At 59.4% G+C, this 111642-nt stretch carries 118 protein-coding genes and 2 tRNA genes (2 of these 120 running past the window's edge); 66 read left to right on the forward strand and 54 right to left on the reverse strand.

Annotation, left to right across the window (positions count from 1 at the left end):
* The 38 genes from CQ009_RS15940 to recX form a co-directional block, all read left to right on the forward strand.
* Positions 1-10: the 3' portion of a phage tail protein gene (locus tag CQ009_RS15940; RefSeq protein ID WP_105707377.1), read on the forward strand. The gene continues 2414 nt to the left of window position 1, outside the view; only the last 10 of its 2424 coding nucleotides appear in the window; its start codon lies off the left edge, out of view; its stop codon occupies positions 8-10.
* Between the two features lie 9 nt (positions 11-19).
* Positions 20-565, forward strand: coding sequence for a DUF4376 domain-containing protein (locus CQ009_RS15945; protein ID WP_064393151.1), 546 nt, complete (start codon positions 20-22; stop codon positions 563-565).
* A gap of 101 nt (positions 566-666) precedes the next feature.
* Positions 667-852 (forward strand): hypothetical protein, encoded by a 186-nt coding sequence (locus CQ009_RS15950; protein WP_095050422.1) that lies wholly within the window; start codon positions 667-669, stop codon positions 850-852.
* Between the two features lie 2 nt (positions 853-854).
* Positions 855-2021: a phage tail protein gene (locus tag CQ009_RS15955; RefSeq protein WP_105707379.1), complete on the forward strand. Its 1167-nt coding sequence runs from the start codon at positions 855-857 to the stop codon at positions 2019-2021.
* Positions 2021-2527 (forward strand): phage major tail tube protein, encoded by a 507-nt coding sequence (locus CQ009_RS15960; protein WP_016985055.1) that lies wholly within the window; start codon positions 2021-2023, stop codon positions 2525-2527. Before CQ009_RS15955 ends, CQ009_RS15960 begins: the two co-directional genes overlap by 1 nt.
* Positions 2528-2685: 158 nt before the next feature.
* Positions 2686-3267: a phage tail assembly protein gene (locus CQ009_RS15965; RefSeq protein WP_105707380.1), complete on the forward strand. Its 582-nt coding sequence runs from the start codon at positions 2686-2688 to the stop codon at positions 3265-3267.
* Positions 3268-3396: 129 nt separating this feature from the next.
* The gene (locus tag CQ009_RS15970) at positions 3397-5862 is read left to right on the forward strand and encodes a phage tail tape measure protein (RefSeq protein ID WP_105707382.1); all 2466 of its coding nucleotides are present in this window, start codon (positions 3397-3399) and stop codon (positions 5860-5862) included.
* Positions 5859-6242 (forward strand): phage tail protein, encoded by a 384-nt coding sequence (locus tag CQ009_RS15975; RefSeq protein WP_064393146.1) that lies wholly within the window; start codon positions 5859-5861, stop codon positions 6240-6242. Before CQ009_RS15970 ends, CQ009_RS15975 begins: the two co-directional genes overlap by 4 nt.
* Positions 6235-6447, forward strand: a complete 213-nt coding sequence (locus CQ009_RS15980) for a tail protein X (protein WP_064393145.1) — start codon at positions 6235-6237, stop codon at positions 6445-6447. The genes CQ009_RS15975 and CQ009_RS15980 overlap by 8 nt, the downstream gene beginning before the upstream one ends.
* 9 nt (positions 6448-6456) lie before the next feature.
* A complete protein-coding gene (locus tag CQ009_RS15985; protein WP_064393144.1) occupies positions 6457-7488 on the forward strand; it encodes a phage tail protein in 1032 nt (343 codons plus the stop codon).
* A gap of 149 nt (positions 7489-7637) precedes the next feature.
* Entirely contained in the window at positions 7638-8222 is a 585-nt protein-coding gene (locus CQ009_RS15995; RefSeq protein ID WP_105707384.1) for a hypothetical protein, read from the forward strand.
* A complete protein-coding gene (locus CQ009_RS16000) occupies positions 8219-8398 on the forward strand; it encodes a DUF2635 domain-containing protein (protein ID WP_034154909.1) in 180 nt (59 codons plus the stop codon). Before CQ009_RS15995 ends, CQ009_RS16000 begins: the two co-directional genes overlap by 4 nt.
* Entirely contained in the window at positions 8398-9894 is a 1497-nt protein-coding gene (locus CQ009_RS16005; RefSeq protein WP_105707387.1) for a phage tail sheath subtilisin-like domain-containing protein, read from the forward strand. The genes CQ009_RS16000 and CQ009_RS16005 overlap by 1 nt, the downstream gene beginning before the upstream one ends.
* Positions 9895-9961: 67 nt before the next feature.
* Entirely contained in the window at positions 9962-10309 is a 348-nt protein-coding gene (locus CQ009_RS16010) for a phage tail tube protein (protein ID WP_007908779.1), read from the forward strand.
* The gene (locus CQ009_RS16015; RefSeq protein ID WP_003222226.1) at positions 10306-10602 is read left to right on the forward strand and encodes a phage tail assembly protein; all 297 of its coding nucleotides are present in this window, start codon (positions 10306-10308) and stop codon (positions 10600-10602) included. The genes CQ009_RS16010 and CQ009_RS16015 overlap by 4 nt, the downstream gene beginning before the upstream one ends.
* Positions 10603-10732: 130 nt before the next feature.
* Positions 10733-12304, forward strand: a complete 1572-nt coding sequence (locus tag CQ009_RS16020) for a hypothetical protein (RefSeq protein ID WP_064393141.1) — start codon at positions 10733-10735, stop codon at positions 12302-12304.
* Positions 12291-13526 (forward strand): DNA circularization protein, encoded by a 1236-nt coding sequence (locus CQ009_RS16025; protein ID WP_064393140.1) that lies wholly within the window; start codon positions 12291-12293, stop codon positions 13524-13526. Before CQ009_RS16020 ends, CQ009_RS16025 begins: the two co-directional genes overlap by 14 nt.
* 3 nt (positions 13527-13529) lie before the next feature.
* On the forward strand, positions 13530-14573 hold the full coding sequence (locus CQ009_RS16030; protein ID WP_064393139.1) for a phage baseplate assembly protein: 1044 nt from the start codon (positions 13530-13532) through the stop codon (positions 14571-14573).
* 141 nt (positions 14574-14714) lie between these two features.
* Positions 14715-15224, forward strand: a complete 510-nt coding sequence (locus CQ009_RS16035; protein WP_105707388.1) for a phage baseplate assembly protein V — start codon at positions 14715-14717, stop codon at positions 15222-15224.
* A complete protein-coding gene (locus CQ009_RS16040; protein WP_064393137.1) occupies positions 15224-15622 on the forward strand; it encodes a phage GP46 family protein in 399 nt (132 codons plus the stop codon). Before CQ009_RS16035 ends, CQ009_RS16040 begins: the two co-directional genes overlap by 1 nt.
* Positions 15612-16652, forward strand: coding sequence for a baseplate J/gp47 family protein (locus CQ009_RS16045; protein WP_064393136.1), 1041 nt, complete (start codon positions 15612-15614; stop codon positions 16650-16652). Before CQ009_RS16040 ends, CQ009_RS16045 begins: the two co-directional genes overlap by 11 nt.
* Entirely contained in the window at positions 16643-17242 is a 600-nt protein-coding gene (locus tag CQ009_RS16050) for a YmfQ family protein (RefSeq protein ID WP_105707390.1), read from the forward strand. The genes CQ009_RS16045 and CQ009_RS16050 overlap by 10 nt, the downstream gene beginning before the upstream one ends.
* 14 nt (positions 17243-17256) lie before the next feature.
* On the forward strand, positions 17257-18138 hold the full coding sequence (locus CQ009_RS16055) for a phage tail protein (RefSeq protein ID WP_105707392.1): 882 nt from the start codon (positions 17257-17259) through the stop codon (positions 18136-18138).
* A 17-nt stretch (positions 18139-18155) separates the two neighbouring features.
* On the forward strand, positions 18156-18575 hold the full coding sequence (locus tag CQ009_RS16060) for a tail fiber assembly protein (protein WP_105707394.1): 420 nt from the start codon (positions 18156-18158) through the stop codon (positions 18573-18575).
* Positions 18576-18646: 71 nt separating this feature from the next.
* Positions 18647-19798, forward strand: a complete 1152-nt coding sequence (locus tag CQ009_RS16065; protein WP_105707396.1) for a phage tail protein — start codon at positions 18647-18649, stop codon at positions 19796-19798.
* Positions 19795-20310, forward strand: coding sequence for a phage tail protein (locus tag CQ009_RS16070; protein ID WP_105707398.1), 516 nt, complete (start codon positions 19795-19797; stop codon positions 20308-20310). The genes CQ009_RS16065 and CQ009_RS16070 overlap by 4 nt, the downstream gene beginning before the upstream one ends.
* 138 nt (positions 20311-20448) lie before the next feature.
* Positions 20449-21486, forward strand: a complete 1038-nt coding sequence (locus tag CQ009_RS16075) for a phage tail protein (protein WP_105707400.1) — start codon at positions 20449-20451, stop codon at positions 21484-21486.
* A gap of 44 nt (positions 21487-21530) precedes the next feature.
* Positions 21531-22115 carry a tail fiber assembly protein gene (locus CQ009_RS16080; RefSeq protein WP_105707402.1) on the forward strand — a complete coding sequence of 195 codons (585 nt, stop codon included), beginning with the start codon at positions 21531-21533 and terminating at the stop codon, positions 22113-22115.
* A gap of 80 nt (positions 22116-22195) precedes the next feature.
* Positions 22196-22405, forward strand: coding sequence for a hypothetical protein (locus CQ009_RS29840; protein ID WP_146117548.1), 210 nt, complete (start codon positions 22196-22198; stop codon positions 22403-22405).
* Positions 22406-22408: 3 nt separating this feature from the next.
* Complete coding sequence (locus CQ009_RS16085; RefSeq protein WP_105707404.1) at positions 22409-23329, forward strand: phage tail protein; 921 nt, start codon at positions 22409-22411, stop codon at positions 23327-23329.
* Positions 23330-23331: 2 nt separating this feature from the next.
* Positions 23332-23772, forward strand: coding sequence for a phage tail assembly chaperone (locus CQ009_RS16090; protein WP_105707406.1), 441 nt, complete (start codon positions 23332-23334; stop codon positions 23770-23772).
* A 32-nt stretch (positions 23773-23804) separates the two neighbouring features.
* The gene (locus CQ009_RS16095) at positions 23805-25007 is read left to right on the forward strand and encodes a carbohydrate-binding protein CenC (RefSeq protein WP_105707408.1); all 1203 of its coding nucleotides are present in this window, start codon (positions 23805-23807) and stop codon (positions 25005-25007) included.
* 10 nt (positions 25008-25017) lie between these two features.
* Entirely contained in the window at positions 25018-25281 is a 264-nt protein-coding gene (locus CQ009_RS29845) for a hypothetical protein (RefSeq protein WP_146117549.1), read from the forward strand.
* Positions 25272-25838, forward strand: coding sequence for a glycoside hydrolase family 19 protein (locus CQ009_RS16100; protein WP_105707411.1), 567 nt, complete (start codon positions 25272-25274; stop codon positions 25836-25838). The genes CQ009_RS29845 and CQ009_RS16100 overlap by 10 nt, the downstream gene beginning before the upstream one ends.
* Positions 25817-26335 carry a lysis system i-spanin subunit Rz gene (locus tag CQ009_RS16105; protein WP_105707413.1) on the forward strand — a complete coding sequence of 173 codons (519 nt, stop codon included), beginning with the start codon at positions 25817-25819 and terminating at the stop codon, positions 26333-26335. Before CQ009_RS16100 ends, CQ009_RS16105 begins: the two co-directional genes overlap by 22 nt.
* Positions 26336-26402: 67 nt before the next feature.
* Positions 26403-26903 carry a CinA family protein gene (locus tag CQ009_RS16110; RefSeq protein ID WP_064393122.1) on the forward strand — a complete coding sequence of 167 codons (501 nt, stop codon included), beginning with the start codon at positions 26403-26405 and terminating at the stop codon, positions 26901-26903.
* Positions 26904-26986: 83 nt separating this feature from the next.
* The gene (gene recA, locus CQ009_RS16115; protein WP_007908746.1) at positions 26987-28042 is read left to right on the forward strand and encodes a recombinase RecA; all 1056 of its coding nucleotides are present in this window, start codon (positions 26987-26989) and stop codon (positions 28040-28042) included.
* An 8-nt stretch (positions 28043-28050) separates the two neighbouring features.
* Positions 28051-28521 carry a recombination regulator RecX gene (gene recX, locus CQ009_RS16120; protein ID WP_008077166.1) on the forward strand — a complete coding sequence of 157 codons (471 nt, stop codon included), beginning with the start codon at positions 28051-28053 and terminating at the stop codon, positions 28519-28521.
* A 56-nt stretch (positions 28522-28577) separates the two neighbouring features.
* Here recX and CQ009_RS16125 read toward each other — a convergent pair whose 3' ends face one another.
* Positions 28578-29696 carry a TIGR00730 family Rossman fold protein gene (locus CQ009_RS16125; RefSeq protein ID WP_064393121.1) on the reverse strand — a complete coding sequence of 373 codons (1119 nt, stop codon included), beginning with the start codon at positions 29694-29696 and terminating at the stop codon, positions 28578-28580.
* Positions 29697-30051: 355 nt separating this feature from the next.
* On the opposite strand from CQ009_RS16125, the gene CQ009_RS16130 reads away from it, so the two are divergent.
* Positions 30052-30246: a hypothetical protein gene (locus CQ009_RS16130; protein ID WP_105707415.1), complete on the forward strand. Its 195-nt coding sequence runs from the start codon at positions 30052-30054 to the stop codon at positions 30244-30246.
* On the opposite strand, the gene CQ009_RS16135 is transcribed toward CQ009_RS16130, so the two are convergent.
* A complete protein-coding gene (locus CQ009_RS16135; protein WP_008077172.1) occupies positions 30247-30672 on the reverse strand; it encodes a PA3611 family quorum-sensing-regulated virulence factor in 426 nt (141 codons plus the stop codon).
* 189 nt (positions 30673-30861) lie between these two features.
* Between CQ009_RS16135 and CQ009_RS16140 the strand changes: the two genes are divergently transcribed.
* The 3 genes from CQ009_RS16140 to CQ009_RS16150 all read left to right on the forward strand — a co-directional run bounded on the left by CQ009_RS16140 (position 30862) and on the right by CQ009_RS16150 (position 32920).
* Positions 30862-31608 (forward strand): tRNA-uridine aminocarboxypropyltransferase, encoded by a 747-nt coding sequence (locus CQ009_RS16140; RefSeq protein ID WP_105707417.1) that lies wholly within the window; start codon positions 30862-30864, stop codon positions 31606-31608.
* Between the two features lie 224 nt (positions 31609-31832).
* Positions 31833-32483, forward strand: coding sequence for a response regulator transcription factor ErdR (gene erdR / locus CQ009_RS16145; protein ID WP_064393119.1), 651 nt, complete (start codon positions 31833-31835; stop codon positions 32481-32483).
* Positions 32484-32557: 74 nt separating this feature from the next.
* Positions 32558-32920, forward strand: coding sequence for a diacylglycerol kinase (locus tag CQ009_RS16150; RefSeq protein WP_003222276.1), 363 nt, complete (start codon positions 32558-32560; stop codon positions 32918-32920).
* Here CQ009_RS16150 and CQ009_RS16155 read toward each other — a convergent pair.
* The gene (locus CQ009_RS16155) at positions 32917-33843 is read right to left on the reverse strand and encodes a LysR family transcriptional regulator (protein WP_008077179.1); all 927 of its coding nucleotides are present in this window, start codon (positions 33841-33843) and stop codon (positions 32917-32919) included. The two genes, CQ009_RS16150 and CQ009_RS16155, sit on opposite strands and share 4 nt — an antisense overlap.
* Positions 33844-33976: 133 nt before the next feature.
* Between CQ009_RS16155 and fpr the strand changes: the two genes are divergently transcribed.
* Complete coding sequence (gene fpr, locus CQ009_RS16160; RefSeq protein WP_007908723.1) at positions 33977-34756, forward strand: ferredoxin-NADP reductase; 780 nt, start codon at positions 33977-33979, stop codon at positions 34754-34756.
* Between the two features lie 212 nt (positions 34757-34968).
* On the opposite strand, the gene tsaA is transcribed toward fpr, so the two are convergent.
* From tsaA to rimO, 6 genes are all read right to left on the reverse strand, one after another.
* Positions 34969-35667: a tRNA (N6-threonylcarbamoyladenosine(37)-N6)-methyltransferase TrmO gene (gene tsaA, locus CQ009_RS16170; protein ID WP_177430966.1), complete on the reverse strand. Its 699-nt coding sequence runs from the start codon at positions 35665-35667 to the stop codon at positions 34969-34971.
* A 184-nt stretch (positions 35668-35851) separates the two neighbouring features.
* Positions 35852-36622 carry an SDR family oxidoreductase gene (locus CQ009_RS16175; RefSeq protein WP_064393115.1) on the reverse strand — a complete coding sequence of 257 codons (771 nt, stop codon included), beginning with the start codon at positions 36620-36622 and terminating at the stop codon, positions 35852-35854.
* A gap of 128 nt (positions 36623-36750) precedes the next feature.
* Positions 36751-37221 (reverse strand): DUF1456 family protein, encoded by a 471-nt coding sequence (locus CQ009_RS16180; protein WP_064393114.1) that lies wholly within the window; start codon positions 37219-37221, stop codon positions 36751-36753.
* A gap of 70 nt (positions 37222-37291) precedes the next feature.
* Entirely contained in the window at positions 37292-38002 is a 711-nt protein-coding gene (locus CQ009_RS16185; RefSeq protein ID WP_105707421.1) for an rRNA pseudouridine synthase, read from the reverse strand.
* A gap of 186 nt (positions 38003-38188) precedes the next feature.
* Positions 38189-38662 (reverse strand): GNAT family N-acetyltransferase, encoded by a 474-nt coding sequence (locus tag CQ009_RS16190; RefSeq protein ID WP_105707423.1) that lies wholly within the window; start codon positions 38660-38662, stop codon positions 38189-38191.
* A 328-nt stretch (positions 38663-38990) separates the two neighbouring features.
* Positions 38991-40328 (reverse strand): 30S ribosomal protein S12 methylthiotransferase RimO, encoded by a 1338-nt coding sequence (gene rimO / locus CQ009_RS16195; RefSeq protein ID WP_034154944.1) that lies wholly within the window; start codon positions 40326-40328, stop codon positions 38991-38993.
* 349 nt (positions 40329-40677) lie between these two features.
* Here rimO and CQ009_RS16200 point away from each other — a divergent pair, with 349 nt between their 5' ends.
* Entirely contained in the window at positions 40678-42519 is a 1842-nt protein-coding gene (locus tag CQ009_RS16200; protein ID WP_371920118.1) for a potassium transporter Kup, read from the forward strand.
* Positions 42520-42681: 162 nt separating this feature from the next.
* Here CQ009_RS16200 and CQ009_RS16205 read toward each other — a convergent pair whose 3' ends face one another.
* On the reverse strand, positions 42682-42993 hold the full coding sequence (locus CQ009_RS16205; RefSeq protein WP_177430967.1) for a DUF3077 domain-containing protein: 312 nt from the start codon (positions 42991-42993) through the stop codon (positions 42682-42684).
* A gap of 404 nt (positions 42994-43397) precedes the next feature.
* Between CQ009_RS16205 and CQ009_RS30085 the strand changes: the two genes are divergently transcribed.
* Positions 43398-43544 (forward strand): hypothetical protein, encoded by a 147-nt coding sequence (locus CQ009_RS30085; RefSeq protein ID WP_177430962.1) that lies wholly within the window; start codon positions 43398-43400, stop codon positions 43542-43544.
* Positions 43545-43742: 198 nt separating this feature from the next.
* On the opposite strand, the gene CQ009_RS16210 is transcribed toward CQ009_RS30085, so the two are convergent.
* From CQ009_RS16210 to CQ009_RS16225, 4 genes are all read right to left on the reverse strand, one after another.
* Positions 43743-45038, reverse strand: a complete 1296-nt coding sequence (locus CQ009_RS16210; protein WP_064393107.1) for a virulence factor family protein — start codon at positions 45036-45038, stop codon at positions 43743-43745.
* Complete coding sequence (mprF, locus tag CQ009_RS16215) at positions 45038-47677, reverse strand: bifunctional lysylphosphatidylglycerol flippase/synthetase MprF (RefSeq protein ID WP_064120803.1); 2640 nt, start codon at positions 47675-47677, stop codon at positions 45038-45040. Before mprF ends, CQ009_RS16210 begins: the two co-directional genes overlap by 1 nt.
* Positions 47678-47956: 279 nt before the next feature.
* Positions 47957-48033: transfer RNA gene (locus CQ009_RS16220), tRNA-Met, on the reverse strand.
* Positions 48034-48256: 223 nt separating this feature from the next.
* Positions 48257-48333, reverse strand: a tRNA-Met gene (locus CQ009_RS16225).
* 280 nt (positions 48334-48613) lie between these two features.
* On the opposite strand from CQ009_RS16225, the gene dinB reads away from it, so the two are divergent.
* Positions 48614-49675, forward strand: a complete 1062-nt coding sequence (gene dinB / locus CQ009_RS16230) for a DNA polymerase IV (protein ID WP_105707427.1) — start codon at positions 48614-48616, stop codon at positions 49673-49675.
* Positions 49676-49771: 96 nt separating this feature from the next.
* On the opposite strand, the gene CQ009_RS16235 is transcribed toward dinB, so the two are convergent.
* The 4 genes from CQ009_RS16235 to CQ009_RS16250 all read right to left on the reverse strand — a co-directional run bounded on the left by CQ009_RS16235 (position 49772) and on the right by CQ009_RS16250 (position 54544).
* The gene (locus CQ009_RS16235; protein WP_105707429.1) at positions 49772-50725 is read right to left on the reverse strand and encodes a hypothetical protein; all 954 of its coding nucleotides are present in this window, start codon (positions 50723-50725) and stop codon (positions 49772-49774) included.
* A 17-nt stretch (positions 50726-50742) separates the two neighbouring features.
* Positions 50743-52458: a proline--tRNA ligase gene (locus tag CQ009_RS16240; protein WP_105707431.1), complete on the reverse strand. Its 1716-nt coding sequence runs from the start codon at positions 52456-52458 to the stop codon at positions 50743-50745.
* A 129-nt stretch (positions 52459-52587) separates the two neighbouring features.
* Positions 52588-54147, reverse strand: a complete 1560-nt coding sequence (locus tag CQ009_RS16245; protein WP_064393102.1) for an AmpG family muropeptide MFS transporter — start codon at positions 54145-54147, stop codon at positions 52588-52590.
* Between the two features lie 43 nt (positions 54148-54190).
* Positions 54191-54544: an MGMT family protein gene (locus CQ009_RS16250; RefSeq protein WP_105707433.1), complete on the reverse strand. Its 354-nt coding sequence runs from the start codon at positions 54542-54544 to the stop codon at positions 54191-54193.
* A 163-nt stretch (positions 54545-54707) separates the two neighbouring features.
* On the opposite strand from CQ009_RS16250, the gene CQ009_RS16255 reads away from it, so the two are divergent.
* On the forward strand, positions 54708-55715 hold the full coding sequence (locus tag CQ009_RS16255; RefSeq protein ID WP_064393100.1) for a DUF481 domain-containing protein: 1008 nt from the start codon (positions 54708-54710) through the stop codon (positions 55713-55715).
* Positions 55716-55878: 163 nt separating this feature from the next.
* Here CQ009_RS16255 and CQ009_RS16260 read toward each other — a convergent pair whose 3' ends face one another.
* Positions 55879-56088 (reverse strand): cold-shock protein, encoded by a 210-nt coding sequence (locus tag CQ009_RS16260; RefSeq protein WP_002554837.1) that lies wholly within the window; start codon positions 56086-56088, stop codon positions 55879-55881.
* A 354-nt stretch (positions 56089-56442) separates the two neighbouring features.
* Here CQ009_RS16260 and dcd point away from each other — a divergent pair, with 354 nt between their 5' ends.
* Positions 56443-57009, forward strand: a complete 567-nt coding sequence (gene dcd, locus CQ009_RS16265) for a dCTP deaminase (protein WP_008083888.1) — start codon at positions 56443-56445, stop codon at positions 57007-57009.
* Between the two features lie 107 nt (positions 57010-57116).
* The gene (locus CQ009_RS16270) at positions 57117-57326 is read left to right on the forward strand and encodes a hypothetical protein (RefSeq protein WP_064393099.1); all 210 of its coding nucleotides are present in this window, start codon (positions 57117-57119) and stop codon (positions 57324-57326) included.
* A 117-nt stretch (positions 57327-57443) separates the two neighbouring features.
* Here the strand turns inward: CQ009_RS16270 and pdeM are convergent, their stop codons facing one another.
* The 11 genes from pdeM to CQ009_RS16330 form a co-directional block, all read right to left on the reverse strand.
* On the reverse strand, positions 57444-58100 hold the full coding sequence (pdeM, locus tag CQ009_RS16275) for a ligase-associated DNA damage response endonuclease PdeM (protein ID WP_064393098.1): 657 nt from the start codon (positions 58098-58100) through the stop codon (positions 57444-57446).
* A complete protein-coding gene (locus CQ009_RS16280; protein ID WP_105707435.1) occupies positions 58097-60586 on the reverse strand; it encodes a ligase-associated DNA damage response DEXH box helicase in 2490 nt (829 codons plus the stop codon). The genes pdeM and CQ009_RS16280 overlap by 4 nt, the downstream gene beginning before the upstream one ends.
* 317 nt (positions 60587-60903) lie before the next feature.
* On the reverse strand, positions 60904-61668 hold the full coding sequence (locus CQ009_RS16285) for an ABC transporter ATP-binding protein (protein ID WP_034154958.1): 765 nt from the start codon (positions 61666-61668) through the stop codon (positions 60904-60906).
* A 13-nt stretch (positions 61669-61681) separates the two neighbouring features.
* Positions 61682-62800, reverse strand: coding sequence for a succinylglutamate desuccinylase/aspartoacylase family protein (locus tag CQ009_RS16290; RefSeq protein WP_105707437.1), 1119 nt, complete (start codon positions 62798-62800; stop codon positions 61682-61684).
* Between the two features lie 13 nt (positions 62801-62813).
* The gene (locus CQ009_RS16295) at positions 62814-63524 is read right to left on the reverse strand and encodes an ABC transporter permease (RefSeq protein ID WP_008083897.1); all 711 of its coding nucleotides are present in this window, start codon (positions 63522-63524) and stop codon (positions 62814-62816) included.
* On the reverse strand, positions 63521-64249 hold the full coding sequence (locus tag CQ009_RS16300; protein WP_105707439.1) for an ABC transporter permease: 729 nt from the start codon (positions 64247-64249) through the stop codon (positions 63521-63523). Before CQ009_RS16300 ends, CQ009_RS16295 begins: the two co-directional genes overlap by 4 nt.
* Positions 64250-64305: 56 nt before the next feature.
* Positions 64306-65088 carry a transporter substrate-binding domain-containing protein gene (locus CQ009_RS16305; protein ID WP_007918608.1) on the reverse strand — a complete coding sequence of 261 codons (783 nt, stop codon included), beginning with the start codon at positions 65086-65088 and terminating at the stop codon, positions 64306-64308.
* A 336-nt stretch (positions 65089-65424) separates the two neighbouring features.
* Entirely contained in the window at positions 65425-67113 is a 1689-nt protein-coding gene (locus tag CQ009_RS16310) for an ATP-dependent DNA ligase (RefSeq protein WP_105707441.1), read from the reverse strand.
* Positions 67110-68144: a ligase-associated DNA damage response exonuclease gene (locus CQ009_RS16315; protein WP_105707442.1), complete on the reverse strand. Its 1035-nt coding sequence runs from the start codon at positions 68142-68144 to the stop codon at positions 67110-67112. Before CQ009_RS16315 ends, CQ009_RS16310 begins: the two co-directional genes overlap by 4 nt.
* Before the next feature lie 621 nt (positions 68145-68765).
* A complete protein-coding gene (locus tag CQ009_RS16325; protein WP_105707446.1) occupies positions 68766-71216 on the reverse strand; it encodes a penicillin acylase family protein in 2451 nt (816 codons plus the stop codon).
* Positions 71217-71407: 191 nt separating this feature from the next.
* Positions 71408-72052 carry a glutathione binding-like protein gene (locus CQ009_RS16330; RefSeq protein WP_105707448.1) on the reverse strand — a complete coding sequence of 215 codons (645 nt, stop codon included), beginning with the start codon at positions 72050-72052 and terminating at the stop codon, positions 71408-71410.
* Positions 72053-72198: 146 nt separating this feature from the next.
* On the opposite strand from CQ009_RS16330, the gene CQ009_RS16335 reads away from it, so the two are divergent.
* The gene (locus CQ009_RS16335; RefSeq protein ID WP_105707450.1) at positions 72199-72756 is read left to right on the forward strand and encodes a cysteine hydrolase family protein; all 558 of its coding nucleotides are present in this window, start codon (positions 72199-72201) and stop codon (positions 72754-72756) included.
* A 201-nt stretch (positions 72757-72957) separates the two neighbouring features.
* Here the strand turns inward: CQ009_RS16335 and CQ009_RS16340 are convergent, their stop codons facing one another.
* The 4 genes from CQ009_RS16340 to CQ009_RS16355 form a co-directional block, all read right to left on the reverse strand.
* Positions 72958-73167 (reverse strand): SEC-C metal-binding domain-containing protein, encoded by a 210-nt coding sequence (locus CQ009_RS16340; protein WP_008083915.1) that lies wholly within the window; start codon positions 73165-73167, stop codon positions 72958-72960.
* Positions 73164-73658 (reverse strand): LEA type 2 family protein, encoded by a 495-nt coding sequence (locus CQ009_RS16345; RefSeq protein ID WP_064393088.1) that lies wholly within the window; start codon positions 73656-73658, stop codon positions 73164-73166. Before CQ009_RS16345 ends, CQ009_RS16340 begins: the two co-directional genes overlap by 4 nt.
* A 113-nt stretch (positions 73659-73771) precedes the next feature.
* Positions 73772-74248, reverse strand: coding sequence for a YchJ family protein (locus tag CQ009_RS16350; protein WP_105707453.1), 477 nt, complete (start codon positions 74246-74248; stop codon positions 73772-73774).
* A gap of 4 nt (positions 74249-74252) precedes the next feature.
* Entirely contained in the window at positions 74253-74750 is a 498-nt protein-coding gene (locus CQ009_RS16355; protein ID WP_064393086.1) for a DUF6231 family protein, read from the reverse strand.
* Between the two features lie 199 nt (positions 74751-74949).
* Here CQ009_RS16355 and CQ009_RS16360 point away from each other — a divergent pair, with 199 nt between their 5' ends.
* The 4 genes from CQ009_RS16360 (at position 74950) to CQ009_RS16375 (ending at position 77653) form a co-directional block, all read left to right on the forward strand.
* Complete coding sequence (locus CQ009_RS16360; RefSeq protein ID WP_064393085.1) at positions 74950-75645, forward strand: OmpA family protein; 696 nt, start codon at positions 74950-74952, stop codon at positions 75643-75645.
* Between the two features lie 89 nt (positions 75646-75734).
* On the forward strand, positions 75735-76457 hold the full coding sequence (locus CQ009_RS16365; RefSeq protein WP_064393084.1) for an OmpA family protein: 723 nt from the start codon (positions 75735-75737) through the stop codon (positions 76455-76457).
* Between the two features lie 163 nt (positions 76458-76620).
* Positions 76621-76902 carry a DUF1145 domain-containing protein gene (locus tag CQ009_RS16370; protein WP_064393083.1) on the forward strand — a complete coding sequence of 94 codons (282 nt, stop codon included), beginning with the start codon at positions 76621-76623 and terminating at the stop codon, positions 76900-76902.
* On the forward strand, positions 76895-77653 hold the full coding sequence (locus CQ009_RS16375; protein ID WP_105707455.1) for a hypothetical protein: 759 nt from the start codon (positions 76895-76897) through the stop codon (positions 77651-77653). The genes CQ009_RS16370 and CQ009_RS16375 overlap by 8 nt, the downstream gene beginning before the upstream one ends.
* A gap of 107 nt (positions 77654-77760) precedes the next feature.
* Here CQ009_RS16375 and CQ009_RS16380 read toward each other — a convergent pair whose 3' ends face one another.
* A complete protein-coding gene (locus tag CQ009_RS16380; protein WP_105707458.1) occupies positions 77761-78219 on the reverse strand; it encodes a CopD family protein in 459 nt (152 codons plus the stop codon).
* 99 nt (positions 78220-78318) lie between these two features.
* Here CQ009_RS16380 and dinG point away from each other — a divergent pair, with 99 nt between their 5' ends.
* The 5 genes from dinG to pdxH all read left to right on the forward strand — a co-directional run bounded on the left by dinG (position 78319) and on the right by pdxH (position 86261).
* Positions 78319-80463: an ATP-dependent DNA helicase DinG gene (gene dinG, locus CQ009_RS16385; RefSeq protein ID WP_064393080.1), complete on the forward strand. Its 2145-nt coding sequence runs from the start codon at positions 78319-78321 to the stop codon at positions 80461-80463.
* Between the two features lie 95 nt (positions 80464-80558).
* Positions 80559-83039, forward strand: coding sequence for a beta-galactosidase (locus tag CQ009_RS16390; protein ID WP_105707461.1), 2481 nt, complete (start codon positions 80559-80561; stop codon positions 83037-83039).
* 190 nt (positions 83040-83229) lie between these two features.
* Positions 83230-84375: a serine hydrolase domain-containing protein gene (locus CQ009_RS16395; RefSeq protein WP_064393078.1), complete on the forward strand. Its 1146-nt coding sequence runs from the start codon at positions 83230-83232 to the stop codon at positions 84373-84375.
* Positions 84376-84488: 113 nt separating this feature from the next.
* Positions 84489-85589 (forward strand): OmpA family protein, encoded by a 1101-nt coding sequence (locus CQ009_RS16400; RefSeq protein WP_105707463.1) that lies wholly within the window; start codon positions 84489-84491, stop codon positions 85587-85589.
* A gap of 24 nt (positions 85590-85613) precedes the next feature.
* Positions 85614-86261 carry a pyridoxamine 5'-phosphate oxidase gene (gene pdxH, locus CQ009_RS16405; RefSeq protein WP_105707465.1) on the forward strand — a complete coding sequence of 216 codons (648 nt, stop codon included), beginning with the start codon at positions 85614-85616 and terminating at the stop codon, positions 86259-86261.
* 5 nt (positions 86262-86266) lie between these two features.
* Here pdxH and CQ009_RS16410 read toward each other — a convergent pair whose 3' ends face one another.
* Entirely contained in the window at positions 86267-86503 is a 237-nt protein-coding gene (locus tag CQ009_RS16410; protein WP_095119201.1) for a hypothetical protein, read from the reverse strand.
* 178 nt (positions 86504-86681) lie between these two features.
* Here CQ009_RS16410 and CQ009_RS16415 point away from each other — a divergent pair, with 178 nt between their 5' ends.
* Entirely contained in the window at positions 86682-87146 is a 465-nt protein-coding gene (locus CQ009_RS16415; protein WP_007918566.1) for a glycine zipper 2TM domain-containing protein, read from the forward strand.
* 61 nt (positions 87147-87207) lie between these two features.
* On the opposite strand, the gene CQ009_RS16420 is transcribed toward CQ009_RS16415, so the two are convergent.
* The 5 genes from CQ009_RS16420 to nhaA all read right to left on the reverse strand — a co-directional run bounded on the left by CQ009_RS16420 (position 87208) and on the right by nhaA (position 91192).
* Positions 87208-87462, reverse strand: a complete 255-nt coding sequence (locus CQ009_RS16420) for a colicin E3-like toxin immunity protein (RefSeq protein ID WP_064393075.1) — start codon at positions 87460-87462, stop codon at positions 87208-87210.
* Between the two features lie 7 nt (positions 87463-87469).
* Positions 87470-88690, reverse strand: coding sequence for an S-type pyocin domain-containing protein (locus CQ009_RS16425; RefSeq protein ID WP_105707468.1), 1221 nt, complete (start codon positions 88688-88690; stop codon positions 87470-87472).
* A gap of 189 nt (positions 88691-88879) precedes the next feature.
* On the reverse strand, positions 88880-89410 hold the full coding sequence (locus tag CQ009_RS16430; RefSeq protein ID WP_256585442.1) for a zeta toxin family protein: 531 nt from the start codon (positions 89408-89410) through the stop codon (positions 88880-88882).
* 205 nt (positions 89411-89615) lie between these two features.
* Positions 89616-89885: a hypothetical protein gene (locus tag CQ009_RS16435; protein ID WP_105707470.1), complete on the reverse strand. Its 270-nt coding sequence runs from the start codon at positions 89883-89885 to the stop codon at positions 89616-89618.
* A gap of 119 nt (positions 89886-90004) precedes the next feature.
* The gene (nhaA, locus tag CQ009_RS16440; protein WP_105707473.1) at positions 90005-91192 is read right to left on the reverse strand and encodes a Na+/H+ antiporter NhaA; all 1188 of its coding nucleotides are present in this window, start codon (positions 91190-91192) and stop codon (positions 90005-90007) included.
* A gap of 250 nt (positions 91193-91442) precedes the next feature.
* Here nhaA and CQ009_RS16445 point away from each other — a divergent pair, with 250 nt between their 5' ends.
* Positions 91443-92537 (forward strand): PLP-dependent cysteine synthase family protein, encoded by a 1095-nt coding sequence (locus CQ009_RS16445; protein WP_105707476.1) that lies wholly within the window; start codon positions 91443-91445, stop codon positions 92535-92537.
* 115 nt (positions 92538-92652) lie between these two features.
* On the opposite strand, the gene CQ009_RS16450 is transcribed toward CQ009_RS16445, so the two are convergent.
* From CQ009_RS16450 to CQ009_RS16460, 3 genes are all read right to left on the reverse strand, one after another.
* Positions 92653-94266, reverse strand: coding sequence for an NAD(P)/FAD-dependent oxidoreductase (locus CQ009_RS16450; protein WP_064393070.1), 1614 nt, complete (start codon positions 94264-94266; stop codon positions 92653-92655).
* A 97-nt stretch (positions 94267-94363) separates the two neighbouring features.
* Positions 94364-95017 carry a COG3650 family protein gene (locus CQ009_RS16455; RefSeq protein ID WP_064393069.1) on the reverse strand — a complete coding sequence of 218 codons (654 nt, stop codon included), beginning with the start codon at positions 95015-95017 and terminating at the stop codon, positions 94364-94366.
* Between the two features lie 113 nt (positions 95018-95130).
* Positions 95131-95730 (reverse strand): short chain dehydrogenase, encoded by a 600-nt coding sequence (locus tag CQ009_RS16460; protein ID WP_064393068.1) that lies wholly within the window; start codon positions 95728-95730, stop codon positions 95131-95133.
* Positions 95731-95834: 104 nt separating this feature from the next.
* Here CQ009_RS16460 and CQ009_RS16465 point away from each other — a divergent pair, with 104 nt between their 5' ends.
* A complete protein-coding gene (locus tag CQ009_RS16465) occupies positions 95835-96749 on the forward strand; it encodes a LysR family transcriptional regulator (protein WP_064393067.1) in 915 nt (304 codons plus the stop codon).
* Positions 96750-96816: 67 nt separating this feature from the next.
* Here the strand turns inward: CQ009_RS16465 and CQ009_RS16470 are convergent, their stop codons facing one another.
* Genes CQ009_RS16470 through CQ009_RS16485 form a run of 4 tightly spaced genes read right to left on the reverse strand, consistent with a single transcriptional unit; the run spans position 96817 to position 99260 of the window.
* Positions 96817-97293: a DoxX family protein gene (locus CQ009_RS16470; protein WP_064393066.1), complete on the reverse strand. Its 477-nt coding sequence runs from the start codon at positions 97291-97293 to the stop codon at positions 96817-96819.
* On the reverse strand, positions 97290-98048 hold the full coding sequence (locus CQ009_RS16475; RefSeq protein ID WP_105707478.1) for a DUF2063 domain-containing protein: 759 nt from the start codon (positions 98046-98048) through the stop codon (positions 97290-97292). Before CQ009_RS16475 ends, CQ009_RS16470 begins: the two co-directional genes overlap by 4 nt.
* Positions 98045-98932 (reverse strand): DUF692 domain-containing protein, encoded by an 888-nt coding sequence (locus CQ009_RS16480; RefSeq protein ID WP_064393064.1) that lies wholly within the window; start codon positions 98930-98932, stop codon positions 98045-98047. The genes CQ009_RS16475 and CQ009_RS16480 overlap by 4 nt, the downstream gene beginning before the upstream one ends.
* 25 nt (positions 98933-98957) lie before the next feature.
* Positions 98958-99260: a DUF2282 domain-containing protein gene (locus tag CQ009_RS16485; RefSeq protein WP_008086321.1), complete on the reverse strand. Its 303-nt coding sequence runs from the start codon at positions 99258-99260 to the stop codon at positions 98958-98960.
* Between the two features lie 295 nt (positions 99261-99555).
* Between CQ009_RS16485 and CQ009_RS16490 the strand changes: the two genes are divergently transcribed.
* Positions 99556-101277, forward strand: coding sequence for a DUF2599 domain-containing protein (locus CQ009_RS16490; protein ID WP_105707481.1), 1722 nt, complete (start codon positions 99556-99558; stop codon positions 101275-101277).
* A gap of 32 nt (positions 101278-101309) precedes the next feature.
* Positions 101310-102548, forward strand: a complete 1239-nt coding sequence (locus CQ009_RS16495; protein ID WP_105707483.1) for a DUF2599 domain-containing protein — start codon at positions 101310-101312, stop codon at positions 102546-102548.
* 156 nt (positions 102549-102704) lie between these two features.
* On the opposite strand, the gene CQ009_RS16500 is transcribed toward CQ009_RS16495, so the two are convergent.
* The 5 genes from CQ009_RS16500 to CQ009_RS16525 form a co-directional block, all read right to left on the reverse strand.
* On the reverse strand, positions 102705-103406 hold the full coding sequence (locus CQ009_RS16500; protein ID WP_008082262.1) for an ABC transporter ATP-binding protein: 702 nt from the start codon (positions 103404-103406) through the stop codon (positions 102705-102707).
* The gene (livG, locus tag CQ009_RS16505; protein WP_016771357.1) at positions 103407-104174 is read right to left on the reverse strand and encodes a high-affinity branched-chain amino acid ABC transporter ATP-binding protein LivG; all 768 of its coding nucleotides are present in this window, start codon (positions 104172-104174) and stop codon (positions 103407-103409) included.
* Entirely contained in the window at positions 104171-105427 is a 1257-nt protein-coding gene (locus CQ009_RS16510; RefSeq protein WP_064393061.1) for a high-affinity branched-chain amino acid ABC transporter permease LivM, read from the reverse strand. The genes livG and CQ009_RS16510 overlap by 4 nt, the downstream gene beginning before the upstream one ends.
* Entirely contained in the window at positions 105424-106347 is a 924-nt protein-coding gene (gene livH, locus CQ009_RS16515; protein ID WP_016986597.1) for a high-affinity branched-chain amino acid ABC transporter permease LivH, read from the reverse strand. Before livH ends, CQ009_RS16510 begins: the two co-directional genes overlap by 4 nt.
* 231 nt (positions 106348-106578) lie before the next feature.
* Positions 106579-107706: a branched-chain amino acid ABC transporter substrate-binding protein gene (locus CQ009_RS16525; protein WP_007918518.1), complete on the reverse strand. Its 1128-nt coding sequence runs from the start codon at positions 107704-107706 to the stop codon at positions 106579-106581.
* A 352-nt stretch (positions 107707-108058) separates the two neighbouring features.
* On the opposite strand from CQ009_RS16525, the gene CQ009_RS16530 reads away from it, so the two are divergent.
* Entirely contained in the window at positions 108059-108379 is a 321-nt protein-coding gene (locus tag CQ009_RS16530; RefSeq protein WP_064393060.1) for a DUF2288 domain-containing protein, read from the forward strand.
* A gap of 277 nt (positions 108380-108656) precedes the next feature.
* Here the strand turns inward: CQ009_RS16530 and CQ009_RS16535 are convergent, their stop codons facing one another.
* Complete coding sequence (locus CQ009_RS16535; RefSeq protein ID WP_064393059.1) at positions 108657-110855, reverse strand: hypothetical protein; 2199 nt, start codon at positions 110853-110855, stop codon at positions 108657-108659.
* A gap of 197 nt (positions 110856-111052) precedes the next feature.
* Between CQ009_RS16535 and CQ009_RS16540 the strand changes: the two genes are divergently transcribed.
* Positions 111053-111642: the 5' portion of an NAD(P)-dependent oxidoreductase gene (locus tag CQ009_RS16540; protein WP_371920117.1), read on the forward strand. Its footprint extends 307 nt past the window's final position; only the first 590 of its 897 coding nucleotides appear in the window; the start codon lies at positions 111053-111055; the stop codon falls past the right edge of the window.

A 111642-nucleotide genomic window follows, 5' to 3' on the forward strand; every position in this document is an offset into this window, starting at 1 on the left:
GGGCAGTTAAGGAGTAATCATGAAATACGCACTATTCGACGAACATTCGAAATTACAGACCTGTCTGATTGAAGGGGTTCATCAGATCCCCGCGTCAGCCGTCAAAATCGACCAGGACCTGTTTGTCAGGTTGACGCAAGAAACCGATGGTATCTGGCGAAAAGTGGGCAACGAGATTATCAAAGAGCCGTTTCCGCAAGTGGCTCCTGACTATGCGCGGTCAGTCGCTGCCGAGCGTTATGAGCGCGAAGATTCTGCCGTGTCTGTGGACGGTCTATCGATTGCGACCTCGCGCGAAAGCGCGGGGCTGATTTACGGCGCCGGACTTTCGGCGATGCTTGATCCTGACTATCGCTGCAATTTCAAAACACTCGATGGCTTCGTAGAAATTGGAGCGCAGCAGATTCTCGCTATTGCCAAAGCCGTCAGGGCGCACGTTCAGGCTTGCTTCGACCGTGAATTTCAGCTGCTTCAAGCTGTCGAGGCAGGCACTTATGTGGATGCAATGCTGAAAGAAGGCTGGCCTGATTCCGTGCCGGTTACACCAATCTCTGCGCTTCAATAAACGTCCGCACCCTAGGGCGTTTTCTTGTCCGCCCAACAATATTCAACACCCGCCAAAGCCCCTCCCTAAGAGGGGCTTTCCCGTTTATGGAGAAACGAAAAATGGCAACCCGCCAAACCTACACCGTGCTCGTCCCATTCCCCACTGGTGGTGGGCACTGGTCGAGCGTCGGTCAAGACCTTGATCTGCTCGACGTCGAGGCCAGTGCGCTGCACTTCGCCGGTCGACTGGAACTGAAAACCCCCTCCACCCAGGCCAAAAAGGCCGCTGCCAAGAAGGCTGACTGAACATGGCTGAGGTTCTGAACTTCGAGCACAACGGCATTACCGTCAATGCCACCGAATCCCCCGAGGCCATGGGTGGCCTGGGTGACAACGTCATCGGTCTGGTCGGCACCGCGCCGAACGCCGATCCGCTGATTCCGCGTAACGCACCGTTCCGCATCAACAGCTTCACCACCCACGCGCTGCTCGATCCGACCGGTTCGGAAGAGGGCACGCTGTACCACGCCGTCTACCAGATCCTCAAAGTGGTCAAGGTGCCGGTCTACGTGGTCATCGTCGAAGCGGGCGCGACCCCGGCCGACACGGTAAATGCAGTGATCGGCGGCGTCGAGCCATTGACTGGCCGCAAGCTCGGTCTGGCCGCGCTGGGCAGTGTCCCGGAAGACCTGACCATCATCGGTGCGCCGGGCTTCACCGGCACCAAAGCGGTGGCCAGCGAGTTCGCCTCGTTCGGCAAGCGCATCAAGGCCCGTGTAGTGCTGGACGGCAAGGACGCCTCGGTCGCCGATCAAGTGCTGTACAGCCAGGAATTGGGCGGCGCCGATCTTGGTTTCGACCGTTGCCTGGTGGTGCACAACATGCCTGCGGTGTACTCGAAAGCGGCGAAGAAAAACGTTTTCCTGTCGCCTTCCAGTCTGGCGATTGCCGCACTGGCCAAGGTCAAGCAGTGGGAGAGCCCGGGCAATCAGGTGACCTACGCCGAAGACGTGTCGCGGGTCGTTGAATACAACATCCTCGACACCTCCACCGAAGGCGATCTGCTCAACCGCTACGGCGTCAGCTACTACGCCCGCACCGTGCTCGGCGGCTTCTCGCTGCTGGGTAACCGCTCGATCACCGGCAAGTTCATCAGCTACGTCGGTCTGGAAGATGCGATCAGCCGCAAGCTGGTCAAGGCCGGCCAGAAAGCCATGGCCAAGAACCTCACCAAATCCTTCATGGATCAAGAGGTCAAGCGCATCAACGACTGGCTGCAAACCCTGGTCGCCGACGAAACCATTCCTGGCGGCAGCGTTTATCTGCACCCGGAACTCAACAGCGTCGAGAAGTACAAGAACGGCACCTGGTACGTGGTCATCGACTACGGCCGCTACGCGCCGAACGAACACATGGTTTATCAACTCAACGCCCGCGATGAAATCATCGAGCAGTTCCTGGAGGACGTTCTCTAATGTTTACCAACCGCGTAAGACAGGCCATCGCGGCCACCCTGCAAGGCCTGCCGCTGTCGGCGACCGTTGAAGAATTCACCCCGCCGAAGATCGAGTTCGACGTCGAAGAAATGCGTGGCGGCCGCTTCATCGTCGAGGAAATGGCCAAGGGCGGCAAAGCGCTCAACGCCAAGCTGACCCTGCAAGGCCTCGGCGCCGAAGTCATGCTCGCACTCGGCGTGAAGCTGGGCGACGACATCCTGCTGAACGTGCGTGAAGCCGGTCAGGATCAGGACGGCAACACCTGGTTCACCTACCACACCGTCGGCGGCAAGCTGAAATCCCTGGAAGAGACTGCGGTGAAGATGGGTGAAAAACCCAAGACCAATCTCGAGCTGTCCTGCCGCACCTACAACCGCCTGGAAAACGGCGTACCGGTGATCGACATCGACGTGCGCACCCAGAAGTTCGTGCTCAACGGCGTCGACATCCTCGGTGATGCGCGGCGTGCGGTGCTGATGCCGTAAATCACGGCACAACACAAAACCCTGTAGGAGTGAGCCTGCTCGCGATGAGGTCAGTACATGCAACATCAATGTGCTTGAAAGACCGCTATCGCGAGCAGGCTCACTCCTACAAGGGAATAGCGATACTCCCTAAAAAAGAATCACCAAGGAATTCATACATGTCGTGGATGCCACCCCAGCATGACCTGTTGTCGCCGATCACCGGTGACGACGGTTCGCAGATCGAGACAATCCAGCTCAAGCCGCTGTTCTACGCCGCGCAAAAAGAAGCGCTGGAACGCGCCGGCGATGACGAAGACGATCAATTCTTCGAACTGGCGCTGCTCGCCACTGGCCTGTCGGTCAAGGAACTCGACCAGCTCAAGCGCCCGGACTACGTGAGCATCGCCCAGTACGTGCACGAGATGTCGACCCAAACGGCGTCGTACTTTCTCGGCCAGGTCGATGACGCGGAAAAAACCGCCGATCCCGATCAGGTGCAACTGCTGCAACCGCTCGCCGTGACCGGCCGCACCGTGACGTGGCTGAGCCTGGAAATGCCTGTGCTGCGCGCCACCAAAGTGATGAAAAAACTGAAAACGGCCAAGGAGCGCGCCGAGTTCATCACCGCCCATTGCACCGGCCTGATGATCCCCGATCTGGCCCAGTTGACTGTCCCTGACTGGACGCAATTGCAGGTGCGCATCGACGATTTTTTAAACCAGCCGGCGGCCTACTTTCGGAACGCGACATCGAAGTAATCCTCGATATCGTCCCGCTCATTTACCCGGTAAGTGAGGCGGAGATTCTGGAATGGGACGCCGAAAAGGCGTTGCGCCGCTACGACATAGCGATCACTCGCCTTGGCGTGAAACAGGAGTAGAGCGGCAATGGCAGACACATCGTTTTCGCTGATGTACGCCGCGCAAACCGCAGGCGCGGGTTCCGGCTTGTCGGCAGGGGGATCGGCCACAGACAGCCTGGTCAAACCACTGTCCGAACTGAAAGAGGCGTTGCTTACGGCCAGTCTGGACATCCGCAGTCTGGTGCGTGAACAGATCAAACTCGGCGCTGTTGTCCTGGGGCTGAACACGGCCCTGGCATCATTCAAGGTGCCAGTGGTAACTGCCGCGCCGGCGGCAGGCGGCGAAAGCAAGTCAAAGCTCAAGGCTGAGATTGAACAACGCTCGCCTCCGGCCTACCTGCAATCGGACATGGCCCTGGAAACCGCCATGGCCCAGCTCAGGCAGGTTCAAGGCCTGAGTGGCGACCTCGGCACGCTGTCGAAAGCCAACCTTAAACTGGCCACTGACAAACGGGTTTCCGGCAGTGGGGCGACGGTCGTGGATCTGGTGCAGGTCGAAGTCGCGGCTGGCAGATCCGGGATTGGTGCGGGTCTCAAGGGCGCCGACAAGGAACAAGTGCTGCTGGACTTTGCCCTGGATGCAGCGGTCAATGCGTCGGCGTTCGGCATCAGCCTGAAGTCGGCCGGTGAAATGCTGTCGGCCTGGCAAGTCTCGATGAGACTGGATCAGACTCAAGGTCAGCTGCTGGCTGATGCGACTCAGCATCTGGGCAACAGCGGACTGAATACGACGGCTGCCGACATCGGCTCGGTCGTGCAGCAATCCGGCGAGTCGGCCGTTGCAGCGGGGATCCTGCCCGAGCAGTTGGCGGCGCTGTCAGCCGCGTTGCTCAATGCTGACGTCGACAAAGCCGGTGCCGGGGCGTCGGTGAAAAGCATCAGCGCAGCGTTGGCCAAAGGCCCCCAAGGCTCGGCGGCCGAGCAGTCGGCGTGGAAGGCGTTGGGGCTTGATCCCGGCAAGTTGACCGAAAACGTACCGGACAACCTTGTCAAAGCGTTGGCGGCATTGAAGCAACAACCGGCAGAGCAGCAAGCAGCGCTGATCAAGACACTTTTCAGTGGCGACGACGGTGTACGCAAACTGCTGGCGAAACCCGAAGACCTGCAAAAAGCGTTTTCGCTGGTCGCTCCGGCCAAACTGGAAGGAACGTCGTCGCTTGTGTCCTCGCAAGCGACCCAGAGCAGCCTCGCATCGCCATTCAAGGGTGAGGGGGGCGTGCTCCAGTGGATGGGCAAACCCGGCGAGGCACAGACGCCGCTTTCATTGCTCAAGCCCAATGATCCACTGACACCGGCTTACAGCGGCGCGATTGAACGCAGCGCCGAGCCTGCGGGCAAAGACCCTCAGCGAAGCTGGAACGCGTTCGATGCCAGTCTCAATCGTCTGATCACGGCGTTGGCGCCGGATGCGACCGGCTCGCTGGATTCGCTGACGAATATGACCAATGGCGTGGCGGATATGGCTGAAGCCCATCCCAAGACCTCGACGGCGTTAGCCCTTGCGGGCGTTGGACTGTCGGCCATCGTGGTGGCGGTGATGGCCAAGGCATTCGGCAATTTCACCGACAAACTGCTCAAGGGCGTCGCTTCAAAATTGCCGTTCGGTCTTGGCGGTTTGATTGCCGATATTGAAGACCCGAAAGCAAAGAAAACGTCGGCCGGAAATGGCGCGGGCCATGACTGCTGTTGCAAACCGCTGGGCGGCGGGACGGGGGGCAGACTCAAGCCTCGCCGGTCAAGCATCAAGCCTCGAGTCCGACGTGAACAAACCGGTCAAGGTGCGAAAAGCCCCCGCACGGTGACCCCTCGGCCACCACGGATCAGTGCTCCACCGGCACCACCCGTTCTGCCCCGCATGTCCGGCTCGTACTGGCCGGGAACCATGACGGCATTTGCAGACTCATCAGCCGTCAGTTCTGCACCGGCCGCTCCACTGTCCGGTTCTTACGCCAGGGCAGGCAGACTGCTTGCCAGACGGGCACCGCCGCTGCGGTTGCTCAGCGCCGGATATGAAATGGTCAACGGCGTCATGAGCGGCGATAAGCGTGCCGTCGTGTCGTCCGGTGCATCGTTAGCCGGGTCGTCTGTTGGTGCCGCTGTCGGTGCTGCACTGGGTACGTTGATTCTGCCGGGTGTGGGCACCATGGTCGGCGGGTGGCTGGGGAGCATGGCGGGCGGGGCCATCGGTGAATCTCTGGGCGACAAGCTAGGGACACAAGTCGATCGTCTCGGCTCTCCTGCACAGGTCAGTAAAGACCTCATCGCGACCTCGGCGACCTCCACGAACCCTGCGGCACTCGCCTCCACAGCCGCCAGCCAGCCTGTCACGTTCAACTCCACCATTCACATCAATGGTCAGGATCAGGGCAGCGCCCAGGCACTGGCCAATCTAGTTGTGCAGACAACAATGAGTCAGTTGGGCCAGATCATGCCGACCAATCCTCTCGCCACACGACGTGACGCAGCCCTGACCGACGGAGTCGCCACATGAAACAACAAATGGCTCTGGGCAGTTTCATCTTCGGCCTGTCGCGCAACTTTGCGTACCACCAATTGTTGCGCAAGTCCGATGGCGGCTGGACCGAAATACAGATCCTTACCAGCAAACCGAAATCCAGTCAGACCGGACAGAAGCCGGAAACCCTGACCATCACCGGCAAGTCGATGTACGCCGTGGCCATGGATCGGCTCGATGAATTGCGTGCCTTGCAGGCGCTGCGTATACCGCTGCCGCTGATCGATGGCATCGGCCGCAACTGGGGGCTGTGGCGGGTCAACAACGTTCAGGAAACCCAGACCTGCATCATCGATGACGGTACAGCGATGGTGGTCGATTGGGTCATCGAATTGGCGGAGTTCAACAATGCGTAAAGTTCGAAGCGTGGCCGGTGATTCGGTGAATCTGCTGCTCTACCGCGAAACCGGGCGCAGCGACGATGCGGCCGAAGAAGCACTGTGGAAACTCAACCCGACCCTGGCCGAACACGGCCCGGTTCTGCCCGCTGGCATCTGGGTCGTGCTGCCTGAACTCGACAGCAAACCCGCCGCAATCAAAGCGCTCACGGCGTGGGATTAAGGAGGTTGTATGGCATTGGGTTTTACCCCGGTCGTTCAGATTTATGGCGCAAACGCGGATTTGCTCAACCAGCGCCTTATCAGTTGGGAGCACATTGATGCCGCCGGTATCGAGTCGGATCAACTGACCCTGACCATTGATCTGGAAGGCCTCGAAGGGCTGCCGAACCTCGGCGGGAAAATCGGCCTGCTGGTGGGTTACCTGGAAATGGCAGAGATGGTCGACAAGGGCCAGTTCAAAGTCACTCGCCTGACACCGACGCTGTTTCCGTTTCGCCTGACTTTGGTGGCCACTGCAGCACCGTTCAGCAAGGATGACGAGACCGGCTTCAAGCAGCGCCGCATCGCCAGTCATGGACCGACGACGCTCGGTCAATTGTTCAGCAAACTGGTGTCGCAGCACGGATTTTCATCACGTGTCGCAGCGGACGTGGCGATGATCAAAATCGCCCATGTCGACCAGTCCAATGAAACCGACATGGGCTTTCTGACGCGGCTGGCAAAGAAGTACAACCTGGTCGCCAAACCTTATGGCGATGCGTATGTGCTGGCGCGGCCCGGGCAGATCAAATCAATCTCGGGCCAGAAACTGCAGGATGTGACGTTGTCGGTCACCCACAATAATCGTCCAGGCGATCACGCCTTCATCAGCGCCACGCTGGAAGAGGCCGCCCGCGAACAGGCCAAGGGCTGCAAGACCTGTTTTGTCGATGCTGTTACAGGCATTTTGCATTGGGTCGAAACGGGACTTGCGCCGTTCAAGACCATCCGCCAGAAGCAACCCAATGAAGCCGACGCCATTGCCGTGGGAGAAGGCGAAGTGCGCAAAATGCTCCGGCAAAAGTTCAAGGTGAAGATCACCTGCCCGGGCGATCCGCGTCTGGCCGCTGAAGGCCTGGTGCTGCTCGATGATACCTGGCCGGATTTCATGCGCGGACGCTGGTCGATCGACAAGGTCACCGCCAGCGGTAATCGCGAGAACAGCTATCGCTGCCTGATCGATGCGTCGTGCCTCGACCCGAAAGCCGAAGCCAAAGACTGATCTCACAGCCCACGAGCCCCCCTGTAGGAGTGAGCCTGCTCGCGATAGCGGTGCCACATTCAAAACCAACGCGCCTGACACACCGCTATCGCGAGCAGGCTCACTCCTACAGGGGCCTGCGGTAACTCCCACTATTTTGGACCACCCCCATGAAGATCACCCCGATCCTCACGCAACTGCGTGGGCAATGCCCTGGCCTTGCCAGTCACATTTCGGTGGGTGTCGATCTGGCGCTGCTACAAGGCAACCCGGATCTGCCGACACCCTCGGCCCACGTGCTGCCACTGGCCGACTTGGCGAGTGAAAGCACCACCCAAAACCTCACCACCCAACCGATCCGCGACCGCTTCGAAATCGTCCTGGTACTTGACGCCACCGACGCTACAAAAGCGCTGGATCTGTTGCACGACCTGCGTGCCGAACTGTGGCGCGCGCTGGTCGGGTTCAAGCCCGACAACGACTACAGCGCCATCGTCTACGACGGCGGCGAACTGGTCTCGATCAACAGCAGCCGCGCTTTCTACCGGCTGCGCTTTTTTGCCGAGTTCCAGCTCGGCCGCAATCTGCCAAGTCAGCCTGCGGAGAGTTGGCACGAACGCGAACTGGACGGCTTGTCGTCCTTTACCGGGGCCACCGTGCGGGTCGATGCGATCGACCCGGCCGACCCCAACCTGAAACGCCCGGGCCCCGATGGGCGCGTGGAAATGACTTTCTCTGCAGAGGTAACCCCATGAGCAATCGCATCACCGTACTGCCGGCCGCCGGCCGCGTCGTACCTGACCCGGAGGCGGGCGATCTGCTGCCGCTCGAAGGCCGTGAAGTGCTGGACAGCGCCTGGTGGCGCCGACGTCTGGCCGACGGCGACATCACTCTCAAAACCGCACCAGCCAAACAAAAGGGAGCCAAATAATGGCGATCGGATTCAGCAACATCCCCGCGGACATTCGTGTACCGCTGTTCTATGCCGAAATGGACAACTCGGCCGCCAATAGCGCGAGTTCGACCATGCGCCGTTTGATTGTCGCTCAGGTCAACGACAACATCGCCCCGACCGAAGTCGGCAAACTGGTGTTGGTCTCCAGCGTTGCGCTGGCCAAAAGCATCGGCGGCCAAGGCTCGATGCTCGCCTCGATGTACGAGACCTTCCGCAAGGCCGACCCGATCGGCGAGATCTGGTGCCTGCCGCTGCACAACGCTGAAGGCGCCGTTGCCAAAGGCGTACTGACCCTGACTGGCGCTGCGACTCAGGCTGGCCTGCTCAACCTGTATGTCGGTGGCGTGCGTGTTCAGGCCACCGTGGTCAACGGTGCTACCGCAGCCCAGGCAGCCACTGCACTGGCGCAGAAAATCAACGCCACGGCCGATCTGCCGGTCAGCGCTGCCGCTGCCGAAGGTGTGGTCACCCTGAACGCCAAATGGACCGGCGACAGCGGCAACGACATCAGCCTGCAATTCAATCGCCTGGGCAAAAGCAACGGCGAAGAAACCCCGGCTGGCCTGACCGCTGCGATCACCGCCATGACCGGCGGCGCCGGTGTGCCGGATCAGGTTGAAGCGATCGCCGCACTGGGTGATGAACCGTTCGAATTCATCGCACTGCCATGGTCCGATCTGTCGACCCTCAACACCTGGCAAGCCGTCATGGATGACAGCACCGGTCGTTGGTCGTGGGCCAAGCAACTGTTCGGTCACGTCTACAGCGCCAAACGCGGCACCGTCGGCACTCTGGTTGCTGCCGGCCAGGCACGCAACGACCAGCACATGACCATTCAGGCGCTGGAGCCGGGCGTACCGCAACCGTTCTGGGTACAAGCTGCCGCACTGGCCGCACGCACCGCGGTGTTCATCTCTGCCGACGCCAGCCGTCCGACCCAAAGCGGCAGCCTGCCGGGTGTTGATCCGGCACCGGCCAGCGAACGCTTCACCCTGACCGAGCGTCAGTCGCTGCTCAACTACGGCATCGCCACCGCGTATTACGAAGGCGGTTACGTGCGCATCCAGCGCTCGATCACCACCTACCAGAAAAACGCTTACGGTCAGGCCGACAACTCCTATCTGGACAGCGAAACCATGCACCAGTCGGCGTTCATCGTGCGTCGTCTGCAAAGCGTGATCACCAGCAAATACGGCCGCCACAAACTGGCCTCCGACGGCACGCGTTTCGGCGCCGGCCAGCCGATCGTCACCCCGGCGACCATTCGCGGCGAGTTGATTGCGCAGTACGCCAAGCTCGAACTGGAAGGCCATGTCGAGAACGCCGAGCTGTTCGCCGAGCACCTGATCGTCGAGCGCGACGTGCAGGACCCGAGCCGCGTGAACGTGCTGTTCCCGCCGGATTACATCAACGGTCTGCGCGTGTTCGCACTGCTCAACCAGTTCCGCCTGCAGTACGACGACGCGGCTTGATTGCTGCGTTTGACGACAAGCATTCAGCCCACCTCGCGTGGGCTTTTTCATTAAAGGGAGTAACACCATGGGTCAACTGATTGCAGGCACCTGCTACGTCAAAGTCGACGGCGCACAACTGACCATCAATGGCGGCTGCGAAGCCCCGCTGATGGCGGTCAAACGCGAAACCGTCGTACCCGGTTTCTACAAGGAAACCGACATCGCGCCGTCGTTCAAAGTGACCGCGCTGCACACCGCCGACTTCCCGCTGAAGAAGCTGATCGAAGGCACCGACATCACCGTCACCTGCGAATTCAGCAACGGCAAAGTCTACGTGCTGGCCGGTGCATATCTGGTTGAAGAACCGGTCTCCAAGGGCGATGACGCCACCATCGAACTGAAATTCGAAGGCATCAAGGGGACCTGGCAATGAGCGGCGCCGTGAAGCTTCAGGTTGCGATCGAAGCTCACGGCGAGCCCCTGACCGAACTCGTCCTGCGCCGCCCGACGGTGCAGGAAGTGCGAGCGATCAAGGCGCTGCCGTACAAGATCGACAAGAGCGAAGAAGTCAGCCTCGACATGGACGTGGCGGCCAAATACATCGCCGTGTGCGCCGGCATTCCGCCGTCGTCGGTCAACCAGCTGGATCTGGCTGACCTCAACGCGCTGAGCTGGGCCGTTGCGAGTTTTTTCATGAGTGCGGCGTCGGAGCCATCACCGACCTGATCGCAGTCGCCTATGACCTGGCCTGGTTCTGGAAGGTTGACCCCGAACAGATGATGGCCAGGCCACTGGATGTGCTCCGCGAATCGCTGGAGCACGCGCAACGGATCAATGCGATGCAGCAGGTGCAGTGATGGCTATTACACAGATAAACGCGATCCAGCAAAACGTTCAGACCACGGTCAACATGCTCGTGGTCATGCAAGGTCTGCAGAAAATGGAGACCGAGATGAAGGGCGTCCGGGGCAAAGTCGCGGCGTTCAAGAAAAGCCTGGAAAGCACTGGGATCAAGCCGCTTGATCTGTCTGGGTTTATCTCGGGCGGTGGCTTGCTCAAGCCGTTTCAGGAGGGCTTGAAAAAGGCGATCAAGGCCGAGGACGAACTGGCGAGCAAAAGCAAAAATCTTAAAACCCCGACGCTGGGCAAGGACGCCCTGATTCCCGCGCCACTGGGGGCACCTGCAACGGCGCAGGTGCCCGCCGTGGTGAAGGGCGAAACGTCCACCAATCTTGCGAAGTTCAACGTTTCGCTTGATGACATTTCGTTGAAGATCGGTCAGGCGTTGTTGCCGGCAGTCAATGGCTTGGTGACGGCGCTGGTGCCGGTCATGACCTCGGTCGGTGAATTTGTCGCCGATCATCCGCAACTGGTCGAAGGGCTGGCGGCAGCAGCGGTAGCGTTCACCGTCGTGACGACGGCGGCTGCGGGTTTCAGTGCTGTGCTCACGCTGCTCGCTTCGCCTATCGGCCTTTTTGCCGCCGGGGTTGCATTGGCGGCAGGTTTGATCGTCGCCAACTGGAAGCCGATCTCAGCGTTTTTTGCCCGGCTGTGGCAACAGATTGCTCCGGTGGTGATCCCGATGGCTGGCTTTTTCCGGACGCTGTTCGGCTTCACTCCGATGGGGATGCTGATCAACAACTGGGGGCCGGTCAGTGGCTTCTTCGCGGCGCTGTGGGACGTACTCAAAGCGCTGGCGGCGCCGGTCATCGACTTCTATGCGACGTTGTTTGCGTATTCACCGCAGGCGCTGATTCTGAAGAACTGGCAGCCGCTGGTTGGTCTGTTTGCATCGATATGGGATTTGCTCAGGGCGGTGTCGGTGCCGGTAGCGGCTTTTTTTCGCGACCTTGTGGATTACATCAAACTGCCGATCCTTGCGCTGTATGCCGTTATCCGCGAGCAATTGGGCTGGTCGCCTCTGGAGATGTTCATTCAGGCCTGGGACCCTTTGACCGCCTGGATTAAAAAGTGGAGCGACACGTTTTACGAAGTGCTGGCGCCGATCAGGGATTTTTTCAACGGAGGCCTGGGGAAACTCGCGGCCGAAGCATCGGCCAAGGTCGACGTGCTCACCCGCTCACAGGAAAAAACCAATGCCGAAGGCAAAGGTGAATGGGCGCCGCAATTCCTTGGCTCCAGCACGGACGTTACGTCCAAAACCCTGTTGTCGGCGGGGACACTGACGCAATCCTCGAGCTCACTGACGCAATCCTCCAGTTCGCTGACGCAGACGTCCAGCGCCCTGATCCAGCAAAGCGCTGCCAACAACCGCACGCAACTCGAAGGCGGCCTGACCGTGCGCTTCGAAAACGCCCCTGCGGGGCTGCGCACCGATCAACCGCAAACCAATCAACCGGGCCTGGCGCTGTCTTCGCGCATCGGCTATCGCTCGTTGTCCGTGGGAGGTTCCAATGAACTGGCGTGACCGTTTATTGCCGGCATCCTTTCGCGGTGTCGGCTTCTGGATCGATTCGGCGAAAACCCCGGTCGGCCGCAAAGGTCAGCTGCACGAATATCCGCAGCGTGACCTGCCGTATTTCGAAGACCTCGGCCAGCAGGCGAGGATTCACGATGTCACCGCTTTCATCGTCGGCGCCGATTGCCTGGAGCAGCGCGACAAGCTGCTCAAGGCGTTGGAAGCGGGCAGTGGCGAGCTGGTGCATCCGTGGCTCGGGCGCCTGCAAGTCAAGGTCGGCGAATGCGACATGACCCACACCCGTCAGGACGGCGGGTTGGTGACCTTTACCCTGAAATTCTATCCCGATAAACCGTTGCAGTTTCCGACCGCGACCGTCAGTACCCAGCAGGCAATACTGCTCAAGGCCGGGACTTTTCAGGCATCGGCACTGGCGCGGTTCGAGCAGGCGATGACGATGATCAAAGCGGCGCGGATCGGCATTGCCAATTTGCGTAACAGTCTCGCCGGCGTCTACGAGATCATCAAAGAGCAGCTCCAGCCGCTGATCAAGTACTACAAAGACATCACCGACTTCGTCAAAGCGGTCAAGGAGTTGCCCAAGGAACTGGCGGCGGAGTTCAACGGCTTGCTCGGCGATATCAAGGAGCTGAAGACGTTTGCGAAGGAAGGCTACCGTGGCGTGATTGCCGACGTGTCGCAACAACTCGAAGCGATCCGCAAAGCTGATGCGCCGAAGCTCACCACTGGCAAGGACACCAATGCGGCGGCGCAAGCCATGGCTGATCTGGTGCAGGACACCCTGATCGTGAAAGCGGCGCAGTGGATCGCTTCGATGCCGGTTGCAAGCAAACCGATGAAGTTGCCGTCGACGCCTTCCGTCAGCAGTCAGGCCCACCAGCCGATCACTCATCAGGACGTGCCGTCCACGGACGATACGCTGGCGGTGCTGAAGAATCTGGTGAGCTCGGTTGATCTGGCGAAGAACAAATACGGCGCTGCACATCACCAGGTAGCCAGCGATTTGCTGGATGCATTGGTCACGCACCTCAAGGCCGTTGCGTCCTCGGGTATCCGGGTTGTCACTAAAACCATTCAGGAAAGCGCGCCGTCGCTGGTGATCGCCTACAAGTACCTGGGCGATGCTACGCGGGCCCTTGAAATCCAGCAGCGCAACCCGACGAATCACCCCGGGTTCTCACCCAACCAAGTGAAAGTCCCCGGGGAGTAAACCATGAGCGAGATGGATAACCGCGTCACGCTGACGGTCAACAACCTGGAGTATGGCGGCTGGAAAAGCGTGGAAATCAGCGCTGATCTCGAGCGCCAGTTCCGGACTTTCAAACTCGACATCACCTGGCAATGGCCAGGGCAAACGGTGGATAAACCGATCAAGCCCGGCGACCCCTGCGAGGTGAAGATCGGCAATGATCTGGTGCTCACCGGTTACGTATTCAAAGCGCCGATTCGTTATGACGGGCGGCAGATCAGCCTGACCATCGAAGGCAGTTCGAAGACCCAGGATCTGGTCGATTGCGCGGCCACCAATCGCCCGGGTCAATGGCAGGAGCAACCGTTGCTGCGTATTGTCGAGGCGCTGGCGATGGAGTATGCGCAATCGGTGGTCAACGAAATCCCCGAGACCGCACGACTGACCAAACACACCATCGTGCCGGGTGAAACGGTGTTTCAGTCGATCGATCGTTTGCTCTCGCTGCTACGGGTGTTTTCCACCGATGACGAGCAAGGCCGTTTGGTGTTGGCCAAGCCCGGCAGCGGTGGCCGGGCGAGCGATGTGCTGGAGCTGGGGAAGAATATTCTCTCGGCCAGCGCGCCGATGGATTACAGCCAGGTGTTCTCCGAATACCGGGTCATCGGCCAGCAAAAAGGCTCGGACAAGAAGAGCGGGGCGGCGGTCAGCGAAGTGGAATCGATTGCTGCCGACCTGACCTTCAAACGTCGGCGCACCACGGTGATCAATGAAGGCACGCAGCTGACCTTTGAATTGGCGCAGCAGCGTGCGCAATGGGAAAGCGCCACCCGCATGGGCCGTGCGCAGAGCACTACCTATCAGGTGCAGGGCTGGCGTCAGGCCAACGGTGATTTGTGGCGACACAACACGCTGGTGCGAGTGAAAGATCCGGTGCTCGGGTTTGATGGCGACATGCTGATTTCCAAAGTCACGTATTCGCTGTCGGCGCAGGGTTCGGTGACCACGCTGCAAGTGGCGCCGCCGCATACCTTCGATGCCAATCCGACACCCCCGAAAAAAACCTGAGCCTGACTCCGAACCCTGTGGGAGCGAGCCTGCTCGCGAAAGCGCTGGCAGCTTCAACATCACATTGCCTGACCCAGCGCATTCGCGAGCAGGCTCGCTCCCACAGTGGATCGCGTGATGCCTACCTTTTGAGGACACCCCATGAGCCTACTGACACGCTTGCTGGCGCGCGGCACCGTCGTGCTCGCCAATTCGGCATCCAAGCTGCAATCGCTGCAAATGCGCCTCACCGCCGGCGAGGTGAACGACGACCTCGAACACTTCGAACCCTACGGTTTCACCAGCCATCCGCTGGCCGGTGCCGAAGGCGTGGTCACGTTTATCGGCGGTGACCGTTCCCATGCTATCGCCCTGGTCATCGCTGACCGCCGCTATCGCCTGCAGTCGCTGGCTGCCGGTGAAGTGGCGATCTACACCGACGAGGGCGACAGGATTCACTTCAAGCGCGGGCGGATCATCGATATCGAAACCACCACGCTGAACATCCGTGCCAGCAGCGCGGTGAACTTCGATACGCCGGTGATCAATCAGACCGGCAAGATCGTTTCCACCGGCGATCAACTCGCCGGTGGCATCAGCCAGATCAACCACGTACACGTCGGCGTGCAGGCCGGCAGCGGCCAGACCGGCGCGCCGGCAGGAGGCAAATGATGTTGATCAGCCCTAATCTCCACGCTGCGCTGACCCGCGCCGTGCTTATCAGCCTGTTCACCTGGCGCCGCGCTGCCGATGACGACGCCCTCGACGACGACGAACGTTTCGGCTGGTGGGGCGACAGCTTTCCGACCGTCGCTGACGACCGTATCGGCTCGCGGCTGTGGCTGTTGCGCCGGGTCAAGCTGACGCGACAGACCCAGATGGATGCCGAATTCTATGCCCGCGAAGCTCTGCAATGGCTAGTCGATGACGGCCACTGCAGCGCCATCGACATCATCAGCGAACGCCTCGACGCCCAGCGCCTGAACCTGCGCACGGTCCTGACCCTGGCCGACGGCGAACGCCTGGACATCAACCCCGATAACAGTTGGCAGGTGATCTATGCCGTTTGAAACCCCTTCGCTGCCGGTGCTGATCAAGCGCACCCAAAGCGACCTGGCCGGCGATTCGCTGCGCCAGTCCGATGCGCAAGTGCTGGCGCGAACGCTCAGCGGCGCCGCGTATGGCTTGTACGGGTACCTCGACTGGATTGCCGAGCAGATTCTGCCGGACAAGGCCGACGAGTCGACCCTGGAGCGCATTGCTGCACTGCGTCTGAACCAGCCGCGCAAACCCGCGCAAGTGGCCACCGGCACGGTGAGTTTTACCGCCACCGCCGGCGCGGTGCTCGACGTCGATACGTTGCTGCAAACCAACGATGGTCGTACCTATAAAGTTACCGCCGCACGCACCACGGTCAATGGCAGCAACAGCACCACCATCGCCGCGCTTGACGCCGGCAGCCTCGGTAATGCCGATGCCGGTCTGGCGCTCTCTCCGGTGCAACCGATTGCCGGGGTTGTCGGCAACAGCTTCGTCGTTGTCGAACCGGGTCTGAGTGGCGGCGTCGCTCTGGAAAGTCTGGAGTCGCTGCGTTCGCGAGTGATCCGTTCCTATCGCGTCATTCCCCATGGCGGTTCGGCCAGCGATTACGAGACCTGGGCGCTGGAAGTGCCGGGCGTGACCCGCGCGTGGTGCCGAGGCGGTTTGCTCGGGCCGGGCACGGTCAGCCTCTACATCATGCGCGACGATGATCCACAACCGGTGCCAAACGCCGAGCAACTGGCTGAAGTGCAGGCGCACATCGAGCCATTACGTCCGGTCACTGCCGAGGTGCATGTGCTGCCGCCGGTGCAGGTGCCGGTGACTTACAAACTCAAGCTGACACCGGACACCAGTGCCGTACGCGCGGCCGTCGAAACCCAGTTGCGCGACTTGCACAACCGCGAAGCCGACCTCGGCCAGGACCTGCTGATCAGCCATATCCGTGAAGCGATCAGCAGCGCCGCGGGTGAAACCGATCACGTGCTCAACGCGCCGACCGCTAACGTCGCCGCCGACGACAGCGAACTGCTGACGTTCGGAGGTTGCGTATGGGGGTGATCAGAACCGCCGCGCAATACCAGGCGCAACTGCGTGCGCTACTGCCCAGTGGCCCAGCCTGGAATCCGGAGCGAGTCCCGGAACTTGAAGAAGTGCTGCAAGGCGTCGCGGTCGAACTGGCGCGCCTCGATGCGCGCGCCGCCGACCTGCTCAACGAGATGGACCCGGCCGGCGTCAGCGAACTGGTGCCGGACTGGGAGCGGGTGATGGAACTGCCTGACCCGTGCCTGGGCGCCACACCGCTGTTCGACGACCGCCGCCTCGCCGTACGCCGACGTTTGCTCGCGGTCGGCAGCCAGGCCGTCGGCTACTACCTCGACATCGCCAAAAGCCAGGGCTATCCCAACGCGACCATCACCGAACTCGAAGCCCCGCGCATGGGCCGCTCGCGTTTCGGCTCGGCGCATTGGGGCACGTGGGAAGCGCAGTTTATGTGGACGCTTAACACCGGCGGGCGCCTGTTGCTCGGTCGACGTTACGGCGCGAGCTATTGGGGTGAGCGTTTCGGCGTCAACCCGGGTTCGGCGCTGGAATGCCTGATCCACCGCAGCGCGCCGGCGCATACCAAGGTGCACATCAATTATGACTAGGGAGGAATGAGGGGATGGATTATCCGAAAAGCATGCCCGGTGTCGGTTTGGTCAACAGTCGTTTTGTCGATGAAAATCCCGTCACCGGAACCCCCGGATCGCTGATTCCTGCTGAGTGGGGCAACGCCCTTACCGAAGAGGTGTTGGCGGTTATCAAAGCGGCGGGGATCGAACCGACCGAAGGCTTGAACACCCAGCTGCTCGAGGCCATCCGTGGCAAAAAGCTGTTTGAAACGCCGCCACAATTCGATGTCAGTCAGAAAGTCGCGACGACCGAGTTTGTACAGCGCGCACTCGGCAGTCTGGCGGGGCAGACCAATTACGTGGGTGATGTTTCGTTGACGGTCGCTGACGTCGGCAAACTCTCGATCTTCACCAGCCCAGGTACGGTGACACTGCCGGAATGGTCAACTGTGCCTGCGGGAGGCTTGGTGTCTCTGGTGGCAGGTTCCGGTGGTTTGAACGTGAAAGTCAGGAGTGGCGAGAGTCTGGGCACCGCCAGCGCTGTTGCACCGGATAACACATTGTCATTTGTCGGTGGCAGCTACGTTACTTTTCGCCGGCTTCTACTCGGCGGAGGATGGGGGCTGGACTCCGGTGACGGTGCGCTCAAGTACTCGCCAGCGTTTACCGCTTCCTTGAACACTGCAGGCGGCTATCAGCGTTTGCCCAGTGGCCTGATCCTGCAATGGGGACTGGCCACGGGCGGCGCACTCAGCGAAACCATTACCTATCCGATCGCCTTTCCCAAAAGCGTGCTCTTTCTCTCGGGCGGCGATCTTTCACCGGGATTCTCCGACCTGCGCTTTTCCCTTTACCGACTCTCGCAAAGCCAGTTTCAGCGCTTCTCCAATGCTGACCCTGGCGGCTGGAACTGGTTCGCCATCGGCTTCTGAAATCAACGGTGAATGAAATGAAATACATTGATTTTGATGCCCAGGGCGAACTGCTTGGGCGCTATGACTCGACGATTCACACGCGGGTGCCTGCCACTGCCGTAGAGATCTCCGATGAGCTGTTCCTGCGCACGATCGAGGAACGCGACGGCATCTGGAAGTGGACCGACGGCAAGGTCACCAAACATGCACTGCCGAACGCATCGCAGCTGGTTGAAAGCGAACAGCGAGCATTGGCGCTGGCGCGGCGTGACGAGTTGTTGGCCGAAGCTGATCAGCAAACCGTCGGTATGGCCGACGCCTACATTGCAGGGTTGCTGGATGCCGATGACATGCAGCGGTTCAAGGCATTTGCTACCTACAAACTGGCGCTGAACAAGATCGACAGGCAGCCAGATTATCCGCAAAGCGTGGACTGGCCAGTGTTGCCGGTTTGATGCCTTTTCTGACTTGAAGCCTACAAAAACAGCTTCTTGAACAATCACCCAGAATAACGGGAGGTCCCGGCGTGGATTATCCAAACAGTGTGCCCAGCGCCGGATTGGTGAATGGGAAGTTCGTTGATGAAAACCCGATGACCGGAACCCCGGGATCGTTGATTCCGGCGGATTGGGGCAATGGGGTTACCCAGGAAATTCTCAACGTGATCAATGCCGGTGGGCTGACCCCGGACGAGAAGAAATACGATCAGTTGTTGCAGGCGATTCAGAGCGTTTCGGCCAAGGGCTGGAACCAGGATCTGGCGTTGCCGATTGGCTCATTGCCAACCGCTACCGTGGCTACGGCAGATGGGCGAATGCCGATCACGCCGTCGGCGGTTGCAACAAGTGGCGGGCGCTTATCGATTCTGCCCGGTGTGTTGGTCAGCCTAGGCCAGGAAGTGTTGGCCGGTCAGTTGGGGCGTCCGCGCACCTTTACGACGATAGCCTGGAGCAGTGCCGATCTGTTGCCCAACTCCGGTTACTTTCTGCGTGCGCAAGTGGTCGCGGGTGTGCTGACCTTCTACACACAGCGCGGCATTATCTATGACGCCACGCCCGAGGGATTGAAGGGCACGATCAATGGTGCGGCGGGCGGTGGTTTTCAGTCGACGCCGCTGGATCTCTGTCTGGCTTGGGTGGTGACAGCCGGCCCCGGCTCGGTACCGATTGTCCGGGCGATGTATAACCGTAGCCGCTTGTCGTGGACGCAAACAATCAGCGGCAATGGCGTGGTGTACCTGCCACTGGACCCGCATGCCCGTGCCGCGCGTCTGGTGGTGGGCAATGCGACGCCGCATCCGACACAAGTCACTGCTGTGAATTTTGCGACACCCGGATGGCTGGGCGCCAACTACTGTTTTCTCAACCCGAAGGTTGCCACGTCGAGCAATTGGGACGGCTGGGCCAGTGCGGGGGAGACGGTGCGGGTTATTACCAACAACGAGGTGAATGACACAACCGTTTCGACATTGACCGCCAGCTTCGACCACAGCATGTTGCGTTCCCTTTGGCAGACCTATCAAGCCGAACACGCCTTTGGTGCCGATAACGGGACGAGTGATGAGTTGCTGTTCAGCATGGGCATCAAAAATATTCTCCCGACCGACTACGCAAACGGTATTGCGATCAACTTTTCAGCGGCGGTGAATATCAATCTTTCCTGGGAGTTGATCCGATGATCATCATTCAAGAATTGCATCAGTTCGAAGACGGCTTGCGTGCTGCACAGCCTTCACTGGCCCATGACTGGGACGGTGAAGCATGGCAGCTCAATGCGGGCAGGGTCGCCGAGCTGGAGCTGCAAGAAGCCGAACGCCTTTGCGCCAGAATCGATGCAGCCGCTGACAGCGTCCGCACGGTGCTGGCCGGCGACCCGCTCAAAGCCATGGAATACGCCCAGGCCGCCGCCGACGCTCAGGCTTATCAGGACGCCGGTTACCCGAAAAAGGAAGTGCCGCTGTCGGTCGCTGCCTGGGTGGTCAAAGGTCGTACGGCCAAACAGGCTGCCGAGCAGATTCTCGCCAAGGCCGATGAACTGACCAATCACCTGTTGACCCTGCGCACCCTGCGTCTGAAAGCCAAGGCGCAGATTCGTGCGCAGGCTGCCAAGGGCAACATGGATCTGGCGCGCAGCGCTGGTGACGAAGCGTTGGTCGCCATTCGCGAATTGGCCAGCGGCCTTTCCAGCTAAGCCGAAAATTCTGCGTTCCGAGTCACCCAAGCCCACTTCGTTGTGGGCTTTTTTTTTCAGAAAACGGACCGTGGACAGGCACGCAGAAAACGCTGTGTCGACGCCGGTCATTTGTCATTTCAAAGGAACGAACATTCTATGGATTATCCAAAAAGCGTCCCCAGCGTCGGCCTCGTCGATGGCCGCTTCGTCGACGAAAACCCGGTGGCGGGTACGCCGGGGTCATTGATTCCTGCGGTGTGGGGAAATGCCGTCACCGAGGAAATACTCAACGTTGTCACCGGAGCGGGACTTGCGCCTGCTGAAGGTGATAACCGACAACTGCTCAAAGCCTTACAGGCGCTGTTGGCGTTGGCCAGCCCGATGGCAACGTTAGTGACCAGTGTGTCGGCCTCCAAAGCGTTGGCGGCAAATGAACTCGGGCTGGTGCTGGTCAACGCGAGCAGTGGTGCGACCACCATCAGCCTGCCGCCGGCGGACCTTACGTTAGGGGTTCGCGACGTCATAGTACGTCGGGTCGACAACTCGACTTCGCGCTTGGCAGTGCGCGCTTCGGGCACCGACAAAATCAGATTTCATACTCATCTTGTCGCAGCCGGGTACCCCTTTTTTGTACTGATGGGATCGGGTGACTGGTGGCATCTGCGCAGTGATGGTGCAGGCAACTGGTGGCCGATCGGGCGGTTCGATGGCACGCCGTTGGGCCGGGCTGTCTTCGAGACTACGGCACTGCTTAACCCCGGAGGATACGGTCCGCTCAACGGGGCGGTATTCAGTCGCAGCGACTGGCCGTGGTTGTGGGATCACGCGCAGCAGTCTGGGGCCCTGACCACTGAAGCCGCGAGGGTAGGGGCCGAGGGTGGCTGGACTAGCGGAGATGGCACGTTGACCTTTCGCGGGCCGGAGGGGCGAGGTGAATTCATCAGAGTGTTCGATGAGGGGCGCGGGGCTGATGCCGGTCGCTCCATTGGTAGTTGGCAGGTCGACATGTTCCGTGCTCATCGACACGAACTCAAAAGCGACATGCTGGGCGTTCCGCTGGTGTCGGCACCGAACGCGGCGCCTGACGCCTTGTTTAATCAGGCCAACATCAGTCTCGGGTTCACCGAAAACACCGGCGGTGTCGAAACCCGGCCGCGCAACATCGCCTATCCCGGCAGAATCAAACTCATCTAACAGCGCTGCTCTGCGGCATTCTCAGCTACAAAAGGAAGTGAACAATGACTTACTACTATGTTGTAAACGAAGCGACCAAAGAAATGACCGGGCCTGTCGAGTTGCCGATAATTCCCGGAATAGGCATTCAGGTTCCCGGCAATGTGATCGAGTTGGCGGAACAATTGCCGCCTGCTGAACCTGGTTATGTCTGGGTATGGCGCAACGGTATCGCTTCTCAATTGATCGACTTGCGCAACACGATTGTCTATTACAAGGACACCGGCATGGCTACCTATTGGTCGGAGTTAGGCCCACTGCCTGACTCTCTGACCTCCAAGGCGCGCCCAGGCGATTACTATGTCTGGAAGAACGATGACTGGGAACTGGATCTGGAGGCGCAGAACGCTGCCGCCGTTGCACAGGCGGATATCGAGCGCGACAAGCGTCTGCAAGAAGTAGTCATTCGTGTAGCCCCTCTGCAATACGCTTATGAGTTGGGTGAGGCATCCAGTGATCAATTGACTGTATTGCAGGCCTGGAAACGCTATGCAGTGAAGTTGGCAAATATTGAACTGCAACCTGACTATCCATTGTCCATTGACTGGCCGGTTGCCCCTGCAAAGCTGATTGTATCCCCCGCCGTCTGACTGAACCTGCCCACTAACTGCGTTTCAGGTGGCCTCGTGCTGCCGGCATTCGGCTGCCTGTAAAACCTGGAAACTCTGCAGTGGACTATCAAGAAACCGTTGCCGGTGTTGGCTTGATCAGCGGCGGCTTCGTCGATGGAAACTCACTTGCCGGAACATCGGGGGCCTCGCGACAAGCGCTGCGTGACAGGCCTGATTCGACACTTTTCCGCAGCACATTTGCGCCCATCAGCGCCGCTTTGGCTAGCCAGCGTGCCTGGCTGAACGTGTATTTTCAATCTAGGAGGTAAACCTTGGACTATCCCAAAAGTGTACCCAGTGTCGGGCTGGTCAACGGCCAGTTTGTCGACGAGGACCCGATCGCTGGTAAACCCGGTTCGCTGATCCCGGCGACGTGGGGCAATAGCGTCACACAAGAAATTCTCAACGTCGTTCAGGCGGCCGGCCTGACGCCGAACGAATCGTCGAATAATCAGTTGCTGGGAGCATTGCGCAGCCCGGCATTGTTCATGACCGCACCGCAGTTTGATGGCGGACGCTCGGCAGCAACGTCCGAATTTGTGCAGCGGGCGCTGGGCAGTTATGCCAGTGCTCGCGGAATATCCACCGCCACGCAATTGACCTTGGCCGATGTTGGCTGCTCGATCGGTCTGGGCGGCAACGCGGCTTACACCGTGACGCTGCCGGATGCCGCTGCAGTGCCGAGCGGCGGCACGATCAGCCTGCATTGCCGTAACAGTGCGCCCGTCACGGTGGCCAGTAAAACCGGTGCGCAGATCAGCCCGCAAGGGGCTTATCTGGCGTCGATCGTTTTGAACAATGGTGAGAGTGCGAACTTTGTCAGAGAGTCAGGTGTGTGGGTGGTGTATGGCACCGCTGCGCTGAAGTACTCAGCCAGTTACGCCGTACAGTTCGGCACATCGGGATATCAAAAGTTTCCCAGCGGTTTGATCCTGCAGTGGGTAACGGGGGGCTCCGATGCGAATGGCAACATGACAGTGTCGTTGCCAATCAGGTTTCCAAATGCTGTCCTCGGCGGTGTTGCCAATGAAGGTAACCCGGCCGGATGGAGTGCCTCCAACGTTACCGTTTGGGCATTTGACGGCGGGAGTTCCACGACAACGACAGTGGTCGCTCGGGTCCGAAGCGTCCTGGCTTCAAGTGTAAAGGCTGATCCGGGCATTTCGGGCCGCATTCTGGTTTGGGGGTACTGACCATGACGATTTACTTTTATGCACAAAGTCTCGGTTTTGATCGAGTCGACAGCGCACTTCCCGAACTGCCTGAAGGGGCGGTTGAAATCACCCAGGCGCAATACGCCGAGCTGTTTGCCGGGCAGGCAAACGGCAAAGTCATCAGCGCCAGTCACTCTGGCCAGCCTGTACTGACCGAACCGCTCAGTTCCCCGGTTGCGCTTGCCAGTGATGAGCGCGCATGGCGCAACCAAGTACTTCAAAACACCCAATGGATGGTGTTTCGCGACGCCGAAGAGCTTGAAGTTGGCGGCGGCACGACCCTGCGCGCCGAAGAGTTCAAGCAGCTACTTGCCTACCGACAGGCGCTGCGCGACTGGCCCAGTCATCCGGACTTCCCGGATGCCCGCTCGCGCCCGGTCGAACCTGACTGGCTTGAAGATTTGCTGCGGACCCATGGCTGAGCGGTTCGCCATTCAATCAAGGATAGATACACATGGATTACCCAAAAAACGTCCCGGGCTCAGGCTTGGTCGACGGCAAGTTTGTCGATGAAGATGCCATCGCGGGAACACCGGGATCGTTGATCCCGGCGAGCTGGGGCAACAGTGTTACCCAAGAGATTCTCAGCGCGATTACCGCAGCGGGTCTGAAACCCGATGAAAACCAAACCGATCAGCTGGCACAGGCTATCCGTCAATTGTCCAGGCCTGATCCGCTACAGCAGTTTCCTGTGCAGGTGTATCGCAGGAATGTCCTGATCAATGGCGGGTTCGATATCTGGCAACGCGGCACGACCAACCAAGGACCAAATATCGGTGGCTATGTAGCCGATCGTTTTCGCTGCGACTGGAATGGCAATGCTGCCGTAACCATCTCTCGTCAGGAGTTTTCCCCAGGCCAGACAGAAGTGGCAGGCGAGCCGGGTTATTTTTTACGTTGGCAGCAAACCACGGCGGGCGTCGGCGCTACCGAGCACAAGATTCTCCAAAACGTTGAATCCGTCAGGACTCTGGCTGGACGAACCGCCACCGTGACCTTTTGGGCACGCTCCGATGCCACGCGCTCATTGAAAGTAACCATCGGTCAGTACTTCGGCAATGGTGGTTCGGAAGCCGTTGTCAAAGTGGTCGATGTTTTTCCATTGAGCACTGCATGGGGCAAGTACAGCGCAACGTTCCAGGTGCCATCGATCGCGGGGAAAATGCTCGGCGCCAATGATTATTTGCGCTTGGCTTTTGATTTGCCGCTCAACGTTTTGCAAACCATCGACCTGACTCAGGTGCAATTGGAAGAGGGACCGGTTTCCACGCCATTCGAATACCGTCTTTCTGGCGAAGAATTGACGTTGTGTCAGCGTTATTTCGAAAAGTCTTTTGCCAACCGCTTACCGATTCGTGCAAACAACGGCACGGGCACCTGCATCGTCTCGTTTACCCAGGCTGCGGCTGGAAATACCGGGCAATACGGGATGGTCGTAGACATGCAGACTCAGAAAAGAGTGCAGCCTACTGTTGTCTTGTATTGCCCTGGAAATGCAAGTAATCAGGTTTGGAATTATTCGCAGGGAGTGCCTTGCACAGGAACCACTGTGCAAAGTGTGACACAGCGTAGTTTCGCGATCGGTACTGTGACGCCGGTAAACAGTCAGCCCGGTAACGGATTGCAGATTGAATGGACAGCGGACGCTGAGATCTAGGAGAAACCCCATGACCTATCAACTGACCACTTGCGGAGTACTGCGCACGGAAGATTCTTCCTTTATCCCGCAGGACTCAACCAATCGCGACTGGCTTGACTATCAAGCCTGGCTGTTATCTGGCGGCCAAGTCCAGCCATTGAATGAAACCCTCGAAAACGCAGCCCCGGCCAGCTCAGTGACAAGTCTGGCAAAAAATGGCTGGGGGCTGTTGTCCGCCAACCATGATTCAATCGGGGCAATATCCAGGGAGGATCAAGCATCATGCAATTAACTGAAAACAGCCTTATCGACATCATGCCCAACGCCCGCTCCCAAGCGGGCGTTTTTGTTTCGCCGCTCAACAGCGCCATGGCGCGCCGTCATATCGACTCGCCGAAACGCATCGCGGCGTTCCTTGCGCAAGTCGGCCATGAATCGGGGCAACTGCGCTATGTGCGCGAACTGGGCAACAACCAATACCTGAGCAAGTACGACACCGGTACGCTGGCCTTGCGTTTGGGCAACACGCCTGAGGCTGATGGCGACGGGCAGAAATACAGAGGGCGCGGGTTGATCCAGATTACCGGCCGCTCGAATTACCGCCAGTGCAGCTTCGGCCTGTTCGGCGATGAGCGTCTGCTGTCACTGCCCGAACTGCTCGAGCAACCGCAGTGGGCGGCCGAGTCTGCCGCATGGTTCTGGGAGCAGAACGGCTTGAATGAACTGGCCGACCGCGACCAGTTCAATACCATCACCCGGCGCATCAACGGCGGGTTGAACGGCTTGCAGGATCGTCTGGAAATCTGGGCGCGGGCGAGGGCGGTGCTATGCCTATCCCCTGGCGAATGATCGGCGTTGTGTTGCTGGGCGCTGGTGCGTTTGCAGCAGCCTGGCAATTTCAGGAGTGGCGCTACGGCCGACAGCTGGCCGAGCAGGCCCGGTTAAACGCCGAAACCCTCAATCAACTGACTCTGACGGCCGCCACGGCGCAACAGGCCGAGCAGGATAAACGCCTGGCGCTGGAGCAACGGCTGGCGGCCAGTGAACAAACCCACTATCGAGCGCTGAGCGATGCCCAACGTGATCAGGATCGCCTGCGCGATCGTCTTGCCACTGCTGATGTGCGCCTGTCAGTCCTTCTCGACGCCAGCAACATTGCCCCAGGCTGCAACGTGCCAGCCACCGCCGGCGCCAGCGGCGTGGATCATGCAACCGTACGCGCCCGACTTGACCCGGCGCATGCTCAACGAATTATCGCCATCACCGACAGCGGCGACCGCGGACTGATTGCATTGCAGGCGTGCCAGGCGTATGTCAGAGCGCTGTCGCCTGCACATTTTGAATGAGTCTGTGTATTGAAAGCGCAATCGGCTCGTGTACGGTGGAGGCATTCCACACGATCCGGAGCATGCCGTGAAAGAAATCACCCAGTTGGCTGCTGAACTTGGCCGACGCCTGCAAGTGCTCAACGCCCACGTCACCACGGCCGAGTCCTGCACCGGCGGCGGGATTGCCGAAGCCATTACGCGGATCCCGGGCAGTTCAGCGTGGTTCGAGGCTGGCTATGTGACCTACTCCAACCGGCAGAAAACCCAGCAGTTGAATGTGCCGGCCGGGTTGTTCGAGACGGTGGGCGCGGTCAGTGTCGAGGTGGTCGAGGCGATGGTGCGGGGCGCCCAGGACAAAAGCCTGGCGCGATTTGCCGTGGCGGTCAGCGGTGTAGCAGGGCCGGACGGTGGCTCGCCGAACAAACCGGTCGGCACTGTTTGGCTGGCCTGGGGTGTTGGCGAGACCGTGACCAGTGAGGTTCAACACTTCCCCGGCAACCGCGATGAAGTCCGCCGACAAACGGTGAAGGCCGCGCTAGAGGGGCTCCTGCGACTAGCGGCACGAGAAATCGAAAATCAGGGGTAGGCGATCCGCGAACGCTGTGGAATAATACTGGCTACTTATACAGGTGTTGGCCGTCAGGCCTTATTGATTACGTGAGGACTTTAATGGACGACAACAAGAAGAAAGCCTTGGCTGCGGCCCTGGGTCAGATCGAACGTCAATTCGGCAAGGGTGCCGTGATGCGTATGGGCGATCAGGACCGTCAGGCGATCCCGGCTATCTCCACTGGCTCTCTGGGTCTGGACATCGCGCTCGGCATTGGCGGCCTGCCAAAAGGCCGTATCGTTGAAATCTACGGTCCGGAATCTTCCGGTAAAACCACACTGACCTTGTCCGTGATCGCCCAGGCGCAAAAAGCCGGCGCGACCTGCGCATTCGTCGACGCCGAACACGCCCTCGACCCTGAGTACGCCGGCAAGCTGGGCGTCAACGTCGACGACCTGCTGGTGTCCCAGCCGGACACTGGCGAACAGGCCCTGGAAATCACCGACATGCTGGTGCGTTCCAACGCGGTTGACGTGATCATCGTCGACTCCGTGGCAGCCCTGGTACCGAAGGCTGAAATCGAAGGCGAAATGGGTGACATGCACGTGGGCCTGCAAGCCCGTCTGATGTCCCAGGCGCTGCGTAAAATCACCGGTAACATCAAGAACGCCAACTGCCTGGTGATCTTCATCAACCAGATCCGTATGAAGATCGGTGTGATGTTCGGTAGCCCGGAAACCACCACCGGTGGTAACGCGCTGAAGTTCTACGCCTCGGTTCGTCTCGACATCCGCCGTACCGGCGCGGTGAAGGAAGGCGACGAAGTGGTCGGCAGCGAAACCCGCGTCAAGGTTGTGAAGAACAAGGTCGCTTCGCCGTTCCGTCAGGCCGAGTTCCAGATTCTTTACGGCAAGGGTATCTACCTCAATGGCGAGATGATCGACCTGGGTGTGCTGCACGGTTTCGTCGAGAAATCCGGCGCCTGGTATGCTTACGAAGGCACCAAGATCGGTCAGGGCAAGGCCAACTCGGCCAAGTTCCTGGCGGACAACCCGGAAATCGCCGCGAAGCTCGAGAAGCAACTGCGTGACAAGCTGCTGACTCCTGCAGTGATCGACTCCAAGGCTTCTGCAGTCAAAGAGACTGAAGATGACCTGGCCGACGCTGACATCTGATTGCAGCGATGACCACCGCCGTACTCGATACCCTCGTCGCTGTGCGGCGAACCGCCATGGACCTGCTCGCACGCCGCGAGCACGGTCGAGTCGAGCTGACGCGCAAATTGCGTCAGCGCGGCGCCGAGGCGGAGATGATCGAAACAGCCCTCGACCGTTTGACGGAGGAGGGGCTGCTTTCCGAAGCCCGTTACCTTGAAAGCTTTGTTTCCTATCGTGCCCGTTCCGGCTATGGCCCTCTACGGATTCGTGAGGAGCTGAGCCAGCGCGGTTTGCAGCGTGCCGATATCGAACTCGCCCTGCGCGAAAGCGGTATCAGTTGGCAGGAGCAACTTCAGGACACCTGGCGCAGGAAGTTCTCCGGACATTTACCGATTGATGCAAAAGAACGGGCCAAGCAAGGCCGGTTTCTGGCGTATCGAGGGTTTTCGATGGAGATGATCAACCGCTTGTTCAGCGGTCGAGGCATGGACGATTAATCCGATTCAATAAAAACGGCCCGCTATGAAAATAGCGGGCCGTTTTTTTTTTGCCCTCAAATAACCTTTGATGGTTCGCGTGAGCGTTGCGCTGTTTGCGGTTTGGAATCAGCCCAGTTTTCCGGCAGGTTGATGTAATCGATCAGTTCCCGCAGACGCCCGTGGGTGCGCGCGTTGAAGGCGAAGGCCAGTCGCGCCAGATGACTGAACTGCGCTTCATCGTGTTCCTCGCCGGCGTAGGCGTGCTGATGAAACTGGTCACTCAGGCACAGATCGGCAAACGCTTCCTGCATGTGCGCCAGCGCCTGATCGCTGAGCTTGTGATGCATGCGGATCACGAATTGGCGCTTGAGCCAGCGGCTGGAGTGGAAGTTACTGTAGAACTGATTGATCTGCTCGACCGCCTCTTCGACGCTGTAAACCAGGCGCATCAATTTCATGTCGGTGGGCAGGATGTAACGGTTGTCCTCCAGTTGCTGACGAATGAAGTCCATCGCGCCTTGCCAGAATGTGCCGCCCGGCGCATCCAGTAACACCACCGGCACCAGCGGACTCTTGCCAGTCTGAATCAGCGTCAACACTTCCAGTGCTTCATCCAGGGTGCCGAACCCTCCGGGGCATAACACCAGCGCATCGGCTTCTTTGACGAAGAACAATTTGCGCGTGAAGAAGAAGTGGAAAGGCAACAGATTGCCGGTGCCGTCGACGGTCGGGTTGGCATGCTGCTCGAAGGGCAGGGTGATATTGAACCCGAGGCTGTGATCGCGACCGGCACCTTCATGGGCGGCTGCCATGATGCCGCCCCCGGCACCGGTGATGACCATCATGTCCGAACGGGTCAACGCCGCGCCGAGTTCTCGGGCCATGGCATACAGTGGATGTTCGACTGGCGTTCGCGCCGAGCCGAATACGGTGACTTTGCGTCGGCCCTTGAATTGCTCCAGCACCCGAAACGCTTGCTCCAGTTCGCGCAGGGCTTGCAGGGTGATCTTGGCGTTCCAGCGGTTGTGATCTTCCTGCGCCATGCGCAGCACGGTCAGGATCATGTCGCGGTAGATGGGAAGGTTGGGGCTGTTGGGGGAAACCCGGCTGAGTTGTTCTTCGACCTGAGTAATGAGGTCGGGACCGTTTTCCTGAAAATGACGACTCAAGAGGTCATTCGGTTGGTAAGGCATTCAACGTCTCCTTCTGCACAGAGCGGGATGGCCCTGACGAGCGGCGTCAGTGCCGCGCTGCAAAAAAACACACACGATCGGCAGTTCCTTTCCTGCCGTTTAAAAATGATCGGGAATACTCTGAATCTAGACCCTTGCGAAGGTTTGCGCTGACTCGATCATTGCGCCGCAACGTTCTGGCTGGCAACCGTTTATTGTTTTTCAGCCGATGCCGTCACCGCTCGTCCGAACGTGCGCCGAGCGGCAATCCCTCTGATTAACTAACTTACAGGCGCCGTACGACAACTTTGCGTCAACGACCGTACGCAAGGTGCACGCTATTCAAGGATTTGCGGGTGGCAAGGAGGCGGGACACATGGCCAGAGTGATTCTGGAGATCGATACGCAGCTGTATCGAATGTTGAAGGCATCAGCCGAGACCCATCAGATCAGTCTCGAAGAGGAGTGCTGCCGGCGCTTGGCCGGCGGCGAGCGCCGTTCGCACTATCTACAGGCCTTGCTGGCCGAACTGCGCGCCGAGGATGAACAGCGGCGCGCCAATTCGCGATGATTACTTCTTCTTCGCCGGACCGGCTTTCGGGCAATCCGATTCCTGGTAGCTGGCGGAGCCGATCGCTTTGTTGGTTTTCACTTCCGTGAAGTCGTAACGCATGATTGCGCCCTTGGCCATCAGCTTGCGAAACGATGGGTTGTTGCACACCGAGGCGCCCAACTGGAAATACACGGCTTTAGGGTCAGCGCGCATCTTGTCGGCGTGGCTCTTTTGCACGCTCAGGTGGTTGATCAACTGCGTGCCTTCAACGGTGAAGCCCTGATCGAGAATGTCTTCACTGATGGCGCGTGGCGTGCCGACGCTGCTCTGGGCGGCGACGTTGCGCAGCTCGCGGTTCAGATTCTGCTCACTCAGGGAGGCAGCCTGAGCGGTGAAGGACGACGCCAGCAGAATGGCAGCGGTGGGAACGATAAGGCGCAGCATGAAACTCTCCTGGTTCAGTGACTGGTGGTTCGACCAGCCACGTGACTGTGCGTTCAGTGGCGGCGAATTATAGGGGAGCCGGTCGGGAGGGTACAGGCTTGTGCCCATCGCTCTGGTAAACTGCCGGCCTTTATTGCCCTGCCGAGTGTCGTTCGTGTCGAGTTTTCCTGCTTTTCGGCGTTATCCACGATGAACCATGCGCCCAACGCCGTCGCCCGTCTGCGTGACCAGCGCGAAGATGAAGGCATCAAGCCGATTCAGGCCCGTGGCTTTCGCTCTGAGCGTTGCCGCGACTGCCGGGTGATCATCAGCCATTGCCTGTGCGCCTGGCGGCCGAGTGTCGACACTCGTTCGGGCGTGTGTCTGATCATGACCGGCAAGGAAGTGTTCAAGCCGAGCAACACCGGTTGGCTGATTGCCGACGTGGTGCGCGATAACCACGCGTTCATCTGGTCGCGTACCGAGCCCGATCCGCAGATGCTCGCGCTGCTCAATGACCCGCAGTGGCAGCCGTATCTGGTGTTTCCCGGCGAATACGTTGAACCGGCGCGAGTGACCAACACCGTCGCGATCGATAGCAGCAAACGTCCGCTGTTCATTTTGCTCGACGCAACGTGGACTGAAGCGCGGAAGATCTTCCGCAAGAGCCCGTATTTCGATCGCTTGCCGATCTTGAGCCTGCTGCCCGACAAACTCTCGCGCTACCGCTTGCGTCGTTCGACCCGCAGCGAACATCTCTGCACCGCCGAAGTGGCTGCGCTATGTCTCGAACTGGCGGGTGACAGCGACGCGGCTTCTGCGCTGGACGCCTATTTCGACGTGTTCAGCCAGCACTACCTCGGTGCCAAGCAACAACTGGACATGAATGAAGCCACCCCCGCGCACGCCGAGCTGTTGCCCTATATACGAAAGGCGCAGCCGGAGTTGGCCCAATAGTGGCCCATACTGTACAAGCCAGCGGCCGTGCTGCTTGACCACCCCGTCTTCGCTGGGCATGCTTGGCGCCGATTAGGGTGCGGCCAAGGTTTGAAACGCCGTGTTTGCTGTTGATTGGCGTTGAACGTGCCCCTGTGGATATCGCTTCAAAAGCGGCATCTTGAGTTGCTTTGGCCAGACCGGAATGCACCGTGTCTGCCATCAAAAACAGGATCATTTGAAAAATGGCCACATACGACATCCTGATTGCCGATGATCACCCCCTGTTTCGTAGCGCCCTGCATCAAGCGGTGACGCTGGGCCTTGGCCCGGATGTACGCCTGGTGGAAGTGGCGAGCATCGCCGAACTGGAAACCCGCCTGACCGAAAAGGCTGACTGGGATCTGGTCCTGCTGGACCTGAACATGCCCGGCGCTTATGGCTTTTCCGGGCTGGTGCTGCTGCGCGGACAATACCCGCAGATTCCGGTGGTGATGGTGTCGGCGCAGGAAGAAGCGTCGGTGATGGTCAAATCCCGAGAGTTCGGTGCCAGTGGCTTTATACCCAAGTCCAGCGACCTCAGCGTGATTCAGCAAGCGGTGCGCAAAGTACTCGATGGCGATGTGTTCTGGCCGCCGCAGGCGTTCGAAGCGGTTGCCGTTTCCGACGAAGCCAAAGCCGCCAGCGACGGGCTCGCCAGCCTGACACCGCAGCAGTTCCGCGTGCTGACCATGGTCTGTGAAGGCCTGCTGAACAAACAGATTGCCTATGAGCTGAGCGTGTCCGAAGCGACCATCAAGGCCCACGTCACGGCGATCTTTCGCAAGTTGAATGTGCGCACTCGCACGCAAGCGGCTTTACTGCTGCAACAACTTGAGTCAATTCCGAGCCAATAAAGGCTGGTGTCTTCACGTTTTTTTGACTTTTATTGATCTAGCTTTCCCACTCCTTTTTGGTTGGTTTCTTCCTTATGTCACCTTTCAAGGGCCAAACCGGCCTGAAACGCATCCTGAATGCCTCCGGTTATTCGCTCGACGGTCTGCGCGCCGCCTTCACCGGTGAAGCGGCGTTCCGCCAACTGGTGCTGCTCAATGTTGTGCTGATTCCGCTGACGTTCTTCCTCAATGTCAGCCGCGTTGAGCAGGCACTATTGATTGCAGTGTGCCTGCTGGCGCTGATCGTCGAGTTGTTGAACTCGGCAGTAGAGGCGGCCATCGACCGCATCTCGCTGGAACTGCATCCACTGTCGAAGAACGCCAAGGACATGGGCAGCGCCGCGCAATTCGTCGCGCTGAGCATGATCGCGCTGGTGTGGGCAGTAATTCTGCTTTAAGCGATGGTCGGCAGGACGATCTCGTCGCTGCGCTGCACCCCGGCGGTGAACGCGCGGCACAGCTCGAGAAACTCGCGCATGGCAGAGGTCTGGTACTTCTGCTTGTGCCAGATGAAGTAGAACTGCCGCGCCAGGTCCAGGTCCGGCGTTTCCACCGGCACCAGACTGCCGCGTCGGAACGCATCGCGCAGTGCCAGTCGCGAGATGCAACCAATCCCCAACCCTGATTCCACCGCGCGTTTGATCGCCTCGGTGTGTTCCAGCTCCAGACGGATATTCAGCGAGCTGCGATGGTGACGCATGGCCTGATCGAAGGTCAGCCGCGTGCCGGAACCCTGTTCACGCAGAATCCACGCCTCGTGAGTCAGCTCTTCCATGGTCGCGCTGCCGCGCTGGGCGAGCGGATGTTGCGGCGCGCAGAACACCACCAGCTCATCCTCGACCCAGCTCTGCACTTCGATGTCCGGGTGGCTGCAATCGCCTTCGATTAGACCCAGATCAATTTCGTAGTGGGCAACTTGTTGCACGATATTGGCAGTGTTTTGCACGTGCAGCTTCACTTGGCTTTCCGGGTGGCGCTGCATGAAGCTGCCGATCAGCAGGGTCGCCAGGTAATTGCCGATGGTCAGCGTCGCGCCTACCGACAGCGAGCCGAAACCGGATTTGCCGTTGAGCAGGTCTTCGATTTCCTTGGCCTGATCGAGCAGGGCCACCGCTTGTGGCAGCAGCTGTTTGCCGAGGGCGTTGAGGCTCAGCCGTTTGCCGGCACGATCGAACAGCTGGCAGCTGGACTGACGCTCCAGTTCGGTGATCGAGGTGCTGGCGGCCGACTGCGAGAGGTTGAGCAGACCCGCAGCACGGGATACGCTTTCCTGCTGGGCGACGGCGACGAAGACTTGCAGTTGACGGAGAGTAAATCGCATATCGATATAACCGATAACCCTTATCTTAATAATCCAGTTAACAGATATTGTCGTCGCTATTAGAATGCGATGCAATTGCGCACCGTCGCCTGCAAAAGCCAGCGCAGACCCAATCTCCAGGAGTCAAACGTACATGAGCAACATGAACCACGAGCGTGTCCTCAGTGTTCATCACTGGAACGACACTCTGTTCAGCTTCAAGTGCACCCGCGATCCGGGCCTGCGCTTCGAGAACGGTCAGTTCGTGATGATCGGCCTGCAACAGCCTAACGGCCGCCCGCTTATGCGCGCTTACTCGATCGCCAGCCCGAACTGGGAAGAGCATCTGGAGTTCTTCAGCATCAAGGTGCAGGACGGCCCGCTGACCTCGCAGTTGCAGCACTTGAAGGAAGGCGACGAGATCATTATCTCGAAGAAGCCTACCGGCACCCTGGTTCTGGATGACCTGAACCCGGGCAAGCATTTGTACCTGCTGAGCACCGGCACTGGCCTGGCGCCGTTCATGAGCGTGATCCAGGACCCGGAAACCTACGAGCGCTTTGAAAAAGTGATCCTGGTCCACGGTGTGCGTTACGTCAACGAAGTCGCCTACCGCGAATTCATCACCGAGCATCTGCCGCAGAACGAGTTCTTCGGCGAAGCGCTGCGTGACAAGCTGATCTACTACCCGACCGTGACCCGCGAGCCTTTCGAGAATCAGGGCCGTCTGACCGATCTGATGCGCAGCGGCAAGCTGTTCAGCGACATCGGCCTGCCACCGATCAACCCGCAGGACGACCGTGCAATGATCTGCGGCAGCCCGAGCATGCTCGACGAGACCAGCGAAGTGCTTGATAGCTTCGGCCTGAAGATCTCGGCGCGGATGCGCGAGCCGGGTGATTACCTGATCGAGCGTGCGTTTGTCGAGAAGTAAGCTGTTCAGGTGACGCAGAGCGTCTACGGATGCATTCCCACGCAGAGCGTGGGAACGATTAGCCCCCATTGCCTGACTTGGCAATGGGGGCTTTTTTATGCCCGCGACATTCACCTGTAGGAGCTGCCGCAGGCTGCGATCTTTTGATCTTGCTTTTGAAGAGCAAAATCAAAAGATCGCAGCCTGCGGCAGCTCCTACATTGGGCGCGGTTTCAGACCATGGCTGGAATGACTTCCAGCACGCGAATCTGCTCAGGCGTCGGATAATGCCAGCGCACGTCCAGATCCCAGAATTGCGCGCCATATTCGCGTTCAGGCGCCGGGGTTTGATAGGCCGGACGCGGATCCTGAGCCAGACACTGTTCAATCAGTTCAACCAAAGGCTCGTCGAGGCGCTGAGCGTGTGTATGCGCTTGTTTCAGGGCTGAGTCGGTCCACTGCACCTCAATCAGCTGTGGCGCGGCGCTGGCGATGCTGTTGGCGGCGTCGGGAATGATGTCGGCGTAGGGCACGTAGGGTTTGATGTCGAGAACCGGCGTGCCGTCGAGCAAGTCGATGCCGGAGATGAACAGGCGATTGGCTTCGACTTTGTCCAGTTTCACCACGGACTGGCCGATGCCATTAGGACGGTGTGTGGCGCGGGTGGCGAATACGCCCATGGACTTGTTGCCGCCCAGGCGTGGCGGGCGGACTTTCAAGCGTGGTTTTTCTTCCAGTGCCTGATGAAACAGGAACAGCAGCCACACATGACTGACCTGCTCCAGACCCTGCACCGCGTCACCCTGATCGAACGGTGCCACCAGTTCCAGCACGCCACGGGCGGCGGGGGCCAGTTGTGGCTGGCGGGGGATGGCGAATTTCTCCTTGAAACAGGAGCGCACGAAGCCGATGGGGGAGACGCTGTAAGTCATGGTTTGCATTCGAAGCGGGGCAGGGGTGGGCATGATAACCCGGCAGACCCTATGGCTGGTGGAGACTGGGCTGACGCCTTCGCGAGCAGGCTCACTCCTACAGGGTCATGGGTGTACACAAAATCTGTGTTCGCTGAAAATCCCTGTAGGAGTGAGCCTGCTCGCGATAGCTTCACCGCCGATATCAGAGGCTAAACCCGCCATCCAGCGGAATAATATTCCCGGTCATATAAGCCCCAGCCGTACTCGCCAGACTGATCGCCAACGCCGCCATCTCTTCCTCGCGCCCCCAACGCTTCATCGGAATCAACGCCGTATCTTCAGCCAACGCCTGCTGATCATTGCCAATATGCTGAGTCATCTTGCTCGGAAAGCGTCCCGGCGCAATCACATTGACGTTGATGTGCTGGCTCACCAGCTCCCGCGCCAGAATCCGCGACAACTGATGCAGAGCAGCCTTACTCGGTCCATAGGCATAGGCCTGCTCACCAAACGAAGAAATCCCCGCCACCGAACCGATATTGATGATCCGCGCCGGATTCGCCGCCGAGCCGGCCTTGCGTAGCAACGGCAGAAATTGCTGAATGCAGGTGAACACCGAGGTCACGTTGAGCTGCATGACCTTTTCCCAGCCCTTCACCGGGTAGCTCTCCAGCGGCGCGCCCCAGGTGGTGCCGGCATTGTTTACCAGAATATCCAGATGGGTGATCTGCTCGCCCAGGCGCGCGGCCAGTTCCTGCACACCTTCTTCGGTCGCCAGATTCGCCGCCACGCCGTGGCACGTGCCCAAGGCGCTGAGTTCTTCCGCAGTTTGATGGCAGGCTTCGGCGTCGCGCGAGCAGACGTAAACGCGCGCGCCAGCCTCGACAAAGGCTTTGGCGATCATTTTGCCGATACCACGGGTGCCGCCGGTCACCAGAGCGGTGCGGCCTTGCAGGGAGAAATACGGGTGCATGGCGAGTCCTGAAGATTGGGGATCAGTACACCCTAGTCGTCAGCCGCGCGAAGCGGAGCCATTATTTCTGGAGGGAATGAACAGTCATGCGTTGCGGTGGCGACCATCGGTCGCCACCGCGGAGGGGATCAGGCCGGACGAACGCGCAGGGTCAGGCCCTTGAGGAAATTGCGCAGCAACTGGTCACCGCACGGGCGATAGTTGGTGTGGCCGACCTTGCGGAACAGCGCGCTCAGCTCAGGCTTGGACACCGGGAACTCGGCAGCCTTGAGGATCGCGTGCATGTCGTCTTCTTTCAGTTCGAAGGCCACACGCAGCTTTTTCAGGATGATGTTGTTGGTCACCGGCACTTCGATCGGCTGCGGCGGACGGCTTTCGTCCTTGCCGCGCTTGAAGATCACCAGGCCGTCGAGGAAGTGCGCGATGACTTCGTCCGGGCAGCGCACGAAACCTTCTTCGTCTTCTTCTTTCTTGTCGAGCCAGGTCACTACGTCAGCGAGCGCGACGTCCATGCCGCCGAGCTTGATGATCTCGACAACTTTCTTGTCGCTGATGTCGAGCATGTAGCGCACGCTGCGCAATACGTCGTTATGAATCATGTGAGTAATCCTGATGCGTTGTGGGCAGCGCGCAGGCGCGCTACCGGAATGTGTGGCGGCAGTGGAAGTCTTAGAACTTCTCTTTGCCGGACAGGTAGCGCCATTGGCCGACCGGGACTTTGCCGATCGAGACGCCGCCGATGCGGATACGGCGGATGCCGACGACCTTGAGGCCGACCGCTTCGCAGAACTGCGCGATGATCCCCGGCTGCGGGTTCTTCATGGCGAAGCGCAGACGGTTTTCGTTCTGCCAGCTGGCCTTGACCGGCGGCAGTCCCTTGCCCTTGTGCGTCAGGCCGTGCTGCAGGCGATTGAGGCCGTGGGCGACCATGTCACCTTCGACTTCGACCACGTATTCCTGCTCGATCTTCGCGGCGTCGGCGGTGAGCTTGCGCAGGATTTTCCAGTCCTGGGTGAACACCAGCAGGCCGCTGGCCTTGGCTTGCAGGTCAGCGCTGGCGGTCAGGCGCAGAAAGTGGCCGCGCAGAGGGCGCTTGCTGAAACGGTGCTCTTCGCTAAGGGTTTCGGCGCTGAGCGATTGCATGGCCGTTTCGACGTCGATGCCGGCAGGGGCATTGAGCAGGATGGTCACCGGCTCCGGTGCGGTGGCCTTGGCGTCCTTGTCGAGCTCGACTTTCTGCTCGCCGACCTTGAATTGCGGCTCGTCAATCACTTCGCCGTCCACGGTGACCCAGCCGCCCTCGATGAACAGCTCGGCCTCCCGGCGGGAGCAACCGACCAGTTCGATGAGGCGTTTGGAGAGGCGAATCGGGTCAGTCATGACAGGGCCGTAACAAAAAAGGGGTGGGCATTGTACCTGTGTGGCGCCGGTTAAGCCCGGTTCCATTTCGGTAATGCTTTTTGTAGGAGTGAGCCTGCTCGCGATAGCCATCTGACATTCGACATTGATGGTGGCTGATCTGGCGCTATCGCGAGCAGGCTCACTCCTACATTGGGTTGGGTTGTGTCAGCCGTTACTGGAGCGCTGCTGGTTCTGGCGCAAGCGCATATGCAGCAACGGATACGGCTGGCCCATGCCATCGACCTCCGAGCGGCCGATCACTTCGAAACCCTGCTTGAAGTAAAAGCCCAAGGCCTGCGGGTTCTGTTCGTTGACGTCGAGTTCATCGGCGTTCAGATGCTGCATCGCGTAGTTGAGCAGTTTCTTGCCCAACCCTTGGCCGCGATGGTCAGGATCGATGAACAGCATCTCGATCTTGCCCGCCGCGACCCCGGCAAACCCGGTGATGCGCTGGTCGGCGTCCTTGGTGCAGATCAACATCACCGCATCCAGATAACGCGTGAGCACCAGATTGCGCAGCAGCTCGATGTAGCTGTCCGGCAGAAAATCATGGGTGGCGCGAACCGAGGCCTCCCAGACCCGGGTCAGTTCCTGATAATCGCTGAGTTTCGGTGTGTGGATGACCGAATGGTGACGCATGCCCGTCTGCCTCTTGTCCGTTTCAAGGGAGTCCGTCCCCCGCTAAACGATAGCCGTAAAAAAGCCCCGCATCTTGTAAAAAGAGTGGGGCTTTTTGTATTTGTTGCGGTGTCTGGCTGGATACTTCTGTCGCCAGCAAGATCTCTCCCCCTCACCCCAACCCTCTCCCCCAGAGGGGGCGAGGGGGAAGGGAGCAGATCTTCATGCTGTTCAAAACCTGAGTTCGACTCGAACGTTCAGGTCGGTGCAGCTCGCAAGAACACCTCAATCAGTCCCCTCTCCCTCTGGGAGAGGGCTAGGGTGAGGGGCTTTTGATCTTCAGATCAGATCAGATCTGTTCGGCCCACAGGTCGTATTCGTCAGCGTCAGTCACCTTGCACCAGACCTTGTCACCCGGCTTCAGATTACTGCCGTTGTCGATAAACACGTTGCCGTCGATTTCCGGGGCGTCGAAGAAGCAGCGGCCAACCGCGCCTTGCTCGTCGACTTCGTCCACCAGCACTTCGATTTCACGGCCAATGCGCATTTGCAGGCGTGCCGAGCTGATCGCTTGCTGGTGCGCCATGAAGCGATCCCAACGATCCTGCTTGACGTCGTCTGGAACAATTTCCAGATCCAGATCATTGGCCGGGGCGCCTTCAACCGGCGAGTACTGGAAGCAGCCAACGCGGTCGAGCTGGGCTTCGGTCAGCCAGTTGAGCAGGTACTGGAAGTCTTCTTCGGTCTCGCCCGGGAAGCCGACGATGAAGGTCGAACGGATGATCAGGTCCGGGCAGATTTCGCGCCAGTTCTTGATCCGCGCCAGGGTCTTGTCTTCGAACGCCGGGCGTTTCATCGACTTCAATACTTTCGGGCTGGCGTGCTGGAACGGGATGTCCAGGTACGGCAGGATCTTGCCGGCGGCCATCAGCGGGATCAGCTCGTCAACGTGTGGGTACGGGTAAACGTAGTGCAGACGCACCCAGACGCCGAGGGTGCTCAGCGCTTCACACAGTTCGGTCATGCGGGTTTTCACCGGCGCGCCGTTCCAGAAACCGGTGCGGTATTTGACATCGACGCCGTAGGCGCTGGTGTCTTGCGAGATCACCAACAGCTCTTTAACGCCGGATTTGACCAGGCGCTGAGCTTCGTCGAGCACATCACCGACCGGACGGCTGACCAGTTTGCCGCGCATCGACGGGATGATGCAGAACGAGCAGCTATGGTTGCAGCCTTCGGAAATTTTCAGGTACGCGTAGTGACGCGGGGTCAGCTTGATGCCTTGCGGCGGCACCAGGTCGATCAGCGGGTTGTGATCCTTACGCGGCGGCACGACTTCGTGCACGGCGTTGACCACTTGCTCGTACTGCTGCGGACCGGTCACGGCCAGCACGCTCGGGTGGACGTTGCGGATGTTGCCTTCTTCCACGCCCATGCAACCGGTGACGATGACCTTGCCGTTTTCCTTGATCGCTTCGCCGATCACTTCCAAAGACTCAGCCTTGGCCGAATCGATGAAACCGCAGGTGTTGACGACTACAACGTCGGCGTCCTGATAGGTGGACACCACGTCATAGCCTTCCATGCGCAGCTGGGTCAGGATGCGCTCGGAGTCGACCAGTGCTTTCGGGCAACCCAGAGATACAAAGCCAACCTTTGGATTGGCCGGCGCAGGAGTGGTGGACATGTCTAACCTCGGTATTTTGTGACATCGCTTTCTGGGTGCGAAAGCCGACGGACGGGCGCTTAGGGCGCGCCTCTGATCAAAAAGTGCGCAATTCTAGCGGCGAGCAACGCACTTGACCAGCTTTATGCAGGGAAATACGACGAGTGCTGCGCTATGCTTCGCGCCGTTGAGCTTTACCAATTTTTTACAGTCAACAAAACGTCTGTAACAACAGGTAAAACAGCGCATGCTGCACCACAAAGCATAGTGCTTCATTCAAAGAAGCCGGTTCTAAAATCAGGAGTGTTGGATGGGTCAGGCAAGTAGTCATGCGGCAGGCGCCGAGGGTTCGGCCTCCAAGCCGCTGAGCATGCTGGTCGCGGCGGTCGGGGTAGTTTACGGCGACATCGGCACGAGCCCGTTGTACACCCTCAAAGAAGTGTTTTCCGGCGGTTACGGCGTACCGGTCAACCACGACGGCGTGCTGGGCATTCTGTCGTTGATCTTCTGGTCGCTGATCTGGGTCGTGTCGATCAAATACATGATGTTCGTGCTGCGCGCCGACAACCAGGGCGAGGGCGGCATCATGGCGCTCACCGCACTGGCCCGTCGCGCGGCCGGGCATCGCAAGAAGCTGCGCTCGTTGCTGGTGGTTTGCGGACTGATCGGCGCGGCGCTGTTTTATGGCGACAGCATGATCACCCCGGCGATTTCCGTACTGTCGGCGATTGAAGGTCTGGGGCTGGCATTTGATGGCATCGACCATTGGGTCGTGCCGCTGTCGCTGGTGGTGCTGGTCGCGCTGTTTCTGATCCAGAAACACGGTACGGCGCGGATCGGCATTCTGTTCGGGCCGATCATGGTCACCTGGTTCCTCGTCCTCGGCGCCCTCGGTGTGTATGGCATCAGCCACGCGCCAGAAGTGCTGCATGCGATGAACCCGATCTGGGCGGTGAATTTCTTCGTCGTCCATCCGGGCATGGGCGTGGCGATCCTCGGCGCTGTGGTGCTGGCGCTGACCGGTGCCGAAGCGCTGTACGCCGACATGGGGCACTTTGGCCGCAAGCCGATTGCCCGTGCGTGGTTCATTCTGGTGTTGCCGGCGCTGGTACTCAATTACTTCGGTCAGGGCGCCTTGCTGCTGGAAAATCCCGAGGCGGCGCGTAACCCGTTCTATCTGCTGGCACCGAGCTGGGCATTGATTCCACTGGTCGGCTTGTCGACGCTGGCCACGGTGATTGCCTCGCAAGCGGTGATTTCCGGCGCGTTCTCCCTGACCCGTCAGGCGATCCAGCTCGGCTACATCCCGCGCATGTACATCCAGCACACCTCCAGCGACGAGCAGGGCCAGATCTATATCGGCGCGGTGAACTGGGCGCTGATGGTGGGCGTGGTGCTGCTGGTGCTGGGCTTTGAATCCTCCGGCGCACTGGCCTCGGCCTACGGCGTGGCGGTGACCGGCACCATGCTGATGACCACCATTCTGGTGTCGGCAGTGATGCTGCTGCTGTGGAAATGGCCACCGATCCTCGCGGTGCCGGTGCTGCTGGGCTTTCTGCTGGTGGACGGTCTGTATTTCGCCGCCAACGTGCCGAAGATCGTCCAGGGCGGTGCATTCCCGGTGATCGCCGGTATTGCGCTGTTCGTGCTGATGACCACCTGGAAGCGCGGCAAACAACTGCTGGTCGAACGCCTCGACGAAGGCGCATTGCCGCTGCCGATCTTTATCAGCAGCATCCGCGTGCAACCGCCGCATCGGGTGCAGGGCACAGCCGTGTTTCTCACTGCACGCTCCGACGCCGTGCCGCATGCGCTGTTGCACAACCTGCTGCATAACCAGGTGTTGCACGAGCAGGTGGTGTTGCTGACGGTGGTCTACGAAGACATCCCGCGCGTACCGCCATCGCGGCGCTTCGAGGTCGAAGCGCACGGCGAGGGTTTCTTCCGGGTGATCCTGCACTTCGGCTTCACCGATGAACCGGACGTGCCGCAGGCGCTGAAGCTGTGTCATCTGGATGATCTGGATTTCAGCCCGATGCGCACGACTTACTTCCTCAGCCGCGAAACGGTGATTGCTTCGAAACTTGAGGGGATGGCGCGTTGGCGTGAAGCGCTGTTTGCGTTCATGTTGAAGAATGCCAATGGGAATTTGCGGTTCTTCAATCTGCCGCTGAACCGGGTGATTGAGTTGGGGACGCAGGTGGAGATGTAAGCCTCACTTCAACTGAAAAGCCCCCGTCAGCCTTGTGGTTGGCGGGGGCTTTTTTGTGGGCGGCAACTTCAGATCAAAAGATCGCAGCCTTCGGCAGCTCCTACAGGTTTCGCATTCCATGTAGGAGCTGCCGAAGGCTGCGATCTTTTGATCTTGAAACCTTTACAAGCCTTCAGGTATCTCTGCTTCAGACTCGGTCTTCGTCCGCGCAGGTCGTGGCATCAAAGCCTGAATCACATCATCAATCAAAGCTTTGCCCATCACCGTCAGGTAATGCGCAGCCCAGGCATGGCGGTCGGTGTCTTTGATGAATGCCGCGTCTTCGGCGAAGGATTTGGCGAGGGACAGCAGGTCGGAGGATTGGGACAAGGCATCGATGATCGGGATGCCGGAGCGGACGTTGAAGAACGCTTGATCCGCGTTGTAGAGGAAAGGGGTGAAGCCGATGGTTTTAAGATCAGATGGATTGTTCATTGTCAGTTCCCTTGATTTCGAGAGCTGCCGCATCCGATACCAAGCGAATGGGTGGCAGCTGTGCGCAGGTTGGTAAACCGGGGAATCAAGGAAACCGGCACGCCCGAAAGCGTCCCACGCACAGCTGCCATAACACAGGGGCTCGGACGGGATTTCGCCTGAGTCGTGTCGGGTGCGCTGTTGCGCCTTATTCCACCGGGTTACCAAGCCCGATCGCTGAATGGGTCAGCGACGTCCGGAGAGTATCCCGTCAAAAAACAGCGCAATAGAGCGGCACAGCGCCCGAACACGAGTTTCGGAGTTTGCCTACAAGGTCTGTGGGCGTCATCTGATATTGCGAGACTGGAAGTAAACGATACTAAACGTCTGACACGAACTGGCGTGTGCAAATGAGCGAGGCATGTATGACGGCATCATCGGAACAAGAAAAGCAGGATGATCTCGAGAACCTTCGAATTGAAGCCGAAGCGATGGAACGATTGATCAACCTCGATCCGGCTCAAGTGATCAGCCATGACGATATGCGGGCAAGATACGCTTGCCAGGACTAACGATTATTTGAGTCCAGGGCAATTCCCCTGTGGGAGCGAGCCTGCTCGCGAAGGCGTAGTGTCAGTCGACGAATCTGTAAACTGACCCACCGCGTTCGCGAGCAGGCTCGCTCCCACAGGGGATTTTCGTGGCCGCTGGAATGTAAAAAGCCCCCGCAACTGCGAAGTTGCGGGGGCTTTTTATGGGCGTGGCTCAGATCACTCTTCGGCGACCGAGTCCTTGCTCTGGCGCTTCTCGATCAAGTCCACCAAACGCTTGGCCAGCGCCGGGTAGTTCTCGTCGAAGTGGTGGCCGCCAGGCAGTTTCACTGCCTCGCCAACGGCAGTCTTGTCGGTGCAGCCACTTTCATCGGTCTCTTCTTCACCGTAGATGCACACCACTTTGGCCGCTGGCAGCTTGGCCATTTCCGGGCCGGTCGCGGCTTCTTTGCCGGCGTTGCCCAGCCAGCCTTCAACTTCGATCTCGAAGCTGCCGGTGCGGGCGAAGGCGAGCAGGATGATGGCGTCGACGCGTTGCTGCTCGGTGTCTGGCAGACGGTTGTAGATCGCTGGCAGAACGTCAGCACCGAACGAGTAACCGGTGAGGATGAAGCGCTTGGTGCCCCATTTCTGCCGGTAGTGCTGCATCAGTTCGGTCAGGTCGAGTGCGCTTTGCTCCGGGCTCTTGTGTTGCCAGTAGTAGCGCAGGGTGTCGATGCCGACCACCGGATAGCCGATCTTGGCCATTTCACCGGCCACGTCGCGGTCGAGATCGCGCCAGCCGCCGTCGCCGGAGAGGAACAGGGTCACGGTGTCTTTGGCCTGGCCGGCCGGCACTTCAACCACCGGGATCGCCAGACCGCCGTTGGCCTTGTCGCCGCCGACGAGGATCTTGCGCAGTTCGTTGTTGAGCACTTGCGGCAGGTTGATGTCGTAGTCGCTGATGCTGGTCTCGGCGTTCGGTTGATCGCGCACGAAACCTGCGCTGGCGTCGTCCGGGTTGTCGTTCCACGCTGCCAGCCAGTGGCCGTGGGCGGCGGATTTCGGCAGCAGGTGCGTGCAGCCACCTTTTTCCAGGGCCAGATCCACGGAAATGGCTTGAGCCTTGTCGTCTTTCTGCTCCGACAACCAGCGCCAGGCGAGTACAGCGCCCGGGCCGATACCGCTGACCAGAGTGGCCGGGCCATTCAGTTCACGCAGGCCGGATTGCAGGGCGCGGCTTTGCAGCAGGCAGTCTTTCGGCAGAATCACTTGAACGATCTGCGCCGAAGCGCTGCGGCTCAGGGTGGTCAGTTGTTTTTCAGAGAGTTTCTGGTCGTCGTTGACCGCAACCAGCACTTGAGCCTTGGGCTTGGTGCCGGGAATGACGCGGGTCATGGCGGCGCCATCGGCCGGGTTGAGCTGTTCGACGGTCGGTTCTGGTGCCGGACGTTTGAGGTACCAGAAACCGCCGCCGGCAATCACGGCCAGCACAATCAGTGCGGCCAGGATGTACTTCAGGGAGCGTTGAATCATCAGCGTTTCACCAATCCAGTCAAGCCGCCCGCGATCAGGGCAGCAGTGTCGGCCAGCGCCACCAGCGGATCGAGTCCGGCGGGCACGGCCATATAACGGGGTTCCCAGTCAGGCTGGAACTTGTCTTTGAAGCGGCGCAAGCCTTGGAAGTTGTACAGCTGCTCACCACGGCGGAAAACCATCGAGCCCAGACGCTGGGTCAGCGGTGCACCACGCCGGGGTTGCAACCCCGACAACGGCACCATGCCCAGGCTGAAGCGCGCGTATCCGTGACTCTTATAGTGTTGAATCAGGCCGACCATCATGAATTCCATGGTCAGCTTGGGGGCGTCCGGGTGCGCGCGCATCAGGTCGAGACTGGCCAGGTCATGGCTATAAGTTTCGAGCAAGTTGGCGAACGCCACCGGGCGGCCTTCGAAGCGAATCACCGCGATGCGGAAATGCTTCAGGTAATCGTCGCTGAAACGGCCGAGGGAGAAGCCTTTCTCACGCACGTTCTTGCCGGTCAGCCACGCATCGGAAATCACTTTCAGCTCATCCATCGGCGCCTGACCCGGCTCATGGATTTCCAGCGACAGACCATCGCGGGTGCCACGGTTCCAGGTGTAACGCAGGTCCTTCATCTCTTTGCCCTTGGCTTCCAGGTCAAAACGAAGCAGATCGACCCGGGCTTCTTCGCCGAGTTTGATCGCGGTCAGGCCGATGTCCATGTAGTACGGCAGGTTCTCCGCGCGCACCTGGTAGAACACCGGGCGGGCGTGGTGAATATCGCAGAGGTCGCGGAATTGCCAGATCATCTCGGCGCGTTGCTGGCCGGGGCCGATTGGGTCGTACAGCGCCACCAGACTGCGACCACGGCGCGCGTACATCAGGAACGCTTCGTCGTTCTGGTGAAACAGCAGCGCCTTGTCACCGGTCAGCGCGAGGCCACCGTCGGGTTGCGACGAGGCCATCAGGATCTTCGCCGCGCGATCGAGTTCGTCAGGCGTCGGCAGGTGAATGACCGGGCGCGCGGTGCGCAGCAGCCAGGTCAGCGCGATCACCAGCAACAGCACGGCGGCGCCGAGCAGCGAGCGCAGGCCACGCGGCGCGTCAGCATCCAGGGTGAACTGCCACCACAGTTGATGGCTGTACGGTACGTCTTGATAGGCGAACAGCAGCAGCCATGTCGATGCACCGAGGACGCACAGGCTGGCCACCAGGTACAACGGCGAGAAGGGCAGTTCGGTCAGGCGACTCGGGCGATAGAACGAGCGACGGAACACACCGAGCAGCGCAGCCGTCAGTGTCATCAGCGTCGCTTCTTCCCAGTCGAAACCTTTGAGCAGCGAGAGCAGGGCGCCAACCAGCAACAGAATGGTGGTCAGCATCCACGCGGCCGACAGGCGGCGGCGCAGGCCTTGAGCGAGCATCAGGCAAAGCACGCCGATCAGGCTGGCGCCGAAGTGCGAGGCGTCGACCAGACGATGCGGGATCAGAAAGCCGATGTGCTCCAGACGTGTGTCGATCTCGGGAGTCGCGCCGGAAAACAGCAGCACCACACCGGACAGGAACACCAGCACCGCCAGAATCGGTGCCGCCAGACCGGACGCTGCACGCATGGTCTGAGTCTGAAACAGGCGCTGGCCTTCGTTGATCAGCAGGAATACGCAGGCAACCAGCAGCGGCAACACCACGTAGATCAGGCGATACAGCAGCAGCGCCGCGGCCAGTGGTGCGGCACCGAGCTTGTCAGCGAAAGCGGCCAGCAGAATCGCTTCGAAGACACCAACGCCACCCGGTACGTGGCTGAGTACGCCGGCAGCCAATGCCAGCAGATACACCAGTAGGAATGCACCAAACGGCGGCGCTTCCGGCAGCAACAGATAAAGGACGGTGGCAGCAGCGGCGACGTCGAGGGCGGTAATGATCAGTTGCAGGAACGTCAGGCGTCGACCCGGCAAGCGCAGCGTGCGACGGCCAACCCTGACCAGCAGGTTGTCGCGCAACGGTTGTTCCGGCAGGCGTCGACGGTAGATGCCGATAGCCAACACTGCGCCGAGCAACAGCACAACAGCGGCGACAGTGCCGAGCAGGCCTTCGGACAGCCCCAGCGCCTGGGAAGCCGCAGGCAGGTCACTCAGCGTCGCGAGCGCTGCCAGCGGCGGCAAGGCGCAGCCCAATGACAGGCTGGCGAACAAGGTCATGTGCGCGACTTCCGACGCCCCCAGACCCAGTCGTGCATATAAACGGTAGCGCACCGAACCGCCGGACAGCAGCGACAGACCGATCGCATTGCCAATCGCAAACGCCGTGAAGCCGCCCAGCGCCAACGTGCGTGGCGGCAAAGTCACGCCGGCATAACGGCTGGCCGACCATTCATAGCCCAGCAGAATGATGAAGCCGACCACGGTCGCGCCGAATGCACCAAGCAGGGCGGGTTTCGGCACGTCGAGAATCGAGTCGTGCAGCGCATCGAGATCAAGTTCGGCGAGCAGATGGCGGCAGGCAATCAGCGCAATGGCAAACAGCAGCAGTGTGACCGCCAGACCGATCGGTTGCCGGTATTTGCTCAACCGATCCAGCAAGCGCAGGCGCTCGGGTTTGATCGGATGTTCCGCTGTGACGGTGTCTTGTGGATCAGACGAGTTGGCGCGCATCAATCACCTCTTGGATTGTGCGCGACAGGATGGAGGTATCCAGCCAAGTTACCAATCCCTGTAGAAAAAAATAATCACAAAATACTACGCCTCTCACCGGGTATCGGCGAGGGCAGTTCCTGGATTGCAGAGGCCTTGCCTGTGACTCAAGCATAGTCGCAAGTCAGGACTTCTGATGATCCCAAGCGGTTCACTGCACAGTGACAGATCATTGTTGCGAAAGGACTTTTTCAACAGATACAAAAAAGGCCACTCTTTCGAGTAGCCTTTTTTGATGTTTGGTTGCGGGAGCCGGATTTGAACCGACGACCTTCGGGTTATGAGCCCGACGAGCTACCAGACTGCTCCATCCCGCGTCTGTGTGGCGGCATTCTACAGACGAACGACGGGGTGTCAACCGCTAATCCCATAAAGGGTCAAATAAGTGTGGAATCGCGTCAAACGGTCGCAGGTGACGCGTTAAGCTGCGGAAATGCAAAGAATTCCTGTTTGGCGCTCGCTTCTCTATAAGAAGACGAAATTCAAAAAAACACACGCGCACAAAAAAGGCCACTCTTTCGAGTAGCCTTTTTTGATGTTTGGTTGCGGGAGCCGGATTTGAACCGACGACCTTCGGGTTATGAGCCCGACGAGCTACCAGACTGCTCCATCCCGCGTCTGTGTGTCGGCATTCTACAGAGGAACGCCGGGGTGTCAACCCGCAATCTGGATAAAATCTGTTGAGGTTCAATCGGTTAGCGATTTTTGTCGGGTGTTTTTTACGTTGCAGGGCAGGTGGGGCAAGGCTTTCAGCTCTATTGGCGATCGTTTGTCGATTGAGAAAATAAATTCAAAGGCCTTTTCCTACGTGCGCAAAAGAACATTCATACCACTGGTGCTATATACAGGTGTCAGTGAGATACTGCCGATCCGGTTCGCCACGTTTCCTTTTCTGACATGACACAGCGAAAAATCATCCACATCGACTGCGATTGTTTTTACGCCGCCATCGAGATGCGCGATGACCCGCGTCTGGCCGGCAAGCCTTTGGCGGTGGGTGGTTCGGCGGATCGGCGAGGGGTGATCGCCACCTGCAACTATGAAGCGCGGGCATACGGCGTGCGCTCGGCGATGGCGTCGGGGCATGCCTTGAAGCTGTGCCCGGACCTGACCATCGTCAAGCCGCGCATGGACGCTTATCGCGAAGCCTCGAAAGAGATTCATACGATTTTTGCCGATTACACTGACTTGATTGAGCCTTTGTCGCTGGATGAGGCGTATCTGGACGTGTCGGACAGCGCGCATTTCGGCGGCAGTGCCACGCGCATTGCGCAGTACATCCGTCGCCGAGTCTCCAATCAATTACACATCACTGTGTCCGCAGGCGTAGCGCCGAACAAGTTTCTGGCGAAGATCGCCAGCGACTGGAAAAAGCCCAACGGCTTGTTCGTGATCACCCCGGATCAGGTCGAAGACTTCGTCAGTGGTTTGCCGGTGAGCAAGTTGCACGGTGTTGGCAAGGTCACGGCGGACAAGCTGGGCAGGCTCGGCATCGTCGACTGCTCGCAGTTGCGCGAGTGGGACAAGTTGGCCCTGGTGCGTGAATTCGGCAGCTTCGGTGAGCGACTGTGGAGTCTGGCTCGTGGGATTGATGATCGCTTGGTGCACAACGACAGTCGGCGTCAGTCAATCAGCGTGGAAAACACCTACGACGTTGATCTGCCGGATCTGCGCAGTTGCCTGGATAAATTGCCGGAACTGCTGGAAACCCTGAAAACACGGATGGCACGGATCGACAGCAGTTATCGGCCGGGCAAGCCGTTCGTCAAAGTGAAGTTTCATGATTTCACCCAGACCACGCTGGAGCAGGCCGGGGCAGGGCGGGATCTGGGCAGTTATCAGTTGATGCTGACGCAGGCGTTCAATCGCGGCGGGAAACCGGTGCGGTTGCTCGGGGTCGGGGTGAGGCTGGAGGACTTGCGCGGCGGGTTTGAGCAGATGGAGTTGTTTGAGCGGTAGTCCGTTAAAAGCAAAAGATCGCAGCCTGCGGCAGCTCCTACAGAGAAATGCGTTCCCATGTAGGAGCTGCCGCAGGCTGCGATCTTTTAATAGGCTTTAATTCGGTCCTGGATCCGCCACCAAGCGCCCGGCATCCTTGGTCAGCGACTTGAGAAACTCAGTCTGTAACTCAGGATCGTTGCGCGTCAGTTCGATCAGGCTTTGTTCCAGTTCGCTGGCTTCTTCTTCCAGACCCAGTTCCGACAGACGCTTGACCCGGTGTACCCACTGGCTCACTTCGTCGTCTTCGAGGTCGTCATAAATCAGCCCGTGCGCTTCCAGCAACTTGCCACGCAGGTGACTGCTGATCATCAGCGTCGAGTCCGAGTGCACGTCATCCTTGCTGTCTTCGACACTGATCTGCAATTTGCCGACATGATTGAGATCATTTTCAGCAAAGGGACTGTCGAGCAGATTCAGGCGCAGTACACCGTTGCGATCGGTGGTCATGTCGAAGGTCTGTTTGCCAGCCTTGACCTGTACCGGGCGCTCACTCCATGGCAGGCTCGAATACTCCGTGCGCTTGTCGCGCTGGACTTCATCGATGCCCGCGAGGTTTTGTTGCGCACGACCGTTGGACTGTACGTTCATGAACGGATTGAGCCCGGCAAAACCGTAGCTCAGCCAGTCCTTGGTCACGCTGTCCGGCAGGTTGCCCAACGCAAAAACGTTGACCACATTCGCACCGACGCCGCCGACCACGGCCACTACGCCCAGCGGGATCTCGTAGGCCTCCCGCCAAGGCTGGTAAGGCGTGTAGCGATCGTAATGACGGGTGACCTCGAACTCGGTGACTTCGAAAGTCTTCTGTTCGTTGATCTTCACGCGCCGCTGCGGCAGCTCAAGCGCCTTAGGCTCACCGACATCAATCTGCAGGCTGTGGTCGAGCAACTTCCGCTCGACCCGCTCTTCGTGCTCGCTGCGTTGTGACATGTGATTGGCACAGCCGCTGACCAGCAGGGCACCGCACAGGGCGGTGCCTCCGAGGCCTAAGGTGTTTCGCTTGAACATGACGTCTCTATCTGGTTTCAGCGGCGGATACGGGCCTGCAGGAAGGACAATACGTCAGCCACCGGCAATGCTTGCGCTTCGCCTTCGGTACGACTCTTGTATTCCAGGTTGCCTTCGGCGAGGCCGCGGTCGCTGACCACGATCCGGTGAGGAATGCCGATCAGTTCCATGTCCGCGAACTTGATGCCCGGGCTGGTTTTCTTGTCGCGATCGTCTAGCAGCACTTCGAAACCGGCCGCCGTCAATTCGGCGTACAGCTTGTCGGTGGCTTCGCGCACCTGCTCGGTTTCATAACGCAGCGGTACCAGAGCGATCTGGAACGGCGCCAGGGTGTCGCTCCAGATGATGCCGTTGGCGTCGTTGTTCTGCTCGATGGCCGCAGCCACCACGCGGGAAACGCCGATGCCGTAGCAACCCATTTCCAGGGTCACTGGCTTGCCGTTCTCGCCCAGTACTTCGCACTTCATTGCTTTGCTGTACTTGTTGCCCAGCTGGAAGATGTGCCCGACTTCGATGCCGCGCTTGATTTCCAGGGTGCCTTTGCCGTCCGGGCTTGGGTCGCCAGCGACCACGTTACGCAGGTCGGCCACGGTCGGAACCGGCAGATCACGCTCCCAGTTCACGCCGAAGTAGTGCTTGTCGTCAATGTTCGCGCCGATGCCGAAATCGCTCATCAGTTCGACCGAGCGGTCGATGAGGATCGGCAGCGGCAGGTTCAGCGGGCCGAGGGAACCTGCGCCGGCGCCAATGGCGTCACGCAGTTCGGCGTCGGTGGCCATGACCAGCGGGTTGGCCACGCCAGGTTGCTGGGCTGCCTTGATTTCGTTGAGCTCGTGGTCGCCACGGATGACCAGCGCGATCAGCTTGCCTTCTTCTTCGGCGCGCACGATCAGGGTCTTGATGGTCTTTTCAATCGGCAGATTGAATTTTTCCACCAGTGCCGCGATGGTTTTGGTGTCTGGCGTGTCGACCAGGCGCAGCTCTTCGGCCGGCGCTGGACGCGAAGTCTCGCGTGGCACGGCTTCGGCTTTTTCAATGTTCGCGGCGTAGTCGGAACCGTTGCTGAAGACGATGTCGTCTTCGCCGGACTCGGCCAGTACGTGGAATTCGTGCGAACCGGCACCACCGATCGAACCGTTGTCGGCTTCAACCGGACGGAATTTCAGGCCCAGACGCGTGAACACGTTGCAGTAGGCTTCATGCATGCGGTCGTAGGTGACTTGCAGCGACGCCTGATCTGCGTGGAAGGAGTAAGCGTCCTTCATGATGAATTCGCGGCCGCGCATCAAACCGAAGCGTGGACGGATTTCGTCACGGAATTTGGTCTGGATCTGGTACAGGTTGATTGGCAGCTGTTTGTAGCTGCTCAACTCGTTGCGCATCAGATCGGTGATCACTTCTTCGTGGGTCGGGCCCGCGCAGAAGTCGCGACCGTGGCGGTCTTTGATGCGCAGCAACTCAGGGCCGTATTCTTCCCAGCGCCCCGATTCCTGCCACAGCTCGGCCGGTTGGGTGCTCGGCATCAACACTTCCAGAGAGCCGGCGGCGTTCATCTCTTCGCGAACGATGGCTTCAACCTTGCGCATGACTCGCAGGCCCATGGGCAGCCAGGTGTAAAGGCCCGAGGCGAGTTTGCGGATCATCCCGGCGCGCAGCATCAGCTGATGGCTGATCACGACCGCATCGGAAGGCGTTTCTTTCTGTGTGGCGAGCAAAAATTGACTGGTGCGCATGGTTGGCCGTTGTCGGTTGCTATGACTGGAAATGACGGAGCAGTGTACCGGCGAGTTTTGCTGACGTACAGGCGTGCGGCCGGTGTAGAGGTTCAACAGCGGAATTCCTCCCGCCGTTGAGGAAACGTCTTACGATTCTTCCGCGACAGGTGTCGGTACCGGCTCGGGCGTTGGCGTCGGGCCTTCACGGCGGCTCTCCTGGAACCAGTGCAATGCGATCAGCACCAGCGTCGGTACGCCGAGCAGCGCGGTTATCAGGAAGAAGCTGTGATAGCCGAACTTCTCGACCAGAACCCCGGAATAACCACCCATCAAACGTGGCAGCAAGAGCATGATCGAGCTGAGCAGGGCGTATTGCGTGGCCGAGAACTTCAGGTTGGTCAGGCTCGACAGGTAGGCAACGAACGCCGAAGTCGCGAGGCCCGAGCTGAAGTTATCGAGGGAAATGGTCACCACCAGCATCTGCAGGTCCGGGCCCATGTCGGCGAGCATCACGAACAGCAGGTTGGTAGCTGCCGAAGCGACACCACCGATAAACAGAATCGGCAGAATGCCGAAACGCACGATCAGCAGGCCGCCCATGCCGGCGCCGACGAGGGTCATGATCAGGCCAAAGATCTTGCTGACACTGGCGATCTGATCCTTGGTGAACCCCTGGTCGATGTAGAACACGTTGGCCATCACGCCCATCACCGTGTCCGACATCCGATAGGTAGCGATCAGGCCGAGCAGCAATAGCGCCTGCCAGCGGTAACGCAGAATGAAGTCGTTGACCGGTGTCAGCACTGGCGCCAGACCACGGCGGCCCATGGTCGACAGGCACAGACCGGTCAGCAGCGTATAGAGAATGGCGCGCAGAAAGGCGCGGTCTTCGAGCAGCAGGTCGAGCGGACTCATGCCGCCGAACAGCACGCTGGCGAAATCGGTGTTGTAGAGCTGGGTGAACATCGCCGGTACGGACACCAGCAGCACGATCAGCACGAACACCGACATCAATTGATGCATGAAGGTGTAGCGCCCGGCCTGCAGCTGAGTGCGCAGCGGCACCGGCGGCTCGCGCATGAACAACGTGGTCAGCAGCGCCGGCACCATCAATGCACCGAACAGCACATAGGTGCCAGTCCAGGCCGAGTGTTTGTAATTGAAACCGGTAGAGCCGAAACCTTCGGCGAAAAACAATGCGCCGGCAGTTGCGAGCAGGGCGGCGACGCGGTAACCGGACATGTAACTGGCGGCGAGGGCGGCCTGACGGTTGTCTTCGGCGATTTCCAGGCGATAGGCGTCGACCGCAATGTCTTGGGTGGCGGAGGCGAAAGCGACGACAACGGCAATGGCGATCAGCCAGGACAGATGTTTCTGCGGATCACAGAACCCCATACCGATCAGGCCGAGGATCACCAGCACCTGAGAAAGCACCAGCCATGAACGGCGGCGGCCAAGTTTGCCGAGCAGCGGCAGGCGCCATTGGTCGAGCAACGGTGACCAGACCCATTTGAACGCATAAGCCAGACCGATCAGGCTGGCGTAGCCGATGGTTTCACGGGCGACGCCCGCTTCACGCAGCCAGACTGAAAGCGTCGAAAACACCAGCATGTACGGCAGGCCGGCAGCGAAACCGAGCAACAACAGCACGAGCGTCGAAGGACTGGCATAGGCGGCGAGCGCGGCGCGCCAGGTTTTACGGGGCATGGGCTGAAGTCTGCCTCAAGATTGCGAAAACAAAGCGCGCACTCTAACCGCTGTGCTCTACCGGACGCCAGCCATGGCGCTGAATATCCACACGATTATTCCGGACGGTGATGCCTTCCATGCGCAATCTGGCCCTTTGTTCGTCGCCCGACGGGCTGCCCACCGGCAGGCTGATCCGCCCACCAGCGCCCAGCACGCGGTGCCAGGGCAACTTGGTATCGTCGGGCAATTGACTCAACGTACGACCGACCCAGCGGGCGGCGCGCCCCAACCCGGCCAGTTCGGCCAACTGACCATAGCTGACGACTTTGCCCTCGGGGACTTGCGCGAGGGTCGAGTAGAGCGCCGTGCGTCGGATTTGCGCTTCGCTCTCATCTTCGTGGATCGGGTCTGTCACGGGCGTGGTTCCTGAACTTCGGCGCAGTTGTCGCTGCGAGGGTAATGCGTGACTGCGCAGTTGAGAAATGAACTCAATAGAAATAGTCCGGTCAGTCCTTGTCAGGGTCTTATTCCTACGGATAATGCCGACTTTTTCGCAAACTTGAGCCTTTGATTCGCTTATGTTGTCCAGATCCCTGCTGTGCCTAGCTGTTTTCAGTGCGTCCACGCCCTTGCTTGCCGACACCGTCTGGTTGAAGAACGGTGACAAGTTGAGCGGCACCATTACCGTGTTCGATGGCGGCAAGCTGTTGATCCAGACCAAATACGCTGGCGCGGTCACGATTGACTGGAAAGAGGTCAAGACCCTGGACAGCGATCAGCACTTGCTGGTCAAGCAGGATGCCTACACCGGCGAAGTGTCCAAATCGCTGAGCGCAGCGGAAGACGGCAAGGTTACCCTGGCCAATGGTGAGGCGCCGAAGACGGTCGAGCTGGCGAGCATTCAGCAGATTCTCAAGCCCAAACCGGTGGTCGAGGATCTGGTCTGGAAGGGTAATGTCGACCTGGCGCTGGACTATCAGCGTGCCGAGAAGGATACCGACGACTATGACGTCGGCTTCAAGACCACTGCGCGGCATGGTCGCTGGCGGCACATCGCGGAAGGTGAATACAACCGCGAAGTGCAGGACGATGTAACCACCACCGACAACTGGCGCGCGGAATACTCGCTGGACCGCTTCCTCACTGATCAGTGGTTCTGGCAGGGGCGTTTGAATTACAAGCGTGATCACATCGAAGAGCTGGCCCGCCAACGCGTGGTGGGTACCGGTCCCGGTTACCAGTTCTGGGACGATGAGCTGGGGGCGTTCTCTCTCGGCTCGCTGCTCAACCGCACTGATTACGAGTATCGCGATGGTAGCAAGGACAACTTCTACTCCGTCGCCATGAAGTGGGACTACAACCGCTACCTGATTGGCAAGAAGGTCGAGTTCTTCACCAACGGTGAAGTCGGCAAGCCGTTGTCTGGCGTGGCTGACTACGCACTGGATGCCGAGATGGGCTTGCGCTACAAGGTCACCGACTGGGCGTCGCTCAATCTCAAGGCGGAGCGTGACATCATCAGCGGCACTAACGATGCCGATCTGAACAAGACCCGTTACACCGCTGGGTTTGGCGTGGCCTGGTAAGGCAAAAGCAGAGATCGCAGCCTTCGGCGGCTCCTAAAGAGGATTGATATACATCCTTTAGGAGCTGCCAAAGACTGCGATCTTTTTTTGCGCGCTGAAAAATAGTCGCCCACAAAAAAGCCCCGCTTTTAAGGGCGGGGCTTTTTTCTAAAGAAGCTACAAGTTAGATAACTTGTACTTCCTCAGCTTGCATGCCTTTCTGACCGCGGGTAGCGATGAAAGAAACCTGTTGGCCTTCTTTCAGGCTTTTGAAGCCGTCGGATTGGATAGCTTTGAAGTGAACGAACAGGTCGTCACCGGATTGTGGAGTGATGAAGCCGAAGCCTTTTTCATCGTTGAACCACTTAACGGTACCGGTTTGGCGATTAGACATGGTGTAACTCCTTGAACAAAGATAACTGCGACTCAGGAAGAACCCTGGCCGAGACTGAGTGCAAAGAGCAGGAAAAATTCTTGTAGATGGTTGGATCGAAATTCAACATATCGTGTAGAGATTCTCAGTGACACAAGCAGCACAGTGGCGCCACCTTAACCCTTTTTCCGAGACGTGCCAATGCTTCTTGCGAAGGTTTCTTCGATTTAGGGATCGGCGGTGTGACGGTTCGTCGCCAGACCGCGTAAATCATGGGGGATCGCCGAGAATTGCAGTGCGCACTTTGAACGAGGCGGCGCGCCCGGTAAGATGCCGGACAGAATTTTTCCACCTCGCTATTCAGGACACCCCGCCATGAGCATCAAATCGGACAAGTGGATTCGCCGCATGGCGCAGGAACAGGGCATGATCGAGCCGTTCGTCGAGCGCCAGGTGCGCGGCAGCGACGACAGCCGAGTGATCTCCTACGGTGTGTCGAGCTACGGCTACGACGTGCGTTGCACCAACCATTTCAAGGTGTTCACCAACATCAACTCGTCGATCGTCGACCCGAAAAACTTCGACCCGGGCAGCTTCGTCGACGTCCACAGCGACGTCTGCATCATTCCGCCGAACTCGTTCGCCCTGGCCAGCACCGTCGAATACTTCCGCATTCCACGCAACGTATTGACCATTTGCCTGGGCAAGAGCACTTACGCGCGTTGCGGCATCATCGTCAACGTCACGCCGCTTGAGCCTGAGTGGGAAGGTCATGTGACCCTGGAATTTTCCAACACCACCAACCTGCCGGCGAAAATCTACGCCAACGAAGGCGTGGCGCAGATGCTCTTCCTTGAATCCGATGAAGAATGTGAAGTTTCCTACAAGGATCGCGGCGGCAAGTACCAGGGCCAGCGTGGCGTGACTCTGCCGCGTACCTGATTAGTCCATCCGGCGGATGTCGGGAATTCTTTGGCGGGCAGACACTCTATGGGGTGTACTGCCCGTTCTTGCTTCTGGCAAAACGGGCCTTCGCCGAGGAGTGCTCCATGAAGATCGATCCGCATATCAGTGCCGAGCTGGCAAGGCTTGAGCCCAATCAGGTTGGCGTATTGGCCTGGTCCCTGTTGGCACAACCATCCTTGAGCATGGCCGGTGGAATTCCCGGACAGCCTGATCCCGACACGCCCAACGAACAGCCGACCGAACCGGGCGAGCCGACCCTGCCGGATGAGCCACCACCGGCGCCGGTGGCCTGATGCTTGTGCTTTTGTAGGAGCGAAGCTTGCTCGCGAAGCGGTCTGTCTGTTTCATCCTGGGTGAATGGGCGGACGCCTTCGTGAGCAAGCTCTGCTCCTGCAGGGTTGAGGGGCGGTTCAACTGACTGGCCAGATTTGGTTATCACCGATGACAAAGATTTTGCAGCAGTCATCCCTCTCGACCGGATAACCGCCGGTAAACGCGCCGAACGCGGGCATCAGACTGATGCGTTCACCCAACCTGAAACACGCCAGCCGCAAACTCTGGCGGCCCTTGCCATGCAGCCGATAAACCGGATGCACATGTCCGGCCAGCACATGCCGTTGAGGATGTGGCTCGGGCTCGTGCTGCAGGGCGAATGGGCCCAACAATAGCGGCTCTGGCACCACTCGAATGTTCAGCGCCGCCGGTGGATCCCCTGCGCGTTTGTCATGATTGCCGCGAATCAGCGTCATCGGCAGACCCGCGTGGCGTGCACGCCATTCCGCCAACGCCCCTAAAGTGCCCGCAGCGTGCGAGCCGGGGCCATGCAGGAAGTCTCCGAGAAATATCAGTTGTCGGCAGGGCAGCGTTGCCAGCAATCGATCAATCACCGCGATATTGCTCGCCGTGGTGCCCTGCGGAACCGGTTGGCCGAGGCTGCGGTAAGCCGCGGCTTTGCCGAAATGCACGTCGGCTATCAGCAGCGCCTGTTGCGCCGGCCAGTACAGGGCTTTTTCCGGCAGCAGCCAAAGCTCTTCCCCGGCCAGTCTTACGGGATAAGGCGTATTCATGGGCGTTTGCCCTTGTCGGCCGATTTTTCCAGATCCCCGACCATCCGTCTGATCCGGTCGGCGAGTTTTTCCGAACTCATACTTTCGCGCATGCGCTCCACCAGCAACGGAAAGCCCAATGGCGTAGGACGTTTGATCTGCTGCAGGTCGAGTTTCATCCGATTGATGCGATCCAGCGTCTGTTCCAGTCGACGAATATCCAGCTCTTCGCGCAGGACTTCTTCCCCGGCCTGGGCGAGCAACAGGTTGTCCGCGTCATATTGTTTAAATACTTCAAAGAACAGTCCGCTCGAAGCCTGCACCTGTCGGGTGCTTTTCGGCGCGCCGGGGTAACCGCCGAACACCAGTCCGGCAATTCGCGCGATTTCGCGAAAACGCCGCAAAGCCAGTTCGCCAGCATTGAGACTTGCCAGAACGTCAGCCAAAAGATGCCCAGGGTCGAGCAGTTCAGCGTTGAGCTGCTTCGACCAATCCACCGGCGTGGCACTGAGCAGCTCCAGACCGTAATCATTCACCGCAATCGAGAACGTCACCGGTTGGCGCTGACTGACGCGCCAGGCGAGCAAACTCGCCAGCCCCAGATGCACCTGCCGCCCGGCGAACGGATAGAGGAAAAGATGCCAGCCCTCGCGGGATTTCAGCACCTCCGCGAGCATATTGTTAACGGTCGGCAGACCCGACCAGCGAGCCTGAGTCTCCAGCAGCGGTCGCAGTGCCTGCATTTCCGCGCCGATGAACTCACCTTCTGCGGCCGCACTGAAGCGTGTCACCACGGCTTGCGCCAGTTCATTGGAGAGCGGCATGCGCCCGCCATTCCAGCGCGGCACCGCCGCTTTTTTCACGCTGCTGCGCTTGACGTAAGCGGTCATGTTTTCCACGCGCACCAACTCCAGCAAACGCCCGGCGAACAGAAACCCATCGCCGGGTTTGAGCCGGGCGATAAAACCTTCTTCGACGCTGCCCAGCTGTTTACCGCCGCCGCCCTTGCTCCAGAACTTCAGGTTGATGCTGGCATCGCTGACGATGGTGCCCACGCTCATGCGGTGGCGCCGTGCCAGACGCGCATCCGGTACACGCCAGACGCCATGTTCATCCGGTTCAACCCGGCGGTAATCCGGATAGGCTGTCAGAGACATTCCGCCGTGGCGTACGAAAGCCAGCGCCCACGTCCAGTCCGCAGGCGTCAGATCACGATAAGCCCAGGCGCTGCGGACTTCTTCGTACAACTCATCCGGCAAAAATCCACCACCCAGCGCCATGCTGACCAGATGCTGGACCAGCACATCCAGCGGTTTGTGCGGTGACAGGCGCGGTTCGATGCGCCGTTGCTCGACTGCATCGCGGGCAGCAACGGCTTCGATCAATTCAAGGCTGTGGGTCGGCACCAGCGTCACCCGAGAGGTACGCCCGGGTGCATGGCCCGAACGCCCGGCGCGCTGCATCAGACGTGCGACACCTTTGGCCGAACCGATTTGCAGCACGCGCTCGACCGGCAGAAAGTCCACGCCCAGATCCAGGCTCGAGGTGCAGACCACGGCTTTCAACAGGCCATCCTTCAAGGCTTTCTCGACCCAGTCGCGGGTGTCGCGAGACAGAGAGCTGTGATGCAGCGCGATCAATCCAGCCCAGTCCGGCCGCGCTTCAAGCAACGCCTGATACCAGATCTCCGACTGCGCCCGGGTGTTGGTGAAGACCAGCGTGCTAACACAGGCGTCGAGTTCGGCAACGACCTGGGGCAGCATCTTCAGACCGATGTGCCCAGCCCACGGAAAGCGCTCAATGGACGGCGGGATAAGGGTGTCGACTTTCAGCGATTTTTCGCTTTGCCCGTGAACACTGATGCCATCGCCCTGTGGGATCAGTACTTCCTCGGCGTGGGATTGATTACCGAGCGTGGCGGAGACGCCCCAGACAATCAGATCCGGTTGCCAGCGCCGCAAACGCGCGAGGGCCAGTTGCAATTGCACACCGCGCTTGTTGCCAAGCAGTTCGTGCCATTCGTCGACGACGATCATCCGCAGCGTCGACAGCGCTACCTGCGCATCAGCGCGGGCCAGCAGCAATGTCAGGCTTTCCGGTGTGGTGATCAACGTGGTCGGCAGGCGTCGACTTTGGCGGGCGCGTTCGCTGCTGCTGGTGTCGCCGGTGCGCAGACCGATGCTCCACGGTATTTGCAAATCCTCGACAGGGGCTTGCAGCGCGCGTGCGGTGTCGGCGGCGAGGGCGCGCATGGGCGTGATCCACAACACGGTCAGTGGTTCGGCCGGTGGTTTGCGCTTGCGAGAGGTTTCAACGATGGCAGCGGGTTTGGCGAAACGGTTGAGCGCAGCGAACCACACCGCATAGGTTTTGCCGGCACCGGTGCTGGCATGGAGCAATCCGGATTCCCCACGTTTGACCGCCGCCCAGACTTGTTTCTGAAAAGTGAACGGCTTCCAGTGGCGGGCGCTGAACCAGATTTTTGCGAGGTCGGGCGAGATGGGCATGCCGGCTACGTGCGCTCAGAAGATGTTCTTCCAGTGACCATGCAGCGCTATGACAAGTTTAATTTCCATCACTTCGCAGCCGCGAGCAACCGCAGCTATGCGAGGTGAAAATCAGACTTCAGAGGCCGTGGTTTTTCCGGGGACAATGGAATTGACGGTAGGCGGGAACGCGCAGTTTTCCGGCACCTTCAGCGGTACCGATGGAAATGCAATCCTGATTGAAAATGGCAGTTTCAAGTTCGATCATCCAGCTTGAACCTGATGCCTGAATAACAGCAGCCGGAAAACCGGCTGCTGCTGCTGTTTCAACCCTGAGGCTACTTCAGGTTGCCACTGAGAAATTGCTTCAAGCGTTCGCTCTTCGGGTTACCCAATACGTCTTCGGGCGCACCTTCTTCTTCCACCAGACCTTGGTGCAAGAACAGCACCTGGCTCGACACCTTGCGCGCGAAGCTCATTTCGTGGGTGACCATGATCATGGTTCGACCCTCTTCAGCCAGGCCTTGAATCACCTTCAACACTTCCCCGACCAACTCCGGATCGAGCGCTGAAGTCGGTTCGTCAAACAACATCACTTCCGGTTCCATCGCCAACGCCCGAGCGATCGCCACGCGCTGTTGCTGACCGCCAGAAAGAAATGCCGGGTACTGATCCGCCACCCGCGCCGGCAAGCCGACCTTGTCCAGATAACGCCGGGCACGATCGTCGGCTTCCTGTTTGCTGCAACCCAGTACCCGGCGCGGGGCCATGGTGATGTTTTCCAGCACGGTCATGTGGCTCCACAGGTTGAAATGCTGAAACACCATGGCCAGTCGCGTGCGCAGGCGTTGCAGTTCATCGGCGTCGGCGACATGCATGCCGTGGCGGTCGGTGACCATACGGATCGCCTGGCCATCGAGGCTCATGGCGCCGTCGTTGGGTTGTTCGAGAAAGTTGATGCAGCGCAAAAAGGTGCTTTTGCCCGAGCCGCTGGCGCCGATCAGGCTGATCACGTCGCCGGTCTTGGCCTTGAGCGAAACGCCTTTGAGCACCTGATGGTCGCCATAGCTTTTGTGCAGGCCTTCAACGGTCAGTTTGTACATGGGACAGACATCCTCAAGGCGAAAGTAGGTAGCCGCTGCGGTAGGCTTCGGCGCCCGCGACGTGGGCGATGACCATGCCGGCCGTGGCCATGCGTCGCAGCGAACGGGCATACAGCAGGCCGGCGGCGACGCAATGAATGGGGGTGACCTTGTCGTGGATCGGGTCGATGATTTCGGCGATTTGCTGGCCGGCTTCCAGGTATTGCCCTGCTGTGACGCTGTACACCAGCAAGCCGCCAACCGGCGTGGTCACCGGTTCGACACCGGCCAGCGGGGTGGCCGGAAACGGCAATGGCGGCTGCGGTTTGGTTTCGCCGACGATTGCATCGAACTGGATCAGATAGTCGATCAGCGCCTGACAGTCGCGGCTGGCCATCGGATGATTGACGTCACCTTGGCCGCGCAACTCGACGGTCACCGAGAAACTGCCGAGGGGAATCTCGAAATGTTCGGCGAAGCGTTCCTTCAATTGCCACCACAACAGGGTGAAACATTCGTCGAACGACTGGCCGCCGGAATCGGTGGCCAGCAAGCTCGCCTGAGCCTCGATATAACGCGCCAATGGCTCGACCTGCGGCCAGGCTTCAGGCGTGGTGTAAAGGTGCACCACCGATTCGAAATCGCAGTGCAAATCCAGCACCATGTCGGCATCGCACGCCAACCGTTGCAGGGTCAGGCGCTGGGATTGCAGTTGCGTAGCGGCGGTCTGGCGGGCGAGGGCGTCACGCAGATGCGTGCGGATAAGTTCAAGGTTGTGCTGCGGATCGTCGTTCAGCCTGCCCTCGATGGCGTTGCCGATTTCCTCGCTGAGGTCGACGAACCAGCGGTTGAAGTTCTGTCCGCTTTCCAGTTCGTAGCGGCCCAGCGGCACATCCATCAGCACTTGTTCGAGGCCGACCGGGTTGGCCACCGGTACAAGCACGATCTGACTGCGCAGGCGGCCGGCAGCTTCCAGCTCCGTCAGGCGCTGCTTGAGATGCCAGGCGACGAGCATGCCCGGCAATTCGTCGGCATGCAGTGAAGACTGGATGTAGATCTTGCCTTTGGCCCGCTCCGGGCCAAAGTGGAAGCTGTGGATCTGTCGTGCGGTCCCCGGCAGCGGGGCCAGCAAGTCATGGATCAGGTGGCGCATTTGCTGTGTTGTCCTAGTGAGTCGGGCCGAGGAAGGCCAGCCATCGGCGTTCGGCAAGGCGGAACAGGCCGACCAGCGCAAAGGTAATGGTCAGGTAGATCAGCGCGGCGATGCCGAACGACTGAAAGGTCAGGAAGGTCGCCGAGTTGGCGTCCCGCGCGACTTTCAGGATGTCGGGGATCGTCGCGGTGAAAGCCACGGTGGTCGAGTGCAGCATCAGGATCACTTCGTTGCTGTAATAAGGCAACGAACGGCGCAGCGCCGACGGCATGATCACGTAGGCATAGAGCTTCCAGCCGGTCAGTCCGTAAGCCTTGGCGGCTTCGACCTCGCCGTGGTTCATGCTGCGGATCGCCCCGGCGAAAATCTCCGTGGTGTAGGCGCAGGTATTGAGGGCGAACGCCAGAATCGTACAGTTCATCGCATCGCGAAAGAAACTGTCGAGCAGCGGCTGCGCCCGCACGGCGGCCAGGCTGTAAATACCGGTGTAGCAAATCAGCAACTGGATATACAACGGCGTGCCACGGAACAGGTAGGTGTAGAACTGCACCGGCCAGCGAATGTAGAAGTGCGGCGATACCCGCGCGATCGACAAAGGAATCGAGACGAGGAAACCGATAACGATTGAGGCCGTGAGCAGCCACATCGTCATCGCCAGCCCGGTGATGTTCTGGCCGTCGGTATAAAGGAAGGCGCGCCAGTATTCCTGCAGAAGTTCGATCATCGCACGGCCTCCCGGGCACCGGCGGCGTAGCGGCGTTCCAGCCAACGCAGGATGAAGTTCGACGCACTGGTGATCAGCAAGTAAATAAACGCAGCAAGGACCAGGAAGTAGAACAGTTGATAGGTGCTTTTACCGGCGTCCTGCGCGGCTTTGACCAAGTCGGCCAAACCGATGATCGACACCAGTGCCGTGGCCTTGAGCATCACCATCCAGTTATTGCCGATGCCCGGCAAGGCGAAACGCATCATTTGCGGGAACACCACGAAACGAAAGCGCTGGCCGCGTTTGAGGCCATACGCGGTGGCAGCTTCAACCTGACCACGCGGCACCGCGAGGATCGCGCCACGGAAGGTCTCGGTGAAATACGCACCATAAATGAAGCCCAGGGTCAGTACCCCGGCGCTGAATGGGTTGATCTCGATGTATTCCCATTCCATGTAGTCAGTCAGGGACGTCAGCCAGGTTTGCAGGCTGTAGAAGATCAGCAGCATCAGCACCAGATCCGGTACGCCGCGAATCAGCGTGGTGTAGAGCTGGGCGGGCAGGCGCACCAGTTTGATTTTTGACAGTTTGGCACTGGCGCCGAGCAGGCCGAGCAACACGGCCACCAGCAGCGACAACGCCGATAATTTGATAGTCATCCAGGTGCCTTCCAGCAACAAAGGACCAAAGCCCTTGAGGCTGAAGGCGGCGAGCCCCAGATTTTGCAGGAGGGTTTCGAACATAAATCAGCAACCTGAGCGGATGGAAAAGGCGCCCATCGATGATGGGCGCCGGGGCATTATTTGCCGCTGTACAGATTCAGATCGCCAAAGTGTTTCTTTTGAATCTCGGCGTATTTGCCGTCATCGTGTAACGCTTTGATACCTTTATCTAAAAGCGCCTTCAGCTCAGTGTTACCTTTCTTAATACCGACAGCGGTCTTGGCTGGCAGCAATTCGCTGTCCACTGGCTTGCTGACGTCATAGTCGGCGCCCTGTGGCGACTTCAAAAAGCCCAGTTCGGCTTGCAGCATGTCCTGGATACCGGCGTCGAGGCGGCCGGAGGTCAGGTCGGAATACACTTGATCCTGGTTCTGATAGGCCTGGGTTTTCACGCCGGCCTTGTCCAGCACGGCTTTGGCGTAGGCCTCTTGAATAGTGCCTTGCTCGTAGCCGACGGTTTTGCCCTTGAGGGACGCGACGTCTGCGGTGATGCCGGAACCTTTCTTGAACACATAAGCGGTCGGGCCGGAGAACAGTTCGCTGGAGAAGTCGATGACTTTTTCGCGGGCCGGGGTCACGGTCATCGACGAGATCACACCGTCGAATTTGTTGGCCTTGAGGCCCGGAATCATACCGTCGAAGTCACTTTCGACCCACTTGCACTTGACCTTCAGTTCGGCGCAGATCGCGTTGCCCAGGTCGATGTCGAAGCCCACCAGGCTGCCGTCGGCCGCTTTCGACTCAAACGGTGCGTACGAAGGGTCAACGCCAAAGCGCAGCTCTTTGTATTCCTTGGCCAGCGCGGAGCCAGCGGCCATGCACAACGCCAGTGCAGAAAGGGTCAGCAATGCTTTTTTCATTATTCAATCCCTAAGAACCAATATGAGCGCTTGTGGCGCAGAATTATTGTTACTGGAACGCGTACGACCTATAGAAAGTAGCAATTTCCGAACCATAGTCCCGAACAAGCGTTTTAAAAGGTTGGGCGGGGGATGTTGAGGGCGGTTGGATGCCCGGAAACGGGCATTGCTATTTCGTTGCACCCTTTCGGATCAAACACCAGGTTTTGATCGTTCCCACGCTCTGTGTGGGAATGCAGCCCGGGACGCTCCGCGTCCCATCCAGAGCCGAACGCGGAGCGTCCGTTGAGGCATTCCCACGCGGAGCGTAGGAACGATCTTCGCGTCATGTTGAACTCAGGCGAGAAGATCCTGCAATGTGGCTAGGCTATCCGCCTCATCCACGGTTTTATCTTGTCGCCAGCGCAGCATCCGTGGAAACCGCACGGCAATTCCGCTCTTGTGTCGCCGCGAAAGGGCGATGCCCTCGAAACCCAGCTCAAACACCAGGCTCGGTTTCACGCTGCTCACCGGGCCAAATTTCTCCACCGTGGTCTTGCGCACGATGCTGTCGACCTGACGCATCTCCGCATCGGTCAGTCCCGAATAGGCCTTGGCGAACGGCACCAGCGCCCGTTGGCTTGACTCCGGTGGCCCGTCCCACACGGCAAAGGTGTAATCGCTGTAGAGACTAGCCCGTCGACCATGCCCTCGTTGCGCATAAATCAACACGGCATCGACACTGAACGGATCGACTTTCCACTTCCACCAGACGCCCATGTCCTTGGTGCGGCCGACGCCATACAGCGAATCCCGCGCCTTGAGCATCATGCCTTCGACCCCCAAACGCCGAGAGGCCTCGCGCTGACGGGCGAGGTCGAACCAGTCACTGCCAGTCAGCACGGGGGAGGGCAGCAACACCGGGCTGTTGCAGCTTGCGATAACCTCTTCAAGTTGCGCACGACGTTTGGCTTGCGGCTGGTTGCGCCAGTCTTCGCCCTGCCATTCGAGCAAGTCGTAGGCGAGCACCACCACCGGCACGTCTTCGAGGATTTTCTTGTCGAGAGTCTTGCGGCCGATGCGTTGTTGCAGCAGAGCGAAGGGCTGTACGGCCGGTGGTTCGGTCGATTGCGGATCGAAGGCGTCTTCAGTGCGCGGATGCGTGCTCTTCCACACGACGATCTCGCCATCGATCACCGTGCCGTCCGGCAAACCGTGGACCAGCACATCCAGCTCGGGGAAGCGCTCGGTGACCAGTTCTTCGCCGCGCGACCACACCCACAAGCGGCCCTCGCGTTTGACCACTTGTGCGCGGATGCCATCCCATTTCCATTCAATCTGCCAGTCGCTGGCCGGGCCGATCAGCGCTTCAAATTCCTCAACCGGTTGCGACAACGCGTGGGCGAGGAAAAATGGATACGGCTGTCCGCCGCGCTGGGCGTGTTCGTCGGCGGATTCCGGGGCAATCAGTTTCAGGTAACTGGCGGCGCTGGGGCGGTTCGACAGGTCGGTGTATCCGACCAAACGCTGCGCCACGCGCTTGCTGTCCAGCCCGGCCATAGAGGCCAAGGCTCGGGTAACCAGCAATTTCGACACGCCGACGCGGAAGCTGCCGGTGATCAGTTTGATGCACAACATCAGGCTTGATCGATCGAGTTGTGCCCACAGCGCTGGCAATTGTCGGGAAAGAAACTCCGGCGTTTCACCAAGCAGCGGCAGCAGTTTGTCCTCGATCCATTCGGCGAGGCCGGCTTCAGAACTGTGCGGGTTTTCCGGGAGTACCAGCGAAATGGTCTCCGCCAGATCGCCGACCGACTGATAGCTCTCCTCGAACAGCCACGGTTCGAGGCCTGACATCTCCACGGCAATTTCGCGCAGAATCCGCACCGGGACCAATTGCCGAGGCCGTCCGCCGGACAAAAAGTACACCGCCCACGCCGCGTCCTGCGGTGCCGCCAGGGCAAAGTAAGCTTGCATCGCTGCCAGTTTGGCGTTGCTTGAAGTGGTGGCGTCGAGCTCGGCGTACAACTCGGCGAAGGCTTTCATGTTGAAGTCTCGGCGACGGTGGGTTCGGCGGCGATGTTGTCTTCCTCGTCATCACCGTATTCGGTGTTAAAGCCTTGCGCATCCAGACCGTTCTCGCGCAGATGACGCACCAGCACACCGATCGAACCGTGCGTGACCATCACCCGTTCGGCACCGGTCTGGTTGATTGCCCACAACAGGCCAGGCCAGTCGGCGTGATCGGAAAGGACGAAGCCGCGATCAACACCGCGCCGCCGCCGGGTACCGCGCAGGCGCATCCAGCCGCTGGCGAAGGCATCGCTGAAATCACCGAAACGGCGCATCCAGCTACTGCCACCGGCCGAGGGCGGGGCGATGACCAGTGCCTCACGCATCCGTGGATCATTTTTGGCGACGTTACCGGCGTAGATCGTCGGCGGCAGATACACGCCGGCCTCGCGGTACACCCGATTCAGCGGCTCGACCGCGCCGTGGCTGAGGATTGGCCCGAGGCTTTCGTCAATGCCGTGGAGAATCCGCTGGGCCTTGCCGAACGAATAGCAGAACAACACGCTGGCTTTGCCGGCGGCAATGTTCGCTGCCCACCACTGATTGATCTCGGCGAACACCTGCGCCTGCGGCTGCCAGCGATAGATTGGCAGGCCGAAGGTCGACTCGGTGATGAAGGTGTGGCAGCGCACCGGTTCGAACGGCGCGCAGGTACCGTCCGGCTCGATCTTGTAATCGCCGGACGCGACCCAGACTTCGCCGCCGTATTCCAGACGCACCTGTGCCGAGCCGAGCACGTGGCCGGCGGGATGAAAGCTCAAGGTGACACCGTGATGGGTGAGGCGCTGACCGTAGGCGAGGGTTTGCAGGTTGATGTCCTGCCCCAGTCGTGCGCGCAGAATCCCTTCGCTGGCGCTGCTGGCCAGATAATGCTGGTTGCCGGTGCGGGCGTGATCGCCGTGGGCATGGGTAATGACCGAGCGCTCGACGGGGCGCCACGGATCAATGTAGAAATCCCCGGCAGGGCAATAGAGACCTTCGGGGCGGGCGATAACAAGGTCCATGTCGTTACCAGGAATGGGGGCTTGTTAGCTATGAGGTTGGCGCGAGTCCAGAAGTTCTATCGACTTTGAAGAGCAACCCTCACCCCAGCCCTCTCCCAGAGGGAGAGGGAGCCGACCGAGGTGTCTGGCGCTATCCATCGACCTGAAAAACCGAGTCGATTATGGATTCGACACAGCAAGAACCAAGCAAATCTCGGATCTGGAAAGACACGAACCGATCCAATTCCGGATTCAGCACAGCACCTTCAGGTCGGCGCAAGTCTGCAGCAACCTCCAATCAGTCCCCTCTCCCTCCGGGAGAGGGCTAGGGTGAGGGGCTTTTGATTTACAAGGCCGACCGAGATGCCCGACGAGTTAAACCGAGCAAATTCCGGATTCAGCACAGCACCTTCAGGTCGGCGTAGACCTGCAGCAACCCCCAATCAGTCCCCTCTCCCTCCGGGAGAGGGCTAGGGTGAGGGGCTTTTGATTTACAAGGCCGACCGAGATGCCCGACGAGTTGAACCGAGCAAATTCCGGATTCGGCACACTCCTTCAGGTCGGCGTAGACCTGCAGCAACCCCCAATCAGTCCCCTCTCCCTCCGGGAGAGGGTTAGGGAGAGGGGCTTTTGACCTTTGCCTTATTTGCCGGGAGTAAGAGTCAAACGGGTTTTGCCGTACACCCGGTCAAAGTTCTGCGGCTGCATCGGCAAACCAATGTATTGCCCCTTCAACCACGCATCAATGCCATTGAGATAGTTCGGGCTGAGCGGATTACCCGATTGCCCCGTACCGTTCTGCCCCATCAGCGGTTCAGCCTGACCGAAGTCGACGATAAAGCGCATCGACGGCGCGCGCGTGGTGTTGAAGTCCTGACCCCAGGCGAAGGCCGACGTGTTCAACGTGGTGTGGTCGCCACCCGCCGCCAATGGGCCGCGTACCGTCTGACCATTGCTGTTTTTCCAGGCATAGCTGTGCAATTTGCCCCACTGCCAGGCGCGGTGATCGCCGCCCAACTGACTGTCGCCAGCGCTGATCGCCGCCGCAAGACTGCGGGCAAGAATCACTGCTTTGTCTTCTTTCTGCGGCGTGCGAGTGTCGTCCCAGAACGGGCTGTCTTCACGTCCCAACAGATGATCGGCCTGCGCCGCGTAGGACAAATCCCCGTTGGCAATAAACGCTTTCCACGCCGCGCTCGATTCCGGGCCGAGTTCGTCGAGGAAAATCTGCTTCATGCTTTCTTGCAGGAACAGTTCGTACATCGCCGCATCGGCCGATGTCGGGCTGAGCTTGCCGTCGAACGCCATCAGCCGCGTCAACGCCTCGCGGGCCTTGCTGCGATCCGCTTCCGGCAGCGCATCGATGGCCTGCTTCAGCGGCTGCTTCATGCCTGGAGCTTCAAACACTTTTTTCAGCTTGGCGGCGAACGTGGTGGTCTGGTCGTATTGCATGGCGATCACGCTGCGGCTGTCGTGTTTGCCGCTGCCGGCCAGTTCCGCCAAGCGTTCGCCACGCTCCGGCGCCGCCCAGGAATTCGACAACTGCATGCCGTAACCGTGAGGAATCACGCGCTGGTTGGCGGTGCCGAGCCAGCCTTGCGCCGGGTCTTGATCGTAGGGGTGCAGCATCGGGTCGGCGTAACCGTCCCAGTCGTAGCGGCCTTCCCAGCCTGGCGATGGCAGCAGACCTTCGCCTTCACGACGGTTCGGGAAACGGCCAGTGACTTGCCAGCCAATGTTGCTCGCGTCGGCAAACACCAGATTCAGCGCAATGGCGCGGATCTCGCGGCTGGCGTCCGAAGCACGTTCAACGGTTTGTGCGCGGGTCAGATCGAAAAACGCATCCAGCGACTTGTCGTCGGTGAAGCTCGGCGTCTGCAAGGCCAGGCCGAAACCGCTGCCTTGTGCGGCGGCTTGAGCACTGTTGAGCAACGCGCCATGACGGGTTTCGTACACCGCTTCACGAACCGGTCGCTGGCCTTTGACGAAATAGGTTTCGTTGCGCACGCCCAGCGGCTGCCATTTGCCATTGACCTCATAGGTCAGGCTGCTGCCCTGGCGACGGATTTTTTCCAGGAACAGGTCCTGGTTGTCGCCGAGCACGCTGGTGGTGCTCCACGCCACTTTGCCGTTGAAGCCACCGAGCACCAGCGGCAGACCGGCGACGGTGACGCCAGCGGCCTGATATTTCGGGGCGCGGATCTGCACGAAGCTCCACAGCGACGGCGCGGCCAGCGGCCCGTGGGCGTCGCTGGCGAGAATGCTTTTACCGCTGCGGCTGCGTTGCGGGGCGAGCGCCCAGTTGTTCGAAGACGTAGCACCGAGCATGTTCAGTGTCGACAGTTGCTGGCTGGCGCTGCTCAATTCAGTCAGGCCGGGAATCTGCCCGTTGAGTTTGAGCCCTTGCAGCTTGTCGGCTTCGGCCAGTGGCAGATTCTCGTCGGGTGCGGACGGCGTCAGCCAGGCGAGTTTGTCGGTGGTCACGGTTTGCGCGAGCACCAGCGAGGAAATTTCTTCCGGCAGGTTGGCTGACTGGCTGAAATTCAGCAGGGCGAAAATCAGCGCCGAATCTTCCGGTTTCCAGTATTCAGGCTTGTAACCGCTGGAGGCGAGGTCGCCCGGCAACTTGTCGGCGTAGCGGAACAGGTAGGCATTGACCCCCCGCGCATAGACTTCGAAGAAGCGCTTGAGGCGTGGCGACGAAGCCTTGTACAGCTCACCGGCGCTTTTCTTCAGGTTGACCGCGCGCATGTAGCGGTCGGCATCGAGCATCGAGGCGCCGGACATTTCCGCCAGACGGCCCTGAGCCAACAAACGCAGGGTGACCATCTGGTTGATGCGGTCGCTGGCGTGCACGTAGCCGAGGCTGAACAGCGCGTCGTGGAAGGTATTGCTTTCGATCAGCGGCATGCCCATGGCATTGCGGCGTACCGACACGTTCTGCGCCAGACCCTTGAGCGGTTGCACGCCGGAGGTCGGCGGCAGGGTGTCCTGGGCGTTCCAGTTCTGGCAACCGGACAGGCCCAAAACACCGGCCACTGCTGCGGCAACGCCGAACCGGGGAAGAAAATGAGTAAGGGCTGGCGAGGCCATGGCAAAGCTCCTGCGGGGGGTAGCGTCAGTAAAGGCGCTACGTTAGTGAGCAGGAGGTGGCCGCGCAAGCGGGGGCGGGGGTTATTTGTGTATTTCTGTCGAATGGAAAAGATCGCAGCCTGCGGCAGCTCCTACAGGGACGCGCATTCCAATGCAGGAGCTGCCGCAGGCTGCGATCTTTTGATCTTCATTCAGGATTTCGGCGGATTGATCTTCTGCACCAGCGCATACGCCTTCACGGTCGCCGGGCGATCCTTGATGTGGTTGAACCAGCGCTGCACATGCGGGAAGTCTTCAAGGTTCTGGCTTTGCCATTTGTGCGAGACGATCCACGGATAGATCGCCATGTCGGCAATGCTGTATTCGCTGCCGGCGACGAAGTCGTTGTTGGCCAATTGTTTGTCCAGCACGCCATACAGCCGCGCGGTTTCATCAATGTAGCGTTTGATCGCGTAGGGGATTTTCTCCGGCGCAAACTGGCTGAAGTGATGATTCTGCCCGGCCATCGGCCCGAGGCCGCCCATTTGCCAGAACAACCATTGCAGGGCCGTCTGCCGACCGCGCAGGTCTTTGGGCAGGAACTGGCCGGTTTTTTCCGCCAGATATAAAAGAATCGCCCCTGATTCGAACAGCGACAACGGCTCGCCGCCATCGGCCGGCTCGTGATCGACGATGGCGGGGATGCGGTTGTTCGGCGCGATCTTCAGAAAGTGTGGCTGGAACTGCTCACCCTGGCTGATGTTGATCGGGTGCACGTTGTACGGCAGGCCGGCTTCTTCAAGGAACAGGGAAATCTTGTGGCCGTTGGGGGTGGTCCAGTAATACAGGTCGATCATGGAGAACTCCAAAGCAGAAATGGATTTGCGTGCGGACAGCAAACGCCGGCGTCAGGTGATCCCGTGTGCATTCGAAAGCTTGCCTGACTGGAAGAGGTGATGCTGAACTGGGGCAAATTCAATGACCCCACATGAGAAAAATCGCCATGGAGCTTCAGGCCAACGCTGCACTGATCATCATCGACCAGCAAAAAGGCATCCTGCAGCCGCGTTTGGGGCGAAGAAACAATCCTCAGGCGCAAGAGCGAATCCTTGATCTGTTGGGGCTGTGGCGGCGTAGTGCAAGGCCGGTGATTCATGTGCAGCATCTGTCGCGTGAGCTGGATTCGGTGTTCTGGCCCGAGCAGGAAGGGGTGGAATTTCAGGACAGGTTTTTGCCGCAGGATGGCGAATGGCTGATTCAGAAGCAGGTGCCGGATGCGTTTTGTGCCAGCGGATTAGAGGCGCAGTTGCGCGAGGCGGGCATCGGGCAGTTGGTCATCGTCGGTGTGGCGACCAACAACTCGGTGGAGTCAACGGCGCGTACGGCGGGCAATCTTGGCTTTGCTGCGTGGGTGGCGGAGGATGCCTGTTTCACCTTCGACAAGGCCGATTATTTCGGCACATTGCGCACGGCGGAAGAGGTGCACGCAATGTCGCTGGGGAATTTGCAGGGGGAGTATGCGACGGTGGTCAGTGCTGCACAGATTTTGGCAGCCGACTGATAACCTGTGGGAGCTGGCTTGCCAGCGATGGCGGAGTAACAGGCGACATCAATGTTGAATGTGCCGGCCTCATCGCTGGCAAGCCAGCTCCCACAGGGCCTGCGGATGTCCACAAAAAAAATGTTCAGTGCAGATCAACGGTGGGAGCGAGCTTGCTCGCGAAAGCGGTGTGTCAGGCGAAACGACTGTCCGCCCCGGGCATCACGCGCCGTGGCACTTCTTGAATTTCTTGCCGTTGCCGCATGGGCAAGGATCGTTGCGGCCGACATCTTTCAGGGCATTGCGCACCGGTTCCTGGTGGGCGTGGCCGCAGTTCGGGCCGTGCACGTGGCCGTGGTCATGATCGTGATGATGGTCATGATCATGATCGTGGTTGCAGTCTGGGCCATGGACATGAGGTTGCTGGGTCATCGGTGTTGCTCCGGAATTAAATCGGCGGGGATTATCACGCCATTGCGCTCAAGGTGCACGTAGTGGGCGATGAATAAACCTGTTTCCATTTCGCCCTGCAAACGATAGGGAATCTGCTGATTCGGATTTTTCAGCAGTTTCACCACGTCTTTTACCTTCGGCCAGAGGTTGGTGCGGATCGGCACTTTGAAATAGGCGCTGTGCCTGGGCCCGACGGTGAACCAGTGTTCATGCTCGCCTTCGGCCAGCAACATGTCGGCCAGATGAATGCGGTATTCGAGACCGCGCACGGTCAGGTCGCTGTCATTGGGATTGTCGATGCGAAAGTGCAGGATGAATTTCTGTTCGAGCAGCTTGGCGCGCACCACCTCGACTTTTACCAGGTGCACGGCGGGGTCGACGCTGTCATCGCTGAACCACGACGCACAACCGCCGAGGTTGAGTACCAGCGTAAGCATCAAGAACTGAAATGTGCGCCTGCGACCGAGCATGTGATAACTCCCTTTGATGCTCAGTCTAGTCCTAAAAGATCGCAGCCTGCGGCAGCTCCTGCATGAGATCGCCTACCTCTGTAGGAGCTGCCGCAGGCTGCGATCTTTTGATCTTAAGCGCCGAAATACGCTGCACAGCACTTCTTGAACTTCTGCCCGCTCGCGCACGGGCAACTGTCATTGCGCCCCAGCTTCATTTGCACTGTCGGATCAATGAAGTACCAGCGTCCGGTGTTCTGCACGAACGAGGAGCGCTCGCGATGGCTGTGTTCACCCTGATCATCGTGCCAGCGCGCGGTGAAGGTGACGAAGGCGTGTTCCGGCTGGCCGCCAAAGACCTCCGAACTTTCTACTTCAAGACCGAGCCAGGTACTTTGCGCGCTCCAGTTGCCGATCGACTGCCTATCCAGCCCCGCTTGCTGGGCGGGCAGGGTAGTCGCCACAAGGTAATCGATCAAACCCAGCACATACGCGCTGTAGCGCGAACGCATCAGTGCCTCGGCGCACGGCGCAGGATGGCCGTCGTGATAATGGCCGCAGCAGGCATCCAGCAGATTGCCGCTGCCGCAAGGGCAAATGGCTGTACTCATTGCATTACCACCAGTATTTCCCGAAGTTTTCCGGATTGGCCCAGAAGCGCGAATTGAGCCAGTCGGGGACTTGTTTGTATTCAAGCAGATCATAGGTGAACAGCGTCAGCACTTGATCGTCGCGTTGAAAGCGTTCGCTGGCTTGCAGCGCCAGCGAATAGAAGTCGGTTTCCTGCCAACCGCTGGCGGACAGATCCGCCAGCACCGCGATGCGGCTGGCATTGAGATTACGAATCCCGCCCAACAGATTCAGGCCATCGCGCTTGGGCAAATGTTCCAGGCAATCGACCACCAGCGCCAGATCGAAGCGCTGCGCCGCCAGTTCGGCAGGCAAGGCGCCGGGCGCGGCGTGGGCGACGACGGTGTCAGGATGCGCCTCTTTAAAGGCGCTCAGGGCCGGAAACTCGCTGGCGCCGATCAGCAAAAGACGCGCCGGTGCGTAGCGATCCAGCAAAGCGGCCAACGCCTGTTGCGGCGTGCGGGAAGAAATGGCGACGTTCATCGAAGCTCCTCAATCAGACCGCCAAGACTAGCGCGCTCTATCATTGGAGCCTAGCGCCCTGTCTCGCGGGTTTGCGGCAAAAGCGTCAAAGTCCTGTGAACACGCTCGCAAACAGCGGTGGCCTATTGCTGGCGGAGATTAAAACTCCGGTCTTTACTCCCTGAATCGGTTCTAAGCCGATCCCTCAGGAGAAAACCAGATGAGCATAGTTCGGACAGCATTACCTTTGATTCTGCTAACCAGTGTGTTGACTGGTTGTGCAGGTTTGCAGAAAACCGACTGGCCGACCTGTGCGGCGGTCGGTGGTGTGGTGGGTGCCGGTCTCGGCGCGACCGAGAGTTCGGCGTGGGCCGGCTACGGCGCGTTGCTGATCGGTGGCACGGCAGCGGCTTATTGCTGGGTGCACGGTGATGGCGACGAAGATGGCGATGGCGTGCCGGACAGTCGCGACAAGTGCCCGGGCACGCCTAAAGGCGTACAGGTCGACGCTGACGGTTGCCCTCCACCAACGCCTGCACCTGTGGTCGAAGAAGCTGTAGTGGTCAAGGAAGAAACCATTGTCATCCGTGATGTGCACTTCCAGTTCGACAAAGCCACATTGACCGGCCCTGACAAGCAAGTACTCGACAAGGTCGCCACGCGCCTGAAACAGGAATCCTCTACAGCACAACTGACCGTGACCGGCCATACCGACAGCGTGGGCAGCGATGCCTACAACAAGAAACTGTCGGATCGTCGCGCCCACTCGGTGGTGGACTACCTGATTCAGCAAGGTGTGCCGCGCGCCAGCTTCGTTTCGGTGTCTGGTCTGGGTGAAAGCCAGCCTGTGGCCGACAACAAATCCGCTGACGGTCGTGCGCAAAACCGTCGTACCGAAATCAAAATCGTCCGCTAGACCTCTCGCATCCGCGGCTTGTGCAGTCGCGGATGCGGGTCTTTACTCCTGTGTAACCGGTATGGGCCGGTGACACAGGAGCTTTCACAATGACTGTTTTCTCAAGGTCCGTCTTGCCGGTACTGCTGTTAGGCAGCTTGCTAACCGGTTGCGCCACTCACAGCGATGGCGATGCCCCCCTCAATCAACGTACGTGGCCGATCTGCAGCCTTATCGGCGGGCTGGTCGGTGGCGGTCTCGGCGCCATTGAAAGTGCTGGCTGGGCCGGCGGCGGAGCGGCGCTGGGGATACTCACCGGCGGACTGATCTGTTACGCCCAGGACGGCGATGAAGACGACGACGGCGTGTTCGACCGCCGCGACCGTTGCCCGGATACGCCGGCCAATACCCCGGTCGATCACCGTGGATGTCCATTGCCGCAGTATCCGGTCACAGAAAAAGTGCCGGAGCCTGCACCGCAGACGGAAGTCATCACACTCAGCGATGCCGGCAATGTGCTGTTCGATTTCGACAAGTCCGACCTGACCCCGGCTGCCAAAGCCCAGCTCGATACGCTGATGGACAAACTGCGCAATGCCGACGTGGTGAGCATCAAGGTCATCGGTCACACCGACAGTAAAGGGTCGGATGCCTACAACCAGGCATTGTCGGAACGGCGTGCGAGCAGTGTCGCCGCTTATCTGCTGAGCCAGGGCCTGGCGCCGAACAAACTCACCAGTGAGGGTCGCGGTGAAAGCGAGCCGGTCGCCGATAACGCCACCGATGAAGGCCGCGCGCAGAACCGCCGGGTGGAGTTGCACATCAATCGTTAGGACGCGTCTGTAGGGCGCAGGCTAGAGCTGCCGGACGACGATCGGCGTCGTTTCGGCAGCCATTTGGCAGGCGACAGGTTTTTTTTCAATTGCCCCTCTGGCTTATCCCCCGCAGAAGCCGTTACTGTGCGCCCAAAGAATAATTCGCAACACGGGGGAGCGTATGAAAGTGTTCTGGGGGCTGGGGCGGTTGTTGACCCTGCTGTTCTGCTGCGTGGTGCTGGCCAATCAGCTGGTGCCGTTCGTACATCCGTTGAATCTGTTGGTCAATCTGGCCGGCGGTCTGTTGTTGCTGATCCATGTACTCGAAGTGTTGCTGTGCAACCGCAGCCTCAAAGGCCGTCCGCACCCTTGGCGTGACCGTGGCCGCATCCTGTTGTTCGGCGTATTCCACCTGCAAACCATCCCGGCCCCGGCCGCTCCGGAGGCTTCTTCCCATGCGTAAACTTTGCTTGCTCGCTGCATTCATCAGCCCTTTGGCCTGCGCCCAAGTGGTCAGCGTCGAAACCAATTCGCTGATGCGCCTGCCCAACACCGCCAGTACCTTGCAACTGGAGAAACTCGAAGTCGCTGATTACGGCACGCTGCTGATTCCGGCCAACGTGACCGAGTTGAGTGTCGGTGAGTTGCGTCTTGGCCATGAAGCACGCATCGCGATTGTTCCGGGCGAGAACGCTTTGGACATGAAGGTCGTTCGCGCAGAGCTGAGCGATGGCAGCCAGATTACTGCGCGTGGAGCGCCGGGCACTTATGAAAAAGCCGCCCGAGCCGGACGCAATCTGAATCTGCAATTCAAGGCGTTGAACGCGCCGCAACTGTTGGTCGATGCCCGTGGCGGCACCGGCGCGCCGGGTTTTGTCGGGCTGGACGGCGGCAACGGTGAAGACCCGGGCTGCACCTATGGCTCGGCCGGGCACGGTTTTGATGGCAGCAACGGCAGTGACGGTCAGCCAGGCGCACCGGGTGCGCTGGTGCGCCTTGAAGTGCCGCGCGAATTTCCGGCCGAGCTGATCAAGGTCAATGTTGCTGGCGGTGCCGGTGGCCCGGCGGGTGTTGGCGGCAAGGCAGGCAAGGGCGGCAAGTCCAAGGGTTGTCTGGTGTACCGCGCCGATGGCGGCAAGAACGGCAAGGCCGGGGCGGATGGACAGCCTGGGCCGGTGGGGGCGGCGGGTGCTGTGACTGTGCAGCGCCTGTAAGATCACTGATTGTTCCCACGCTCCGCGTGGGAACACAGCCCGTGACGCTCCGCGTCACTGGACGCAGAGCGTCCCTTGCGGCATTCCCACGCAGAGCGTGGGAACGATCACGGTCTTGCCGCCGCAATCGCCACCAGCACCAACCCGACAATAAGATTAAGCCCCACCACCCGGCGAATCCGCCCCAGCACCGCCGCACCCGCCGGCCAGTCCTTCGCGTCCACCGCTTTCCGCAGCTCCGGCAGCATCAACCCCTGAATGCGGATAAACAGCGCCGTCATCACCACATACAAGCCCATCATCACCTGCACATATTTCGGCGCGGTCTCGAACCCGACCTGCTGCAAATGCAACATGCCCACGCCGCTGATCGGCAGCAGGATCACCGCAACCCAGACCCAGCGAAAAAAACCTTGAAACACTTCCACCCACAAGGTCAGCCGGGCAGGACCGTCGAGGGCCTTCACAGCCGCCGGGCGCAAGACCATCCAGGCGAAAAACATACCGCCGACCCAGACCAGGGCGGACAGCACATGCAGGGGATAGACGAGGCTAAAAGGTGTCATTGGGGCACTCCGTTCTGCGCGGGATTAATTAGCGGGGTATGATAGCCGCCATCCGAAACCACTGAAAATTTATCCAGCGTTTTTTGCGCCCGAAAATTCATGATCAGCACTGAACTCAAAACCACGATCCAGGGCGCCTACTCGCGTTTTCTAGAGGCCAAGAGCCTCAAGCCGCGTTACGGCCAGCGCCTGATGATCGCTGAAATCGCCAAAGTCCTCGGGGATATCGACACCGACGACGAAGGCCGGCGCAGTGGCGACCCCGCGATTGTTGCGGTGGAAGCCGGCACCGGTACCGGCAAGACAGTGGCCTACAGCCTGGCCGCGATTCCGACCGCCAAGCTCGCCGGCAAACGCTTGGTCATCGCCACCGCGACCGTGGCGCTGCAGGAACAGATCGTCTACAAGGATTTGCCTGACCTGATGCGCAACAGCGGGCTGAACTTCAGCTTCGCGCTGGCCAAGGGCCGTGGCCGCTACATGTGCCTGTCCAAACTCGACATGCTCCTGCAGGAAGGCCACGCGCAAACTGCCACCGCGCAGCTGTTCGAAGAAGAAGGCTTCAAGATCGAGGTCGATGAGGCCAGTCAGAAGCTGTTCACCAGCATGATCGAGAAACTCGCCGGCAATAAGTGGGACGGCGATCGTGACAGTTGGCCGAATGCGCTGGAAGACGCCGACTGGGCGCGTCTGACCACCGATCACAGCCAGTGCACCAACCGTCATTGCCCGAACTTCGGCCAGTGCGCCTTCTACAAGGCCCGCGAAGGCATGGGCAAGGTCGACGTGATCGTCACCAACCACGACATGGTCTTGGCTGACCTCGCTTTGGGCGGCGGTGCGGTACTGCCCGATCCGCGCGACACCATTTACGTGTTCGACGAAGGCCATCACTTGCCGGACAAGGCGATCGGCCACTTCGCTCACTACACGCGCCTGCGTTCCACTGCCGACTGGCTGGAAACCACGGCGAAAAACCTGACCAAGCTGCTGGCCCAGCATCCGCTGCCGGGCGATCTCGGCAAGTTGATCGAACAAGTGCCGGAACTGGCGCGGGAGATCAAGGCCCAGCAACAGTTCATGTTCAGCGCCTGCGAGCAGGTTGCCGACTTCAAGCCCGGCGAAGATGTCGAGGGCCGTGAGCGGCCGCGTTATCGTTTTGTCGCCGGGGTGATTCCCGAGCACATCCGCGAAATGGGCATCGAGCTGAAAAAGGGCTTTTCGCGCCTCAATGATCTGTTCACGCGCCTCACCGACCTGCTCAAGGAAGGCATGGACGGCGAGGTCAACATCGGCATCGCCAGCAATCAGGCCGAAGAGTGGTATCCGCTGTTCGGCAGCCTGTTGTCCCGCGCCTCCGGCAACTGGGAATTGTGGACGGCGTTCACCGCCGAAGATCCGGAAGACAGCCCCCCAATGGCGCGCTGGCTGACCCTGGCCGAAAGCGGTTCGCTGTTCGACATCGAGGTCAACGCCAGCCCGATTCTGGCGGCGGAAACCTTGCGTCGCAGTCTGTGGAATGTCGCCTATGGTTGCCTCGTAACGTCGGCAACCCTGACCGCGCTGGGCACTTTCGACCGCTTCCGCATGCGCGCCGGTCTGCCGAAAAAAGCCGTCACCGCGGTGGTGCCGAGCCCGTTCCATCACGCCGACGCCGGTGTGCTGCGCGTGCCCGATCTGAAGGCCGATCCACGCGATGCCGCCGCGCATACCGCCGCGATCATTCGTGAGCTGCCGGACCTGGTCGAAGGTTCGCGCGGCACCCTGGTGCTTTTCTCTTCGCGCAAACAGATGCAAGACGTGTTCGACGGCCTCGATCGCGACTGGCGCAAGCAAGTGTTCATTCAAGGCAACCTGTCGAAACAGGAAACCCTGAACAAGCACAAGGCGCGGGTCGATGGCGGTGATTCCAGCGTGCTGTTCGGTCTCGCCAGTTTCGCCGAGGGTGTCGACTTGCCGGGGGCCTACTGCGAGCACGTGGTGATCGCCAAGATCCCGTTCTCGGTGCCGGATGATCCGGTCGAAGCGGCGCTGTCGGAGTGGATCGAGGCCCGTGGCGGCAATCCGTTCATGGAAATCTCCGTGCCCGATGCCTCGCTGAAGCTGGTTCAGGCTTGCGGGCGTCTGCTGCGCACCGAAGAAGACCGCGGCACCATCACTTTGCTGGATCGGCGCCTGGTCACCCAGCGCTATGGCAAGGCGATCCTCAATGCGTTGCCGCCTTTCCGTCGTGAAATATCCTGAGACAACGGTGGGCAGTTTTGCCCGCCGTGTTGTCTATCTCTCTGCCATCACTTTTCCATTGGCCAATGTTGGTCGTTAGGGAGAACTCCGTTCTTATGATCCGCCGTTCGTTGCCTGCCGTATTCGCCTTGATCTTCGCCACGCCGCTACTCGCGGCGCCTGCGGGGCAGCAGACCCTGTTCAACTTTGTCCGTCCTGCCGACGTGGTGAAAATCGCCACCGAAAATGCTGATCTGCCGCAAGCCAACGCCGAGCAAACCCCCGAGGGCGAAGTGCTGCGCCGGGTGACCTTCAACCCGGTGGCCCGCCCGACCTTGCGTTTGACGCCGCAAACCGGTGCGTGGGACTGGTCGCAGTCGGGGATGATGACCCTGCGCCTGCAGAGTGCGATGAACTGGGCGGTTACCGTTTACGTGCAGATCCAGAGCAATGACGGCCGCACACTGGTCAGCCGCGTCGATCTGCCGGCCGGTCCTGCGCAGACGTTGCTGGTGCCACTAGTGGCTACTGCGCCGTTGAGCCAAGGCATGAAGGCCGGCCCGCCGATGCCGATGACTGTCGATGGTCAGCGCATTTTGCTGGCCAGCAGCAGCGGCGAGATTGATCGCAGCCAAGTGGTGTCGGTGAGTTTGTCGATGGATCAGCCGAAAGTCGCGCAGAGCTTGCTGCTTGAGCGTTTCGGCGTGCAGGACGGCGAGTCGGTCAGCCAAGCGGTGTATGGCAATCTGGTCGACGCTTACGGGCAATCGACTCGCAGCAAGTGGCCAGAAAAAATCGCTAACGATGAACAGCTGAAATCCGCTGCCGCCAAGGAACAGCAACAGCTGAAAACCTGGCTGGCCGAGCGCGAAAAGTCATCGCTGGACAAGTTCGGTGGCTGGAGCAAAGGCCCGGCGTTCAAGGCCAGCGGTTTCTTCCGCACCGAAAAACGTGACGGCCGCTGGTACCTGGTCACGCCTGAGGGGCATCCGTTCTACTCCCTCGGCGTCAACACTGTCAGCCCGGACGTCAGCCAGACTTATGTGGCGGGTCGCGAATTCATGTTCGAATCCTTGCCGAAACCGGATGAGCCGCTGGCCAGTCACTTTGGTGAAGGCGACAACCGTGGCGGCAATGGCGCAGATCAAGGTCGAGGCTACGGCAACGGGCGTTGGTATGACTTCTACGGCGCCAACCTGCAGCGCGTGTACGGCGAGCCGTGCAAAGGGGACAGCGAAAGTAAATCCGGGGTCGCTGAAGCGGCGAAGACTGAAGCGGCAGAAACCGCTGCCGCCAAGGCATCAGAACCTGTCGCTGTGCCGGCTGAGCCGAAGTCAGGCGTCGCCGAAGCGGCCAAGACTGAAACCGTGCAAGTGGCCAGCGAACCGGCTGCCGCACCGTGCAAAGCAACTATTGATGAGTCGCAGTGGGCCAACCACACGCTTGATCGCCTGCAAGCCTGGGGTTTCAACACGGTCGGCAACTGGAGCGCCGATTCGCTCAGTGAAGCCGAACGCGTGCCGTACACCTTGCCGCTGTCGATTGTCGGCGACTACACCAGCATCAGCACCGGCAGCGACTGGTGGGGCGGCATGCCGGATCCGTTCGATCCGCGTTTCGCCATGGCCACCGAGCGTGCCGTGGCCATCGCCGCCCGCGACCATCGCGATGATCCTTGGCTGATCGGTTATTACGCTGACAACGAATTGGCTTGGGCCGGACCGGGCGACGATCCGAAATCGCGTTACGCCTTGGCTTACGGCACGTTGAAGATGACCACCGACGTGCCGGCCAAGCGCGCGTTCCTCAAGCAGTTGCGCGACAAGTACCGCAATCAGGCCGGGTTGTCGAAGGCATGGGGCATTGATCTGCCGGCGTGGGAGCTGATGGAAGACCCGGGTTTTGTGCCGCCATTGCCGAATCCCGAACACCCGGAAATCGAAGCGGACTTCAAATATTTCCAGAAGGTCTTTGCCGACACCTACTTCAAGACCATCTCCGATTCGCTGAAATGGCACGCGCCGAATCAGATGCTGTTGGGCGGGCGCTTTGCGATCAGCACCCCGGAAGCCGTGGCGTCCTGCGCGCAGTATTGCGATGTGCTGAGTTTCAATATGTACACGCTCACGCCGCAGGATGGTTATGACTTTGCCGCGCTGCGGGCTTTGGATAAACCGGTGTTGATTACCGAGTTCAACTTCGGCTCCGCTGATCGCGGCCCGTTCTGGGGCGGCGTGACGCAACTGAGCAAGGAAGAGGATCGTGGCCCGGCGTATGCCAATTTCCTCAAGCAGGCCTTGAGCGAGCCTTCGATTGTCGGCGTGCACTGGTTCCAGTATCTGGATCAACCGGTGACCGGGCGTTTGCTGGATGGCGAGAACGGTCATTTCGGTCTGGTCGAGGTGACAGATCTGCCGTATCAGGGTTTCGTCGAATCGGTGCGCAAGAGCAATTTGCAGGCGATTGATCAGCTTGGCAAAGAGGCTGAGAAAGCGGCCGCCGCAGCGGGGCATGAGGCTGAGGGCGGCCGCAAAGGCGAAGCCGGTAAAGGTCCGGGGGCAGGGCATGCCGGTGGTCATTCCGGCAATGGTCACTAACCTGTGATGCTCTAACAAGATCGCAGCCTGCGGCAGCTCCTACATGGAAACGCAATCCATGTAGGAGCTGCCGCAGGCTGCGATCTTTTGACTTGGCTTTTAACCGTCTGGCCCGCAGCTGTTCCCAAATCCCTCAAGGGCTGGAACAATGCGGGCCACTTTGTAGAGCGTTTTCGCGGGGGAGTTGCGGGTGCAGATTCAGGGACATTACGAGCTTCAATTCGAAGCGGTGCGCGAAGCCTTCGCCGCACTGTTCGACGATCCCCAGGAACGCGGCGCAGCCCTGTGCATCAAGGTCGGCGGAGAGACTGTCCTCGACCTCTGGTCCGGTACTGCCGACAAGGACGGCGCCGAGGCCTGGCACAGCGACACCATTGCCAATCTGTTCTCCTGCACCAAAACGTTTACTGCGGTCACCGCGCTGCAACTGGTCGGCGAAGGCAAGCTGCAACTGGATGTTCCGGTTGCGCGCTACTGGCCGGAATTCGCCGCCGCCGGCAAAGAATCCGTGACCCTGCGCCAATTGCTCTGCCACCAGGCCGGTCTGCCAGCTCTGCGTGAATTGCTGGCGCCGGAAGCGCTGTATGACTGGCAAACCATGGTCGACGCTCTTGCGGCCGAAGCGCCATGGTGGACGCCAGGTACTGGCCACGGTTACGCCGCAATCACTTACGGCTGGCTGATCGGCGAGCTGCTGCGCCGCGCCGACGGTCGTGGGCCGGGTGAATCCATCGTCGCTCGTGTCGCTAAACCTCTGGGTCTGGATTTTCATGTCGGTCTGGCTGACGAAGAGTTCCACCGCGTGGCACACATTGCCCGCGGCAAGGGCAACGCTGGCGATGCCGCCGCGCAACGCCTGCTGCAGGTGACCATGCGCGAGCCCGCCGCGATGACCACCCGCGCTTTTACCAACCCACCTTCAGTGCTCACCAGCACCAACAAACCGGAATGGCGGCGCATGCAGCAACCGGCGGCCAATGGCCACGGCAATGCGCGCAGTCTGGCCGGTTTCTACGCGGGCCTGCTCGACGGCAGTCTGCTCGAAAGCGACATGCTTGAAGAGCTGACCCGCGAACACAGCCTCGGCGAAGACAAGACACTGTTGACCCAGACCCGTTTCGGTCTGGGCTGCATGCTCGATCAACCGGACGTGCCCAACGCTACCTACGGCCTCGGTCCTCGTGCATTCGGCCATCCGGGCGCGGGCGGTTCCATCGGTTTTGCTGATCCTGAGCATGATGTCGCCTTCGGTTTTGTGACAAATACCCTTGGGCCATACGTCTTGATGGATCCGCGTGCGCAGAAGCTCGCGCGGGTACTTGCCACTTGTCTGTAAAGTTTCATCCGAGGTCCCAGGGTCGGAACCTCAAGCGGTTTTTCGTTTCAAAACGGCTGTTTATCCGGGCGAAAGTGCTCTGATTTTTCATTACTTCATTTTGTGGATTTTCAATGTCATCGAAAAAGACCCTCGCCCTGGCCCTGTGTGTAGCGATCACCGGTTGCGCACAGACCCCTAAAAACGATGCGGACGGCAGCAGTTGGTGGCCGTTCGGTTCTTCCGACAAAGTGGCGGCCAAGGAGCCGGCTCCGGCGCCTTTGAAGCCGGCGGCGACTGCACCGGTGGCCAAAACTGAAAGCAGCAACCCTTGGTACTGGCCGTTCGGTTCCGATGACGAAGCCGCCAAAGCTGACATGAAGGCAGAAGTAGCGCCTGAAGCCAGGAAACCGGTTGCCGTGGCCAAGGCTGACGCCGATACCGGCAGCAAATGGTGGTGGCCGTTCGGCGGCAAGGATCAGCCGACCACTAAAGCGGTGCCGATGCCCGATCCGAAAGTCACTCAAGCCTGGCTGGATGACTACGAGCCGCGCCTGCGTGAAGCGGTCAAGGACAGCAATCTGCAACTCGAACGCCGTGAAAACGTGCTGGTCGTGACTGCCCCCGTCGAAGGCTCGTTCAACCCGGATCGTCCCGCCATGCTGCTGCCGGTCACCCTCGGTCCGTTCACCCGAGTGGCGAAAATCCTTGAGGCCGACCCGAAAACTGCCGTGCTGGTTCTTGGCCACAGCGATTCCAGTGGTGCCGCGCCTGCCAACATCAAACTGAGCCAGGAACGTGCCCAGTCCATTGCGGCGATCTTCCGTCTCAGCGGCTTGCAGCGTGATCGCCTGATGCTGCGCGGCATGGGTTCCGAAGCGCCGCGCGCCGCCAACGACAGCGTTGAAGGTCGTGCCCTGAACCGTCGTGTCGAACTGCTGGTGACCCCACAGAACACCATGGTCGCGCTGCTGAGCAAGTACAACATGCCCGCGCCGAAGCCGGTGACCCTGGTCGCAGCGCAAGACGTCAAGCCAGCTGCCAAACCGGTAACCCCGGCTCCTGCGGCGAAAAAAGCTGCTGTTCCGGCAACCAAAAAGGCTCCGGCCAAGAAAGCCGCTGCCAAGGCTCCAGCGAAAAAAGCTCCAGCCAAGGCCCCGGCGAAGAAAACCACACCAGCCAAAGCTGCCGCGACCGACAAGAAAGTCGCCGCGACCGATGCCACCAAGAAGTGATCCGCTAACGAAAAGGAATGCGCCATGACCCAGGCTCTGGCAGATATGCGTCGTGATTACACCCGGGATGGTCTGACCGAGGCGCAAGCCCCGGCCGAGCCGTTTGCGTTGTTCCACCAGTGGTTCGCCGACGCGGTGAAAACCGAACAGGCACCGGTGGAAGCCAACGCCATGACCCTGGCCACGGTCGACAAGGCTGGGCGACCGCATTGCCGCATTCTGCTGCTCAAGGGGCTGGACGAGCAGGGCTTCACCTTCTTCACCAACTACGACAGCGCCAAGGGCCAGCATCTGGCGGCCAACCCGTTCGCTGCCATGACCTTCTTCTGGCCGACCCTCGAGCGCCAAGTGCGCATCGAAGGGCGGGTGGTGAAGGTCTCCCCTGCGGAGTCCGATGCGTATTATCAGGTGCGTCCGCTGGGCAGCCGTCTCGGTGCCTGGGCATCACCGCAGAGCCGGGTGATCAACGGGCGCGGTGAACTGGAAGATCTGCTCAAGGCTACCGAGCAGCGCTTCTCCGATACTCAGCCCGACTGCCCGGAACACTGGGGCGGTTACCGCTTGCTGCCTGAGCGCATCGAATTCTGGCAGGGCCGTCCGAGCCGTCTGCACGATCGCCTCAACTACCGTGTGCAGGGCGCCGACTGGATTCTTGAACGTCTGGCACCCTAAGCAGTCTACCGAGCGGGATAGCCTGCCGCTGCGGCCTCCAGCCACTTCGGCAGATCCCGGCGCTTGATCTTCTGCGCCTGAGCGTTCGCCAACTGTTCGAGCATGAAGGCACGTTTGCCCTCGTCCTTGCCGGCCAATGACAGCGCCAGGTCGCGATCCATCCAGCGTTTGATCCGCACGTACAACCACCAATGGAAGTACAAACCGGCGGCCGTGGTGACGACGATGATGAAGTAATCCATGAAAATCCTGGGGTCGGGTGGCGCAGAATCGGCAATTTGGCGCTACTGTAGGGCTATGTCAGGGAATGCGTGCGGCGTCTGTACCGCGCCTGAATGAAAGCGAATTTGTCCGGGCTGCGTCGTGACAGGCGTCAAGCCACGGAGTTTAATGAATATATGTTCCTTTGGAGTTGATGCTATGCGTAAGTCTGTTCTGCTGGTTGCTTCCTTTTCCACGATGGCGATGTTGCTCACCGGCTGCCAATCGAGCCTGACCGGTGACTCCTACTCCCGTGACGAAGCGCGTCGCGTGCAGACGATTCGCATGGGCACCATCGAATCCCTGCGCCCGGTGAAAATCGAAGGCACCAAAACCCCGATCGGCGGCCTCGCCGGTGCGGCAGTCGGCGGTGTTGGCGGCAGCGCTATCGGCGGCGGCAAGGGCAGCATCGTTGCTGCGGTCATCGGTGCGGTGGCCGGTGGCCTGATCGGCTCGGCGACTGAAGAAGGTCTGACCCGTACCCAGGGTGTGGAAATCACCGTGCGTGAAGACGACGGCAGCATGCGTGCCTACGTGCAGCAGGTTCAGGAGAATGAAGTGTTCCGCGTTGGCGAGCGCGTGCGCATCTCCACCGTTGGCGGGACCAGCCGCGTTTCGCACTAAGCGGAATTCAGGGTAAAGAAAACCCCGATCAGGTGACTGGTCGGGGTTTTTTGTTGGTTGCTTACCAATGGTCGCGGTAGACGAAAGCGACCTGGAAGTCGAAAGAAGATAAATCAATGGTTTGTCTAAAATGGGGTTGCAGGATATTGACCCATTGCGAGGGCACATCGAATCCTCCGTTGTTCACATTATTTTCGATTGGCATTCCAAGTGATTCGATAATTGAACCGTCGTCACCGAAGTCTTTCGATAACTCTTCTCCTTCGCCCAGTTCAGTTTTCTTGTCATACCATTCAAGCCTGGCTCTTAATCCCATAGACCCCTCATAGAAATTTCTTAATGCTGCGTTTCTTCTTTTTTGGCGGATCTAACTGCTTACCGGTTTTGTGGTCGAACGATCCCAAGTGAGTGCCATCACTTGCCCGGTACGTCTCAAGTTCTCCATGTAGAAAATCCCATTCATATATTGTTCTGCCTTTCGCATCCGTCCAGCGATCTCGGAGACCACCCGCGTATGGGGTTTTCTTTTTTGCTCTTCTCAAATCGGGAAATGCAGTGATATCGCGTGTTTCGGGAGCAGGATGGTAGGTATGTCCAGCTTCGGCGGTACCGTGGCGTCGAACATTTAGAACAATATAAACCGGCCGAATCCCGGAGTTCGGGGGAAACACCAGAATAAAATCCCGGTACTCCGGTGGATAAACCGGGTTAACCAGAATCCCATCCGCCGCTTTCGTCGGCGGATAAACCCAGATGTGCGGTGCCTGCGGTGCAGCCTCCAGCGCGGGAATACCAAGGATGTCCGAGCCATCTACAGCAGGCGTCCAGATCAGTTCTACGCCTTCGCCCAAGTCAGCAATGAACTGGCTGCCACGCAACTTGAACTGCACGACATCAACCATTTCCCAATCGCGACTCTTGCCGGTGTAGAAGCCGTAGCCCTTCAGGCTGCCGTCGGTCTGCTGTTCGACCCTCAACCGAACACGCGTTCGCGCCTGTTCAAGTCCACGCAGTTGTTCGTCGGTATAGAGCGCGCTGTCACCAAGGCTCGATGGCATGAACAGCGCAACCAAACCAACTAAAGGCGCAACAGCCGCACTAGATACAGCAGCGGGCAGTGCTTGAAACACCGATCCCGCCAACGCCAGACTGCCAAACCCAACTGGAATAGCTGTCGCACCGATTTTCTTTAGAGGAACTGCGCCGTTTTCATCGGCCTCACGCGCGCCTAGCAGGATCAGGTCGCCGTAATCCTTCAGGCTGTCAGTCGGCACCATCCCCGAAGGACTGGAGTAATCGATAATCGCATCCGGCAATTTGCAGGACTTGGCGAATACGCAGCCGGCACGAACGGCCTCTGTCTTTTTGACCGCCACCTCACGGCTGCGCTCGAAAGCCTCCTGCCGCGCCAGCATGCCGTCGTAAGCGTTTTGTCTGGCGTCGCGCTCGGCCAGTTCAGTGGCCGTCATATGGCGGTAGGTGACGTGATGCCCGTCGCCTTGCGGTGGGTTTTGAACCCGAGGAATCTCCTTGTTGCCAGCCACTGATCGTCCTTTCGCTCATCCATCGACAGCCCTTCGCAAAGGGCTGCGCAACGTTAACGAAGGAGGAAAATGGTGGCTGTAGGACGCGTCTCTAAAGACGTGGGGATTGTTCGACGGATTCTGATCTGTAGATAGGCTGTTGTTCGAGACTCAGAGGATTGAGCCCTCAGGAAAAATTCGTTCAGCGCACTACAGTAATTTGTCGAGCACGAACTCTTTGAACCACGGTGGCTGAGTATCTGATTTGATTTCAATCAACTCGCCATCAGTGATTTCCGCAATCTGCGTGAGGCCCTCGCTACCTTCATCCGAGTTATCGAAAATATAAGCTCTGTTGGAGGTCAGGATGGCATCAGATAGAAGCTCCAAAGATCTCCAATACCGCGCTTCTATTTTTTCAGGGGGAACGCTGTGCCCGCCTTGTGAGACTCGATAGGCGACCCTGGCAATGTTGATCTGAGGATCGGCGGTAGCGACGTAGTAAACATACACTCTGTAACCGGAGGCGTGAGCTTCAGCGAGCAGTTTGACCTTGTCAGAGGACGACATGACGGTTTCAAACGTAAAGCTGATGCGCTCTTTGATCAAAGATCTTCGTATGAAGTCGGAAAGGGCTGATGCGACGTAGGAGTCGATTTCAGTATTTGCGAAGCTGAGCCGTTCACCGTCAATTGTCAGAGAATCCAGCTTTGCCAATGAGTGAGGGGCTTTCTTGAGCAAAGCGTGCTCACGGAAAAACTCAAAAATGTCTGCTTGTGGTCTTCGATACGATAAGAGGTAAAGTCAAAAAAACCGGTATCTTTGATTGAGCGCTATATGTCATCAGGATTTATGTAGTTGCCCAGCAAATGCGCGGGAACCAGTCGATTGAAAGTGCTTTTTCCTGACCCGTTGGGCCCAGCGAATATCCGTATTCTCGGTGTGCTCAAGAAGTGACCTGTTTCGAGGATTTGTTGATGTGCAGGCGAGTGCCGCTTTTCAGGTTTCCGTAGATACCGATTGTGCGCAAAGCGACAGAACTCTTCTCTGTCACTTCAAACAGCTGACCATCTTTAGCAACGAGCACCGCGGCGCCATTGGCGAGCGCCATCTTGTACGCGTTGCTGAATGCCTTCAGAGCGATATCCGGAATTCGCGATTCCTGTACGGAAATCTGATCGTCCGTCATTGGGCGTTTTTCTGCTTTACGTGACATGGATGACTCCAGAAACGATGTTGCGTAGGTGTGGCTGTCAATGAAAGATATAGCACACTTGCAAGGTTCTGAGCCAAGCCCCTCTATATAGAAGGGCTATGATTTCTTAAGGAAGCGTTTCAGACGTTTTGCAGAGTATTCCGGCGACTCGCCGCCGCCGTCACCGCATAACCAATCAACGCCGCCAGAATCGACCCGGTCAAAATGCCCATCCGGTCCATGCCTGCGTAGTCACTCACACCCGGCTCAAACGCCAGCGAGCCGACAAACAGGCTCATGGTGAAGCCAATGCCGCAGAGGATCGCCACGCCCAGCACCTGACCCCAGTTGGCGCCTTGCGGCAGGGCGGCGATGCCGGTTTTGACGGCTAGCCAGGTCAGACCGAACACACCGACGGTCTTGCCCAGCAGCAGGCCGACCGCAATGCCCATCGGCACGTGATGGGTGAAGCTCTCTACGGTGACGCCGCTCAGCGACAGGCCAGCGTTGGCGAAGGCGAATAGCGGCAGGATGCCGTAGGCCACCCACGGGTGCAGCGCATGTTCGAGGGTCAGCAGCGGCGACGGCTCGGCGTTTTTCGTGCGCAGTGGAATGCAGAAGGCCAGAGTCACGCCGGCCAGCGTCGCGTGCACTCCGCTTTTGAGTACACAAACCCAGAGGATCAGACCGATGATCATGTAGGGCCCGAGCTTGACCACCCCGAGCCGGTTCATCGCCACCAGCGACGCAATGCAGGCCGCCGCCAGACCCAGCGACAGGGTCGAGAGTTCGCCGGAATAGAAGATCGCAATGATCACGATGGCGCCGAGGTCATCGATGATCGCCAGGGTCATCAGGAACAGTTTCAGCGATACCGGCACGCGCTTGCCGAGCAAGGCCAATACGCCGAGGGCGAAGGCGATGTCGGTCGCGGTCGGAATCGCCCAGCCATCAAGGGCTGCCGGGTTGTCACGGTTGAGGAACCAGTAGATCAGCGCCGGTACCAGCATGCCGCCGATCGCTGCCGCGCCGGGCAGGACGATTTGCGAGGGCTTTGACAGTTGGCCGTCGAGGACTTCGCGCTTCACTTCCAGGCCGATAAGCAGGAAGAACATCGCCATCAGACCGTCGTTGATCCACAGCAGCAGGGGTTTAGCGATTTTCAACGCACCGATCTGCGCCACCACGGGGGTGTCGAGCAGGCCGGTGTACAGCCACGACAGCGGCGAGTTGTTGATAATCAGGGCCAGGACGGCTGCGGCGATCAATAACAGACCGCTGGCAGCTTCCAACTGAAAGAAACGCGTGAAAGTGCTACGCAGAGGCAAGGTCGCTCTCCATCGAATCGTCAAAAAGGTGGGACACCCTAACCCGTACTGTTAGTTGTTAAAACAAAAGTTATATTCTTTTTTGTTATATGTCGTTACAAGGTGTCTGGCCCAAGCCACGCTGAGCCTAGCAGTTGCCTGACATATTGAGACTCAGCTGTATCTGTGCGCGCTATCGGAATTTTCCTAAGCTGATGAGTGAGCCTTTCGAACAGGTTCATCTCCTGCCGATTCAACGAGAACCATCACCATGAGCGACAACCGACAGTGGGCCCGCGAAGCCATCCGCATCATCGAAGCGGATTTTCAGCGCAGCGCCGACACCCACCTGATCCCTTTGCCGCTACCAGGCTTTGCGGGCATCGAGTTGTACTTCAAGGATGAGTCCAGCCATCCGACCGGCAGTCTTAAACATCGCTTGGCCCGTTCGCTGTTTCTCTACGCGCTGTGTAACGGCTGGCTGAAACCTGGTGCGCCGGTGATCGAGGCGTCCAGTGGTTCGACGGCGATTTCCGAGGCGTATTTCGCGCGGATGCTCGGTTTGCCATTCATTGCCGTAATGCCAGCGACCACCTCCAAAGAGAAGATCGCGCAGATCGAGTTCTATGGCGGCAAAAGCCATCTGGTAAAAGATCCGACGCAGATCTACGCCGAATCCGAGCGTCTAGCCCGTGAGCACGATGGCCATTTCATTGATCAGTTCACCTACGCCGAGCGCGCCACTGACTGGCGTGCGAACAACAACATCGCCGAATCGATTTTCCAGCAGATGCGCTACGAAAAGCACCCGGAACCAAGCTGGCTGATTTCCAGTCCGGGCACCGGCGGCACCACCGCTACCCTCGGTCGTTACGTGCGCTATCGCCAGCATTGCACTCGCGTGTTGTGCGCCGATGCCGAGCGTTCGGTGTTCTTCGATTACTACCAGACTGGCGATGCCAGTTTGCGGCTGGATTGTGGGTCGCGCATTGAAGGCATTGGCCGGCCTCGCGTTGAGGCGTCGTTTCTGCCCAAGGTGATCGATGCGATGGTCAAGGTGCCGGACGCCTTGTCGCTGGCGGCCATGCATTATCTGGCGCAGCGTCTGGGCCGGCATGTTGGCGGATCGAGCGGGACCAATCTGATCGGCGCCTTGATGGCGGCGCAGCAGATGCAAGCGGCGGGGGAGTCGGGGTCGATCGTGGCGATTCTGTGCGATGGCGGCGAGCGGTATGCCGACACGTATTACGATCAGGATTGGCTGCAGGCGCAGGGGTATGAGCTGGCTGGGTTGATCGAAGCGGTGGCGGCGAGTGCCGAGCGCGGTGAGGCGCTGCCGACTTCAGTCCTGCGTGCCAATATCTGACACACCGAAATCAACTGTAGGAGTGAGCCTGCTCGCGATGGCGGAATAACATTCAACATTGATGTTGAATGGACTACCGCTATCGCGAGCAGGCTCACTCCTACAGGGTTTTGTGTCAGTCAGTCAGGCCGAGAATATCGCGCGCCACGGCTTCAGCAATGCGAATCCCGTCCACACCCGCCGACAGAATCCCGCCCGCATAACCCGCGCCTTCACCGGCCGGGAACAAGCCTTTGACGTTCATGCTCTGCAGCGTCTCGTTACGGGTAATGCGCAGCGGCGAGGAAGTGCGGGTCTCGATCCCGGTCAACACCGCATCGTGCAACGAGTAACCGCGAATCTGCTTCTCGAACGCCGGCAACGCTTCGCGGATTGCCTCGATGGCAAAATCCGGCAAGGCCAAGGCCAGATCGCCTAGCGCTACACCCGGTTTGTACGACGGCTCGACTTCGCCCAGTTCGGTCGAAGGAATGTCGTTGATGAAGTCGCCAACCAGTTGCGCCGGCGCCTTGTAATCGCTGCCGCCGAGGATAAAGGCGTGGGATTCCAGACGTTCCTGCAACTCGATCCCGGCCAGCGGCCCGCCCGGATAATCGACTTCCGGGGTGATGCCAACGACGATGCCGGAGTTGGCATTGCGCTCGTTACGCGAGTACTGGCTCATGCCGTTGGTGACCACGCGATTTGGCTCGGAAGTCGCCGCGACCACGGTGCCGCCCGGGCACATGCAGAAGCTGTAGACCGAACGGCCGTTTTTGGCGTGGTGCACCAGTTTGTAGTCGGCGGCGCCCAGTTTCGGGTGGCCGGCATATTTGCCCAGACGCGCGCGGTCGATCAGCGATTGCGGGTGTTCGATACGGAAACCCACCGAGAACGGTTTGGCTTCCATGAACACGCCACGGCTGTGGAGCATGCGGAAAGTGTCGCGGGCGCTGTGGCCGAGGGCCAGAACCACGTGTTTCGAATGCAGGGTTTCGCCGCTGGCCAGTTCGACGCCGACCAATTGGCCGTCTTCGATCAACACGTCGGTGACGCGTTCCTGGAAGCGCACTTCACCGCCCAATTCGCGGATCTGTTCGCGCATGTTTTCAACCATGCCGGTCAGACGGAACGTACCGATGTGCGGCTTGCTGACGTAGAGGATTTCTTCCGGCGCGCCGGCCTTGACGAACTCGTGCAGGACTTTGCGGCCAAGGAACTTCGGATCCTTGATCTGGCTGTACAGCTTGCCGTCGGAGAACGTGCCCGCGCCGCCTTCGCCGAACTGCACGTTGGACTCGGGGTTGAGTACGCTTTTACGCCACAGGCCCCAGGTGTCCTTGGTGCGCTGACGGACTTCCGTGCCACGCTCGAGGACGATCGGCTTGAAGCCCATTTGCGCCAGCAGCAGGCCGGCGAAGATTCCGCACGGGCCGAAACCGACGACGATCGGGCGCTGGCTCAGGTCGCTCGGCGCCTGACCGACGAATTTGTAGCTGACATCCGGCGCCACGTTGACGTTACGGTCGTCGGCGAACTTGCCCAACACTTTGGCCTCGTCGCGCACTTGGAGGTCGATGGTGTAGATGAAGCACAGTTCGGAGGACTTTTTGCGCGCATCGTAGCTGCGCTTGAACAAGGTGAAATCGAGCAAGTCATCGCTGGCGATGCCCAGGCGCTGCACGATGGCAGGGCGCAGGTCTTCTTCGGGATGGTCGATTGGCAGCTTGAGTTCAGTGATTCGTAACATGGCGAGGATCCGGGTTCGCGGGGCGCACAACTGCGCCAAGGCGTTTGAAGGCCGCGATTATAAGCCGCAAAGGCCGGATCCGGTGAGGCTAAAACGCTCAGTCGTTGCGCGATCCGCCGAAATACCCGCAACCGCGCTGCACCTGGCCGTCGATGCGCAACTCGGCGCTCATGTGCTGCACGCTGCCGGTGCTGCTGTCGACGCAGCGTTGCGGCGCGACCCACAATTCGATGCGCTGGTTGTTGGCCTCGCTGCTGAGGTTGAAGCGGCCGTCGCCCAGTTGTTCTTCAACATAAGGTACGGCGAGTGGTGGCTGGCCTTCGCGGTCAATGACCATGCCTTTGCCGCTGACCTTGACGTTCCATTCCGGGCCATGGCCGGCAGCGCGCAGGATCAGCAGTTTGAAATTGGGGTCGTCGCAGGCTGTGCCGGAGCGTTCGACGCGGTACAACTGAGTCAGATCGAGTCGATCGCCCGAGACTTTGCCGCGAACATCGGCAAACAGTTTGCCTTGCTCGTCGGCCAGAGTGGCGGCTTCTTGCAGGACGCTGGTGCCGCCGATGTCATTGACCACCAATTGGCGCTGATCCTGGCACGGCTGAAACACCAGTTTGCCGTCAGCGGCGGTCAATTGCCCTTGCATCCGCGTCTGCCCGACGTGCGAGGCACTTTCTCGCTGGCCATCGAACAACTGGCAGGCGGCAAACAACGGCAGCAGGGCAACAACGGCTAACGAACGGGCAACACGCATCTTCGGCTCTCCAGACAAGTGCCGCCACGTTACGCAGCCTGTCAGGCAAATGCAAAAGATCGCCGCCCCGACATTCTCCGGCAGGAGCTGCCGCAGGCTGCGATCTTTTGATCTTAACCGACGTGAAACGTCTGACCTGTCTGCAAGCCTTCGACACTTTTCGCGTAGGCCAACGCCACATCTGCCGCAGCAACTGGCTTGTAGCCACGGAAGTACGGCGCATATTTACCCATCGCTTCCAGCAACACGGTCGGGCTGACCGAGTTCACCCGCAGGCCGCGTGGCAGTTCGATGGCGGCGGCGCGGACAAAACTGTCGAGTGCGCCGTTGACCAGCGCTGCCGATGCGCCACTGCGAATCGGATCGTGGCTGAGCACGCCAGTGGTGAAGGTGAACGAGGCGCCGTCGTTGGCGAATTCACGGCCGATCAGTAGCAGATTGACCTGGCCCATCAGTTTGTCCTTGAGACCGAGGGCAAAGCTGTCTTCAGTCATTTCATCCAGCGAGGCAAAGGTCACGTTGCCCGCGGCGCAGACCAGTGCATCGAACTTGCCGGTTTTTTCGAACAGCTTGCGAATCGAGGTGCTGTCGCTGATATCCACCTGCAAGTCACCGCTATTGCGGCCAATACGAATGACTTCGTGGCGTTGCGCCAGTTCTTTGTCCACGGCCGAACCGATGGTGCCGCCAGCGCCTATCAACAGAATTTTCATCGTGCTGTGCCTCAAGTGATTGAACGAGGTTTCAGTCTAGAGTGGTTTTTTCTGCCGATAAGCGCACTAATAGGCAACCTTTGGTTTTCAAATGGAAACAATCCATGAGCGAGATGGATGATCTGGCGGCGTTTGCCGTGCTGATCGAGGCTGGCAGTTTCACCCTGGCGGCGCAGCAACTGGGCTGTAGCAAGGGCCAGTTGTCCAAGCGCATCAGCCAGCTCGAAGCGCAGTTTTCTGTGGTGTTGTTGCAACGGACCACCCGGCGTTTGAGCCTGACCGCCGCGGGCGCGGCGTTGTTGCCGCAGGCCCAGGCGCTGGTAGTCCAGGTCGAAAAGGCGCGTCAGGCATTGGCGCGTTTGAAGGACGATATGGCCGGTCCCGTGCGTATGACGGTTCCGGTGTCGTTGGGGGAAACCTTCTTTGACGGCTTGCTGCTGGAGTTCTCGCAGAAATACCCCGAGGTGCAGATCGAGCTGGAACTGAACAACAGTTATCGCGACCTGTCGCGGGATGGTTTTGATCTGGCGATTCGTTCCGAGGTCGCCAATGATCAGCGGCTGGTGGCCAAGCCGCTGCTGGCCTGGCAGGAAATGACCTGCGCCAGCCCGGCTTATCTTGAGCGTTTCGGTGAGCCGACGATGCCGCAGGCATTGGCCGAACACCGTTGCTTGCTCAACAGCCACTACAGCGGGCGCGAAGAGTGGCTATATCACCTGCAGCACGAACTGTTGCGGGTGCGGGTGTCCGGGCCGTTCGCCAGCAACCATTACAGCCTGCTCAAAAAAGCTGCGCTGTCCGGCGCCGGCATCGCTCGATTGCCTTCGTACCTGCTGCAAGCGGAATTGGCGGACGGGCGATTGAAATGGCTGCTGCGCGATTTTCAGACCCGACGCATGCCGATGTACCTGGTGCATCCGTATCAGGGAGGGCTGCCCAAACGTACGCAGGTGCTGGCGGACTATCTGATCGGCTGGTTCAAGCGCAGTGGAGAGGCGCTGGATCGTCTCCAGCGCTGACCATCCCCTGCTATCCCGTTCCCTTCCAACCCATTCCCTGGAGCTGTCGAAGCCTGCTAGAGGAATATCAGCGGTTGTGGTGTCTGGCAATCAGATGATCGATCGACAGCTTCCCAGGCCCGCTCGCCATCAGGTACAGCAATATCGCCGCCCAGGTGCCGTGAGTCGGATACGCATCCGGGTACACAAACAGTTGAATCGTCAGGGTCATACCCAGCAATGCCAACGCAGAAAACCGTGTGGCGAAACCGATCAGGATCAACACCGGAAAGAAGTGCTCGGCGAATGCGGCCATGTGCGCAGCAATCTCTGGCGACAACAGCGGCACAGGGTATTCGCTCTTGAACAGCGGAATCGTCGAGTCGGCCAGTCGTGGCCAGCCCAATTCAAAGGTGCTGTCGATCAGGTCGATGGCCAACCCTTCGATCTTGGTCTGCCCGGACTTCCAGAACACCGCTGCAATCGAGAAACGCGCGATGAAGGCGATCAGGCTGTGGGGGATTTTTTCCAGCAGCGCGATGGCGCGGGTGATGAGGTTGCTCATGGCAGTTCCTTGTAGCTCAAGTGGGTGATGACGTTGTGCGCGATCAACAAGCCGAGGGTTTGTGCAAGATCGAAGGGAGGGCTGTGTGCAACTGCCGCCAGTAATGGCTGGCCATCGATGAGATGGCGGATAAACGCGCTGGCGCCGGGTTCGATGACAAACACTTCGACGTCGAGATGGTTGCGCAGCACCAGCGCGTGCTGTGCTTGCTGCAAGTCGAGGCCCGCGAGCGTTGCTTGCCGTTGATGTGCTGCCCAGATCGCCACCGTCGGCCAGGGCGAGTCGAGCAGATGCAGCGACGGATGCAGCTTGACGGTCAGTGCGCTCAGGGAGTGCGGATTGGCGAATGCGGCAGTGATTTCTTCCGGCCGCACCGCAAGCGCATCGGCCGCGTGATAAGCACAGGTGCGCAAACGCTCAAGGCGCGCGACATCGGCCAGATAGGGCACACTGGACGCCGGTTCGAACGCGGCAGTGAAGTCAGCGAAATCTTCGCCGTAACGGCTCATCAGCGGACTTTGCGGCGGTTGGGCCTGAACGAAAACGGCCGCCATCGCCCGAAAGAACTCCTCGCCGACCAATTGCCTGACCACTGGATAACTGTCGGCCAATGCGTTGATCAGCGAGCTTTGCACGTTGTTGCGATACACCGCGAAACGCCTGGCCGGATCGGCGCCGCTGGCACTGCACAAGCCCTCTGGACAGGTTAGTCGCGTGTCGATGAGCGCGGCAGCGAAAGCGCTGTGCGTGCTCATGCGCGCCCCCTCGCTTGCAGCAAAAAATCATCGGCCTGCTGTGCTTCGGCCAGCAACACATTGAACGCTGGCACTTGATTGTCACGTTCGATCAGCGTGGCTACCGGGCCAATGCGTTCGAGCACTTGCCGGTATAAATCCCACACCGCGTCATCGATCGCTGCGCCGTGATCGTCAATCAGCAAGCGCTCACCCGGGTTGTCGGAATCTTCGGCAAACCCGGCCAGATGAATCTCGCCCACCCGGTGCAACGGCAGTGCGTCGAGATAGGCCAGCGGAGCGCGCTGATGATTGATGCACGAAACGTAGACATTGTTCACGTCGAGCAACAGGCCACAGCCACTTCTGCGAATGACCTCGGCGATGAATTCCGGCTCATCGATGGTCGAGCGCTGAAACGCCAGATAAGTCGCCGGATTCTCCAATAGCATGGGCCGTTGCAGGCAGTCCTGCACTTGATCGATATGCGCGCAGACGCGGTTCAGTGTCGGCATGTCGTAGGCCAGTGGCAGCAGATCATTGAGAAACACCGGGCCATGGCTGGACCAGGCCAGATGTTCGGAAAAGGACTGGGGTTGATAGCGCCGGTTCAGCTCGGCAAGACGCTTGAGATGGTCTTTATCCAGCGGCCCTTCAGCGCCGATGGACAACCCGACACCGTGCAGCGACAGCGGATACTGCTGGCGAATCAAACCCAGAAAATGATGAAACGGGCCGCCGTCGACCATGTAGTTTTCGGCGTGGACCTCGAAGAAACCGAGGTCCGGTTGCAAACCGAGCACTTCACGAAAATGCCCGGTCTTGAGCCCCAGCCCGGCACGCGGCGGGAGTTCTGTGAGGGCTGCCTGGGTGCCGGGTAGAGGAGTTTGTTGTGTTGTGAACATGATCGTCACTCAGGCAGATCGCGGATCAGGACTTGGCTTTGAACGCTTCCATCTGACCGAAGCCGGTCGGCGAGGTCTTGCTTTCGGTGGTAGCACAGGTGCCTTTCGGGACGAGTTTCCAGGCGTTGGCCTGGTAGTCCATTTTCGCCGTGCCGGCACAGGTAGTACCTGCGCCTGCGGCGCAATCGTTATGACCTTTCATGGCCACGCCGAAGCATTTTTCCATGTCGTCGGCAGCGTGGGCGGTGGAGACGGCGGCCATGCTCAGGGCAGAACCGAGGGCCAGAACCAGGGCGGTGGCGGACAGGGTACGAGTGGTAGCAGTCATGATGTTTCTCCAGTCTTGTCAGGGTTTTTACAAGCGATTTGCGCTTGCTTACCCCTCTAGAGAAACCAGTCGACGATGCGTTACAGCCCACCGCAATTTTTTTCCAGATAATGCAAAACCCCTGTAGGAGCTACCGCAGGCAGCGATCTTTTGATCTGGCTTTTTACCTGGTGAATCAAGATCAAAAGATCGCAGCCTGCGACAGCTCCTACAGTGATTTATCCGAGTTGCCGGCAGTGTTCTATAGTCACTTCAACGGCCACTCCAACAGGCCGATTTACCAGGACGGTATCTCATGACCAAGGATCGCTCAGTCTTCGCTGTGCTGTCGCGCAAGGCTTCATCGTTTGCTCTGGCCTGCACGCTACCTTTGCTGTTCTCCACGGTCCACGCCCAGTCGCAAGCCGATCCGCAGGACACACTCAAGCGTATCAATCACAACTACAACACCCTCAAGGACTCATGCCAGGAGCCCGATACCGGTGCCGCGCGCGGTCTCTACTATTGCAGCGGTGTGACGCTACGCATGGTCAATGACGGGCCTTTCAATCCGTGGGACTACAGTCCTTACGCGATCAGGATTGGTGCGACCTCCTACTCGTGGATCCGCAAGGATCTGAGCACGCGCATTCTCATTCATCCGGCCGGCTTCATCCTGCGTACACCCACCGATGCGGCGGCGCTGAATCTACCGGTCAAGGAACAGGGCTTTACCTGCATCTATGCCTTTGATGGCGGTACCGGACCGGAGCGCAAATGGTATGGCTGCGGTTTCTTCGACAGCCGTGAACCGCCGCGCGCGGCTCAGGGCACGATGAACAATCGCAATGCTGCACTGGCCTACGGCACTTGCGCCGAGGCGGGGGTCAGCACGGCCGAGCAATGGACGCAGAAATACACCGGGTTGATGAAGGGGCCGATTCAGTACGGCCAATGCTCATGGAACGCGGAAAAACCCAACGACTGGAACGCAATGATTCGGGTGCACGAGTCGCGGCCAAACACGACCAACAAGGACCCGTTTGCCTTCAGCGCCCAGGTCAACGAGTTCATGTTGAAAAATGCCACGGCAACCAACGATGGCAGCGAAAACATGAAGTACATCGACGCCTTCATCTACAACGTCAACAGCACGCAGAACTTCGCCACCCGCGGTGATCAGGCGCCACCCAAGCCCGAGAACGGCCTGAACAGTGCGCGCAACTTTCAGAAAAAACTTCAGGCGCAAGGCTACAGCGTGCCGATCCTGCGGCTGGATTTCACCAAGCCTGCCGAACAGCGTTTCAGTTATGTCGCCGCCGATCAGGCGATCGATCTGACGGTGACGGGGGATACCCGGCCGCCACCGGATGCACCGACCTCGAGATACATCGCCAACGCCATCTGGATCGAGCGCTACGACCCGGGCAGCAAGAAAAACGAGTGGTCGCTCAGCGTGACGCCGACCGTCCAGGGCAAAGCGATTCAGGCCAGCAATCAGGATGCTGTCTATCAGGAACTGCTGGCGCTGCGGGGGGCTGACAGCCAATGGCGCGACAACGAAAAGTCGGCGGGCAGCATGCGCCAGCAACTGGCCTGTCTGGTGCAGAACTATCCGGCCAAGACCGAATGGAATCTGGAACCCTTCCGTCCTGCTGTCAGCCCGCAGCAAGCGGCGAAGGCCGGGTGCAATCCGGTGGCGGCTGCGTCACCGCAATACATCGCCTCGGCCGACTGGGTCAATCGTTTCGACCCCGGCACCCGCAAGGAGGAATGGAGCCTGAGCATCGTGCCCACGGCGGCGGGACGTGCCTTGCCCAACGAGCAACTCGAGGCGATCTATGCGCAACTGTTCGCCCTCAAGGGCGCGGACAGCCATTGGCGCGATAACGAAACGTCGGCCGGCAGCATGCGTCAGCAATTGGGCTGTGTCCTGGCCAATTATCGCAACAAGACACCGTGGAATCTCGAGCCGTTCCGGCCGGCGTTATCGGACGCCGAGACCCGGGCGGCCGGCTGCAACCCCGTTCCCCGTTGAGTGTGTATTGGCTAATCAAGGAGATGCAAGCCATGAAAAAACGTCTGATCAGGACCGCTCCATTGCTGATGTTGCCGCTGCTGTTGCACGCGACATGGGCCCGTGCCGAATCTTGCGACGAGACGCTGAAGAAGGTCGAAAGCCTGTACAACAAAACCGTCGACAGTTGCGGTCAGGACCCCGCGTCGGACTGTTCGGGACTGTTGGTTCGTGGCACCCACCGCGCCGATCCGGCCAAGGGGCAGAAATGGGATGTGTGGAATCCCAGCCCGAAAGCCGTGGAGCTGGGCACGTTCGCCGCTTCGTATATGCGTGCCGACGGCATCAGCTATGAAGACCCCGGCATGAGTACGCAAAACGGCTATCTGATTACACCAAGAGATCTGATCCGCGATCCGGAAACACCCGTGCACGTCTATTGCGCCTTTCCCAATGATGCCTGGACCGACTATCGCAACGACCGCGGCTGTGGCGACAACAAAAACACTGCGCCGGCCGAAGCGGTTTGCCAGGCCATGAAACCACCGATCACCAGCCCGAATGCCTGGGTCGCACACTTCACCCAGTACAACAACAATCGGCAGCAGGATCAGTTGCAGTGTGGTTTCAACATGCGCAATCCGATGAGCAGCAGGGAGCGTGTCGATGCCTTTCGCAATTTCTTGGGCGCGCGCAAAGTCATCAACAGCCGCGAGTTTCAAACGCAGACGGAACTGCGTCTGGGCAATCCGAAAACCGATGAGCTGCCGATTCTGGCGTTTTTCTACAGCGATCAACGCGGCCTGAATGACGCACTGGCCAATCAAAAGGACTACAAAGCCAAGACTGGCAAGGACCGCAATATCATCAAGATCGACTTCCCGCGAACCCCGGTCGCCAAGGCTTCGTTCTCGTGCATCCAGACCTCGACGCCGGCAGAACCGAAATTCTGCGACAAGTACATCGAATCCAGCACCTGGACACAGCGTCCTGATCCGAAACTGGGGCCGAACACCTGGTCACTCTCGGTGGTACCGACCGCTTGCGGTCGCGCGATCAAGGATGACCAGACTGATCGCATGTTTGCCGAGCTGTACAACAAGCACAAAGACGATCAGCAGTGGCGGCAGTACAGCGTCAATGGTGGCTCGTTGCGTCGGCAGATGGTTTGCCACCTCGCGGCAACGTACGAGGGCAAGCCTGTGCGCAACAAGCCTGAATGGAATCTGGAACCGGCACGTCCGTATGTCGATCAGGCCACGGCGGTAGCACAGCACTGCAATCCGTACTGACACCGATGCTCTGTAGGAGCTGCCGCAGGCTGCGATCTTTTGATCTTGTTTTTAACAACCAAAGTCAAAAGATCGCAGCCTTCGGCAGCTCCTACGGGGGGATGTGTGAGGTAAAAAAAACGGCCCGAAGGCCGTTTTTTTGTTCAGTGAAATGCATCAACCGCCGAGGTACGCCTCGCGCACTTTCGGGTCGGTCAGCAGTGCTTCACCGGTGCCTTGCATGACCACACGACCGTTCTCCAGAACGTAGGCGCGGTCAGCGATTTTCAGCGCCTGGTTGGCGTTCTGCTCGACCAGGAACACCGTCACACCGTCCTTGCGCAGCATTTCGATGATGTCGAAAATCTGCTGGATGATGATCGGTGCCAGGCCCAGCGACGGCTCGTCGAGCAGTAGCAGTTTCGGCTTGCTCATCAACGCACGGCCGATGGCGAGCATTTGCTGTTCGCCGCCGGACATGGTGCCGCCACGCTGGTTGAAGCGTTCTTTCAGGCGTGGGAACAGGCCGAGAACCTTGTCCATTTGCTCCTGATAGTCGCCCTTGTCGGTGAAAAAGCCGCCCATGGACAGATTTTCTTCAACGGTCAGACGGGCAAACACCCGACGACCTTCCGGCACCACCGCGATGCTCTTGCGCATGATCTGTGACGAGTCCTGGCCGACCAGTTCCTCACCCATGTAGCGGATGCTGCCGCTGTGCGCCTGCGGCGAACCGCAAAGCGTCATCAGCAGCGTGGACTTGCCGGCACCGTTGGCGCCGATCAGGGTCACGATCTCGCCCTGGCGGACTTCGACGTTGACGCTGTGCAGGGCCTGGATCTTGCCGTAGAAGGTGGAAACGTTTTCGAACTGCAGCATTTACGCTTCCCCCAGGTAGGCTTTGATCACTTCAGGATTATCGCGGATCTGTTCCGGCGTGCCGTCGGCCAGAGGCGTGCCTTGGTTGATCACGACGATGTGGTCGGAAATGCTCATGACCAGTTTCATGTCGTGCTCAATCAACAGCACGGTGACGTTGTGCTCTTCACGCAGCACACCGATCAGCGCCTTGAGGTCTTCGGTTTCCTTCGGGTTCAGGCCGGCGGCCGGTTCGTCGAGCATGAGGATCCGTGGACGGGTCATCATGCAGCGAGCGATTTCCAGACGCCGTTGCTGACCGTAAGCCAAGGTGCCGGCGGTACGGTTGGCGAACTCTTTGAGGTTGACCTTTTCCAGCCAGTACTCGGCAAACTCCATGGCCTCGCGCTCGCTTTTGCGGAACGCCGGAGTCTTGAACAGACCGGACAGGAAGTTGGTGTTGAGGTGACGGTGCTGGGCGATCAACAGGTTCTCGACCGCCGTCATGTCCTTGAACAAACGCACGTTCTGGAAGGTGCGCACCACGCCTTTGAGCGCGATCTTGTGCCCCGGCAGGCCTTGAATCGGCTCGCCGTCCAACAGGATGCTACCGCCGGTTGGCTGGTAGAAACCGGTCAGGCAGTTGAACACGGTGGTCTTGCCGGCGCCATTCGGCCCGATCAGTGCAACCACTTGTTTCTCTTTGACGGTCAGGGCCACGCCGTTGACCGCCAGCAAGCCGCCGAAGCGCATGCTCAGGTTCTCAACTTTCAAGATCTCGCGGCTCATTTTCGCAACTCCATGTGTGGGCGTTGCATCGGCAGCAGACCTTGTGGACGCCAGATCATCATCAATACCATCAGGGCACCGAACATCAGCATGCGGTACTCGCTGAACTCACGCATCATTTCCGGCAACAGGATCATCACCACGGCCGCGAGAATCACGCCCAGCTGCGAGCCCATGCCACCCAATACGACGATGGCGAGGATGATCGCCGACTCGATGAAGGTGAACGATTCCGGCGTCACCAGCCCCTGACGCGCAGCGAAGAAGCTACCGGCGAAACCGGCAAACGCAGCACCGAGGGTGAACGCGGACAGCTTGATGATCGTTGGATTCAGACCCAGTGCGCGGCAAGCGATTTCGTCCTCACGCAGCGCTTCCCACGCACGGCCGATCGGCATGCGCAGCAGGCGGTTGATGACGAATAGCGCCGCCAGCGCCAGCAACAGGGCAACCAGGTAAAGGAAGATCACCTTGTTGATCGAGTTGTATTGCAGGCCGAAATACTCGTGGAAGGTTTGCATGCCTTCCGCGGCCTTGCGTTCGAAGGTCAGGCCGAAGAACGTCGGTTTCTCGATGTTGCTGATGCCGTTCGGACCACCGGTAATGTCGGTCAGGTTACGCAGGAACAGACGGATGATCTCCCCGAAGCCGAGGGTCACGATCGCCAGATAGTCACCGCGCAGACGCAACACCGGGAAGCCCAGCAGGAAGCCGAACGTCGCCGCCATCAGGCCGGCAATCGGCAGGCAGATCCAGAAGCTCAGGCCGTAGTAGTGCGACAGCAGCGCGTAGCTGTAGGCGCCAACGGCGTAGAAGCCGACGTAACCGAGGTCGAGCAGACCGGCCAGACCGACGACGATGTTCAGGCCCAGGCCGAGCATCACGTAGATCAGGATCAGCGTCGCGATGTCCACCGCGCCACGGGAACCGAAGAACGGCCACACCAGCGCCACCAGGATCAGCGCAATGATGAAATAGCGCTGGGTGGTTGGCAGTGTGAGGAAGTTGCTCGCTTTGGCCGGGATCAGCGGCAGACCCGGCGATGAACGCCAGGCCTTGCTGATCTGCTGATTGAACAGCACCCGCAGGAACATCAGCACCGAACAGATGGCGATGGTCGCCAGCACGGTCGGGCTGGTGTTGTGCACTTCCAGGTTGATGCCGACGATGGTCAGTTTCAGACCGAGTACCGGGTAGGCCACGGCCCACACCAGCAAAGCGCTGAACAGCGCCTGTTTAAGATTCCTAGTCATACTTTCTCAACCTCCGGACGGCCCAGAATGCCGGTCGGACGGAACAACAGCACCAGAACCAACAAGCCGAAAGCCACGACGTCCTTGTACTGGTCGCCGAAGATATCGGCGCCAAACGCTTCCGCCACCCCAAGCACCAACCCGCCGAGCATGGCGCCGGGGATGCTGCCGATACCGCCGAGTACCGCAGCGGTGAAGGCTTTGAGGCCGACGAGGAAACCGGCGTTCGGATTGATCACCCCGTATTGCATGCTCAGCAGTACAGCCGCAACGGCTGCCAGCGCGGCACCAATGACGAAGGTCAGGGCGATGATGTTGTTGGTGTTGATGCCGAGCAGGTTGGCCATCTTGATGTCTTCGGCGCAGGCGCGGCAGGCGCGACCCAGGCGAGAGCGGGAGATGAACAGTGTCAGGCCGAGCATGGCGATCAGCGTCACCACGAACACCACGATTTGCATGTAGGAAATCAGCACTTCTTGTGCGCCACCTGGGCCGAAGGCAAGGTTGCCCGGAATCAGGTTGGGGATAGCTTTGTCCTTGGAGTCTTGCGCCAGCAGAACCGTGTTCTGCAGGAAGATCGACATACCGATCGCGGAAATCAGCGGGATCAGACGGTTGCTGCCGCGCAGGGGGCGGTAGGCAATGCGTTCGATGCTGTAACCGTAGGAACTGGTGACGACGATGCTGGCGATGAACGCCGCAGTCATCAACAGCGGGACACTGTCGAGTCCCATCATGGTCAACCCGGCGATGGCGATGAACGCCACGTAGGAGCCGATCATGTACACCTCGCCGTGGGCGAAGTTGATCATTCCAATGATGCCGTAAACCATCGTGTAGCCGATGGCGATCAAGGCATACATGCTGCCAACGTTCAGGCCGTTAACCAGCTGTTGGAAGAAGTGATAGATGTCAGGCATTACAGCGCTCCTAAAAACCTGATACGCATTTCACTGGTGGAGTCATTTTCCCGCCCGGCCCCGTGGATCTTTATCCACTTCGAATCCGGGTTTTGCCAGCGAACCGCTGATGACGGTTTTGAGATTTTCAGGTGGGGAGACTGGCGGATCACGCCAGCGCGGCCCATTACATTCGTAAAACAAAGCCCACGGCACGCCGTGGGCTTTATTGGCAGTCAGTCAGGCAGCGCCTTACTGAGGCGATACTTCAGTTTTAGGCTTGCCGTTGTGCCACTCGTAGACCACGAATTTGAAGTCTTTGAGGTCGCCCTTGGCATCGAAGCTCAGGTCGCCAGTCGGGGTCTTGAAGGTACCGGCGTGAATGGCTTCAGCCACTTTGGTCGCGTCTTCGGACTTGGCTGCCTTGATGCCTTCGGCAATCACTTCAACCGCCGAGTAGGACGGGAACACGAACGGACCGCTCGGGTCTTCTTTCTTCGCTTTGAAAGCATCGGCCAGGGCGATGTTGGCTGGATCCTGGTCGAAGGATTTCGGCAGCGTCACCAGCAGGCCTTCGGACGCGTCCTTGGCGATCTGGGTGATCGAGTCGTTACCCACGCCTTCCGGACCCATGAACTTGGCTTTCAGGCCTTTTTCCTGGGCTTGACGCAGGATCAGACCCAGCTCCGGGTGGTAGCCGCCGTAGTAGACGAAATCGACGTTGGCTTGCTTGAGCTTGGCGATGATCGCCGAGAAGTCTTTGTCGCCGGCGTTGACGCCTTCAAACACGGCAACCTTGGTGCCTTTCTTCTCGAGGGTCGATTTCACCGCGGTGGCGATGCCTTCACCGTATTGCTGCTTGTCGTGCAGCACGCCGACAATTTTCGGTTTCACATGGTCAGCAATGTAGTTACCGGCGGCAGGGCCCTGGGCGCTGTCCAGACCGATGGTGCGGAAGACCATTTTGTAACCACGGGCGGTGATGTCCGGGCTGGTGGCAGCCGGGGTGATCATGATCACGCCTTCGTCTTCGTAGATGTCCGAAGCTGGCTGAGTGGAGCTGGAGCACAGGTGACCGACCACGAACTTGACGCCGTCGTTGACGACCTTGTTCGCAACGGCTACCGCTTGTTTCGGATCGCAGGCATCGTCGTATTCAACGGCTTCGAGTTTCTTGCCGTCGACGCCGCCCTTGGCGTTGATTTGCTCAATGGCCATTTTTGCGCCACTGAACTGCATGTCGCCGTACTGGGCTACTGGACCGGTTTTAGGGCCGGCGATACCGATTTTGATGGTGTCAGCTGCGAACGAATGGCTGGCAACCCCGGCCAGAACCATAGCGGCAAACAGTTTGGAAATCTGCTTAGTAGCCTTAGTCATAGTGCTCCACTCTTACTGTTGTAATTTTTTTGAGTTCTGGCGCCGTAGCAGCAGAACCGGGTCAGATATCTTTGCGATACCCTCCGGAAATGCCCCCGGCAACTGTACCGGTACAGTGTAGAGCGCCGGTTGTCAGCCTGGGAAGCGGGCGCCGAGGGGCAAAACTTGGGGGTGTCGCGTTTTTGAATGAAAAAGACAGAATTGCGGCGGGGCGTTCGTGGGCATATATCCCAATCAGCAGCATTCCTTGGCGTTCCTGCTCTTTTCGTTCGGTACAGCCATTTGCAACCGGGTTTTGCTAGCGGACCACCAACGTTATCATTCGCGTCGATTTCTTTTCCGGACAGCGCCCATGAATCAAGAACCTAGCACCCTCTATGCCAAGCTGCTTGGTGAAACCGCATCTATTACCTGGAAGGAGTTGGAGCCGTTCTTCGCCAAGGGTGCCCTATTGTGGGTCGACCCTGCGCTGGATCTGATCGCTGCCGCCGAGGCCGTGGCATCGGATGATGGCGAGAAAGTGGCTGCCTGGCTGGCCCAAGACAAAGTCGCCAAGCTGTCTGAAACGCGGGCGCTGGATCTCTTCGAGCGTGATCCGGCGTTGTGGGCGGTGGTGGTTTCACCGTGGATTCTGATCCAGGAAAGGGCAGTCGCTTCTGACGCTGCACCTTGATGGTGCGGCCGGTCGTCAGCGAAAAGTGTGTAGCGGAGTAGCGTGATGGCACGTTGCCGTAGAGAAACACCACAAGCGCGGGTGGCATCACGGTGACGTAAACGTAACGGGAACAGTTTAGTAAGCAGCCTAACGGCTGCTTAATTGTTTCTGGATGTTGGATTCGAGATTTCTTTCGTCTGAAAAGGCCTCATCGCGAGCAGGCTCACTCCTACAGGGGAACGCATTCCAATTGTAGGAAAGAGCCTGCTCGCGATTGCCGCGACTCGATCCTGGATCAGACCGAGAACGACTTGCCGGTATGGTTATTGAGGGAAATAACCTTGGTCTTGCCAATCCGGTGACGGTAGATCTCGCGCAAATACTTGATCGACTTCTTCACACAATCGCGCGACAGGCGAATGTCATTGATCGAGACAAACTTCTCTTTGTCGTTGATCAGCTCACGGTACTTCTTCTCGTACATCGGCTTGATCGCGTACCAGTTGGTATCGAGGATCTTCGCCGGGTTCTCGAACTCGTTGAGCAGGTCGTCGATGCGGTCTTCGTCGAACTCCTCGTTGATGATGAAATCGAGGATCGAGTTGTCCAGGGTCTCGTCAAAACGGTAAGGATTCTTCGCGAAGCAACGCTTGATGAACGCGACGATCAAAGTCAGGAAGTCATCCGACAGGCACGGGCTCTTCGCAATCAGCGTGGTCAACGACAGATTGGCCGAGGCGCCGATCACCAGCGCATAGCGTTTGAGCGTGGTGTTGGGGAACAGGCTGTTGAGGTGGGTCTTCAACCGGTTCAGGTCCATGTACGACAGTTTGTAGTCTTTCGGCAGCGAGACAATCGAGACCACCGACGAGCAGTTCTTGAAGAAGTGCAGGTCGTGCAGGGCGGCGGCGTCGTAGCCGGAATTCTTGTACTGCTCAAGCGAAGCGCGATAACGCTTGGACTCGATCGGCAACAGACTGATGCCTTCGATCGCCTGGGTCACTTTGTTGAAGTGCGGCAGGTCGATCGAGCGGAAGAACAGATCATCGATGTTCAGACGCTGCGGCTCTTTATCGAACACCTTGAACTTGTCGCTGCTCGGCGGTGGCGTTTCCGGCACCACCGATTCGGCGTAAGCAATCGCCACCGGGCCGGCCAGACTCATGAACAGGTCGTTGGCGTCGAGGCGAATGGTTTCGCCGATGTCGATGCCGGCGCGGCGGAAGTAGTTCTGGTCGTAGTCAGTGGTGACTGCCTGCGCCGTCAGAATGTTGAAGATCTGCTGCGAGATGTACTGGTTGGCGTGCTTTTCCATCGCATTGACATCAATGTTCTGGATGTTGCCGTCATCGCTCTCTTCGGCGTAACGCATGATGTCGTTGGAGATCAGCATCATCGCGTTCCATGGGCGGATACGCCCCATGACGCTGGCTTCGCTGCTGTCTTCGTTGGCGAAGTTGTAGGAGAAATCCCATTCTTCCGACAGATATTTGCACAGCAGGCGACCGGCGTTGATGTGCAGCGCCTCGGACATTTCGCTGCGATGATCGGAAATGTTCGGCAGCACGCAGATACCGCTGGTGAAGATCGGCTCGAACACGAACGAGTGGCCGCTCTTGCCGTCATGTTCGTCCATCGGCTTGGTGTCGAACGTCTTGTTCATGTACGAGTGCTGCTGGGCCAGACCGAATTCCGAGGCCATGCCGGAACCGGTACCGCCGCCGGCACTGAAGATCGAGAAGTACAGGCGCGACTGGTTGGCCTTGATGCCACAGCTGTCGATCAGGTACGAGTGGATCATTTTCCAGTCTGGGCTGGAGAAGCGCTGGGTGTCCTTGTTGAGGATGATCTTCGCCAGATACTGGCCGAGGATCGGCGCGTTACCGGCGCCACCAGCGTGGACTTCGGACAAGTCCATGATCTTCATTTTGCTGTAGTCGCGCAGGAAGCCGCTTTTTTCGCCCTTGCGCGAGAAGCGAATGCGCCCGGCGATGTCCTTGTCGAGGTCGCCGAGCATCACCAGCGGTTCGACCAGAAACACCGGTTTGGTCGATTTGTTCGGGCCGATGCGCAGGTTGTTCTTGATCCACTGGGCCGGGCTGTAGCCCTTGTCGGCCAGTCGGCGATCCGCCGGGCGATCTTCGTTGTTGAATTCGTTGAGGTAGAACTTGCGCGCGTTGTACACCAGCTCCGCGACATCAAGGGCGATGTTCGAGCCGCAGCGACCGAGGCCGATCAGACACACCGAGGGGAATTCCTGGTCGTTGTGCTGTTCGTTGTCGCCTTCCAGGTGCGGTGGGCGCGGGAACACCAGATCACGCAGGCCGTCGAGGTTGTCGAGGATGCGGTCGGTGTTGGTTTCGGTGAAGTACAGGTATTGCTGGGTCGACAGCGGGCGCGACGGGACCGATGGCTTCGACGATGACGGGCTGTTCGCGGCGGGGCTCAACGTCAGATCGGATACCGCTGGGGCGGGATTGTTTTTAGAAGTCATTGTGCGCCATATACCTGGACTGGGTCGGCTCGCAGGCCTTTGCCTACGAACCTCACGGAATAAGATCTCGCGTCTTTTAATTGCGCGAATTGAGCCCGAGCATCAGGGTTTTGGCCTGACTGTCGCTGGGGGGAATCCTTTCCTGATCGTTGATGAATCGGCCATTATTCGGCGATCTTTAATCGAAAAGAGGCAAAATGATGTCAACGCTACCTTCGTTGGGGTTCGCCGGAATCGGTCTGATGGGGCTGCCCATGTGTCGGCGTCTGTTGGCCGCGGGTTACCCGCTGACCGTGTGGAATCGCAACCCGGCCAAGTGCGCGCCACTGGTCGAGGCCGGTGCCCGGCAGGTGGCGACCGCCGCTGAACTGTGCGCACACGCCGACGTGGTGATGTTGTGTCTGGCCGATACGGCGGTCGTGCGCGAAGTGGTGTTTGGCGCCGATGGCATTGCTGCCGGGGCAAAGCGCGGCCAGTTGCTGGTGGATTTTTCCAGCCTTGAGCCGACTGCTACTCGGGAGATGGCGACCGCGCTGGCGCAGAAAACGGGGATGAGCTGGCTGGACTCCCCGGTGTCCGGCGGTGTAGTCGGTGCCGAGGCGGGCAGCCTGGCAATCATGGTCGGTGGCGAGGTGGCAGACCTTGAGCGCGTGCGCCCGGTGTTGCTCAACCTCGGTCAGCGCGTCACGCACATGGGCGGCATCGGCGCCGGGCAAGTGACCAAGGCCTGCAACCAGATGATCGTCGCCTGCAATGCGCTAGTGATCGCCGAAGTGGTGGCGCTGGC

It is taken from the genome of Pseudomonas sp. MYb2 (assembly GCF_002979955.1).
Lineage (GTDB): Bacteria > Pseudomonadota > Gammaproteobacteria > Pseudomonadales > Pseudomonadaceae > Aquipseudomonas.

Bases quoted from the DNA above. Each gene is read 5' to 3' on its own strand.
- CQ009_RS16355 (WP_064393086.1), bottom strand. From the start codon at position 74,750: ATGAACGTCGCCATTTCTTCCCGCACGCCGCAACAGGCGTTGGCCGCT.
- fpr (WP_007908723.1), top strand. From the start codon at position 33,977: ATGAGCAACATGAACCACGAGCGTGTCCTCAGTGTTCATCACTGGAAC.
- CQ009_RS16300 (WP_105707439.1), bottom strand. From the start codon at position 64,249: ATGTTCGAAACCCTCCTGCAAAATCTGGGGCTCGCCGCCTTCAGCCTC.
- recA (WP_007908746.1), top strand. From the start codon at position 26,987: ATGGACGACAACAAGAAGAAAGCCTTGGCTGCGGCCCTGGGTCAGATC.
- CQ009_RS16030 (WP_064393139.1), top strand. From the start codon at position 13,530: ATGAGCGAGATGGATAACCGCGTCACGCTGACGGTCAACAACCTGGAG.
- CQ009_RS16450 (WP_064393070.1), bottom strand. From the start codon at position 94,266: ATGTTACGAATCACTGAACTCAAGCTGCCAATCGACCATCCCGAAGAA.
- CQ009_RS16285 (WP_034154958.1), bottom strand. From the start codon at position 61,668: ATGTACAAACTGACCGTTGAAGGCCTGCACAAAAGCTATGGCGACCAT.
- CQ009_RS16210 (WP_064393107.1), bottom strand. From the start codon at position 45,038: ATGATTCAACGCTCCCTGAAGTACATCCTGGCCGCACTGATTGTGCTG.
- CQ009_RS16455 (WP_064393069.1), bottom strand. From the start codon at position 95,017: ATGCGTGTTGCCCGTTCGTTAGCCGTTGTTGCCCTGCTGCCGTTGTTT.
- CQ009_RS16190 (WP_105707423.1), bottom strand. From the start codon at position 38,662: ATGCGTCACCATTCGGTCATCCACACACCGAAACTCAGCGATTATCAG.
- CQ009_RS16015 (WP_003222226.1), top strand. From the start codon at position 10,306: ATGAGCGGCGCCGTGAAGCTTCAGGTTGCGATCGAAGCTCACGGCGAG.
- CQ009_RS16270 (WP_064393099.1), top strand. From the start codon at position 57,117: ATGAAGATCGATCCGCATATCAGTGCCGAGCTGGCAAGGCTTGAGCCC.
- CQ009_RS16490 (WP_105707481.1), top strand. From the start codon at position 99,556: ATGACCAAGGATCGCTCAGTCTTCGCTGTGCTGTCGCGCAAGGCTTCA.
- CQ009_RS16105 (WP_105707413.1), top strand. From the start codon at position 25,817: ATGCCTATCCCCTGGCGAATGATCGGCGTTGTGTTGCTGGGCGCTGGT.
- CQ009_RS16100 (WP_105707411.1), top strand. From the start codon at position 25,272: ATGCAATTAACTGAAAACAGCCTTATCGACATCATGCCCAACGCCCGC.
- CQ009_RS16345 (WP_064393088.1), bottom strand. From the start codon at position 73,658: ATGCTCGGTCGCAGGCGCACATTTCAGTTCTTGATGCTTACGCTGGTA.
- CQ009_RS16460 (WP_064393068.1), bottom strand. From the start codon at position 95,730: ATGAAAATTCTGTTGATAGGCGCTGGCGGCACCATCGGTTCGGCCGTG.
- CQ009_RS16535 (WP_064393059.1), bottom strand. From the start codon at position 110,855: ATGACTTCTAAAAACAATCCCGCCCCAGCGGTATCCGATCTGACGTTG.
- CQ009_RS16040 (WP_064393137.1), top strand. From the start codon at position 15,224: ATGTTGATCAGCCCTAATCTCCACGCTGCGCTGACCCGCGCCGTGCTT.
- CQ009_RS16390 (WP_105707461.1), top strand. From the start codon at position 80,559: ATGATCCGCCGTTCGTTGCCTGCCGTATTCGCCTTGATCTTCGCCACG.
- dinG (WP_064393080.1), top strand. From the start codon at position 78,319: ATGATCAGCACTGAACTCAAAACCACGATCCAGGGCGCCTACTCGCGT.
- CQ009_RS16500 (WP_008082262.1), bottom strand. From the start codon at position 103,406: ATGCTGCAGTTCGAAAACGTTTCCACCTTCTACGGCAAGATCCAGGCC.
- CQ009_RS16135 (WP_008077172.1), bottom strand. From the start codon at position 30,672: ATGCTGCGCCTTATCGTTCCCACCGCTGCCATTCTGCTGGCGTCGTCC.
- CQ009_RS16350 (WP_105707453.1), bottom strand. From the start codon at position 74,248: ATGAGTACAGCCATTTGCCCTTGCGGCAGCGGCAATCTGCTGGATGCC.
- CQ009_RS16525 (WP_007918518.1), bottom strand. From the start codon at position 107,706: ATGACTAAGGCTACTAAGCAGATTTCCAAACTGTTTGCCGCTATGGTT.
- CQ009_RS16035 (WP_105707388.1), top strand. From the start codon at position 14,715: ATGAGCCTACTGACACGCTTGCTGGCGCGCGGCACCGTCGTGCTCGCC.
- dcd (WP_008083888.1), top strand. From the start codon at position 56,443: ATGAGCATCAAATCGGACAAGTGGATTCGCCGCATGGCGCAGGAACAG.
- CQ009_RS16235 (WP_105707429.1), bottom strand. From the start codon at position 50,725: ATGTTCAAGCGAAACACCTTAGGCCTCGGAGGCACCGCCCTGTGCGGT.
- CQ009_RS16090 (WP_105707406.1), top strand. From the start codon at position 23,332: ATGACGATTTACTTTTATGCACAAAGTCTCGGTTTTGATCGAGTCGAC.
- CQ009_RS16255 (WP_064393100.1), top strand. From the start codon at position 54,708: ATGTTGTCCAGATCCCTGCTGTGCCTAGCTGTTTTCAGTGCGTCCACG.
- CQ009_RS16315 (WP_105707442.1), bottom strand. From the start codon at position 68,144: ATGGACCTTGTTATCGCCCGCCCCGAAGGTCTCTATTGCCCTGCCGGG.
- CQ009_RS16125 (WP_064393121.1), bottom strand. From the start codon at position 29,696: ATGCCTTACCAACCGAATGACCTCTTGAGTCGTCATTTTCAGGAAAAC.
- CQ009_RS15945 (WP_064393151.1), top strand. From the start codon at position 20: ATGAAATACGCACTATTCGACGAACATTCGAAATTACAGACCTGTCTG.
- CQ009_RS16130 (WP_105707415.1), top strand. From the start codon at position 30,052: ATGGCCAGAGTGATTCTGGAGATCGATACGCAGCTGTATCGAATGTTG.
- livH (WP_016986597.1), bottom strand. From the start codon at position 106,347: ATGCCTGACATCTATCACTTCTTCCAACAGCTGGTTAACGGCCTGAAC.
- CQ009_RS16060 (WP_105707394.1), top strand. From the start codon at position 18,156: ATGAAATACATTGATTTTGATGCCCAGGGCGAACTGCTTGGGCGCTAT.
- CQ009_RS15985 (WP_064393144.1), top strand. From the start codon at position 6,457: ATGGCATTGGGTTTTACCCCGGTCGTTCAGATTTATGGCGCAAACGCG.
- CQ009_RS16410 (WP_095119201.1), bottom strand. From the start codon at position 86,503: ATGGATTACTTCATCATCGTCGTCACCACGGCCGCCGGTTTGTACTTC.
- CQ009_RS16280 (WP_105707435.1), bottom strand. From the start codon at position 60,586: ATGCCCATCTCGCCCGACCTCGCAAAAATCTGGTTCAGCGCCCGCCAC.
- CQ009_RS16045 (WP_064393136.1), top strand. From the start codon at position 15,612: ATGCCGTTTGAAACCCCTTCGCTGCCGGTGCTGATCAAGCGCACCCAA.
- CQ009_RS16175 (WP_064393115.1), bottom strand. From the start codon at position 36,622: ATGCACCCGTATTTCTCCCTGCAAGGCCGCACCGCTCTGGTGACCGGC.
- CQ009_RS16155 (WP_008077179.1), bottom strand. From the start codon at position 33,843: ATGCGATTTACTCTCCGTCAACTGCAAGTCTTCGTCGCCGTCGCCCAG.
- CQ009_RS16375 (WP_105707455.1), top strand. From the start codon at position 76,895: ATGCGTAAACTTTGCTTGCTCGCTGCATTCATCAGCCCTTTGGCCTGC.
- CQ009_RS15995 (WP_105707384.1), top strand. From the start codon at position 7,638: ATGAAGATCACCCCGATCCTCACGCAACTGCGTGGGCAATGCCCTGGC.
- CQ009_RS15955 (WP_105707379.1), top strand. From the start codon at position 855: ATGGCTGAGGTTCTGAACTTCGAGCACAACGGCATTACCGTCAATGCC.
- CQ009_RS16180 (WP_064393114.1), bottom strand. From the start codon at position 37,221: ATGATTCATAACGACGTATTGCGCAGCGTGCGCTACATGCTCGACATC.
- CQ009_RS16530 (WP_064393060.1), top strand. From the start codon at position 108,059: ATGAATCAAGAACCTAGCACCCTCTATGCCAAGCTGCTTGGTGAAACC.
- CQ009_RS15960 (WP_016985055.1), top strand. From the start codon at position 2,021: ATGTTTACCAACCGCGTAAGACAGGCCATCGCGGCCACCCTGCAAGGC.
- mprF (WP_064120803.1), bottom strand. From the start codon at position 47,677: ATGCGCGCCAACTCGTCTGATCCACAAGACACCGTCACAGCGGAACAT.
- CQ009_RS16370 (WP_064393083.1), top strand. From the start codon at position 76,621: ATGAAAGTGTTCTGGGGGCTGGGGCGGTTGTTGACCCTGCTGTTCTGC.
- livG (WP_016771357.1), bottom strand. From the start codon at position 104,174: ATGAGCCGCGAGATCTTGAAAGTTGAGAACCTGAGCATGCGCTTCGGC.
- CQ009_RS16205 (WP_177430967.1), bottom strand. From the start codon at position 42,993: ATGAACAATCCATCTGATCTTAAAACCATCGGCTTCACCCCTTTCCTC.
- CQ009_RS15950 (WP_095050422.1), top strand. From the start codon at position 667: ATGGCAACCCGCCAAACCTACACCGTGCTCGTCCCATTCCCCACTGGT.
- CQ009_RS16245 (WP_064393102.1), bottom strand. From the start codon at position 54,147: ATGCCCCGTAAAACCTGGCGCGCCGCGCTCGCCGCCTATGCCAGTCCT.
- CQ009_RS15980 (WP_064393145.1), top strand. From the start codon at position 6,235: ATGCGTAAAGTTCGAAGCGTGGCCGGTGATTCGGTGAATCTGCTGCTC.
- CQ009_RS16435 (WP_105707470.1), bottom strand. From the start codon at position 89,885: ATGTCACGTAAAGCAGAAAAACGCCCAATGACGGACGATCAGATTTCC.
- CQ009_RS16185 (WP_105707421.1), bottom strand. From the start codon at position 38,002: ATGACTGACCCGATTCGCCTCTCCAAACGCCTCATCGAACTGGTCGGT.
- CQ009_RS16140 (WP_105707417.1), top strand. From the start codon at position 30,862: ATGAACCATGCGCCCAACGCCGTCGCCCGTCTGCGTGACCAGCGCGAA.
- recX (WP_008077166.1), top strand. From the start codon at position 28,051: ATGACCACCGCCGTACTCGATACCCTCGTCGCTGTGCGGCGAACCGCC.
- CQ009_RS16335 (WP_105707450.1), top strand. From the start codon at position 72,199: ATGGAGCTTCAGGCCAACGCTGCACTGATCATCATCGACCAGCAAAAA.
- CQ009_RS16485 (WP_008086321.1), bottom strand. From the start codon at position 99,260: ATGACTGCTACCACTCGTACCCTGTCCGCCACCGCCCTGGTTCTGGCC.
- CQ009_RS16200 (WP_371920118.1), top strand. From the start codon at position 40,678: ATGCTGGTCGCGGCGGTCGGGGTAGTTTACGGCGACATCGGCACGAGC.
- CQ009_RS16310 (WP_105707441.1), bottom strand. From the start codon at position 67,113: ATGAAAGCCTTCGCCGAGTTGTACGCCGAGCTCGACGCCACCACTTCA.
- pdxH (WP_105707465.1), top strand. From the start codon at position 85,614: ATGACCCAGGCTCTGGCAGATATGCGTCGTGATTACACCCGGGATGGT.
- CQ009_RS16445 (WP_105707476.1), top strand. From the start codon at position 91,443: ATGAGCGACAACCGACAGTGGGCCCGCGAAGCCATCCGCATCATCGAA.
- CQ009_RS30085 (WP_177430962.1), top strand. From the start codon at position 43,398: ATGACGGCATCATCGGAACAAGAAAAGCAGGATGATCTCGAGAACCTT.
- CQ009_RS15965 (WP_105707380.1), top strand. From the start codon at position 2,686: ATGTCGTGGATGCCACCCCAGCATGACCTGTTGTCGCCGATCACCGGT.
- CQ009_RS16150 (WP_003222276.1), top strand. From the start codon at position 32,558: ATGTCACCTTTCAAGGGCCAAACCGGCCTGAAACGCATCCTGAATGCC.
- CQ009_RS16000 (WP_034154909.1), top strand. From the start codon at position 8,219: ATGAGCAATCGCATCACCGTACTGCCGGCCGCCGGCCGCGTCGTACCT.
- CQ009_RS16400 (WP_105707463.1), top strand. From the start codon at position 84,489: ATGTCATCGAAAAAGACCCTCGCCCTGGCCCTGTGTGTAGCGATCACC.
- CQ009_RS16415 (WP_007918566.1), top strand. From the start codon at position 86,682: ATGCGTAAGTCTGTTCTGCTGGTTGCTTCCTTTTCCACGATGGCGATG.
- CQ009_RS16475 (WP_105707478.1), bottom strand. From the start codon at position 98,048: ATGAGCACGCACAGCGCTTTCGCTGCCGCGCTCATCGACACGCGACTA.
- CQ009_RS16495 (WP_105707483.1), top strand. From the start codon at position 101,310: ATGAAAAAACGTCTGATCAGGACCGCTCCATTGCTGATGTTGCCGCTG.
- CQ009_RS16340 (WP_008083915.1), bottom strand. From the start codon at position 73,167: ATGACCCAGCAACCTCATGTCCATGGCCCAGACTGCAACCACGATCAT.
- erdR (WP_064393119.1), top strand. From the start codon at position 31,833: ATGGCCACATACGACATCCTGATTGCCGATGATCACCCCCTGTTTCGT.
- CQ009_RS16380 (WP_105707458.1), bottom strand. From the start codon at position 78,219: ATGACACCTTTTAGCCTCGTCTATCCCCTGCATGTGCTGTCCGCCCTG.
- CQ009_RS16260 (WP_002554837.1), bottom strand. From the start codon at position 56,088: ATGTCTAATCGCCAAACCGGTACCGTTAAGTGGTTCAACGATGAAAAA.
- CQ009_RS16325 (WP_105707446.1), bottom strand. From the start codon at position 71,216: ATGGCCTCGCCAGCCCTTACTCATTTTCTTCCCCGGTTCGGCGTTGCC.
- CQ009_RS29845 (WP_146117549.1), top strand. From the start codon at position 25,018: ATGACCTATCAACTGACCACTTGCGGAGTACTGCGCACGGAAGATTCT.
- CQ009_RS16075 (WP_105707400.1), top strand. From the start codon at position 20,449: ATGGATTATCCAAAAAGCGTCCCCAGCGTCGGCCTCGTCGATGGCCGC.
- dinB (WP_105707427.1), top strand. From the start codon at position 48,614: ATGACACAGCGAAAAATCATCCACATCGACTGCGATTGTTTTTACGCC.
- CQ009_RS16005 (WP_105707387.1), top strand. From the start codon at position 8,398: ATGGCGATCGGATTCAGCAACATCCCCGCGGACATTCGTGTACCGCTG.
- CQ009_RS16070 (WP_105707398.1), top strand. From the start codon at position 19,795: ATGATCATCATTCAAGAATTGCATCAGTTCGAAGACGGCTTGCGTGCT.
- CQ009_RS16360 (WP_064393085.1), top strand. From the start codon at position 74,950: ATGAGCATAGTTCGGACAGCATTACCTTTGATTCTGCTAACCAGTGTG.
- CQ009_RS16010 (WP_007908779.1), top strand. From the start codon at position 9,962: ATGGGTCAACTGATTGCAGGCACCTGCTACGTCAAAGTCGACGGCGCA.
- CQ009_RS16020 (WP_064393141.1), top strand. From the start codon at position 10,733: ATGGCTATTACACAGATAAACGCGATCCAGCAAAACGTTCAGACCACG.
- CQ009_RS16470 (WP_064393066.1), bottom strand. From the start codon at position 97,293: ATGAGCAACCTCATCACCCGCGCCATCGCGCTGCTGGAAAAAATCCCC.
- CQ009_RS16240 (WP_105707431.1), bottom strand. From the start codon at position 52,458: ATGCGCACCAGTCAATTTTTGCTCGCCACACAGAAAGAAACGCCTTCC.
- CQ009_RS16330 (WP_105707448.1), bottom strand. From the start codon at position 72,052: ATGATCGACCTGTATTACTGGACCACCCCCAACGGCCACAAGATTTCC.
- CQ009_RS16295 (WP_008083897.1), bottom strand. From the start codon at position 63,524: ATGATCGAACTTCTGCAGGAATACTGGCGCGCCTTCCTTTATACCGAC.
- rimO (WP_034154944.1), bottom strand. From the start codon at position 40,328: ATGTCCACCACTCCTGCGCCGGCCAATCCAAAGGTTGGCTTTGTATCT.
- CQ009_RS16055 (WP_105707392.1), top strand. From the start codon at position 17,257: ATGGATTATCCGAAAAGCATGCCCGGTGTCGGTTTGGTCAACAGTCGT.
- CQ009_RS15970 (WP_105707382.1), top strand. From the start codon at position 3,397: ATGGCAGACACATCGTTTTCGCTGATGTACGCCGCGCAAACCGCAGGC.
- CQ009_RS16465 (WP_064393067.1), top strand. From the start codon at position 95,835: ATGAGCGAGATGGATGATCTGGCGGCGTTTGCCGTGCTGATCGAGGCT.
- tsaA (WP_177430966.1), bottom strand. From the start codon at position 35,667: ATGACTTACAGCGTCTCCCCCATCGGCTTCGTGCGCTCCTGTTTCAAG.
- pdeM (WP_064393098.1), bottom strand. From the start codon at position 58,100: ATGAATACGCCTTATCCCGTAAGACTGGCCGGGGAAGAGCTTTGGCTG.
- CQ009_RS16510 (WP_064393061.1), bottom strand. From the start codon at position 105,427: ATGACTAGGAATCTTAAACAGGCGCTGTTCAGCGCTTTGCTGGTGTGG.
- CQ009_RS15975 (WP_064393146.1), top strand. From the start codon at position 5,859: ATGAAACAACAAATGGCTCTGGGCAGTTTCATCTTCGGCCTGTCGCGC.
- CQ009_RS16025 (WP_064393140.1), top strand. From the start codon at position 12,291: ATGAACTGGCGTGACCGTTTATTGCCGGCATCCTTTCGCGGTGTCGGC.
- CQ009_RS16480 (WP_064393064.1), bottom strand. From the start codon at position 98,932: ATGTTCACAACACAACAAACTCCTCTACCCGGCACCCAGGCAGCCCTC.
- CQ009_RS16095 (WP_105707408.1), top strand. From the start codon at position 23,805: ATGGATTACCCAAAAAACGTCCCGGGCTCAGGCTTGGTCGACGGCAAG.
- CQ009_RS16420 (WP_064393075.1), bottom strand. From the start codon at position 87,462: ATGGGATTAAGAGCCAGGCTTGAATGGTATGACAAGAAAACTGAACTG.
- CQ009_RS16290 (WP_105707437.1), bottom strand. From the start codon at position 62,800: ATGCGCCACCTGATCCATGACTTGCTGGCCCCGCTGCCGGGGACCGCA.
- CQ009_RS16080 (WP_105707402.1), top strand. From the start codon at position 21,531: ATGACTTACTACTATGTTGTAAACGAAGCGACCAAAGAAATGACCGGG.
- CQ009_RS16050 (WP_105707390.1), top strand. From the start codon at position 16,643: ATGGGGGTGATCAGAACCGCCGCGCAATACCAGGCGCAACTGCGTGCG.
- CQ009_RS16365 (WP_064393084.1), top strand. From the start codon at position 75,735: ATGACTGTTTTCTCAAGGTCCGTCTTGCCGGTACTGCTGTTAGGCAGC.
- CQ009_RS16305 (WP_007918608.1), bottom strand. From the start codon at position 65,088: ATGAAAAAAGCATTGCTGACCCTTTCTGCACTGGCGTTGTGCATGGCC.